The sequence below is a fragment of the Streptomyces sp. NBC_01198 genome (genome assembly GCF_036010485.1).
GTDB lineage: Bacteria > Actinomycetota > Actinomycetes > Streptomycetales > Streptomycetaceae > Actinacidiphila.
In genome coordinates this window covers 856,882-970,708 of sequence record NZ_CP108568.1, presented here as the reverse complement: position 1 = coordinate 970,708, position 113,827 = coordinate 856,882, and the positions used below count along the sequence as shown (strand labels likewise).

Annotated in this window: 102 protein-coding genes and 5 pseudogenes (2 of these 107 running past the window's edge); 61 read left to right on the top strand and 46 right to left on the bottom strand. The window is 71.6% G+C overall.

Annotation, left to right across the window (positions count from 1 at the left end):
- Positions 1–1,206: the 3' portion of a hypothetical protein gene (locus OG702_RS04375; RefSeq protein WP_327287548.1), read on the top strand. Its footprint begins 75 nt before the window's first position; the window shows 1,206 of its 1,281 coding nt (coding positions 76–1,281); the start codon falls outside the window, past its left edge; it ends in the stop codon at positions 1,204–1,206.
- On the opposite strand, the gene OG702_RS04370 is transcribed toward OG702_RS04375, so the two are convergent.
- The 4 genes from OG702_RS04370 to OG702_RS04355 all read right to left on the bottom strand — a co-directional run bounded on the left by OG702_RS04370 (position 1,178) and on the right by OG702_RS04355 (position 4,414).
- Positions 1,178–2,452 carry an MAB_1171c family putative transporter gene (locus OG702_RS04370; protein WP_327287547.1) on the bottom strand — a complete coding sequence of 425 codons (1,275 nt, stop codon included), beginning with the start codon at positions 2,450–2,452 and terminating at the stop codon, positions 1,178–1,180. The genes OG702_RS04375 and OG702_RS04370 overlap by 29 nt on opposite strands.
- Positions 2,439–2,903, bottom strand: coding sequence for a hypothetical protein (locus OG702_RS04365; RefSeq protein WP_327287546.1), 465 nt, complete (start codon positions 2,901–2,903; stop codon positions 2,439–2,441). The genes OG702_RS04370 and OG702_RS04365 overlap by 14 nt, the downstream gene beginning before the upstream one ends.
- Before the next feature lie 227 nt (positions 2,904–3,130).
- Positions 3,131–3,676 carry a hypothetical protein gene (locus tag OG702_RS04360; RefSeq protein WP_327287545.1) on the bottom strand — a complete coding sequence of 182 codons (546 nt, stop codon included), beginning with the start codon at positions 3,674–3,676 and terminating at the stop codon, positions 3,131–3,133.
- Positions 3,677–3,757: 81 nt separating this feature from the next.
- A complete protein-coding gene (locus OG702_RS04355; protein WP_327287544.1) occupies positions 3,758–4,414 on the bottom strand; it encodes a hypothetical protein in 657 nt (218 codons plus the stop codon).
- Here OG702_RS04355 and OG702_RS04350 point away from each other — a divergent pair.
- The 5 genes from OG702_RS04350 to OG702_RS04330 all read left to right on the top strand — a co-directional run bounded on the left by OG702_RS04350 (position 4,347) and on the right by OG702_RS04330 (position 8,743).
- Complete coding sequence (locus OG702_RS04350; protein WP_442814294.1) at positions 4,347–4,808, top strand: helix-turn-helix domain-containing protein; 462 nt, start codon at positions 4,347–4,349, stop codon at positions 4,806–4,808. The genes OG702_RS04355 and OG702_RS04350 overlap by 68 nt on opposite strands.
- Before the next feature lie 161 nt (positions 4,809–4,969).
- Positions 4,970–5,638, top strand: a complete 669-nt coding sequence (locus tag OG702_RS04345) for a Type 1 glutamine amidotransferase-like domain-containing protein (protein ID WP_327287543.1) — start codon at positions 4,970–4,972, stop codon at positions 5,636–5,638.
- Between the two features lie 510 nt (positions 5,639–6,148).
- Complete coding sequence (locus tag OG702_RS04340) at positions 6,149–6,979, top strand: tetratricopeptide repeat protein (RefSeq protein ID WP_327287542.1); 831 nt, start codon at positions 6,149–6,151, stop codon at positions 6,977–6,979.
- Positions 6,980–7,250: 271 nt separating this feature from the next.
- Positions 7,251–8,141 carry a helix-turn-helix transcriptional regulator gene (locus tag OG702_RS04335; protein ID WP_327287541.1) on the top strand — a complete coding sequence of 297 codons (891 nt, stop codon included), beginning with the start codon at positions 7,251–7,253 and terminating at the stop codon, positions 8,139–8,141.
- Complete coding sequence (locus OG702_RS04330) at positions 8,138–8,743, top strand: short chain dehydrogenase (protein WP_327287540.1); 606 nt, start codon at positions 8,138–8,140, stop codon at positions 8,741–8,743. The genes OG702_RS04335 and OG702_RS04330 overlap by 4 nt, the downstream gene beginning before the upstream one ends.
- Before the next feature lie 57 nt (positions 8,744–8,800).
- Here OG702_RS04330 and OG702_RS04325 read toward each other — a convergent pair whose 3' ends face one another.
- Positions 8,801–10,117: a hypothetical protein gene (locus OG702_RS04325; protein ID WP_327287539.1), complete on the bottom strand. Its 1,317-nt coding sequence runs from the start codon at positions 10,115–10,117 to the stop codon at positions 8,801–8,803.
- Between the two features lie 226 nt (positions 10,118–10,343).
- On the opposite strand from OG702_RS04325, the gene OG702_RS04320 reads away from it, so the two are divergent.
- Positions 10,344–11,201: a hypothetical protein gene (locus OG702_RS04320; RefSeq protein WP_327287538.1), complete on the top strand. Its 858-nt coding sequence runs from the start codon at positions 10,344–10,346 to the stop codon at positions 11,199–11,201.
- Between the two features lie 64 nt (positions 11,202–11,265).
- Here the strand turns inward: OG702_RS04320 and OG702_RS04315 are convergent, their stop codons facing one another.
- Positions 11,266–11,823 (bottom strand): DUF6233 domain-containing protein, encoded by a 558-nt coding sequence (locus tag OG702_RS04315; RefSeq protein WP_327287537.1) that lies wholly within the window; start codon positions 11,821–11,823, stop codon positions 11,266–11,268.
- Between the two features lie 237 nt (positions 11,824–12,060).
- Here OG702_RS04315 and OG702_RS04310 point away from each other — a divergent pair, with 237 nt between their 5' ends.
- From OG702_RS04310 to OG702_RS04300, 3 genes are read left to right on the top strand one after another with little or no spacing between them, the layout of a single operon-like run.
- The gene (locus OG702_RS04310; RefSeq protein WP_327287536.1) at positions 12,061–12,795 is read left to right on the top strand and encodes a TnsA-like heteromeric transposase endonuclease subunit; all 735 of its coding nucleotides are present in this window, start codon (positions 12,061–12,063) and stop codon (positions 12,793–12,795) included.
- Between the two features lie 6 nt (positions 12,796–12,801).
- Positions 12,802–13,746: an ATP-binding protein gene (locus OG702_RS04305; RefSeq protein ID WP_327293078.1), complete on the top strand. Its 945-nt coding sequence runs from the start codon at positions 12,802–12,804 to the stop codon at positions 13,744–13,746.
- Positions 13,743–14,546 carry a TniQ family protein gene (locus tag OG702_RS04300; protein ID WP_327287535.1) on the top strand — a complete coding sequence of 268 codons (804 nt, stop codon included), beginning with the start codon at positions 13,743–13,745 and terminating at the stop codon, positions 14,544–14,546. Before OG702_RS04305 ends, OG702_RS04300 begins: the two co-directional genes overlap by 4 nt.
- Positions 14,547–14,617: 71 nt before the next feature.
- Here OG702_RS04300 and OG702_RS04295 read toward each other — a convergent pair whose 3' ends face one another.
- A complete protein-coding gene (locus OG702_RS04295) occupies positions 14,618–15,052 on the bottom strand; it encodes a hypothetical protein (RefSeq protein WP_327287534.1) in 435 nt (144 codons plus the stop codon).
- A 380-nt stretch (positions 15,053–15,432) separates the two neighbouring features.
- Here OG702_RS04295 and OG702_RS04290 point away from each other — a divergent pair, with 380 nt between their 5' ends.
- From OG702_RS04290 to OG702_RS04265, 6 genes and pseudogenes are all read left to right on the top strand, one after another.
- On the top strand, positions 15,433–16,140 hold the full coding sequence (locus OG702_RS04290; protein ID WP_327287533.1) for a TnsA-like heteromeric transposase endonuclease subunit: 708 nt from the start codon (positions 15,433–15,435) through the stop codon (positions 16,138–16,140).
- A 98-nt stretch (positions 16,141–16,238) separates the two neighbouring features.
- Entirely contained in the window at positions 16,239–16,586 is a 348-nt protein-coding gene (locus OG702_RS04285) for a hypothetical protein (protein ID WP_327287532.1), read from the top strand.
- The gene (locus OG702_RS04280) at positions 16,586–18,178 is read left to right on the top strand and encodes a Mu transposase C-terminal domain-containing protein (RefSeq protein WP_327287531.1); all 1,593 of its coding nucleotides are present in this window, start codon (positions 16,586–16,588) and stop codon (positions 18,176–18,178) included. The genes OG702_RS04285 and OG702_RS04280 overlap by 1 nt, the downstream gene beginning before the upstream one ends.
- Positions 18,175–19,219 (top strand): annotated as a pseudogene (locus OG702_RS04275) (TniB family NTP-binding protein). The gene OG702_RS04280 and the pseudogene OG702_RS04275 overlap by 4 nt, the downstream one beginning before the upstream one ends.
- A 222-nt stretch (positions 19,220–19,441) precedes the next feature.
- Positions 19,442–19,849 (top strand): hypothetical protein, encoded by a 408-nt coding sequence (locus OG702_RS04270; RefSeq protein ID WP_327287530.1) that lies wholly within the window; start codon positions 19,442–19,444, stop codon positions 19,847–19,849.
- 33 nt (positions 19,850–19,882) lie between these two features.
- Entirely contained in the window at positions 19,883–20,608 is a 726-nt protein-coding gene (locus tag OG702_RS04265) for a class I SAM-dependent methyltransferase (protein WP_327287529.1), read from the top strand.
- 90 nt (positions 20,609–20,698) lie between these two features.
- On the opposite strand, the gene OG702_RS04260 is transcribed toward OG702_RS04265, so the two are convergent.
- The 3 genes from OG702_RS04260 to OG702_RS04250 form a co-directional block, all read right to left on the bottom strand.
- Positions 20,699–21,439 (bottom strand): dienelactone hydrolase family protein, encoded by a 741-nt coding sequence (locus tag OG702_RS04260; protein WP_327287528.1) that lies wholly within the window; start codon positions 21,437–21,439, stop codon positions 20,699–20,701.
- A gap of 251 nt (positions 21,440–21,690) precedes the next feature.
- Positions 21,691–23,007 carry an ice-binding family protein gene (locus tag OG702_RS04255; RefSeq protein ID WP_327287527.1) on the bottom strand — a complete coding sequence of 439 codons (1,317 nt, stop codon included), beginning with the start codon at positions 23,005–23,007 and terminating at the stop codon, positions 21,691–21,693.
- Positions 23,008–23,201: 194 nt separating this feature from the next.
- Positions 23,202–24,308: a hypothetical protein gene (locus OG702_RS04250; protein ID WP_327287526.1), complete on the bottom strand. Its 1,107-nt coding sequence runs from the start codon at positions 24,306–24,308 to the stop codon at positions 23,202–23,204.
- A 230-nt stretch (positions 24,309–24,538) separates the two neighbouring features.
- On the opposite strand from OG702_RS04250, the gene OG702_RS04245 reads away from it, so the two are divergent.
- Positions 24,539–25,048 carry a metallophosphoesterase family protein gene (locus OG702_RS04245; RefSeq protein WP_327287525.1) on the top strand — a complete coding sequence of 170 codons (510 nt, stop codon included), beginning with the start codon at positions 24,539–24,541 and terminating at the stop codon, positions 25,046–25,048.
- A gap of 25 nt (positions 25,049–25,073) precedes the next feature.
- On the opposite strand, the gene OG702_RS04240 is transcribed toward OG702_RS04245, so the two are convergent.
- On the bottom strand, positions 25,074–25,247 hold the full coding sequence (locus OG702_RS04240) for a hypothetical protein (protein ID WP_327287524.1): 174 nt from the start codon (positions 25,245–25,247) through the stop codon (positions 25,074–25,076).
- Between the two features lie 323 nt (positions 25,248–25,570).
- On the opposite strand from OG702_RS04240, the gene OG702_RS04235 reads away from it, so the two are divergent.
- Positions 25,571–26,053, top strand: coding sequence for a hypothetical protein (locus tag OG702_RS04235; protein ID WP_327287523.1), 483 nt, complete (start codon positions 25,571–25,573; stop codon positions 26,051–26,053).
- Between the two features lie 69 nt (positions 26,054–26,122).
- Here the strand turns inward: OG702_RS04235 and OG702_RS04230 are convergent, their stop codons facing one another.
- Both OG702_RS04230 and OG702_RS04225 read right to left on the bottom strand, forming a co-directional pair.
- Complete coding sequence (locus OG702_RS04230) at positions 26,123–27,388, bottom strand: hypothetical protein (protein WP_327287522.1); 1,266 nt, start codon at positions 27,386–27,388, stop codon at positions 26,123–26,125.
- Complete coding sequence (locus OG702_RS04225; protein ID WP_327287521.1) at positions 27,381–28,919, bottom strand: alkaline phosphatase D family protein; 1,539 nt, start codon at positions 28,917–28,919, stop codon at positions 27,381–27,383. Before OG702_RS04225 ends, OG702_RS04230 begins: the two co-directional genes overlap by 8 nt.
- A 395-nt stretch (positions 28,920–29,314) precedes the next feature.
- Here OG702_RS04225 and OG702_RS04220 point away from each other — a divergent pair, with 395 nt between their 5' ends.
- Positions 29,315–29,614 (top strand): DUF427 domain-containing protein, encoded by a 300-nt coding sequence (locus OG702_RS04220; protein WP_327287520.1) that lies wholly within the window; start codon positions 29,315–29,317, stop codon positions 29,612–29,614.
- Between the two features lie 27 nt (positions 29,615–29,641).
- On the opposite strand, the gene OG702_RS04215 is transcribed toward OG702_RS04220, so the two are convergent.
- Positions 29,642–30,391 carry a phytanoyl-CoA dioxygenase family protein gene (locus tag OG702_RS04215; RefSeq protein WP_327287519.1) on the bottom strand — a complete coding sequence of 250 codons (750 nt, stop codon included), beginning with the start codon at positions 30,389–30,391 and terminating at the stop codon, positions 29,642–29,644.
- A 219-nt stretch (positions 30,392–30,610) separates the two neighbouring features.
- Here OG702_RS04215 and OG702_RS04210 point away from each other — a divergent pair, with 219 nt between their 5' ends.
- Positions 30,611–31,144 carry a GNAT family N-acetyltransferase gene (locus OG702_RS04210; protein WP_327287518.1) on the top strand — a complete coding sequence of 178 codons (534 nt, stop codon included), beginning with the start codon at positions 30,611–30,613 and terminating at the stop codon, positions 31,142–31,144.
- A 399-nt stretch (positions 31,145–31,543) separates the two neighbouring features.
- Positions 31,544–31,699, top strand: a complete 156-nt coding sequence (locus tag OG702_RS04205) for a hypothetical protein (RefSeq protein WP_327287517.1) — start codon at positions 31,544–31,546, stop codon at positions 31,697–31,699.
- A gap of 227 nt (positions 31,700–31,926) precedes the next feature.
- Here OG702_RS04205 and OG702_RS04200 read toward each other — a convergent pair whose 3' ends face one another.
- Positions 31,927–32,343 carry a PPOX class F420-dependent oxidoreductase gene (locus tag OG702_RS04200; protein WP_327293077.1) on the bottom strand — a complete coding sequence of 139 codons (417 nt, stop codon included), beginning with the start codon at positions 32,341–32,343 and terminating at the stop codon, positions 31,927–31,929.
- Positions 32,344–32,481: 138 nt separating this feature from the next.
- Between OG702_RS04200 and OG702_RS04195 the strand changes: the two genes are divergently transcribed.
- From OG702_RS04195 to OG702_RS04185, 3 genes are all read left to right on the top strand, one after another.
- Positions 32,482–33,387 (top strand): SDR family oxidoreductase, encoded by a 906-nt coding sequence (locus OG702_RS04195; RefSeq protein WP_327287516.1) that lies wholly within the window; start codon positions 32,482–32,484, stop codon positions 33,385–33,387.
- Between the two features lie 117 nt (positions 33,388–33,504).
- Positions 33,505–33,837, top strand: a complete 333-nt coding sequence (locus OG702_RS04190) for a cupin domain-containing protein (protein WP_327287515.1) — start codon at positions 33,505–33,507, stop codon at positions 33,835–33,837.
- An 87-nt stretch (positions 33,838–33,924) separates the two neighbouring features.
- A complete protein-coding gene (locus OG702_RS04185; protein WP_327287514.1) occupies positions 33,925–34,452 on the top strand; it encodes a SigE family RNA polymerase sigma factor in 528 nt (175 codons plus the stop codon).
- Positions 34,453–35,156: 704 nt separating this feature from the next.
- Here the strand turns inward: OG702_RS04185 and OG702_RS04180 are convergent.
- Positions 35,157–36,608: an MFS transporter gene (locus OG702_RS04180; protein ID WP_327287513.1), complete on the bottom strand. Its 1,452-nt coding sequence runs from the start codon at positions 36,606–36,608 to the stop codon at positions 35,157–35,159.
- A 299-nt stretch (positions 36,609–36,907) separates the two neighbouring features.
- Here OG702_RS04180 and OG702_RS04175 point away from each other — a divergent pair, with 299 nt between their 5' ends.
- The 3 genes from OG702_RS04175 (at position 36,908) to OG702_RS04165 (ending at position 38,765) form a co-directional block, all read left to right on the top strand.
- Positions 36,908–37,213, top strand: a complete 306-nt coding sequence (locus tag OG702_RS04175) for a hypothetical protein (RefSeq protein WP_327287512.1) — start codon at positions 36,908–36,910, stop codon at positions 37,211–37,213.
- Positions 37,214–37,221: 8 nt separating this feature from the next.
- The gene (locus OG702_RS04170) at positions 37,222–37,755 is read left to right on the top strand and encodes a carbonic anhydrase (protein WP_327287511.1); all 534 of its coding nucleotides are present in this window, start codon (positions 37,222–37,224) and stop codon (positions 37,753–37,755) included.
- A gap of 152 nt (positions 37,756–37,907) precedes the next feature.
- Positions 37,908–38,765 (top strand): alpha/beta fold hydrolase, encoded by an 858-nt coding sequence (locus OG702_RS04165; RefSeq protein WP_327287510.1) that lies wholly within the window; start codon positions 37,908–37,910, stop codon positions 38,763–38,765.
- A 59-nt stretch (positions 38,766–38,824) separates the two neighbouring features.
- Here OG702_RS04165 and OG702_RS04160 read toward each other — a convergent pair whose 3' ends face one another.
- A complete protein-coding gene (locus OG702_RS04160) occupies positions 38,825–40,264 on the bottom strand; it encodes an MFS transporter (RefSeq protein ID WP_327287509.1) in 1,440 nt (479 codons plus the stop codon).
- A gap of 163 nt (positions 40,265–40,427) precedes the next feature.
- On the opposite strand from OG702_RS04160, the gene OG702_RS04155 reads away from it, so the two are divergent.
- On the top strand, positions 40,428–40,832 hold the full coding sequence (locus OG702_RS04155; RefSeq protein ID WP_327287508.1) for a winged helix-turn-helix transcriptional regulator: 405 nt from the start codon (positions 40,428–40,430) through the stop codon (positions 40,830–40,832).
- 245 nt (positions 40,833–41,077) lie between these two features.
- Entirely contained in the window at positions 41,078–41,749 is a 672-nt protein-coding gene (locus tag OG702_RS04150) for an alpha/beta hydrolase (RefSeq protein WP_327287507.1), read from the top strand.
- Between the two features lie 91 nt (positions 41,750–41,840).
- Here the strand turns inward: OG702_RS04150 and OG702_RS04145 are convergent, their stop codons facing one another.
- Positions 41,841–42,374: a TerD family protein gene (locus tag OG702_RS04145; RefSeq protein ID WP_327287506.1), complete on the bottom strand. Its 534-nt coding sequence runs from the start codon at positions 42,372–42,374 to the stop codon at positions 41,841–41,843.
- 301 nt (positions 42,375–42,675) lie between these two features.
- Positions 42,676–43,848, bottom strand: coding sequence for a glycoside hydrolase family 75 protein (locus OG702_RS04140; RefSeq protein ID WP_327287505.1), 1,173 nt, complete (start codon positions 43,846–43,848; stop codon positions 42,676–42,678).
- Between the two features lie 575 nt (positions 43,849–44,423).
- On the opposite strand from OG702_RS04140, the gene OG702_RS04135 reads away from it, so the two are divergent.
- From OG702_RS04135 to OG702_RS04125, 3 genes are all read left to right on the top strand, one after another.
- On the top strand, positions 44,424–45,791 hold the full coding sequence (locus tag OG702_RS04135) for a CBM35 domain-containing protein (RefSeq protein WP_327287504.1): 1,368 nt from the start codon (positions 44,424–44,426) through the stop codon (positions 45,789–45,791).
- A gap of 213 nt (positions 45,792–46,004) precedes the next feature.
- Entirely contained in the window at positions 46,005–46,580 is a 576-nt protein-coding gene (locus OG702_RS04130; protein WP_327287503.1) for an RNA polymerase sigma factor, read from the top strand.
- Positions 46,577–47,632 carry a hypothetical protein gene (locus OG702_RS04125; RefSeq protein ID WP_327287502.1) on the top strand — a complete coding sequence of 352 codons (1,056 nt, stop codon included), beginning with the start codon at positions 46,577–46,579 and terminating at the stop codon, positions 47,630–47,632. Before OG702_RS04130 ends, OG702_RS04125 begins: the two co-directional genes overlap by 4 nt.
- A gap of 59 nt (positions 47,633–47,691) precedes the next feature.
- On the opposite strand, the gene OG702_RS04120 is transcribed toward OG702_RS04125, so the two are convergent.
- The 4 genes and pseudogenes from OG702_RS04120 to OG702_RS04105 form a co-directional block, all read right to left on the bottom strand.
- A complete protein-coding gene (locus OG702_RS04120) occupies positions 47,692–49,203 on the bottom strand; it encodes a hypothetical protein (protein ID WP_327287501.1) in 1,512 nt (503 codons plus the stop codon).
- A 389-nt stretch (positions 49,204–49,592) separates the two neighbouring features.
- Positions 49,593–51,228, bottom strand: a pseudogene (locus OG702_RS04115) (ISAzo13 family transposase).
- 156 nt (positions 51,229–51,384) lie between these two features.
- On the bottom strand, positions 51,385–53,103 hold the full coding sequence (locus tag OG702_RS04110) for an MDR family MFS transporter (protein ID WP_327287500.1): 1,719 nt from the start codon (positions 53,101–53,103) through the stop codon (positions 51,385–51,387).
- On the bottom strand, positions 53,100–53,675 hold the full coding sequence (locus OG702_RS04105) for a MarR family winged helix-turn-helix transcriptional regulator (RefSeq protein WP_327287499.1): 576 nt from the start codon (positions 53,673–53,675) through the stop codon (positions 53,100–53,102). The genes OG702_RS04110 and OG702_RS04105 overlap by 4 nt, the downstream gene beginning before the upstream one ends.
- Positions 53,676–53,830: 155 nt before the next feature.
- Between OG702_RS04105 and OG702_RS04100 the strand changes: the two genes are divergently transcribed.
- Positions 53,831–54,490 (top strand): GNAT family N-acetyltransferase, encoded by a 660-nt coding sequence (locus OG702_RS04100; RefSeq protein ID WP_327287498.1) that lies wholly within the window; start codon positions 53,831–53,833, stop codon positions 54,488–54,490.
- A gap of 173 nt (positions 54,491–54,663) precedes the next feature.
- On the opposite strand, the gene OG702_RS04095 is transcribed toward OG702_RS04100, so the two are convergent.
- The 3 genes from OG702_RS04095 to OG702_RS04085 all read right to left on the bottom strand — a co-directional run bounded on the left by OG702_RS04095 (position 54,664) and on the right by OG702_RS04085 (position 58,253).
- Complete coding sequence (locus OG702_RS04095) at positions 54,664–55,287, bottom strand: hypothetical protein (protein WP_327287497.1); 624 nt, start codon at positions 55,285–55,287, stop codon at positions 54,664–54,666.
- A 244-nt stretch (positions 55,288–55,531) separates the two neighbouring features.
- Positions 55,532–57,406, bottom strand: a complete 1,875-nt coding sequence (locus OG702_RS04090) for a PAS domain S-box protein (protein WP_327287496.1) — start codon at positions 57,404–57,406, stop codon at positions 55,532–55,534.
- Between the two features lie 178 nt (positions 57,407–57,584).
- Positions 57,585–58,253, bottom strand: coding sequence for a helix-turn-helix domain-containing protein (locus OG702_RS04085; protein WP_327287495.1), 669 nt, complete (start codon positions 58,251–58,253; stop codon positions 57,585–57,587).
- A 475-nt stretch (positions 58,254–58,728) separates the two neighbouring features.
- Here OG702_RS04085 and OG702_RS04080 point away from each other — a divergent pair, with 475 nt between their 5' ends.
- Positions 58,729–59,433, top strand: coding sequence for a response regulator transcription factor (locus OG702_RS04080; protein ID WP_327287494.1), 705 nt, complete (start codon positions 58,729–58,731; stop codon positions 59,431–59,433).
- Positions 59,434–59,523: 90 nt separating this feature from the next.
- On the opposite strand, the gene OG702_RS04075 is transcribed toward OG702_RS04080, so the two are convergent.
- Positions 59,524–61,245: a GAF domain-containing sensor histidine kinase gene (locus OG702_RS04075; protein ID WP_442814293.1), complete on the bottom strand. Its 1,722-nt coding sequence runs from the start codon at positions 61,243–61,245 to the stop codon at positions 59,524–59,526.
- A 260-nt stretch (positions 61,246–61,505) separates the two neighbouring features.
- Here OG702_RS04075 and OG702_RS04070 point away from each other — a divergent pair, with 260 nt between their 5' ends.
- Entirely contained in the window at positions 61,506–61,667 is a 162-nt protein-coding gene (locus OG702_RS04070; RefSeq protein ID WP_327287493.1) for a hypothetical protein, read from the top strand.
- A gap of 88 nt (positions 61,668–61,755) precedes the next feature.
- Positions 61,756–63,921, top strand: coding sequence for a transketolase (gene tkt, locus OG702_RS04065; RefSeq protein ID WP_327293075.1), 2,166 nt, complete (start codon positions 61,756–61,758; stop codon positions 63,919–63,921).
- Positions 63,922–64,186: 265 nt separating this feature from the next.
- Here the strand turns inward: tkt and OG702_RS04060 are convergent, their stop codons facing one another.
- From OG702_RS04060 to OG702_RS04050, 3 genes and pseudogenes are all read right to left on the bottom strand, one after another.
- Positions 64,187–64,861, bottom strand: coding sequence for a formylglycine-generating enzyme family protein (locus OG702_RS04060; RefSeq protein WP_327287492.1), 675 nt, complete (start codon positions 64,859–64,861; stop codon positions 64,187–64,189).
- 88 nt (positions 64,862–64,949) lie between these two features.
- Positions 64,950–67,040, bottom strand: a complete 2,091-nt coding sequence (locus OG702_RS04055) for a SpoIIE family protein phosphatase (RefSeq protein WP_327287491.1) — start codon at positions 67,038–67,040, stop codon at positions 64,950–64,952.
- Positions 67,041–67,259: 219 nt separating this feature from the next.
- Positions 67,260–68,389 (bottom strand): annotated as a pseudogene (locus OG702_RS04050) (MFS transporter).
- Positions 68,390–68,528: 139 nt separating this feature from the next.
- Between OG702_RS04050 and OG702_RS04045 the strand changes: the two are divergent.
- Positions 68,529–69,464: a LysR family transcriptional regulator gene (locus OG702_RS04045; protein WP_327287490.1), complete on the top strand. Its 936-nt coding sequence runs from the start codon at positions 68,529–68,531 to the stop codon at positions 69,462–69,464.
- A gap of 80 nt (positions 69,465–69,544) precedes the next feature.
- Here OG702_RS04045 and OG702_RS04040 read toward each other — a convergent pair whose 3' ends face one another.
- Positions 69,545–69,883 carry a YciI family protein gene (locus OG702_RS04040; RefSeq protein WP_327287489.1) on the bottom strand — a complete coding sequence of 113 codons (339 nt, stop codon included), beginning with the start codon at positions 69,881–69,883 and terminating at the stop codon, positions 69,545–69,547.
- Between the two features lie 245 nt (positions 69,884–70,128).
- Between OG702_RS04040 and OG702_RS04035 the strand changes: the two genes are divergently transcribed.
- Positions 70,129–70,668, top strand: coding sequence for a hypothetical protein (locus OG702_RS04035; protein ID WP_327287488.1), 540 nt, complete (start codon positions 70,129–70,131; stop codon positions 70,666–70,668).
- A 7-nt stretch (positions 70,669–70,675) separates the two neighbouring features.
- Here the strand turns inward: OG702_RS04035 and OG702_RS04030 are convergent, their stop codons facing one another.
- The 3 genes from OG702_RS04030 to OG702_RS04020 form a co-directional block, all read right to left on the bottom strand.
- A complete protein-coding gene (locus OG702_RS04030; RefSeq protein ID WP_327287487.1) occupies positions 70,676–71,599 on the bottom strand; it encodes a ketopantoate reductase family protein in 924 nt (307 codons plus the stop codon).
- A 205-nt stretch (positions 71,600–71,804) separates the two neighbouring features.
- Positions 71,805–72,392 (bottom strand): DUF305 domain-containing protein, encoded by a 588-nt coding sequence (locus OG702_RS04025; protein ID WP_327287486.1) that lies wholly within the window; start codon positions 72,390–72,392, stop codon positions 71,805–71,807.
- 150 nt (positions 72,393–72,542) lie between these two features.
- The gene (locus OG702_RS04020; RefSeq protein WP_327287485.1) at positions 72,543–73,853 is read right to left on the bottom strand and encodes a DUF1996 domain-containing protein; all 1,311 of its coding nucleotides are present in this window, start codon (positions 73,851–73,853) and stop codon (positions 72,543–72,545) included.
- Between the two features lie 581 nt (positions 73,854–74,434).
- Between OG702_RS04020 and gap the strand changes: the two genes are divergently transcribed.
- The gene (gap, locus tag OG702_RS04015) at positions 74,435–75,430 is read left to right on the top strand and encodes a type I glyceraldehyde-3-phosphate dehydrogenase (RefSeq protein WP_327287484.1); all 996 of its coding nucleotides are present in this window, start codon (positions 74,435–74,437) and stop codon (positions 75,428–75,430) included.
- Positions 75,431–75,609: 179 nt separating this feature from the next.
- Here the strand turns inward: gap and OG702_RS04010 are convergent, their stop codons facing one another.
- A complete protein-coding gene (locus tag OG702_RS04010; RefSeq protein ID WP_327287483.1) occupies positions 75,610–76,425 on the bottom strand; it encodes an enoyl-CoA hydratase/isomerase family protein in 816 nt (271 codons plus the stop codon).
- Between the two features lie 334 nt (positions 76,426–76,759).
- Between OG702_RS04010 and OG702_RS04005 the strand changes: the two genes are divergently transcribed.
- Entirely contained in the window at positions 76,760–77,860 is a 1,101-nt protein-coding gene (locus OG702_RS04005; RefSeq protein ID WP_327287482.1) for an NADH:flavin oxidoreductase/NADH oxidase, read from the top strand.
- 60 nt (positions 77,861–77,920) lie between these two features.
- Here the strand turns inward: OG702_RS04005 and OG702_RS04000 are convergent, their stop codons facing one another.
- On the bottom strand, positions 77,921–78,568 hold the full coding sequence (locus tag OG702_RS04000; RefSeq protein ID WP_327293074.1) for a TetR/AcrR family transcriptional regulator: 648 nt from the start codon (positions 78,566–78,568) through the stop codon (positions 77,921–77,923).
- Positions 78,569–78,723: 155 nt separating this feature from the next.
- On the opposite strand from OG702_RS04000, the gene OG702_RS03995 reads away from it, so the two are divergent.
- Positions 78,724–80,226 (top strand): MFS transporter, encoded by a 1,503-nt coding sequence (locus OG702_RS03995; RefSeq protein ID WP_327287481.1) that lies wholly within the window; start codon positions 78,724–78,726, stop codon positions 80,224–80,226.
- Positions 80,227–80,312: 86 nt separating this feature from the next.
- Here the strand turns inward: OG702_RS03995 and OG702_RS03990 are convergent, their stop codons facing one another.
- Positions 80,313–80,750 (bottom strand): VOC family protein, encoded by a 438-nt coding sequence (locus OG702_RS03990; protein ID WP_327287480.1) that lies wholly within the window; start codon positions 80,748–80,750, stop codon positions 80,313–80,315.
- A gap of 177 nt (positions 80,751–80,927) precedes the next feature.
- Between OG702_RS03990 and OG702_RS03985 the strand changes: the two genes are divergently transcribed.
- The 5 genes from OG702_RS03985 (at position 80,928) to OG702_RS03965 (ending at position 88,819) form a co-directional block, all read left to right on the top strand.
- Positions 80,928–82,283 carry a hypothetical protein gene (locus tag OG702_RS03985; protein ID WP_327287479.1) on the top strand — a complete coding sequence of 452 codons (1,356 nt, stop codon included), beginning with the start codon at positions 80,928–80,930 and terminating at the stop codon, positions 82,281–82,283.
- A gap of 212 nt (positions 82,284–82,495) precedes the next feature.
- Positions 82,496–83,371, top strand: a complete 876-nt coding sequence (locus OG702_RS03980; protein WP_327287478.1) for a helix-turn-helix domain-containing protein — start codon at positions 82,496–82,498, stop codon at positions 83,369–83,371.
- 193 nt (positions 83,372–83,564) lie between these two features.
- Positions 83,565–85,415: a bifunctional metallophosphatase/5'-nucleotidase gene (locus OG702_RS03975; protein ID WP_327287477.1), complete on the top strand. Its 1,851-nt coding sequence runs from the start codon at positions 83,565–83,567 to the stop codon at positions 85,413–85,415.
- Positions 85,416–85,472: 57 nt separating this feature from the next.
- On the top strand, positions 85,473–85,676 hold the full coding sequence (locus tag OG702_RS03970; protein ID WP_327287476.1) for a hypothetical protein: 204 nt from the start codon (positions 85,473–85,475) through the stop codon (positions 85,674–85,676).
- Positions 85,677–86,113: 437 nt separating this feature from the next.
- A complete protein-coding gene (locus tag OG702_RS03965) occupies positions 86,114–88,819 on the top strand; it encodes a hypothetical protein (protein ID WP_327287475.1) in 2,706 nt (901 codons plus the stop codon).
- Between the two features lie 108 nt (positions 88,820–88,927).
- On the opposite strand, the gene OG702_RS03960 is transcribed toward OG702_RS03965, so the two are convergent.
- On the bottom strand, positions 88,928–89,263 hold the full coding sequence (locus OG702_RS03960) for an ArsR/SmtB family transcription factor (RefSeq protein WP_327287474.1): 336 nt from the start codon (positions 89,261–89,263) through the stop codon (positions 88,928–88,930).
- Between the two features lie 52 nt (positions 89,264–89,315).
- Complete coding sequence (locus OG702_RS03955; RefSeq protein ID WP_327287473.1) at positions 89,316–89,618, bottom strand: hypothetical protein; 303 nt, start codon at positions 89,616–89,618, stop codon at positions 89,316–89,318.
- Positions 89,619–89,893: 275 nt separating this feature from the next.
- On the opposite strand from OG702_RS03955, the gene OG702_RS03950 reads away from it, so the two are divergent.
- The 6 genes and pseudogenes from OG702_RS03950 (at position 89,894) to OG702_RS03925 (ending at position 94,047) form a co-directional block, all read left to right on the top strand.
- Complete coding sequence (locus tag OG702_RS03950) at positions 89,894–90,883, top strand: metal ABC transporter solute-binding protein, Zn/Mn family (RefSeq protein ID WP_327287472.1); 990 nt, start codon at positions 89,894–89,896, stop codon at positions 90,881–90,883.
- Between the two features lie 14 nt (positions 90,884–90,897).
- Positions 90,898–91,797 (top strand): metal ABC transporter ATP-binding protein, encoded by a 900-nt coding sequence (locus OG702_RS03945; RefSeq protein WP_327287471.1) that lies wholly within the window; start codon positions 90,898–90,900, stop codon positions 91,795–91,797.
- A complete protein-coding gene (locus OG702_RS03940; protein WP_327287470.1) occupies positions 91,794–92,717 on the top strand; it encodes a metal ABC transporter permease in 924 nt (307 codons plus the stop codon). Before OG702_RS03945 ends, OG702_RS03940 begins: the two co-directional genes overlap by 4 nt.
- On the top strand, positions 92,714–93,595 hold the full coding sequence (locus OG702_RS03935) for a metal ABC transporter permease (protein ID WP_327287469.1): 882 nt from the start codon (positions 92,714–92,716) through the stop codon (positions 93,593–93,595). The genes OG702_RS03940 and OG702_RS03935 overlap by 4 nt, the downstream gene beginning before the upstream one ends.
- 1 nt (position 93,596) lies before the next feature.
- A pseudogene (locus OG702_RS03930) lies at positions 93,597–93,788 on the top strand (transcriptional repressor); the annotation flags it as partial.
- A gap of 103 nt (positions 93,789–93,891) precedes the next feature.
- Complete coding sequence (locus OG702_RS03925) at positions 93,892–94,047, top strand: hypothetical protein (protein WP_327293485.1); 156 nt, start codon at positions 93,892–93,894, stop codon at positions 94,045–94,047.
- Positions 94,048–94,198: 151 nt separating this feature from the next.
- Here OG702_RS03925 and OG702_RS03920 read toward each other — a convergent pair whose 3' ends face one another.
- Positions 94,199–94,579 carry a peptidoglycan-binding domain-containing protein gene (locus OG702_RS03920; protein ID WP_327287468.1) on the bottom strand — a complete coding sequence of 127 codons (381 nt, stop codon included), beginning with the start codon at positions 94,577–94,579 and terminating at the stop codon, positions 94,199–94,201.
- A 573-nt stretch (positions 94,580–95,152) separates the two neighbouring features.
- Here OG702_RS03920 and OG702_RS03915 point away from each other — a divergent pair.
- Positions 95,153–96,094: a peptidoglycan-binding protein gene (locus OG702_RS03915; RefSeq protein WP_327287467.1), complete on the top strand. Its 942-nt coding sequence runs from the start codon at positions 95,153–95,155 to the stop codon at positions 96,092–96,094.
- 56 nt (positions 96,095–96,150) lie between these two features.
- Positions 96,151–97,407 carry a GH25 family lysozyme gene (locus OG702_RS03910; RefSeq protein WP_327287466.1) on the top strand — a complete coding sequence of 419 codons (1,257 nt, stop codon included), beginning with the start codon at positions 96,151–96,153 and terminating at the stop codon, positions 97,405–97,407.
- A 104-nt stretch (positions 97,408–97,511) separates the two neighbouring features.
- Here the strand turns inward: OG702_RS03910 and OG702_RS03905 are convergent, their stop codons facing one another.
- Together OG702_RS03905 and OG702_RS03900 are read right to left on the bottom strand one after the other, a co-directional pair.
- On the bottom strand, positions 97,512–98,360 hold the full coding sequence (locus tag OG702_RS03905; RefSeq protein WP_327287465.1) for a helix-turn-helix domain-containing protein: 849 nt from the start codon (positions 98,358–98,360) through the stop codon (positions 97,512–97,514).
- Positions 98,357–99,112: a peptidoglycan-binding protein gene (locus tag OG702_RS03900; RefSeq protein ID WP_327287464.1), complete on the bottom strand. Its 756-nt coding sequence runs from the start codon at positions 99,110–99,112 to the stop codon at positions 98,357–98,359. Before OG702_RS03900 ends, OG702_RS03905 begins: the two co-directional genes overlap by 4 nt.
- 374 nt (positions 99,113–99,486) lie before the next feature.
- Here OG702_RS03900 and OG702_RS03895 point away from each other — a divergent pair.
- The 7 genes and pseudogenes from OG702_RS03895 to OG702_RS35360 all read left to right on the top strand — a co-directional run.
- A pseudogene (locus OG702_RS03895) lies at positions 99,487–99,948 on the top strand (glycosyltransferase family 2 protein); the annotation flags it as partial.
- Positions 99,949–99,971: 23 nt separating this feature from the next.
- On the top strand, positions 99,972–100,598 hold the full coding sequence (locus OG702_RS03890) for a TIGR04282 family arsenosugar biosynthesis glycosyltransferase (protein WP_327287463.1): 627 nt from the start codon (positions 99,972–99,974) through the stop codon (positions 100,596–100,598).
- Positions 100,595–101,341: a class I SAM-dependent methyltransferase gene (locus tag OG702_RS03885; RefSeq protein WP_327287462.1), complete on the top strand. Its 747-nt coding sequence runs from the start codon at positions 100,595–100,597 to the stop codon at positions 101,339–101,341. Before OG702_RS03890 ends, OG702_RS03885 begins: the two co-directional genes overlap by 4 nt.
- A gap of 111 nt (positions 101,342–101,452) precedes the next feature.
- A complete protein-coding gene (locus tag OG702_RS03880) occupies positions 101,453–102,934 on the top strand; it encodes a glycosyltransferase 87 family protein (protein WP_327287461.1) in 1,482 nt (493 codons plus the stop codon).
- Positions 102,935–103,097: 163 nt separating this feature from the next.
- The gene (locus tag OG702_RS03875) at positions 103,098–104,393 is read left to right on the top strand and encodes a molybdopterin-dependent oxidoreductase (protein ID WP_327293073.1); all 1,296 of its coding nucleotides are present in this window, start codon (positions 103,098–103,100) and stop codon (positions 104,391–104,393) included.
- A 4-nt stretch (positions 104,394–104,397) separates the two neighbouring features.
- Positions 104,398–104,895, top strand: a complete 498-nt coding sequence (locus OG702_RS03870) for a hypothetical protein (protein WP_327287460.1) — start codon at positions 104,398–104,400, stop codon at positions 104,893–104,895.
- Between the two features lie 254 nt (positions 104,896–105,149).
- Positions 105,150–106,781, top strand: coding sequence for a carbohydrate binding domain-containing protein (locus OG702_RS35360; RefSeq protein WP_442814291.1), 1,632 nt, complete (start codon positions 105,150–105,152; stop codon positions 106,779–106,781).
- 75 nt (positions 106,782–106,856) lie between these two features.
- Here OG702_RS35360 and OG702_RS03855 read toward each other — a convergent pair whose 3' ends face one another.
- The 4 genes from OG702_RS03855 to OG702_RS03840 all read right to left on the bottom strand — a co-directional run.
- Positions 106,857–110,213, bottom strand: a complete 3,357-nt coding sequence (locus OG702_RS03855) for a GH92 family glycosyl hydrolase (protein WP_327287459.1) — start codon at positions 110,211–110,213, stop codon at positions 106,857–106,859.
- Positions 110,214–110,588: 375 nt separating this feature from the next.
- The gene (locus OG702_RS03850; protein WP_327293072.1) at positions 110,589–111,665 is read right to left on the bottom strand and encodes an IS110 family transposase; all 1,077 of its coding nucleotides are present in this window, start codon (positions 111,663–111,665) and stop codon (positions 110,589–110,591) included.
- 712 nt (positions 111,666–112,377) lie between these two features.
- Positions 112,378–112,929 carry a TetR/AcrR family transcriptional regulator gene (locus OG702_RS03845; RefSeq protein ID WP_327287458.1) on the bottom strand — a complete coding sequence of 184 codons (552 nt, stop codon included), beginning with the start codon at positions 112,927–112,929 and terminating at the stop codon, positions 112,378–112,380.
- Positions 112,926–113,827: the 3' portion of an MFS transporter gene (locus tag OG702_RS03840; RefSeq protein WP_327287457.1), read on the bottom strand. It continues 610 nt past the right edge of the window; 902 of the gene's 1,512 nt are visible here — the last part of the coding sequence; its start codon lies off the right edge, out of view; it ends in the stop codon at positions 112,926–112,928. The genes OG702_RS03845 and OG702_RS03840 overlap by 4 nt, the downstream gene beginning before the upstream one ends.

Below are 113,827 nucleotides of genomic sequence, written 5' to 3'. Positions count from 1 at the left end.
GCAGCCCCGGCCGCGCGGGCGGACAACGGCCCCGACCTCTCCGACCCGGCCGTCGTCCCGGCCGTGGCGGACTACTCGTGCGGGACCGTGCTGAGTTCCGACCAGACGGTCGCGAACCGGCTCAACAGCGTCCTGACCGGGACTCTCGACGGCTACATGACCGCCTACCGGGTCTCCTGTGCCCGAGCCATCGTCAACGCCGCCCGCGCCCGGGGCCTCCCGGAGCGTGCCGCCGTCATCGCCGTGACGACCTCCATCGTCGAGACGACCCTCCGCAACAACCCCAACACCGAGGACCTCGACAGCGTGGGTCTGTTCCAACAGCGTTCCAGCTGGGGGACGTTCGACCAGCGGATGAACCCGACCTGGTCGACCAACGCCTTCCTCAGCTCGATGCTCGGCGTCCAGGACTGGCAGACCCGTCCGATCGGCGACGTCTGCCAGGCGGTCCAGAGATCCGCCTACCCGGACCGCTACCAACTCCAGGCCGCCGACGGCCAGCGCATCGCGGACGCCCTGTTCGACCCGGTCGTCGACCGCGGGCCGGACAACGTCGGGATCTACCGCCCCTCGGAGCACACGTTCTACTTGCGGATGGATGACGGCGGTACGAAGACGATCGGCTGGGGTACTACGGGGGACCTGCCTGTTTCGGGGAACTGGGACGGCGGTAGTGCGGACAACGTGGGGATCTACCGCCCGTCCGGGCACACGTTCTATCTGCGGATGGATGACGGCGGTACGAAGACGATCGGTTGGGGTACTACGGGGGACCTGCCTGTTTCGGGGAACTGGGACGGCGGTAGTGCGGACAACGTGGGGATCTACCGCCCGTCGGAGCACACGTTCTACTTGCGGATGGATGACGGCGGTACGAAGACGATCGGTTGGGGCACCACCGGCGACCTGCCTGTTTCGGGGAACTGGGACGGCGGTAACGCGGGCAACGTCGGGATCTACCGCCCGTCCGAGCACACCTTCTATCTGCGGATGGACGACGGCAGCACCAGGAAGGTCGGCTGGGGCACCACCGGGGACCTCCCGGTGTCGGCGAACTGGGACGACGCGGGGCCGGACAACGTCGGGATCTACCGCCCGTCGGACCACACCTTCTATCTGCGGATGGACGACGGCAGCACCAAGACCGTCGGCTGGGGGACGGTCGGCGACCTCCCCGTCACGGCGAACTGGGACGGTCGCGGCTGACCCGCGGTCCCGGTGCCACGGTCCCGTGCGGGGGCACCGGGACCGCGCCGCCCCCAGGGTCGTCCGCAGCGCCGGGCGCCGAATCGCGCCCGGCGTTGAGCAGCTCGGCGGCGCGGACCACCGCAGGCCGGTCGAGAACCACGGCCACCTGCTCGAACCAGCGGGTCTCCGCCTCAAGGTCCACTGCGTCGTGCACCTCGGGTCGCCCCCCGAGCACCCCCTCGTGGCCGGCCAGCCGCGCGGCGACCGCGTACCGCACCAGGACCGCCTCGACGACGTGCGCGGGCACCGGCCCCTCGAACCCCGCCGTCCGCAGGGCGGCCTCGGCCGCCGCCGGATGCCCGGCGTCGAGATGCGGTTCGACGGCAAGGGCGCTGTCGCGTATCTCGATCACAAGACGGTACAGACGCAGGCGGGGGTTGCTGCGGCGCAGTTCCGCGGGGAGCGCCAGTGCCACCTCGGGCGTCGCGCTCTGGAGGAGGCGCCACAGCGGAGCGATACCGCGGGCCTTCCGCACGTCCGCCCGTTTCTGCTGGTGTTCCGCGAACGCGGGCCAGACGACGGCGAGCGCCACAAACAGCAGGGTCAGCGCGAGCAGGGTCTGCGTGGTCACGGCGACCGACGTCGGCAAGGGGAAGGACCCGTGGGCGTAGCGCACGGTCAGGTAGGCGAACCGGTGGGCGAGGTACGTCGCGCCGAGCACCGTGGCGGCCCGCATCAGCCACAGTGAGGTACGCACCGGCCCGCGCGGCACGGACCGCCCGTGGACCCAGCAGATCCGCGCGGCCGCGGCGAGCCCGAGGGCCAGATACCCGGTCAGCATCGCCCAGTACGTGTAGCCGGCCGCGGTGTCCTGGCTGTACGTCAGCAGGGCGACGTCGCCGTCCGGCCGTGGCATCACCGCGAAGGCGGTGGTCAGCGCGGCCGAGGCGAGCAGCAGCCCGGCGGCGTTCCCACGTGACACGCGCCCGTGCGCGCGTCCCGTCATCTCCCGCACGAACTCCACGATGCCCGCCGTGCCGGCCAGCGACAGCAGGTGCACGAACAGGTTGGTGACGCTGTCGACGCCGACGAAGCGGTCCACGATCCGCCGAACGTCCGCCGTGCCCACGGTCACACCCAGTGCCCAGCACGTCCACACCGCCGCGAGGATCCGGGCACTGCGCGGCGCGGACGGCCGGCGGCTCCAGCCGTAGAGGGCCAGTGACCACAGCACCGGGAGCAGCACCATCTCATAGAGCCTCATACGGCCTCCTCCACTCGTAGGCGTCGGCGAAGGTGCACATCACGAGGGAGAGGACGTCGCCGACCGTGCCGGAGGCATCGGGCCGGGCGGTGGGGGAGCTGTTGAAACGCTGCCAGATCAGGCACGCGAGCAGTTCGGCCTCCTGCTCCCTGACCGTGTCCGCCCCCGTGCCGCTGCGGGCCAGCAGACGCGCGACCATCGCGGGGTCCAGGTCCGGGAACAGCTGCTCGAGACCAGCGGGATCGGGCTCGTCGGTACGACGGTGGCCCAGCAGGATGTGTGCCAGTTCGTGGAGGACGATGTGCCTCTGGTGGACCGCGCTCGTGACCACCGAGTAGTAGACGTGGTCGGCGTCCGCGCAGGCGATCCACGCACCGCAGATGCCCGACCCCTCCGTATCGGCCCTCGGCAGCGGGATCAGCCGCAGCGGCCGCCCGCGTCTCCTGGACACAGCCTCCGCCAGGCGCTCGACCGTGAACGGCTGCGCTACGGCGAGTTGGCTGATCAGATCGTCACAACGCGCCTCGAACCGGCGCCACTCCCCGCCCTGCATTTGCCCCCCGGCATCATCACGGCTTGCAAGCGCCGCTGGTGCCGGCGCCCCCCGAGGGGAGTGTAGAACCCGTGGGGCAGATGGTGTGGCTGTACGACATGACGACTGGTGGTGTGATCAGTTCGCTAGTCCGGCGGCCCGGCTTCCTGCGCGGCGTCGGCCGGCGGACCCTCCGCCCCCGGTTCCGGCACCCCGCTGCGCTCCACCAGGGAACGCACCGTGTCCAGCCCGTGCGCGGACATCGTCGCCACGGCCGCCGCCCGCAGCGCGACCGACCGTACGTCGTGGGCGCGCATCGCCGCGATCAGCGCGAGTTGCGCGGCGACCCGGTCGGCCACCTCGTCGTCGATGAAGTACGCCTGGGGCACCCCGAAGAAGTCGCCGAGCGCGCGCAGCGTCCCGACCGTGGGATTCCCGGCCCGCCCCCTGAGCAGCGCCCACAACCGTCCGACGGAGATCTTGGAATGACCGGGCCGCGCCGAGTCGCGGATCCCGTCCACCACTTCCTGGAGTGTGTACCGCCGCCCCAGCGGCTGCACATACGTGAACAGGAACTCGATCCGCTTTCCCAGGCGGTCCGCTTCCGGATCCCCTGGCACCACCTGCTCGTCCTCTCCGCCCGCGTCGACCTGCCCGCTCACAACCATCATCTCCCGCCCGTCGCCGATCACGCCCGCCTATCATCCCCTGCGGATTCCACTTGGATCGGCCCTGCGAGGGGCGCAGCGAAGGACAGGCGGCGCAGACGCGGGTCAGGTGCGGCAGCCAGGTCGCGTGCGGCCGCCGCCTGCCGGGGGGCGCCGCGATCCCGGTCCCGCAGGCCGGAGAGCCCCGCCGGACGTCGGCACGTGCGGAGCCGGCGGGCCGTCCGGTCCCTGGCAACTGCCGGAGTCCGTCGAGGCGGCGTGGTGCAGCGTGCGGATCGCGGGGATGACGAGCAGCGCCACGCAGCCCGCCAGGCAGGTGCCCGCCGAGACCAGCAGCAGTCGCTCCGGGGCGGCCAGCGCGAGGGCCGGCCCCGCAAGGATCTGGCCGAGCGCGATACCGGAGACCGAGCCGGCCATCTCGTACGCGGTGACCCGGTTGAGCACCGCCAGCGGGGAGCGGGTCTGCACGCCGGTGGCCCACATCACCGACCAGAACGCCAGGGCGCCGCCGCCGAGGACGCGGCCCGCCAGCAGCGTCGGCAGTCCGGCGTCCAGCGCCACGCAGAGCGGCAGCGCGGTGAACAGCACCATCGCCCCCGCGCCGGCGGCCAGTGGCCGGCTCGGGCGGAGCCGGAGCGCCAGCAGGCCGCCGAGTACCGTTCCTGCCCCGAGGCACGAGACCGCGAGACCGTAGGTGTCCGGGCCGAACCGGGCGCCGATCAGCGCCGAGCCGAGCGGTACCAGCGGGCCGAAGAGCAGCACGCCGCCGCACCGCGAGGGCTGCCAGCTGCAGTACGCCGAACTGCCCACCTCCGGACCGGTCGCCGACTCGCCGGCCCCGCTGCTCGACTGGCTGGCCGGGCGCTTGGACCAGCCGGTCGGCGTCGCCGAGATGGCAGCGCGCGCCCAGGTCTCGGCCCGCACGCTCACCCGGCGCTTCACCGAGCAGTTGGGCATCAGCCCCGGCCGCTGGCTGCTCGACCGGCGCATCGCCGCCACCCGGGCACTGCTGGAGGAGACCGGCCTGCCCGTGGAGACCATCGCGCACCGGGTCGGCCCGTCCTCGGCCGATAACCTGCGCCGGCGCTTCCGCGAGGCCCTGCGCACCACTCCCGCCGCCTACCGGCGTACCTTCCGCGTGGACAAAGCCGGGTAGCGGGCCCACGGAAGCTGCCGACCGCCGCGACGAGCGGGACCGGTGCGGCCGACCTCGGTGCCGGCGCACCGGCGTGGATGACGTTGTCGGCAGGGACACGGGCGCCTGGCCGTGCCGGAAAGATCTTTGCGCGCGCCTGCCGGCCGTGGTTGGCTCGCCAAATGGAGCTTCTTCTGATGGCGAGTGGCCTGCGCAACGAGTCATTGCGGGACGCGCTGCGGGACATGCTGGGGAAGCCGTTCGGGTCGGCGAACGTCGCGTTCGTACCCACCGCGTCCGTCGCCGAGCCCGGGGACCACGGGTGGTTCGTCACGGACATGAACCGCCTGCACGGCCTCGGCTGGCGGCAGTTCGACGTCGTGGAACTGAACGGTCTGCCCCGGCGGACCGTGCTCGACCGGCTGCTGCGTGCCGACGTCATCTACGTCGAGGGCGGCAACCAATACCACCTTGCGCGCAGCATCACCGGCAACAACCTGGCAGAAGGCTTCCTTGAGGCGCTGGAGAGCCGGGTCTATGTGGGGGTGAGCGCCGGATCGATGGTCTTCAGCCGGAACCTCACCGAGCACTCCGCCGACGTCATCGGGGACGCCGCGGACCTCCACGTGCTCGGTACGACGACTCTGGAGCCACCCTTCGGCCTCTTCGACTGGTGTCTGAAGCCACACCTGTACTCGCCGGACTTCCCCGAGCGGGACGACGCCTGGGCCGATCAGATTGCCGAACGGGCGGACTTTCCGGTCTACTTCATCGACGACGAGACGGCCGTTCGCGTCAGGGACGACACGGTGGACGTTGTCTCCGAAGGCCGGTGGCGGCTCCTTGTCTGACGCGACGCGTGCCGGGAAGCGCCGGGGTCTGCGCCGGTGAGCCACGTTCGTCAGATCACCTGGGATGGTCCTCCGGCGGCGGCGGCGACGGTCGGTGACGGTGTGGCGGTACCGGCTGGCGGGCCCGGCAGCGGGCAGATGCCGGAGATCAGTCCTCGCCGCGGACGATGGCGGAGTCGTCCCCCTCGGGGTAGCGCCACCCCTCGCCCGTGGCCCGCGCGGGCAGGCAGACGCGTGGCCTGCCGGCCGGTTCGTGAGGTGCCCGGGTGACGCGGCTTATGCTCTGCCCTGCCGCAGCGTCCGCGGTTCGGCCCTTCCTGCTCGTCATGCTGCATCTTCTCTCCGACGCGCCTTTCGCGAGCACCGCGGGCGTTGGCGCGCCACTGTCGCTCGTACCGTGAGGTCGTAGTTCTTTCTCCTGGCCGGGATAGGGCGCGCGAAACCTTCCCGGCCGGCCGGCCCTCGTGCCCGTCTGGCAAACGGTGTGCGCGGGGTCCGTATGCTCCGGGCATGAGGATTTTCCGACCGCGGGCACGAGGCGGGGCCCGGTTGGTGCCGAGGTCGCCGCTGGATGAGGCTGTCGCTCTGTACGTGGCCGGGCGGTACGCCGCCGCGGAGTCCGCGGCCCGCGACGTCGCCGCGGCCCGGTCCTGGCGGCCCGGGGATCCGCACGTGCCCATGGCGTTGAGCGTCGCCGCGATGGCGATGGGCGCGCAGGGCCGGCACGCTGAGGCGGTCGCCGCCTACGACGCCGTGTTGCCCGACTTCGCCAGGGTGTTCGGCGCCGAAGGCCCGCAGACCCTGAAACTGCGCTCCGACCGTGCGCAGTCGACGGCCTCGCTCGGGCGGCACGAGGAATGCGAGCGGGAGTGTGCGGCCGTTGTGCTGGCTGCGACCCGGGGTGCCGGGCCCGAGATGGCGTTGGTGGCGGACGCCGCCCGCAATGGGCTGATCTTCGCTCTCAACGGGCAGGGCCATCATGTGGAAGCCGAGAAGGCGGCCCGCGAGGCGCTGTCCGCGCAGCGCGAACCTGACCGGCTCGGCCTCGTCCTGCGGCTCGGCCTGGCCCGCAGCCTCAACGGCCAGGCCCGGCACGAGGACGCTCTCGCCGAGGCGGAGCGGGCCGGGGCGCTGAGGCGCGGCCTGCCCGAGGAGGAGCACCGCCCGGAGACCGGCGCCGTCGAACTGGCGGTCGCCACGGCCCTTCTGGGGCTGGGCCGCACAGGTGAGGCTCGCCTGCAGGCTGCCACCGCGTACGACGCCTGCCTGGCCGCCTTCGGCCCGGCCCACCGACGTACGGAGGAGGCGCAGGCGCTGCTCGACACCATCGACGCTGCCTGACCGTGGGCGAACCTCCAGCTCGCGCCCCGCGATGTCGTCGAGGAGTCCGGCGACGCTGCCTGGATCGATGCCGAAGGTCGCCCCGAGCACTTGCTGACCCGTGGCGCGGGCGTCGGCCGGGTGCCGTGACCGGAACGGCTGTTGAGCGCGGGGCGGCGGGCGCGGTACTGCCGCCGTACCCGCCTGCCGAGTGGCACAGCCCCCGACGGGGCGGCGAAGGTATCCCTGTTCGGGGCAGGCACGGGGCGGCGCGCTGCGCCACGATGGGCGGGTGACCAGCACAGGAGCGAACGATCTCGGCGGATTCCTGCGCAGCCGGCGTGAGCGCCTGACCCCGGCCGCCGCGGGCATCGGGGCTGGCGCCACCCACCGGCGGGTCCCCGGGCTGCGCCGGGAGGAACTGGCCGAGCTGGCCGGTGTCAGCGTCGGCTACTACACCCGGCTCGAGCAGGGCGTCAGCACCGGTGCGTCGGGCGCCGTCATCGACGCGCTGGCCGCCGCGCTGCGGCTCGACCGGGCCGAGCACGAGCACCTGCGAACGCTCGCCTCCCCGCGCCGCCCGACCCGTCCGCGTGCCCGCAGATCCACGCTCAGGCCCGCAGTGGGGGAGCTCCTGGCCGCCATGCCCGGGGTGCCGGCGATCGTCATCGACCACCGGGCAGACGTCCTGTGCTGGAACCCGCTCGGTCACGCGCTGTTGGCCGGCCACATCGCCTTCGACGCCCCGCAGTCGCGGATCCGTCCGAACATCGCCCGCATGCTGTTCCTCGACCCGCACCACCGGGCGCTGTACCGCGACTGGCACGCCAAGGCCCATGCCACCGTGGCCGTCATGCACCAGGCGGCCGCGCGGCACCCGGGCGACGCCGAGCTCGAACGCCTCGTCGGCCGGCTCGCGGTCGACAGCCCGGAGTTCGCTCGGATGTGGGCGCGGCGACCGGTCCGCACCTGCTCGTACGCCGTGCGCGCACTCGACCACCCGGTCGTCGGGCGGATGACCCTGGCCAACGAGACTGTCGGTCTGCCCGACGACGACCAGCACCTCGGGCTGTTCCACGCGCGTGCCGGGACACCGGACGCCGACGCGCTCGCCCTGCTGGCACAGAGCCTGGACCGGCGCCTCGCGCCGGGAACCACATCCGACGAGGAGAAGACCCCGTGAAGATCATCGTTGTCGGCGGCGCCGGCACCATCGGCCGACGGCTGGTGCCAGCGCTGCGGTCCCACGGCCATGACGTCGTCGTGGCGGGCCGCACCTCGGGCGATGTCCGGGTCGACCTGGCCTCGCACGCGTCCATCGAGGCCATGTACGCCGAGGCCGCGGCGGTCGACGGTGTCGTGTGCGTCGCGGCGCACGGCGCGCTCGACGAGTTCAGCACCCTGACGTCGGACGCACTGCTGGAGAACATGCGGGCCAAGTTCCTCGGGCAGGTCGATCTGGTGCTGACCGGCCAGCACCACTGCGCCGACGGCGCGTCCTTCACCCTGACCTCCGGGATCTTCGCGGACCAGGCGTGGCCGCATGTCACCGGCGGCGGCGTCATCAGCGGCGCGCTGCACAGCTTCGTCCTGTCCGCCGCGATCGAAGTGCCCAGAGACATGCGGGTCAACGTGGTCAGCCCGACCATGGTCGGCGACTCCGTCGCCGCCTTCACCGATCATTTCCCCGGCATGGCGCCCGTGCCGATGGACCACCTCGTCGACCGGTATCTGCAGTGCGTCGAAGGCGACGGCACCGGCCAGATCATCCGCGCATACGGCTGACCCCACCCACGCTCGCCGCCCAGGGCCAGTGCCGCCCAGCTCCTTCGCCGCCCTGTCTCACATACTGCTCAACGGGACCGAGAACAGCACGCGTTGCGGGACCACCGGTGTGCCGTGCGGGTCGCCGCTGCCGTCGGCCGCCCACTCGGTCTGCGACCAGACCTCCTGCGTGCTCCACCACAGCGAGATGCCCTCGCTGTGCTGCGCCCAGCAGGCGTTGTCCGTGTCCCCGCTGCCACAGGTGTCCGAGGTGGTGCCGCCGCTGGTCCTCATCCGCCACATGACGCCGGACTGCCCGACACCGCCGCGGGCGTCCGCACCGTAGTAGGTGCCTGCGTGCGCCAGGACCGACTGGAGTCCCACGGCGCTGGACTTCAGCAGTTGGCCGGCGTTCACGGTCCCCGTACCGCTGTCTTCGAGTGGCATGCCTCCGCCTGGCGCGGCGAGTTCGTAGCGGAAGATCCGGGCGGCCGGCCCGCCGCTGGAGGAGAACCACTCGTTCGCCACGATGCTGAACGGCGTGGTGGTGCGGTCGAGGGAGACGGAGGCGAAGCAGGGAATTGCGGTGTCGTTCGCCATCGTGCAGGCGCCCGGCTGGCTGTAGGAGCCGACGGCCGGCATCACGTACTGGTAGCCGTCGGCGGAGAAGCCGCCGCTCACCTTGCCGACCGCAGTGCTGTTCACCTGCGCCTGCAGTATGTGCTTCATCGAGAAGACGTACAGCGCGTTGTTGCTGCCGTCTCCCGCACGACCCGTGACGATGAGGTTGTCACCGAACCAGACCATGCCGCCCACATGCGAGCCGAATCTGGCGAAGTTGTTGCCGCCGTCGGTGGGGATGACCAGAAGCACCCAGCGGTACTTGAGGTGGGCCGGGTCGCTGGCGTCGATGAAGGCCACCCGGGCGGAGGTGCTGCTCTCGGTCCAGCCCGAGAGGATCAGCTTGTTCGTGCCCCACATGCCGTCGTCGTCGGCGTCACCCGACGACGTCAGTCCCTGCGGCACCCAGTCCTGGCTGACCGAGTCGCCGGTATCCCAGCAGTAGGCCGCGCCTGCGGTCGGCTTGACGGGCAGGGCCGCCAGTTCGGAGCCCTGGCAGTCGGCCCGGTCGCGCATCGAGTGGTTGGCGCTCTTGAGGACCGTGTCCACCCCGACGTTCGGCATCTGCCCGTCGAGGGCGCTGATCGTGGCGGGGGACACCTGGTGTTCCGTGAGTTTCAGCTTCGCCATTTCGGCCGAGTAGGACGTCCGGTCGGCCAGAGGCCCCGGGTTGGCCACCGAGCTGGCGTAGGCAGGCGTGCCGGCCGACAGCGCGGCCAGCAAGGCGGCCACCGGTATCAGGCTGAGCAGCACACGGACCCTGGACACTTTCATGTGGCCTCCTCGGCGCGAACGCCCCCCGGTCCAGCAGGAGTTGGACCCGTCGGCGCGGGGGAGCCGCACCAGAAGATCACGGCACTCGTCCGCTCCGCAACGGCCGGGGGTCATGCGACCGGTCGCCGGCCGGGGCCGGACGGGTGCATGGCGGCTTCCGCGTGCACCGGGCGTCAGCCGACGAAGACCGCTGACAGGTGCGAACAACGCGGTTGGCATGTGCCGGGTGGCCGCGGCTATCCTGCACCGCTGCCATGGGGCGCAGTTCATCCCTGGGGGGAATCATCTCGTGCGACGCTTTTATCGTCTTTTGGGTGCCTTTGCATTGCTGGCCGGATGTGCGGGGTGCGCGGGCGGGTCGCACGACGCCCTGCCGCCTGAGGCAACAGCGCCCCCGACGCCGGTCGACTACAAGGACGCTGTCCGCTCTGCGGTTGCCGCGAGCAGGAACACCAGCGAGCAGGTCAACGAGACCATCGTGATCACCGGCAATGGTTCCACCTATACCCTCACCGTCGCCGGCAGCTTCGACATGGCCGCGGACAAGGGCGCCCTCATCGTGCGCCTGCCCGGTGGAGCCATCGACCACATGGACGAGGTGTTCGACGGTCCCACCATCTACCTGCGGGGCTTGTCGAACCTGGGCCAGAAGTGGGCCAAGACCGTTCGCAGCGAGGCGCAGGCCCACTACCTGCTGCGCGCGCCGCTCAACGACCCGGAGTTCGTACTCCAGCAGATCTCCGCGATCGACCAGGTGTCGAAGGGAGCCGCGGCCAGCATCGGCGGCGTCTCCACGACGCACTACTCCGGCAACCTCGGCCAGGCCCCGCTGACACTGCGAATGGCGCTGACCATACGACAGCAGGTGGCCGCGATGAGCAACGACCTCGGAGGGGCGGACGCGGACGTCTGGGTCGATCCGGCCGGCCGCGTCGTCCGGACCCGTACTTCTTTCAACCAGGGGGAAACGAGCGTGACCGTCACGATGACCCTGTCCGGCATCGGACACCCGGTGACGGTGGCCGTGCCCACCGCTCAAGCCGTTGCTCCCGCCACGTCGATCAGCGGGATCCTCCCGGGCTGAAGGGCACTTGGGCGACGGTTGATGTCGCTGCGCCATGTCTCCGCTTGGTCAGCCCGCGGGTTGGTCAGCCCGCCGGGCGGTCATGCTCGACAGGGGCGGGGACGGTCGAGCCCAGGGCAGTGAATCCGGTGCGCAGCGGCCGGTCGGGTCGGCACGTCGGGCACGGGGCGGCGTCCTCGCGCCCGAGTACGGCGCGGGCGTGCTCGGTCGTGGCGGGCCGAGCGGGGTCGCGGACGGCGCGGCAGTCGCCGCGGTGCACGACGCGGGCGGGGCCCTGCTGGGCTCCGACGTACACCGGCTCTTCGACCTTCCATGCGGGGGTGACGCCGTACCGCTCGGTGGGCACCTGGTCGTACGGCTGCCCGTCGATCGGCTCGCAGAGGGCGGCCGGTGCGCGGAAGTCGACGGTTGCCGGGAGGACCAGGAGCCGGCCGCGCTCACTGCCCTGGCTCGGCAGGTGGATCTGGAGGTCGTACCACCACGTGCCGTCGGGCTCCTTCCGCCGGGACGTCACCACGGCGAACAGGTGCTGCCCGTCCGGGAGGGTGACGACGACCAGCGGCCCGTCAGCCCGCGGCGGAGCAGCCCGCCGCGCGGGCTGCACCTGGTCGTCGTCGCTCACCCGCCGAATCTAGTTCGATTTCCCGTTCGATTCCACGTGTGGAACACTCCGCCCCGCCGCACCCGGGCCGTTCCCGGTGGGCCGTGCAGCGGGAGGACGATTTTCCTCCTACGGGGCGGTTTGGGTCTCATCTGATCTGGTCTGTGTCAGGGAACCCGGCATGGTCGTCCCATGAGTGGGGTCCACGCGAGGCCAGCGGCGGTGTCGGACAGGGGGCACGGGGCTGAGCACGTTTCCGTGTACGCCGACATGGCGGGGTACGAGATCGCGTGGGTGACTGCCGACGGTGAAGAGGGGCGTCGGCTCCTGGCCGAGGTCGGGGAGGTCGCGTTCGAGGATGCAGCGCCGGTGCGGGACTTTCCGTCCTACCGTGGGCAGCGCCATTTCCCAGGTCTGTACTGGGCGGCGACCACAGGCCGGCATGTGGGGTTCGAGTCCTGGCTGGAGCGGGACCACGCGATGCTCTTGGACTTCGATCCGCTGGTGAAGGGTCTGTCCTCCCAGCCGTTCTGGCTGAGCTGGAGGGACAGGCAGACGGGCCGCAGCCGTTCGCATGCTCCGGACTACTTCGCGCGGGTCGTGGACGGAACGGGGTTGGTGGTCGACTGCCGTCCGGCGGACCGGATCGATGCGAGGGCGGCGGAGTCGTTCACGTGCATGCGGGAGGCATGTGAGGCGATGGGAGGGGCCTACCGCGTCGTCGGCGAGATCGAGCCTGTGAGGGCGGCGAATCTGCGCTGGCTGGCGGGCTCCCTCCATCCCCGCTTCGCGGTGTCGGAGGGAGTGATGGCGGCGGTCTGCTCGGCCTTCGCGGTCCCCGCGCCGCTGCTGGCGCAGGCGGCGACGGTGGGTGATCCCATCGAGGTGCTGCCGGTGGTCTTTCACCTGCTGTGGTGCGGAGTGTTGCGGGCGGATCTGACCCGTCGGTTGAGCGATCGCACCGTGGTGATGGCACGGGAGCCGGGGCGGTGACGGGCACTGCCGCCGGCCGCGCTCCAACGTCTGGACCCGGCCCAGCGGGCCGCACGCGAGCGGGAACGCGAGGAGTACCACGCGCGGCTGGTCATCGTCCGAACTCCCACGATCCAGCACGTCACCACCATCGGGCGCAAGCGGATCCTGCTCAACCGCCACCAGCAGTCGGCCCGCCGCGGACTGATCGTCACCGGAGCCGCGGGTACGGGGAAGACGACAGCAATCACCCAGCTCGGCAAGAACTACGAACTCCTCGCCCGGCGCCGCGGCGAGGTCGCCCGCCAGGCGCTGCCCGTCGTCTATGTCACCGTCCCTCCGGCGGCGACGCCCAAGATGCTGGCGGTTGAGCTGGCCCGCTTCATCGGCCTGCCGCTGCCCAGCCGCTTCAGCCAAGTGGAGATCACCAACCGGGTCTGTGACCTGCTCTGCAGCAGAGGCTGCCGCCTCGTGCTGATCGACGAGCTGCACAATCTCGACATCCGTACCAAGGTCGGAGCGGAAGCCTCCGACCAGATCAAGTACCTGTCCGAGCGCATCCCGGCGACGTTCATCCTGGCCGGCGTGGACGTCGAGGGCACCGGGCTGTTCACGGGACGTCGCGGCGGGCAGATCGCCAGTCGTTACACCGAGATCACCACCAGGCCGTTCCCCCACAGAACCAACAGGGACAAAGAGGCATGGCAATCGCTGGTGTCCACGCTGGAGGGCGCCCTTCGGCTGCACGCTCACCGTCCGGACACCCTGCTGAAGCTGAGCGCCTACCTCCACGAGCGCACCGCGGGCATGATCGGGAGCCTGTCCCACCTGGTCCGCGAGGCGGCCCTGGACGCCATCCTCGACGGCACCGAGAAGATCACCCGAATCGGACTCGACACGGTCGAACTCGACAGAGGCGTCAAACAGGCCCGTCCCCGGCGACCGTCGTCCCCGGTGAGGAAGGCCGGGTGAGCACGCGCCTGCGGATGCTTCCGGTCACACCGCCGCCCATGCACGCCGAAACGATCGGCTCCTATCTGAACCGGCTCGCCGACGCCAACCGCCTGCCAGTCCAATTCCTGTCCATCCTGCTCGGGCACAATCGGCACCACCGCCGCGACGACAATCGCACCAATCACTGGACACCCGAGACCCTGCTCCGGCTCTCCTCCCTGACGGGGAGAACCCCTGCCGAGTTGTCTCACGCGATCCCGGCCCTCGCCGTGATCAGCGAGTTGGCCGACGGCACCCTGCGGGCGGTGAGCGACCAGGCAGACGAGATACTCCGGCGTCCTGCCTGCCGCCGCTGCATGGCCCGACGAGGAGTTCACGGGCTCGTGGTCCGCAACATCCCGCCCCATGAAGCCGTTTGCCGGCGGCACCATCGCTGGCTCCTCGGCGACGAGCAGTATCGCCTTCACGCTCTGCCCGAAGTGCGACAAGCCAACCGCCGACACCGCCGCCTTACCCGCCGAACCCGAGCCCCCTCCCTCACGAGGCATTACACCGTCGCCCGCGACTTCCTGATGGACTGCTTGCGGACGGGAGAGCCATCCGATCTGCGCCAATGCTGGAACAACCGCATCGACCTCCTCGGCGACGACCCGCACGGAGACCCCCTCCGTCCCACGCCGTTCCGGATCGAACTCGCGACCTACCCCGAGACCATCAGGCTCACAGCCATGATCGGCTCACCGCACTGGTCCGCCAACCAGGACTTCCGCCAAGAAGCCGCACGGCAACTCGGAATCAACTCTTACGAAAGCCGATAGGCGACGTCGTGCCCTTGGGCCTACTGGGTCAAGAGACCTCGAAGATCAGGTAGTTGGCCCCGCCGGTCCTGTCACTCTGGGCAGAGCCCGTACTCTGCCAGCCACCCGAGCAAATCTTGGCGAGAGGTCTCGACAAGCCGTCCTCCGGTGAAGCGGACATCATTCGTCACCTCGGCCACACACTCAGGCGGGGGAACGAAGGACTCCGCCTCCTCATCAGTGGTGAACTCGGCCTCAGCCAGGACCAGGCCCTGCAGGGGACCGTCGAAGACATCGACGCCCAGAGGGGGCACGCTGAAACGCGTCTTGGACAGTACCACGGCCGGCAGCGAGGCGAGCAAGTCGTACTCGGCCAGCGACAAGTAGGTATTAGTGATCAGGCCCTGAACACCGCCTGGACGAGGGATCGGCACTTTCTGCGTGAGCTTGCGTTCACAGCCACCGCCCGGGAAATCGGCACGCCGCAGCCGCAGACGTGTTCCCACCAGATACCGGTCGGTGATCACACGGGTGACCGTCACGGTTGACGGCGTCGGCGGTTCGGCCAACAGGAACCGTCTCTCTCGCTCAACGCGTGCATACTTTCCCGGGCAAACCGACTGACCTTGAACCCCACCCGCCCTGTCCATCATCAGGACAGCTTCCCAGCTACCTCTTCCCATCCGCCTCGCCTCTTCCCGATACTGCAAAGTCCGGCGAGAACGGCGCGAGACCAGTATCAGCGAGACTGACAAACCACAGCTCAGCAACTCGGCCCTCACCAGGCTCGACGACACCCCATTGCTCTGCCGACCTTCCCGCACACCACGTGACACTCCACCGGACGGAGCAGTGTCACTCCAAGATGACAGTTCCCAGCTCAGAGACCTCTGGTCAGCGAACCTCGATGAGAACGGACAACGGCGTACGGGTTCGGCGGACGCTTGCGGCGTGCTGGGACGTGCGCTTCGAGTACGCGGAGCCGGTGCGTCCGTTTCGGTGGCCCAAGGGCGGGGAGAGCTTCGAGGGATGGTATTTCTGTGCGACGACCGGCGGGCACATCGGCTACGAGTCGTGGCTGGAGCGGGACCGGCTGATTCTCCTGGACGCCGACCCGCAGGTGAGGGGCATTGCGTCGCAGCCGTTCTGGCTGCACTGGCACGACGGTCGGCGTCAGCGCCGGCATGCCCCCGACTACTTCGTGCGCCTTGCGAATGGACGGGGCCGGGTGGTTGACGTCCGTGCTGCGGACCGCGTGGACGACGCGGCAGCCGAGGCGTTCGCAGCCACTGCGAGGGCCTGCCGGGCGGTGGCCTGGGAGTTCGAGCGGGCTGGAGTTCCTGATCCGGTGCCGATGGCGAACATGCGGTGGCTGTCGCGATATCGCAGGCTCCGGTGCCTGCGCCCGCACGTCGCGGCCGCTCTGCTGGAGGTCTTCGCCGAGCCAGGACCTTTGCGGCCAGAGGCCGGCCGAGTGGGTGATCCGCTGATGGTGCTGCCGGTGCTCTTTCACCTGCTGTGGTCCGGCGCTCTGGTGACGGACGTGGCCACGCGGTTGCTCGATTCCGACGCCGTGGTCCACACGGCAGAGAGGAGGTCCCGGTGGGACGTCTGACTCGGCCGCAGGGCCTGGCCGTTGGTGAACGCGTCCGGTTCGAGGGGCAAGTCCGACTGGTCCTGGCCGTTTCGGGTCGGTCGGTCACCCTGTCGGGCATGGGCGGCACGGTGCGGGCGGTTCCGCCGACAGTGCTGTTCGCCGACGACGACTTCGAGGTCGTGGACAGCGCGGGCCGGATGCCGCTGCCGCCGGTGTCCTTGCTGGAGACCCTGCCGCAGGCAGCGTTGGAGAAGGCCCTGTGGTGGGAGGGGCACATTCTGGAGGTGCTGCGCGGGCTGCCGCCGGATGCCGCTGCGGGCACGCAGCCGAAGCCCCAGTACGCCCTGTCCCGTTCGCTGACCGCGCGGGAACGAGCGAAGGCGGTCGAGCTCACCGCCGCAGGGCACCGGGTCACCGCGGGAACGGTCGCGAACCGGCGCCGCCGCTACGAGAGGACGGAGTGATGAGGCTGGCCGACCACCGGCCGGTCCGCAGGACGCCGAGATACGGCACGGTGGACGACGCGGTGGTCGCTGCGATGGGGCAGGCGATCAGGGAGGCGACAGATGCCTCCACCCGCACTGGCACCTTCCTGCTCTGGCGGACCGAGCAGATCCTCAAGACCAGCGAGGACAGCACGGACGCGAAGCTGCCGTCGCGGCCCACGCTCTACCGGTTGCTGGACAAGCTCACTGCCGGCACCCACTCCACGGGCTCGGCAACAACGCGCAGGTCGCGGGCGCACGGGGCAGCCGCCCCGTTCGGTGAGCTGCCGGCGTTCGCGCCGGGTGAGGTGATGCAGATCGACTCCACGCCGCTGGACGTGCTGGTCCGCCTGGACGACGCGGTGGCGGGCACGGTCGAGCTGACCGGCATGGTCGACGTCGCGACCAGGACGGTGACCGCGGCGGTGCTGCGGCCGACGACGAAGGCAGTCGATGCCAGCGTGCTGCTGGCCCGCACAGTCACCCCGGAGCTGATGCGGCCGGGCTGGGTCGATGCCCTGCGCATGTCCCGCTCGGTGCTCCCGCACCGGCGGCTGCTGTCCCTGGATGAGCGCCTGGAGCACGCCGCTGCCCGGCCGGTGATCGTTCCCGAGATGATCGTATGCGACCACGGCAAGGCGTTCATGTCGCGCAACTTCCTCGCGTCTTGCCGCTTCCTCCAGATCGATCTCCAGCCCGCGCACAAGGGCTCGCCCTTCGAGAAGGGGCACATCGAGAAGACGCTGGCCTCCGTGGGCACATTGTTCACGCAGTTCCTGCCCGGCTACACAGGCAACACGACCGATCGCCGCGGCCGGCATCTGGACAAGCAGCCTTTGTGGACGCTGATGGAACTGCAGGAACTGCTGGACGAGTGGATCGTCGCCCACTGGCAGAACCGCCCGCACGACGGGCTGCGGGACCCGGCCACACCTGGACGGTCGTTCACGCCCAATGATAAGTACGCCGCCCTCGTCGAAGCCTGCGGCTACGTCCCGGTCGCACTCACCGGCGACGACTACGTCGAACTGCTGCCCTCGCTCTGGCGCGCGGTCAACGACTACGGCATCAAGGTCAAGCGCCGCACCTACGACAGCCCGGCCCTGGCCGGGCTGCGACGCCAGCACTCCGGTGTCAGGGAGAAGAAGGGGTTGTGGGAGGTCCACCACGACCCCTACGACGTCTCCCGGATCTGGGTGCGCAACCACCACGCGAGCAGCGGCTGGATCGAGGCCGCCTGGAAGCACCTGAACCGGGTTCCGGTCCCCTTCGGCGATCTGGCCTGGGACCACGCCGCTCAGGGCCTGCCCGAGGCGACCGAGGCGGAGATCGCCGACGCGGTCGCCGCCCTGCTGGCCAAGGCCCACGCGGGCCCCGACCAGCCCCGGCGCAAGGCAGCATCGCGGGCTCGGCGGGTCGCTGCCCGCACGCGCGCGGCCGGGCCCGCCGCACCACCGGCTCCGCCCGTGCAGCCGCGGCAGGAGTTGGAGCAGGCCGCAATCGAAGCGCTGGCCGAGGTCATCCCCCTGGAGATCTTCGACCCTCTGGAGGACCCGTGGAAGCGGACATGACCAGCTACGACCTTCGAGGGGGCACCTTCCTTGAAGACGCGGACGAGGAGGCCGGGCTCCAGCTCACCACCCTGAGGGGCTGGCGCCAGTTCCTCAGCGAACCACCTCCCGCGCCACAGCCGCTGACCGACAGTGAGTACAGCGGCCTCTCCCCGGAGGCCCGAAGCGCCCACGACGAGGAACGTCTGGACCACCACGCCAGGCTCCTGGTCGTGGCGACCTCCACCATCCGCCACACGGTCACCACCGGGCGCCGCCTGGTCCTGCTGAACCGGCACGCGATCAGTGCCCGCCGCGGCCTGTTGGTCTCCGGCCCGGCCGGCACCGGCAAGACCATCGCGCTGACCCAGTTGGGCCGCTCCCACGAACTTCTGGACCGGGCACGGGCATCCCCACGCCGCCGGGCGGATCCCCGGCCTCTACATCACCGTCCCGCCGGCGGCCACTGCCCGCATGGTGGCAGCGGAGTTCGGCCGGTTCCTGGGCCTGCCGATCATGCGGGGCATGAACATCACCGACATCATCGAAGCTGTCGTCGGAGTCTGCACCGACACCCGGACCGGCCTGGTCCTGGTCGACGAAGTCCACAACATCTCGCTGGCCACCCGCAACGGTGCCGAGGTCGCCGACACCCTCAAGTACTTCTCCGAGCGCATACCCGCGACGTTCGTCTACGCCGGCATCGACATCGAGCGCAGCAACTTGCTGTCCGGCGCACGCGGGGCCCAGATCGCCGGACGCTTCACCATCATCCCCACCCACCCCTTTCCCTACAATGCCGAGTGGAAAGGCCTGGTCGCAGCGTTGGAGAGCACGCTGCTGTTGCGCCGCCACAGCCCCGGCACCCTCACCGCCCTTGACCGATACCTCCACGACCGGGCCGGCGGCATGATCGGCGCGCTGTCCCACCAGATCCGCGGGGCCGCTGTCGACGCGATCCTCGGCGGCACGGAGAAGATCACCAAGAAGGGCCTCGCCGCTGTCCCGCTCGACTACAGCGAACAGCAATCGGCATCTGCCCTCCGGCAGCCGGCCCGATGACGCGAGCAGGCATCCCCGAGCGGCTGACAGCGCTCCCCGTGCGCGTCGCACGGGAGAAGCAGTCCACTCCTACGTCCGCCGCCTGGCCATCGCCAACCACCTGCGCCCCAGCTACCTGCACGGATTCCTCATCGGCCCCCCTTCTGGCAGGGCCTCAAGCCTCGACCGGACCGGCTTGCCGCCCTTTCCGGACTCCCCGAAGAACACCTAGCCAGGCCTCTGGTGCACCCAGCCGCACTGCTCATCCAAATCAGACACTCCGACCGGGACAAACTCGAAGATCGCCAGGCACAGCTCTTCCTGCAGATCCGGACCTTTGCTGCAGGAAGAGGACTGCGCCTTCGAACCGTCGCAGCACACTTCAACGTCACCCGCGGGACCGTCCGACGAGCGCTCCGCACGCCTGCACCGCCAAGAGCAGACATCATCCGACGCAGGCAGCTGGCCATCGAGCCGATCAAGGCACTGATCGACCCCATGGCCGACGAGGGCCTCCTCCCAAAACAGATCTGGGACCGCCTTTACGACGACCACGGCATAGCGGTGAGCAACCTCGCAGCGATCGTCCGTTACGTCGCTACCCGGCGTCTCGCCACGCTCAGGACCGACACCAGCAGCGAAACCCAGTAGCTGCCGGGCCCGGCTCCGCTTACGGTCGGCCGCATGGCTGACGAATGCTTCGCACATCCACGGCTCGCCGCGATCTATGACCCGCTCGATCCCGGCCGCGGCGACCTCGACGCATACCTCGAAATAACACAAGAGCTTCAGGCGCATAGCGTGCTGGACATCGGCTGCGGAACGGGAGTCTTCGCGCTCCTGCTGGCCGAACGCGGGATCGAGGTCACCGGCGTCGATCCCGCTCAGGCCTCCATCGACGTGGCCCGGGCCAAGCCCGGCGGCGAGCGAGTGCACTGGATCTGCGGCGACGCCACAGTCCTCCCGCCACTGCAGGTCGACCTCGCGACGATGACAGCGAACGTCGCTCAGGCCATCGTCGATCCGCGGACATGGCACAAGACCCTGCGGACAGCCCACGATGCACTGCGGCCCGGCGGGCATCTCGTCTTCGAGACCCGCAGCCCCGCCCGGCGCGCCTGGGAGGAGTGGACCCGCGAAAACTCATACAGCGTCACGGAGATCCCGGGCTTCGGCTCCGTCGAGAGCTGGGTCCAGCTGACCGAGGTCCGCCTGCCGCTGGTGACGTTCTGCTGGACCTACGTCTTCGCCGTGGACGGACAGGTGCTGACGTCAGATTCGACGTTGCGCTTCCGTGAGCAGAAGGAAGTCGAACGGGACCTGATCGAGCACGGCTTCGTGGTGGAGGACGTCCGCGAAGCGCCGGACCGGCCAGGAAGGGAGTTCGTCTTCCTCGCGCGACGCACCTGATCCCTAGTGATCCACACCACTCAAACTTCGATGGCACACGCTCAAGGTTCAATGGCACAGGACGTGGGACTTTGCCCTGCGCCGACGGCCTCACCTCAGATGGCGGGTGAAGAACTGGGCAGCGCCGTCCCCCGCGGACTGCGGGACGCCGGTGTGGCCGCCCATGTTGGCGTGCAGGGACTTCTCCTTCGAGCCGAAGGCGTCGAAGAGGTCGAGGGCCGCCTGCCGGTCGTTCCGCTCGTCGTCCCACTGCAGCAGGACGTGCAGCGGAATGGTGACCCGGCGGGCCTCCTCGAACATGGCGCGAGGTACGAAGCTCCCGGCGAACAGACCGGCGGCCGCGATGCGCGGCTCGACCAGCGCCAGTCTGATGCCGATGGAGATCACTCCCCCCGAGTATCCGACCGGGCCGCCGATCTCGGGCAGTGAGAGGAGGGCGTCCAGGGCGGCCTGCCATTCCGGGACCGCCTTGTCGACCAGCGGGAGGATGAGAGCGTCGACGATCTCGTCGCTGACCGGCTCGCCGGCCTCCAACGTCCGGCGCAGGTCGGCGCGGGCCCGCTCGACGGCGGGCCAACGAGGCCGGTCGCCGCTCCCCGGAAGCTCGATGGTCGCCGCGGCGAAACCGTCCGCGGCGGAGTGCCGGGCCCGGGCCGCCAGCCGGGGGTGCATCTTGCGCAGCCCGAGGGGAGGGTGGCCGAGCAGGATCAGCGGTACCGGAGTGGAGGCGGATGCCGATGCGGGTGTCCACAGGATGCCGGGGATCTCACCGAGGGTGAATTCACGTTCCAGGACGTCCTCGTCGAGGCGCTGCTCGGAAGTGAAATGCATGATCGTGCCTTTCGGGAGTGCTCGCGAACGGCGCTCCCGGACGACCTACCGCCCGACCGTGGCCCCTGAGGAGAGCGCCCATGTCGATACTGCGTCCACGGGTACCACCTCCTCGTTCTCTCGCACGGCCTCCGCGACGGTACCAGCGGTCCCTCTCGCCCGCCAAGGCCTTTTCGCGGACCCAGCTGCGCAGCCGCTCGCCACTCAGGAGGGGTGGGCATGAAAGGGCCGCGTCGGCGCCGTGGGCGGGTTTACCAGGGGCGGACGATCGTGGCGGTGTCCAGCGTCACTGACCCGTCGCGGGCCAGGGTCTGGCCGCTGACGGTCACGCCGGCGTTCACCGTGATCGAGGTCGCGGCCAGGATCCGGCCGGCGAAGGCGGTGCCCGTGCCGAGGGTGGCGGAACTGCCGACCTGCCAGATGACGTTGCGGGCCGAGGCGCCGCCGGTGAGCAGGACTCGGCTCGCGGTCGCCGTCGTCAGGGTCGATCCGATCTGGAAGACCCACTCGGCGTTGGCGTCACCCAGGGCGTCCAGCGTGACCGTGCCGGTGAGCCCGAGGGAGGAGGCGGCGTTGTAGACGCCGGGAGTCAGCGTCATGTCGCCGAGGTCTCCGGGGAGACCGGCGTCCGGGATCCGGCCGGCCGCGTCGTCGTACGCCGCGACGAGGTCGGCGTGGGCCTGGACGGCGTCCGCGTCCGAGACGTGGATGGTTCCGTGCACCTGGCCGGGTGGGAATCCGGTGACGGCGGCTCCGGGGCTCACCCCGAGGTCGCCGGTGACGCTCGTGGGGCCGGTGTTCGTGACGGTCTGCCCGCCCAGTACGGCGAAGCGTCCCAGGTACGTGTAGGCGTCCACGGCGGTGGTGGTGCCGCCGAGAGTGGTGACGGAGACGTCGACCGGACCGAGCGCGCCGGCGGGGAGCAGGGCGTCAATCTCGGTGTCCGAGGCGACCCGGTAGGAGAGGACGGGGGTGCCGCCGAAGGTGACGCCGGTGGCGTACGAGAACGCTGTCCCGGTGATGACGACGAGATTGCCGCCGTCCACGGGTCCCGAGTCGGGGGTGACGACGGTGATGGCGGGCGAGGCGAGATAGGTGTAGGTGGCCCCGGACGCGATTCCGCCCCTGGTGCGCACGACGACCGCGACCGGGCCGGCGGCGAGCGCCGCCGGGACGGTCACCGTGAGCCGGCCGTCGGAGTCGACGGTGAACGCGGCTGCCTGCGTGCCGAACAGGACCTCGGTGGCGGTGAACAGGCCCGCACCGGCGAGGATCACGGTGTTGCCGCCCGCCAACGGGCCCGCGGGAGGCGGAAGGAGGCGGAAGGAGGGCGGCCCGAGGTAGTAGAAGGTGCCGACCACTCCCGTTCCGCCCGGAGTGGTCACCGAGACGGGCACGGGCCCTTGACCGGCGGGCGTCACGGTGGCGGTGGTGGTGTCGCTGACGACCGTGAAGCTCGCGGCCGGGCGGGAGCCGTAGCGCACTGCGGTGGTGGCGGTGAAGTGGGTGCCGGTGAGGGTCACCGCATCGCCGCCGCCGGTGGATCCCTGGTTCGGTGAGACCGGCATGGGGACTCCTTGACTCCGTCGGGGAGACGGACGCGGAGCACTACCGGCCGACTGGCCGGGCGGCCGTGGCACCTGTTCGTCAAGCGAAGTAGCCCACCGACACGAGGATGTGGCAAGGGCCGGGGCGCTGTTTCACCCGAAAGGGGAGGGGCGCGGGGCGCGGACTTCCGCGCGGGCGCCCCCCCACAGTCGTACTACCCGGCCGCCGGAGCCTCCGCCGACGGTATGACCACGAGGCGCAGGTCCTGCTCCTCGTTGTGCCCGCTGATGGCGAACAGGCGCGATCCGTCCGGTGCCCACGCCAGGCCGCGCGGCCGCAGATAGCCCGCCTCGTAGCCGGTGGCAGGGGGGAGGAAGACCGTGCGGTACGGGGTGTCGGCCCCGGTCCGGTAGAGGTAGACGTCCGGGTCGGGCTCGATGCTGTCCACACCCGCCGCGACGTCCCCGCGCGGCGAGACCGCGACCGCGGTCGGATAGTTCGTGCTCGGGTAGGTGTGGCCCTCGGTCAGGTCCGGCAGGCTGAACGAGGGATGGTGGTAGGGCGCACCGGACGCGGTCAGCAGCGTCCTGCCGTCCGGCGCGATGGCCAGGTCGCTGAAGTTGGAGCTGCCGCCGGGTTCGCGCACCGTCGTGTGCGGGAGGAGCGTCGTGCCGGAGACGTCGTAGACCGAGATGTAGCCGGGGGACAGGTTCTGGTCCGCGGCGACGAGCGTGCCCGGTGCCGCCGGGGAGGTCGCCAGGAGCGGTGCGCCGTCGAAGCTGCTCGGGGGGATGAGGCCCAGGCGCACCGTCGGGGTGGCGGTGCCCAGCCTGATGGAGCCGATGTTCGCGTCCCACTGGTCCCCGTAGCTGAAGTACAGGGTGCGGCCGCTCAGAGCCGCGTGCAGGGGCGCGGTGCCGGCGCCGGTCGCGTCCCGCTCCCGCTGCCGGGCGGTACCGGTGTCGATGACGCTGATGGCGTCGCCGAGGGCGAGCGGCGCGTAGAGGGTGCGGGAGTCGGCGGACAGCTCCAGGTCGCACACGCCCGGCAGGTTCCTGATCGTGCCGACCAGGCGGCCCTGGTAGTCGGCCACCAGGACCGTGCCCGTGGTGTAGTCGGAGATGAACACCCGCTTGTGCAGCCCGTCCACGGCCATGTCGCAGTGGTAGGCGATCGGCAGTGCGGTGCCTTCGTCCGCCGCCACGGCCGCCCCCGCGGGGGCCGGTGCCGCGGCGTGCGTCGCCGGCGCCGCGCCGAACGTCAGACCCAGCAGGGCCGCGAGCGGTAGCAGTAGGCGGGCGCGGGAGAATCCTCTGCGCATCGAAGTCCTTTCGCCGACAGGCAGGACTCACGCGGGCGTCGGCCCGGTCGTGGTCCATGACTGCTGTGGCGTACCCCTGCCTTGTGCGTGTACTCCCCACGTGCTCCTCATCGACACAAGGGATACCGGCTGTTCCGCTTCCACTTGACGGCCGCTTGACCTTGGATAATGCCCGGGGCCGGCAAAGGCGGCCGGGTTCGGGGGCCATGCCTCATGAGGAGGAGCCGCGCGTGAAGCTGCTGCTGACGACCGACACGCATGTGCCCCGGCGGGCGCGGGCGCTGCCCGATGAGCTGCTGGTCGCGATCGACGCGGCCGATGTCGTCTTCCACGCGGGCGACTGGGTGCACGAGGCCACGCTCGACCTGCTGGCGGCCCGGAGCCGGCGGCTGGTCGCGGTGTACGGCAACAACGACGGTGCCTCGTTGCGGGCACGGCTGCCCGAGGTGGCCAGGGCCGACGTGGCGGGCGTCCGGTTCGCGGTGACGCACGAGACCGGGCAGGCGCGCGGGCGCGAGGAGCGCTGCGATCAACTGTTCGCGGAAGCGGACGTCCTGGTGTTCGGCCACAGCCACATCCCGTGGGACACCACCACCCCCGGGGGGATGCGGCTGCTCAACCCCGGCTCGCCGACCGATCGCCGGCGCCAGCCGCACTGCACGTTCATGACCGCGGCCGCCCGGGACGGCGTGCTCACGGACGTGGTGCTGCACCGGCTGCCGCCGCGCGGCGGGGGCTGACGGTACGGTGCCCGCCGCCCGGCGCTCAGCCGCGGGCCGGCCGCAGTTCCCGGCCGAGCAGGACGACGATGACCGCGATACCGCCCGCGCCCGCGGCGACGAAGGCGCCGGCGGGGCCGATGACCTGCGCGGCGGCGCCGCCAAGGGCGAAGCCGACGCCCTGCAGCGTCACCGCCAGCGGGATCCGTGACGACCTCATCCAATTCCTTGAGGACGTCGAGGAGGAGACGGTGTCCGCACTCGTCGTCCGCCGCCTGAAGGCGCGTGAAAGCGGAACGCCGCCGACGGGCGACGCCCTCGCGCGGGCCCTGTCGCTGGAGCCGGGCGGGAGCGCCGGCTGACCCGTGGCGGGGGCGGGCAGGGGGCGCGGTCGGGGTGTTCGCCGGCGCACCAGGGGCTTTCGAGGACGTCCGGAATCGTTTCCGGTCGCGGCGGGTGTCCACCGCCGTGTGTCACCTACCCTTGGCATGGCCCCATCTGAGCACCCTCGCGGTATCCGACCACGATCTCGGAGGTACGACGATGAAGACGAAGACGGCCCAGAAAGGACGGCGGACCGCCGGCTTAGCCGCTGCCGCAGCCGCCGCGCTGGGCGGCCTCCTGGTGGCCCCCACTCCGGCACACGCCGCCTGGGGGACGACGTACACCTTCTCCGTCCAGGACACCTACCAGTACCCGACCGGCACCACGGTCCAACTCGGCCACGTCGACGGCTGGGTGCAGTTCGACGACGGTGGCAACTCGTTCCGCTACTCGCTGACCGCGTGCCAGCAGTCCAGTTACACCCCGCCGAAGATCCAGGTCGCGGTGAACGCCGGCTACGTCGGCAGTACCTGGCAGGAGACGGACCTGGAATACCTGTCGCTGCCGAGCGGGTGCAACACCGTCACCGGCCAGGACACGTACGCGAATTACTGGAACGTCGCCTTCGTGCTCTACGGGGACACCTTCACCCCCGCGCACACCACGGTGAGCAAGAGGTGGGTGGCCGCCAACCCGTACTGATGCCGCCCCGTGCCGTCCGTGCTGCCCGAACGGGCGGCACGGACGGTTCCTGGCGCTACGGGCGGGACGTCACCAGTCCGAGTTGGTCGCGCCCAGACTCATCAGGACCTGGTCGAAGGTGTTGCCGTCGTTGTCGTCGGTGTAGGACATCGCGAGCGTGCCGAACGGGGACGAGGTCAAGGCGAGTTGCTCCTGCCGGCCGGCCGTGACCTGGCTGACGGACTGGGCCGGCAGACGGCCGGTGAAGGTGCCGTCGGGGTTGAGGCCCCGGGCCCAGACCGCTGGATCGGTGCCGGCGACGCTCCAGCCGACCACGGCGTCGCGCTGGTCGTCGATGCCGACGGTGGGGTTGCCGGCTCCGGATCCGCTGGAGGTCTCGACCTCGGCCGAGCCGGCGGTGCCGGTCGCGGTGAACGACCGGGCCCAGACGCCACGGGTGCCGGTGTGATCGGACTCCCACGCCACGGCGAAGTCGCCGTTGAAGTCGGCCGCCACGGCCGGGCGTTGTTGTTGCTGCCCGCTGCCGAGGCTGTTGGCGCTGCGGCGGGTGAGCGTGACGGCCCCGTTCGCCTTGGCCAGCTTGACCAGACCGATCTGGTAGTAGCCGTTGTTGTCGGTGTCCTCGTCCCAGACGACGACGGCGTCGCCCGAGGCGGAGGTCGCGACGTCGGGGTTGTGGTGCGCGCCGCCCGCCGCGTTGACCGTCACCTCGTAGGCCTTCGTCGTGGTTCCGGTGAACCCGGCCGCCTTCACGGTCGCGGCGGCGGTGCCCTGGATGTCCTCCCACACCACGGAGAACGCGACCGCGGTGGTGCTGCTGGGCGCGCCGTCCGGATCGACCGCGACGCGCGGATGGATCTGCTGGCCGTCGGCGCTCGCGTTGGCCTGACCGGAGCCGAGCACCGCACCGGCTGGGGAGAGCACTCGGTAGGTGATGTTGTAGAAGCCGTTGCCGTCCGGGTCCTCCGCCCACACGACGACGGCGTTGCCGCGGTCGTCGAGTCCCACGTCTGGCTGGAGGTGCCGCCAGGCCGTGCCCGCGGTCCCGCCGGCCGAGAGCTTCTTCTCGTAAGCCGACACGCCGTTGCGGTACATCCGCACCCACACGTCGCTGTGCGTGTTGTCGCCCGGGTCGGTCGTGTCGCGGTCGTCCTCCCAGACCACTGCCACGTCGCCGAGGCGGTTGGCGGCGATCGAGGAGGTGTCCTGGTCACCGGCGGAGTCGCTGTTGGCGGTCACCCAGGACGAGGGCCCCGCCGCCGAGGCCGGGGCCACCACAGCGAGGACCGCGAGGAGGCCGGCGAGGGCTGCGACGAGTATCGAGAGCTTACGCATCGGCCAACCCCGGCTGTCCGTCGTGGATGACAAAGGTCCCGGCGGTGGTCGCCGCCGCGCCGTGCTCGGTCACTGTCGCCACCGACCGGAAGTCGGCGGTCAGCTGCGACGGCGTGATGTGCGTGCGGACGTAGCCGCGCCGATCGGAGTAGAAGCGCAGATGCGGGTTGAGCGACCCGTTGGGGATCGCCGTGGTGGTGGTTCCGTTCCCGCCGCTGGTGATCGAGGTGCAGACGAGCTCGGAGCCGATCGTCGCCGACGACGGGTTCGCGTAGTCGGCCTTGAGGTTGTTGCCCCACGACGCGTGCACATCACCGGTGAGGACGACCGGGTTGCGTACGGCCCGGTCGATGATGCCCTGCTGGATCCGCGCCCGGCTGGCCCGATACCCGTCCCAGGCATCCATGTTCATCGCGCCGGCGGAGTTCACGTTGCGGGCGAAGAAGACCTGCTGGCCGATGAGGTCCCAGGTGCTGAGGTGCTGGCCGAGTCCGTCGAGCAGCCATGACTCCTGGGCCGTGCCGGTGATCGTACGCGTGGCCAGATCGGCGTCGGCGCAGACCTTCGTCCCGTCGCCGCACGCCTGGTCGTCCCGGAACTGGCGGGTGTCGAGCATGTGGAACGTCGCGAGGGTGCCCCAGCGGACCCGGCGGTAGAGCGGGATGCTGTTGCCCGAAGGCGTCGATGCGGCCCGCAGCGGCATGTTCTCGAAGTAGGCCTGATACGCGGCGGTACGGCGCGCGGTCCACTGGGCCGCCGTCAGCACCGGGCTGCTGTCGGCGCGGACCATGTTGGCGTAGTTGTTCTCCACCTCGTGGTCGTCCGGCACGACCAGCCACGGCGCGATCGCGTGCGCGGCCTGCAGGTCCGGGTCGCTGCGGTAGAGCGCGTAGCGGCGGCGGTAGTCGGCCAGCGACACGATCTCGCTGCCGAGGTGCTGGCGCAGGGCGCCGGCGGTGGCGCCGCCCTCGTAGATGTAGTCGCCCAGGTGCAGGATCAGGTCGGGGCGGTCGTCGGCCATGCGGCGGTAGGCGGTGTAGTAGCCCTGCTCGTAGTGCGCGCACGAGGCGAAGGCCATCGTGAAGTCCCGCCCGACCGCGGTCTTCGCCGGTGCGGTGCGGGTCCGGCCCACCGGGGAGACGAATCCCTGGGCCCGGAAGCGGTAGTAGAACTCCGCGTCCGGGGCGAGTCCACCGGCCAGCACGTGCACCGAGTGGGCCTGGGCGTAGCGGGCGGTGACCGTACCGGAGCTGACGAGGGTGGCGAAGCTCTGGCTGGCCGACACCTGCCAGTCGACGGCGACGTCGGCGTTGGGCATGCCGCCCTGGCCGTCGGCGTTGGTCGGTGTGGGGGCGAGACGCGTCCAGAGCACCACGCTGCTCTCGTCCGGTTCCCCGGAGGCGACGCCGAGCGTGAAGGGGAACGGGGTGGCGGCGGCCGACGACTGGGCCGCCGCCCCGAGTTGAAGCGTGGCAGTGCCCACGGTGGTGAGCCCGCCAAGGATGAAGATGCGGCGACTGAGGTTCCTCATGGCCGCCGATGCTCGCGGACGCAGGTGAACTCCCCTACCTGCGCTGGGGACCGTCAAATGACGTGGCAACGGCGGGAGTTGCTGAGCACTCGCAGGGCGACCGACCTCGCCCCGGTGGCGCCGAGGAGGCCGTCGGAGGAGCAGGTGACGACGGCGTGTCCTGGAGTGATACGGCGCAGGGCGCCCTGCTCGCACGGTCTTGCCGTGACGGGTCGCGATGTCCCGCCGTCGCAGCAAGCGGGGTGCCCCGTTCCAGGGTGTCGCGCTCCCTGTACGCCTCGCGGTTGACGGATAATGGCCTGCCGCCCTGGCATCCCCGGCGGAGCCGGTCGCTCCACGGATCGGCCGAGACGGCGATTCCAGATCCGGCCCGGAACCTCTGAAAGGAACAGCTGATGCAAGCGGTACTCGACGGAACGGTCCTTGCGGACGCGGACGAAGCCGACGTGGTCTCGATCGAGGGGAACTGGTACTTCCCGCCGGAGACCGTCACCCCGCAAGCGCTGTCCAAGAGCGACACCCCCTACACCTGCCCGTGGAAGGGCCGGGCGCAGTACTTCGACGTCCAGGCCGCGGACACCAGGCACGCGGACGCAGCGTGGTCGTACCCGGAGCCGGCGTCCTCCGCGATCGACCGCGTGGGAAGGGACTTCAGCGGGTACGTGGCCTTCGACAACAAGGTGACGGTGCGCTGACCAGCCGCCTCGCGTGGCCGTACGCCGTCAGGCGGCCGCCGGACCCGGGTCGGCTCGGAGCGCGATGGGCCCGTAGTCGAGCCATGGGTCCTGGAGGAAGTCGTCTTGATGGGCGTCGTGGTCCCGGGCGCTGATGCGGAAGTAGAGGGCTCGCCGTGTCTGGTCGGATGCGTAGTTCCCGCCGATGTTGTGGCCGAGGAGGTAGTGGGCGAGCAGCAGGTCGCCTGCCCGTCCCCTGATCTGCTCGGGCTCCGGCCAGTCGATCGGTGGGTAGGCGCAGAACATCTGCGGGCCGTGGTCGCGGAAGTACGCGGCGTGGCGGAGATGGGTGCCCGGCCAGACCCAGAGGTTGCCGGAGTTCTCCGTGAGCTGGTCGGACATCAGGACGCAGGCCAGGAGGGTGAACGTGCCCTGCACGGGTTCACCGGTCGGTTCCTGCCGGTCGGAGTCGATGTGGGGCGCACCTGGACGGTGTGAGTACGGCGGGATGTTCAGGGCGACCTGGACCTGCCAGGGGTACTTCAGTGTCCCGGCCCCCGCCAGTTGCTCGGCGAGACCGAACGCGGGGCTGCGGGTCAACGGCTCTCTGAGCGCCGGCTCGTCCTTGGTGCGGCGGAAGTAGAAGTGGTGGCCGGTGGTGCCGGTCGCAGGGGGCTCGGTGGCCACGAGCTCGTCGATCCGCCTGGCCGCTCGGTGAAGAAGATCGCCCTGGACCACCTGCGGGACCAGGACGAAGCCTCGCTCTGCGAACTCGTTCACCTGACCGGCGCTCAGCATTCGATCACCCTAGAGCGACGGGGCCCGGAGATCGAAGGGTTTTCTGCCACCAGCACTCTGGGCGTGACGATGGCGGCGGTCATGCCGTCGGCCGCCACCTGCGCCTTGGCCACGCCGCCAACCGGGTGCTCCGGGGCGGGGTCCGGTCCTGGTGGGGGGACTGGTCCAACGGTGCCGTCGATTACCGCTGAGACCCTCCTTCTCGGCAGGATGGGTGCCATGACCGAGATCCAGACCCCTCGCCTGATCCTCCGCCGCTGGCACGACGACGACCTTCTCCCCATGGCGGAGATCAACGCGGATCCGCAGGTCATGCGCTGGATCGGCGATGGCTCCGTCCGTGATCTGGAGCGGACGGCGGACGATATCGAGCGGTGGGAGGAGGAGTGGGACGAGGAGGGCTTCGGTCTCTTCGCCGTGGAGCTGCTGGCCTCGGGCGAGCTGGCCGGTTTCGCCGGTCTCTCCGTCCCCCTGTTCCTGCCGGAGGTGCTGCCTGCCGTGGAGATCGGCTGGCGGCTCGGCCGGCAGTATTGGGGACAGGGCTACGCCTCCGAGGCCGCCCATGCCGCGCTGGAGTTCGCGGTCCAGGACCGCGGTCTCGACCGCGTCATCAGTATCAGCGCGGCGGGTAACGACGCCTCGGAGAACGTGATGCGGAAGCTCGGCATGGTGCTGGAGCGCGAGACGACGCATCCGGCGTACGGACTCCCGCTGCGTGTTCACACGATCGATCTCACCGAGTTCCACGTCTGAACCGGCCGCATCCGTTTCGCCACCCGATGCGGCGCCGGGCACGGCCCCCCCTGCCGCGGCCGCCGGCACAGTTTACTTTCCCCGAGCGGTTGTTCCCCGTGTTCGGCTCCCGCGCCGGCGCCGTTGCCTGGACCTACCGTGCGGACCCCCACAGGGAGTTCGCGCGAGCCCGGGCGACCGCGTTCACCCGGTGGGCGAAGGCGCGCCCCGCCGCCCCGGCGGCCTGAGCGTTCACCCTTGGGGGAGTGCGCGCAGGAGCCGCTTCCGGGGAGCCGGTGGGGACGGATGCGCGTAGGAGAGGGTCGCGAACGATCTCCGCGCGCGCCGCACGTGCCCGCTTTGTCCGTCGCCCGGGGTGAACCTGAGGGTGAACTCCGCCAACCGGGACAGGCGGGCACCATGACTGATACGAAGCCGGACCCCGACCAGACCCCGGCCCGCGAACGGGACGAAGTGGAGGACGAGGTCATGGACGAAGTCCTCGCGTGCTATACCGACGCGATCGACGAACGCGACAACCCGCACAACTCCGAGCAGGGCCGGCCGGCGCAATAGCCGGACCGGGCCCCGGTGACGGGGCGAGAAGGTCTGCTGGACCTCGCCCTGTTGCGAGCAGGTGCCGGGACCGGTGGGACGAGGAGCCCCGGCCGGCCCGGCACGTCGTCACCGGGGCCGCGCCCGAACCGGCGGCGCACGGTGGTCTGCTCACCACGGACCGCACCGGGCCCGTCCTCGTGAGGCTGCCGCGAGGTGACTGATGCCCCGGAGCGGCCGCGCGGCGGTCAGCCCGCGAGGCTGGCCTGCGCGACGACCTTCTCGATCCGGACGCGGACGAGTAGCTCGCCGGGGACGCCGTTGCGGGCCGCGTACTCCTCGGCCCGGTCCACACCCATGTAGCGGGCCGCGATCCGGCGTGCCCAGCTGCGGAGGTCGTCCAGGTCCTCGGAGAGGTCGGCTCGGCCCTCGACGAGGACGAAGGAGAACGGCGGCCGCTCGTCGTCGACACAGATCGCCACCCGCGGGTCGCGGGCCAGCGTCCGGCCCTTCACGCTCTCGCGGCCGGTGTTGAAGACGATGTCGTCGCCCTCCAGCAGGAACCACACCGGTGCCAGGTGCGGACGGCCGTCGGCGCGGGTGGTCGCGAGCTTGGCGGTACGGGTGCTGTGGGCGAGGAAGGCCCGCCACTCGGGTTCTGTCATCTCAGGCATGCGCCCATCATGGCCGGGCCTGGGGCGAGCCCCACAGTGCGCCGCGCCGATCGGCCGGCGCACCCGAAGGGCTCTCCACAGGGGCGCGGCGAATCCTCGGGAATGTGGCGTCGCGAATAAATTTCGAGGATGGCAAAAAGGGACGGAAAGGTCGCCGTCATCACAGGGGCGGCGCGGGGAATCGGTGCCGCGGTCGCGCGGCAGCTGTCCGCGCGCGGATTGCGGGTGGTTCTGCTCGGCAGGGAGCTGGAGTCGCTGCGAGAGGTGGCGGGCGGACTCCCGGGCGAATCCTGCTGCATCGAGGCGGACATCACCGACGAGGGGGCCATGCAGGGGGCTGCGCGATCCGTCGCGGAACGCCTCGGGCCGGTCTCCGTCGTGGTCGCCAACGCCGGGATCGCCGCCGCGGGGCCGTTCGCCGGTTGTGACGCGGCCCTGTGGAACCGGGTCGTCGCGGTGAACCTGATCGGCAGCGCGGTGACCGCCCGGGTCTTCTTGCCCCAACTCCTGGAGACCTCCGGGTATTTGCTGCAGGTCGCCTCGACCGCGGCTTTCGGATCCGCTCCGATGATGAGTGCCTATTGTGCGTCCAAAGCAGGTGTCGAGTCCTTCGCCCAGGCCCTGCGGATGGAGATGGAACCCGAAGGCGTAGGCGTCGGAATCGCCTATCTGCACTGGACGGGCACCGACATGATCGGTGAGCTGGAAGAGCATGTCGTGCTGCGCGAGCTGCGCAGCCGCCAGCCCTCGCCGGCCCGCCGCGTGCACACGCCCGACCGGGTCGCCGCCCTGCTGGTGCGCGGCATCGAGCGCCGCGCCCCCACCGTCTACGCGCCACCATGGCTGCGCCTGGCCCAGCCGTTGCGCCCGATCTTCCCGTACCTGGTGGCCCGCGCCGCACGCCGCTCGTTCGCGCGGCTGTCGCCGGCCGAACTCCATCGGCCCGCCGGGGTTCTGGGCGCCGGCGGACACGCCGACTGGGACCTCCACCGGAGCGCTTCCGCGACCCCTCCCAGCACGCCGCCGCAGGACTGAGTCCCGAGCGGCGCCCCGAAGTCCGGCATCAACCGCTCGCACAGCAGCGACGCCTCCCCTGCACGGCGCGTGGCGGGAGCGGCCGTCACAACACCACGAGATCACGGAGAGAACGGGATGATCACAGCAGAGCACTGGATCGAGACGCTCGGCCTGGAGGAGCACGTGGAGGGCGGATACTTCCGCCGGTACCGCGGCGCCGTAGTGGGCCAGGATCCTGGCCAGGGGCAGGTCCTCTCCCTCGCTGTGCCCGGTGGCGTCTGGAAGGCATCCCACCTCACCGACGGGGACCACGGCCTGATCAGCGAAGCCGTCGCACCCGGGTTCGACTACGCCGACATGACGCTGGCCCCGGCGGACCACCTGGTGCGGCTCTTCCCCGACCACGCGGAGTTGGTCCGCCGCTACTGCCGCCCCCACCTCGCGGAGCCGGCCGGTCCTGACGCGTAGGGACGAGGCTCCGGCCGACGGATGAGGCGGCGCCCGCAGGCAACGGTTTGCCGCCCCCGGTGACTCAATGGGTTGAGGAGGTCGCCGATGAGAGACAGACCAGCGGGCCGGGACGAGGACTTCGTGCGTTTCGCCGCCAGCCGTCGTACGCATCTGTTCCGTACTGCCTTCCTGCTCTGCGGGAACCGGCACGCGGCCGAGGATTTACTCCAGCAGACCCTGGAGCGGGTCTACGTGGCCTGGCAACGCGTCGAGCGGGCCGACGAGCCCGACGCCTACGTCCACCGGATCATGATCAACGAGCACTCCCGCCTCCTGCGGCGCCGGCGGCGCGAGTCGCTGGTCACGGACGTGCCGGAGCCGAGGGAGCCGGCAGCGGCGGGGGGCGGCTGGGCGGAGACCCGCCCGGTGCTGCTTGCCGCCCTCGCGGCGCTGCCGTTGCGCCAGCGCCAGGCAGTCGTGCTGCGCTACTGGGAGGACCTGAGCGAGACCCAGGCGGCAGCGGCCATGGGCTGTTCGGTCGGCGCGGTCAAGAGCCAGGCGTCCCGGGGCATCGCAAGGCTGCGCCTGGCCCCGTCCCTGGGCAACCTCACCCCGACAGGAGGCGTCGAATGACCCACGATGACGACACCGGCGCCATCGGCACCCTGCTCGCACGGCTCGCGGAGAGCGAAACGCTGCCCCCGGCGCCGTCGTACACGTCGCTGATCAGCGGAGGCCGCCGCCGCCTGGTCAGGCGCCGCGCGGCCCTGGCCGGGGCCGCGGCGCTCGCCGTGGCCGCCGTCGGCGGCGCGGTGGCGCTTTCGGGGACCGCCGCTCACCACGCGGCCGTCCCCGCGGCCACTACGGCCCGACCGGAACCTGCCAGGACGACCACTCCTCCCGCGGCCGACCCGATGGCGCCCTCGCCCAGCGTGCTGATCGGGCAGGGCACCGACAACCAAGGCCACACCTGGCGGGTCTCGGCACGATTGTGGCCGGCTCCCCGAACGCAGGGCGAGGCCCTGGCGCAACTGCGGGCCATCGCGGTGGACGAGAAGTTCCCGCCGGGCTGGGGGCCGATCGACGACAGCTGGGTGCCGGCGCAGTTCGAGCAGGACCACATCCAGCTCTCCGGGAGCCTCGACGGCAAGCGTTACCCCAACCCCAGCTACGACGACGCCGGGCCGTCCGAGAGCACCACTGACCCGTCCACCGTGGGGATGGGCACGTCGGGCGACTTCATCGGTCCGGAAACGCGCATACAGCAGACCCGCACCATGGTCGGCACCGTCGCCGACGACGTCCGGCGGGTGAGCGTCCGCTGGTCCGACGGCTCGTCACACGACCTGCCGATGGTCCGGGTCGCCGGCTCCGCGCGGCGCTGGTTCGCCGTCCGGGCGCAGCACGGCCTCACCGGCGTGGTCACGGAGTACGGCGCCGGCGGCAGGGTCATCCTGCGGGACACCAAGTCCTTCCGTAAGGCCGCACACTTCTGACGGGTGCCGGCGGCGCCGGCCGCCGGTCGTGGCCACGTCCGCCGAGGCGGCGCGCCGGCCATGACCGCCGTCCGGCACACCGGCGCCGCCGACCGGCAGCCGGGTCAGCAGGGCGACGGCGAGGAGCACGGGGAGCAGCGCGGCCAGGGTGCGGGTCAGACCGGTCAGTTCGGCGGCCCACCCCACCGCCGCGGGACCGAGCAGCACGCCCGTGTACGTGAAGGTGGTGAAGCGCGAGACGGCGGTCGCCGTGCTCATCCCCTCCACCCGGCCGACCGCGCTGAAGGCCAGCGGCAGCAGGACCGACATCCCGGCGCCCATCACGGCGAACCCGGCGACCGCGGCCACAGGGTCGGCCACCAGCACCGCCAGGCCGAGCCCCGCCGCCGCGACGAGCCCGCCGGCGCGGAACACCCTCGGGGCGCCGTAGCGGTTGGCCAGGCGGTCACCGACCAGGCGTACTGCTGTCTGGCCCGCGGCGTAGGCCGTGACGGCGGTCGCGGCGAGGCCCAGCGAGACGCCCCGCCCGTCGTGCAGGAAGATCGGCCCCCAGCCGAGCGCGGCCCCCTCGCAGATCATCAGGGCCGTACCGGCGAACCCGAGGGCCACGAAGGCCCCCCTCCAGCCACCGCCCGAGCGGTCCGCGTCCCGCCGCCCGACGCCGCGTCCGCGCGCGCCCCGCCCCGGAGCCGCGCCGCTCCGGCGATCCGCCGCGGCGGGCAGCAGCCGCGGACCGAGCACGAGCCCGCCGACGGCCAGTACGGTTGCCGCCCCGACGAAGTGCGCGGTGAGCGGGACACCGGCCCGGGACAGCCCGGCCGTGGCGAGGGACGCCACGACGGCACTGACGCTCCACGCGGCATGGCAGCCGTTGAGGATCCGCCGTCCGGTACGCCGCTCGACGGCGACGGCGTGCGCGTTCATCGCCGCGTCCGTCGTACCGTGCACGCCGCCGAGCGCGACGGTCGCGGCGGCGAGCGCACCGAGACCGCCCGCCAGACCGGCCGCCGCCAGCAGCAGCGGCATGACCAGCAGCGACACCCGCAGCGCCGGCCGGCTGCCCACCCGGGCCACCAGCGGCCCGACGAACTGCATGGACACGATGGCGGCCAGCGCGAACAGCAGCCCCAGCAGCCCCACTTGTCCGTCCGACAGATGGTGCGCGCTCTTCAGCGAGGGCTGCCTCGCGATCCACGTCGACAGCGTCAGCCCGTTGAGGAAGAAGACCGCGGTGGCCGGCCACCGCCCGCTCCCGCCACCGACCGACCGTGCGCCCTGCTCCCGCGTGTCCATCCCGCAACCTCCGTCTGCGTTGTCCACGGCCCCGGAGATCCGGGTCCGAACTGACGACGAACGAGATGACCGCGGATCGACGTCCTACCGGACGAGGCGCGGCGGGCGGGTGCCTCCGTCGGCCTCGAAGTCGCCGCGGGCGATGTCCTGGCGGCACGCGCCGCACATGCTGAGCGGGTGAAGCTCGGCGCCGCAGCTGTGGCGGAACACGGCTTTCGGCTCCGCGTCCGTAGCGTGGAGTTCGCCCCATTCCTTCAGGCCAAGCCGTAAGTCCGGACTCACTAGTGGAGGAACGCACCGTGGGCGTCGTCGAAACCCACACCAGCCGGAACGCGGGCTTCGCCGCCACCGGCGCCTACTCGGAACCGCGGCTGATGCCCCGGCTGAAGACGATCATCATCGGCTGCGTGGACCCGCGGGGCTCCGTCGCCCACGACGTCGCCGCGCTGCGCGACAACCCGCGCGTACCCGGCGTGCGCGTCTCCGGACTCGTCCACGACGTCGCAACCGGCCGGACGCAGACCGTCGTCCAGCCCTGGGCCGTCTCCAGCCCTGCCGTGCGGGGCCGCAAGCTCTTCCCCTCCCGCGCCCATCGTCCTGGCTAGGACTCACCATGACCGATACCGGCAATCTCATCTCGCGGAACGCCGTGTTCGCCCGGGACCGGTTCCGCGCCGGCCTGCGGATCAACCCCAGCGGCAACCTGACGGTCGTCGGATGCGTCGACCCCCGCGTCGACCCTTCCCACGTGCTGGGCCTGTCCCTGGGGGAGGCCGCCGTCATCCGCAACGTCGGCGGGAGGATCACCCCCGCGACCCTGCGCACGATGGGCATGCTCGGGAAAGTGGGCCAGGCCCATCAGGACAGCCGGGTGCCCGGTGACTGGAACCTGGTCATCCTCCACCACACCGACTGCGGGATGACCGATCTCGCGGCCTTCCCCGAGATGCTTGCCGAATACTTCGAGATCGCGCCCGTCGAACTGGACACCAAGTCGGTCAGCGACCCCTTCGGCTCGGTCCGCGCAGATGTCGACGTCGTCAAGCAGGACATCCCCGGCGGGCCCGGCTTCCTGGTGTCGGGCCTGGTCTACGACGTCTCCAGCGGCCTGGTCGAGACGGTCGTCCCGGCCACCCCGCTGGGCTGAGTGCGAAGACCGTCCCCTACCGGGGGCGCTGACCGGGCTCGCACCCGCATTCCACCGGCACGCACACGTTCCTCGCCGGTGCTAGCGTTATTCGGAGCGCAGTGGTGACGTCATCCCCGGCAGGCCGGAAGAGGCCGGAACAGGAGTCAGTGATGACTGCGTCCGCCACGATCGAGCACTCGGTCTCCACGCCCTACGGCCGGGTTGCCGCCGTCGACCACGCCGGCGAGGAACCTGCCTTCCTGCTGATGCACGGGTATCCCGACGACTCCTACGTGTACGGGAACCTCGTTCCTGAGCTCTCGCCGCGGCGGGTCGTCACTTTCGACTTCCTGGGGTATGGAGACTCCGAGCGCTCGCAGACCGTACCGATGGGCGCGTCGCAGCGGGTCGACGAGACCGCTGCCGTCATGGACGAGCTCGGTATCGCGCAGGCGGTCCTCGTCGGGCACGACGGCGGCGGCCCGGTGGCCGTGGACTACGGGAGGAAGCACCCGGACCGGGCGGCGGGAATCGCCCTCATGAACTGCTTCTACGGCCATTCGGACACGCTGACGTTCCCGGACATGATCCAGTTGTTCTCCGACGGCCCGCTGGCAGGCTTCACGGACGCGATGCTGGCAGAACCTGCTCAGGGCCTGTGGCTGCTCACGCACACGGCGGCCGGCCTGGGCTACGACACGTCGGAGGACGTCATCGCGAACGCCGTGCTGCCGCAGTTCGTCGGTGGCCGGGGTCGTCCGAACGCGGTGGAGGCGATTCGTGCCTGGACGGCGAGGATTCCGGCGGACCTGACCGCCCAGGACGAGGCGGTGGCGGCAGGGGAGCTGTCGTCGGTGCAGACCCCCGTCGATGTGATCTTCGGGGCGGAGGACACCGACCTCGATCCCGGGGTGGCGCGCCATCTGGCCCAGCTGTTCCCGCATGCGCGGCTGTCGCTGGTCGAGGGGGCCAGGCACTGGGTCCAGGCCGACCGCCCGGCGGAAGTCGCCTCCCTGCTGAAGGGGTGAGACGCCCCCGACGATCGCCCGGCGTCCGGCAGCACGGGGGCGCACCTGGTGAGGGGCTGTCACCGCACGGGGGTTCTCGACCCCGCCCGGCGGCCGGGCAGTGCCTGGACGGGGCCGGCGGCGAGACCGAGGGCGGCGAACACCCACCAGATGTGGTGGAAGTGAGCGAGTCCGCCGGTGCCCATAAGGGCGACGAAGAGGCTGATTCCGAGGACCGCGCCGAGCTGCCGGAAGCTGGAGTTGATCGCCGAGCCGAGGGCGAACTGCGCCGGGGCCAGCTTCGCGACGGCGGCGCCGGACTGGACGGGCAGGGTCAGGCCGATCCCCAGGCCGGTGAGGACGGTCCAGGGCAGCCAGTGCCCGAGCCAGTCCGGAGAGGCGTGCACGGACAGCGCGAACCCGGTGCAGCCCAGGGCCCACGTCACCGCGCCGGCGAGCAGCACGGGCCGGTGTCCGATGACGCTGGCCAGCTTTGTCGTCGAGCGGGCCACGACGGTGACGACCACCGGTCCTGCGGCGCTGGCGAGCGCCGCCCGCAGGACCGAGTAGTGCCACTCGGTCTGCAGGAATATCAGGTTGCTCAGCAGCAGCCCGAAGAACGCCGTCGCGAACAGCAGGGTGGCGATGTTGATCTCCCGGAACTGGCGCTCCTTGAAAAGGGAGAGGTCCATCACCGGCCGTGCGGCCTTCGAGGTGCGCCACAGGAAGACGGGAACGGTGAGTGCCGCCAGGACGAACCCGGCCACCACCCAGGAGTCGGACCAGCCGCGGGACGGGCCCTCGATGATCGAGTAACTGAGCAGCGCGGGGATCGCGGCGACCAGGACCGCTCCGACGGGGTCCGGGATGCCGGTCTCGCGCGGGTCCAGGGATTCCCGGAGCTGTCGCCTGCCGAGCAGGATGATCACGGCCGCGATCGGGACGTTGACCAGGAAGATCCACCGCCATGAGGCGTATTCGGTGAGCAGCGCCCCGAGGGTGGGACCGACCGCGGCGGCCGCGGCCGCCATCGCGCCCCAGACGCCGATGGCGATGTGCCGTCGGGGGCCGGGGTACTCGTGCAGGACCAGGGCGAGCGAGGAGGGGACGACCAGGGCGGCGAAGACCGCCTGCAGGGCCCGGGCCGTGATCAGCACTCCCGCGCCGGGCGCCAGCCCGCACAGGGCGCTCATCAGGGCGAACCCGGCGATGCCGACGATGAAGATCCTCTTGCGCCCGTACCGGTCGGCGACCCGGCCGGCGGGAATGAGCATGGCGGCGAACACCAGGCTGTAGGCGTTCAGGACCCACGCCAGGCGGCCGGTGTCGGTGTGGAAGCTCCGGCTGATCGTCTCGAAGGCGATGTTCACGATCGTCGTGTCGAGGAACACCATGAAGGCGCCGAGGCTGCCCAGGATCAGCACCCAGCGGGCCCGCCGGCTGTCGGCGGACGACGCGTCGTGGGGGACGTCAGGCAGCGCCTGGCGCTCCGATGCGGGCGCTCGCTCCGTGTTGATCATGGTGGCCACTCCTAGTGTGTTGCGATGTCCAACCGACTCGGGCGACCGTAGCAGGAGTGAGTTGGAAACGACAACAGAGTAGGATGGAAGTATGCGGACGCACGAAGATCACGGAAAGAGGGGGCCCGTGGAGGATCGCCCGACTGGCGTACGGGAGTGCCCGGTGGCGGCGTCCCTGGAAGTTCTGGGGGAGCGGTGGTCCCTGCTGGCTGTACGGGAGATGACGTACGGCGTGCACCGCTTCGGGCAGATCGCGGGATACACCGGCGCCTCGCGTGACATCCTCGCGGACCGGCTGCGCAAGCTGGAAAACGCCGGAGTGGTCGAGCGCCGGCAGTACAGCGAGCACCCGCCCCGGTACGAATACCACCTCACCGAGGCGGGCAAGGAGCTGCAGCCGATACTGCTCCACCTCTTCCAGTGGGGCCTGAAATGGACCGACGCGGAGTCATCGGTGGCGATCAAGCACTCCTGCGGGCACGACGTGGAAATCGACAGGTCCTGCCACCACTGCGGAGGCCAGGTGTCCAGGGAGACCATAGAATTCACGTCCGCCGACCACGACTGACCCGGACGGACCCGATCTCGGGCAGGAAGTTCGCGATCAACCCGGCTCCAGAAGGGATCACCGTCCAGCTGCCCTTCGGCTCCGGACACACCTCAGCTCGGCTGCGTCACCGTCGGGTTGTGAACGGCCGCCCCGCGAGGCCGTATCGGCACCTGCCGGTGCCGGAGTTCTGCTCTCAGCCAAGCCGGTAGAGCCTGCGACGGCGGGGGCGACAGGATCGACGCATGCAGCCGACATTCGTTCTCGTGCACAGTCCGTCCGTGGGCCCCTCGACCTGGCGGCCCGTGGCCGAAGAGCTGGCAGCGGCGGGATACCAGGTTCGGGTCCCGTCACTGCTGCACATCGGCGCGGGCGCGCCGCCGTTCTGGCCCCGCATCGCCGAGGCCGTCCACGACGACCTCCGGCATGTCCCGGTCGACACGCCCGTCACCTTGGTGGCACACAGCAACGCAGGCCTGTTCCTCCCCGCGATCCGCTCGGGCCTGGACCATCCGGTGACCAGCTCGATCTTCGTCGATGCCGCACTGCCGGCCCGGCACGGTCCGACCCCGGTCGCCCCACCCGAACTGCTGGCATTCCTGCGCCCGATGGCCGTGGACGGCAGGCTGCCGCGCTGGACGGACTGGTGGGACGAGGCCGACGTCGCGCCCATGTTCTCCGACCCGGCGGTGCGACAGACGGTCATCGAGGAGCAGCCCACCCTGCCGCTGTCCTACTACGAGCAGCACATCCCCGTGCCCGCAGGCTGGGACGACCACCCTTGCGCCTACCTGCTGTTCGGCCCTCCCTACGACGAGCCTGCCGCCGAGGCCCGGGAACGCGGCTGGCAGGTGGCCCACCTGCCCGGCGCGCACCTGCATCAGGTCGTCGAACCTGCCCGCACGGCCCGCCATCTCATCGAACTCGCCACGACGTGAGCCGCGGCATCGACGCCGCCGTGTGCGGTGGGGACGCTGCCGGGCCGGCAGGTCCGCCCTCAGCGCACCCACCGCCCGGTGCGGCCGGCGCTCAGGCCGACCGGTGGCCCATCGTCCGGCTGAGGGTGTCGGGGTCGGCGTCATAGCCGACCAGCAGGCTGTGGAACTCCCACGCGCCCGACGGGGCGCGGGTGAACTCCGCCAGCGTCGCCCCCGTGGCGGGGCCGATCGAGGTGAAGTCGCCCTCGGCCAGCACGGTGTAGCCGGTCACGAGCTGGTAGGCCGGGTTGGCCACCGTCTGGAACTCCAGCCGGCCGAAGCCCTGCTGGATCGCCACGGCCACCACGACCCGGCCGTACTCGGGAGAGAGCCGGCCCAGGTCGAGGGTCAGCACCTCGTCGAAGCCCAGGCCCTTGCCGTTGGTGCTGTCCCGGTTGAGCCAGATCGTGCCGTCGGGCGAGAACCGGCTGCCGAAGGCGACCAGATACGCCGGGTCGCCGTGTTCCGCCCCGACCCGGTACGTCGCGGCGATCAGATCCAGATCGCTCGGCGGAGCCCCCAGCGGACTCGGGTCCCACTTCAGCCGTGCCTCGGCCCGTTCGATGCCCTTACTGAGGCCGCTCATCGGACGCCTCCCCCTCGGTGGCGGCACGTCGGTCGCCACCTCTCGTTCTCGATTACGCCTCGCACGTCCCCTGTTGTCCAGACCTTCCCGCGCCGGACCGCTTCGAGCGGCGTCTTCCGGCCAACCCGGCCATCGGGCTGTGCCGTCCGGCGCGGTGGGTCCGAGGTGCGGACCGGAGCCGTGGGGCCCTGCTCTCCTCCTGCCCTGTCCAGGGCAGGGGCATGACCCTGGCGGGGGGGTTCTTCGGGTAATGGGTCGTGACCGGTGGCTGGTGGGCCACCGGTCGGGGGAGTCGGGGGGGTCAGACGACGATGCGGTCGAGGTTGGGGGCCCCGGCGGAGGGGTTGGAGAATTTGATGGTGTTGTTTCCGGCCTTGAGCTGGATGGTGACGTTCTTGGTGACCACGGTGTTGTAGTCGGGTGTCTCGGGGAAGCTGACGGTCTGGTTGACGCCGTTGACGCTCACGACGGCGGTGCGGGCCTGGCCGACGCTCATGAAGGAGATGCTCATGGTGTAGCTGCCCGCGGCGGGTTCGGAGACGTTGCTGAAGGTCGCCGTGCCGCCGTTGCCCAGGTAGCTGAGCTTCTTCCCGCCCGAGCAGTGCGCGCAGCTGGTGATCGTCGTGCCACCGGCCAGAGTTGCCGCCTCGGCCTCGTACGACACGTTCCCACCACCCGGCGGAGGCGTCGACGGCGGCGGAGTGGTGGGCGGCGGGGTGGTGCCGCCGTTCATGCTCGCGCCGAGGCTGTCCAGGGCGGTCTGCACCAGGGCCTGGGTGTTGGTGTTGAGGTTGGCGTTACTGCCGTTGACGACCCAGTTCGAGCCGGAGAACATCACCACGGTCACGCCGTTGTCGACACCGCCGGTGGTACCGCTGCTGGGGATGCCGAGCAGCTGGGCCGCCTTCACGGACGCCTCGCCCAGTTCGCGCGAGTCGTTGTCCGAGGTGGTCTGGTTGTTCGCGGTCTGCGTGTCGCCGAAGATCGAGCCGATGACCTTGCCGTTGTAGAACATCAGCGCGAACTGGCGGCCGGTCATGCCGCGTTCCTTGTAGTAGAAGTGCGGGCAGGGGGACGTGCGGTCCCAGCAGTCGTCGCCCAGCACGTAGAACGGCACGTGGTGCGCGCCCAGGGCCTGGCCGTTGCTGTCTTCCCAGGTCGTCTCGCCCTGGTGGTCGGGATCGGGATCCGAGTCGCTGCCGTCGGTGTCGATGGCCATGCCGGAGCTGTAGGCGTAGACGCCGCTCGCGACCTGGTACACGTTCACGTTCTGAGCCCGCGTCATGGTGTTGATGTGGGGCTTGGAGTTGACCTGGTTGGCGGCCGTCGAGTTCTGCTGGACGCCGGCCAGTACCTGGGCGGCGGTGTACGAGGTGGCGGCCGGGGCCGCCTTGGCTGTTGTCGGGGTCGTCGCGGCATCGGCGTTGCCGATGGCGAGCGGGACGGCGAGCGCCAGGGCTGCGGCGGCTGCCACAACGAGGCGCGTACGTATCGATGACATGGCGGTGTGGGGCCCTCCGTCAATCGTTAGTAATGCTTCCTAACGAATAGAAGCACTCGTGACCCCGGTCGAACAATCATCTCGTTAAGTAGTTTTACTAAGTCCATACCTCCAGCGGGTGACCGGCTCGCGGCCCCGACGCCGAGTCGGCCTTCGAACGTGCAGGTCAAGCGCCGGCCACCCCGCGGCTGGGTGCGCGTGCGCCGGAGCGGACCCGTCGGCGGCCTGCACGGGGACCGGCCAAGGGGCCCTCCACGACGGCCACTTGCGTCACCCCCGACCATCCGGGCACTTCCCTGACAGGACAGGTCTGTTAGGAAACTTTCCATCCCATTGTCTTGACGGGCCGTCCCACGGAGGGATTGACTGCGGGCGCTGCGGACGCAACGTCACTACAGCACCACCCGTCGCGTCTTGCGTACGGCGTCGGCACCCTGCTGCGCGTCGGCTCTCCCAGATCACCCGCATGTCACAGCTCCGGTCCTCACGCGGGCCGAGAGCTGACCCCCCGGGGCATGCCCCGTCCCGATCCCCTCTGGAGGACACACGTGAGATGGTCACGACTCGCCAAAGTGCTGGGCGCTTCCGCACTCCCGACAGCAGCGGTGGCGATGAGCATCAACGCGACCGCCAGCGCCAGTCCCCAGGCGACGAACGGGTTCCCCGCCCACTACGCGGCGCCCTACCTGGAGCTTTCCAGCGGCACCGCAGGTGACATGGCAGCCGACATGAAGGCCACCGGGCTGAAGGACTACACCCTGGCCTTCCTCATCCCCAAGTCGGTCTGTACTCCCCAGTGGGAGGCCGGCAACAGCGCGCTGGGCGCCTTCACCTCACAGGTCGGCAGCCTGAAGGCGGCGGGTGGCGACGTCATCATCTCCTTCGGCGGCGCGGAGGGCGGCGAACTGGCGCAGACGTGCACGGCCGTCTCGTCACTCACCGCCGCCTACGCCAGCGTGGTCAACACGTACGGCATCACCCGGCTCGACTTCGACATCGAAGGCGACACCCTGGGCGACAGCGCCGCCAACGCCCGGCGCAACCAGGCCCTCGCCGCCCTCCAGGCCCAGAACCCCGACGTCCAAGTCGACTACACCCTCGCCGTCGACCCGTCCGGCCTGGAGTCCGACACGCTGAACCTGCTCAAGGACGCCAAGAGCAAGGGCGTCAACGTCAACCTGGTCAACATCATGACCATGGACTTCGGCGACGGCGAGAACGCCCTCAACGACGCGCTGTCCGCGGCCAAGAGCACCGCCGCGCAGCTGGCGAGCCTCTACGGCATCTCCACCTCGCAGGCCTACGGACGCCTGGGCCTCACTCCGATCGCCGGCCGGAACGACGACAACGAGAACTTCACCCAGGCCAACGCCACCACGCTGGAGGCCTTCGCCGCCACCAACGGCGTCCAGGAGCTGTCCTTCTGGGAGGTCGACAGCTACGACAAGGCCACCGGATACGCGTACTCCCAGATCTTCGACAAGATCACCGGCGGCACCACCCCGCCGCCCACCAGCCCGCCGCCGTCGACGCCTCCGCCGGGTGGTGGGAACGTGTCGTACGAGGCCGAGGCGGCAACTCTGGCCGGTGGCACGACGATCACCAGCTGCGCGCACTGCTCGGGCGGGAAGAAGCTCAGCTACCTGGGCAACGGCGGCACGGCGACCTTCAGCACCGTCTCCGAACCCGCCGCGGGCAGCTACACCATGAGCATCTCCTTCATGAGCGTCGGCCAGGCCCGCACCGCCGTCGTGAGCGTCAACGGCGTCAACCAGACCGTCAGCTTCCCCGAGACACCCGACTACAACACCGTGGTCACCAAGAACGTCACCATCCAGCTCAAGGCCGGAAACAACACCATCAAATTCTCCAACCCCTCCGCCGGGGCCCCCAACCTCGACCGCATCGTCGTCTGACCCCCCCGACTCCCCCGACGCCCCAGGGCAACCCACGCCCTGGGGCGTCCTCCTCCCGCGGCCTTCCCCGGTCAGGCCGAGGTTGCCGGACTGCTCCTCCGCGTTCAACCCTGCATGCCACGCGGGGATTTCACGGTCTGCGCGAACGCTCGCGCCGTGGACGGCAAGTACAGGGTGCGGCCGGAGTACGCGCCGGCCGGATGAGGAGGGGAAATGGAAGACGATGACAGTAGTGACGCCGCCGCGCTGGCCCGCTCGGCCCGCGACCCCGCCGCATTCGAACCGCTGGTCGCCCGGCACACCGGCGCCCTGCACGGCTACCTGGCGCGGCGGGCGCCCGGCGCTGCCGACGACCTGGTGGCCGAAGTGTGGCTGCGCGCCTTCGCCGGCCGCGCCGGCTTCGACCGGGCCCGCGGCACCGCCCGCAGCTGGCTGTTCGGAGTGGCCCGGCACGTACTGGCCGCGCACTGGCGGGAGTCGCGGCCGGTGGCGGAAGCGGAGGACGGTGCCGCCACCGACCCGTGGCAGGCGGTCGACCAGCGGCTCGACGCGGCGGCGGTGGCCCCGCTCATCCGCCGCACCCTCCGCGAACTCCCGGCGGTGGAACGCGAGTTGCTGCTGCTGGTGATCTGGGAGGAGCTGACGCCCAGCGAGGCCGCCGCGGTGGTCGGCATCCCGCAGGGCACCGCACGCTCCCGGCTGCACCGAGCCCGCACCCGGCTGCGGGACGCACTCACCCCGACCGCGGCACACGCCACGGCCCACCGACCGGCAGGAGACCCGGCATGAACGACCTCACACGCGGCCGCACGGCCGCCGACCACGATGACGCCTTCGACCTCGACCTGCCCGGCATGGGCCGGCTGGCCGCCGCCCGTACGGTGGCGCCGCCCGCCGCGGACGTCCTCACCCGCTCGCAGGCCGTCGTCACCGCGGCGGTGCAGCGGGCCCAACGTGTCAGCGAACCGGCCGCGTTGGACGACGCCCCGGGAGCGGCGGTGCCGGTGCGCCGCCGGTTCTTCCGGCGGCGCTGGATCGCCTCGGCGGCGCTGGTGGCCGCGGCGGCCACCGGGGTCGCGGTGCTGCCGGCGCTTGACCTCGGCGGCAAGCCGGCCGCCAGCGCGAGCGCGGCGGCCTTCCTCGACGACCTGGCGGACCGCACCGCGGCCCAGGACGACGGCAGCACCGCGGTCGAGCGGATGAAGGGGGCGCCGTACTGGAAGTCGGAGGGGATCTCCGGTCCGACCCCCGGCTCCGCCGACCGGTCGGCCGCCTACACCGATACCGAAGGCGTTCAGCGGGTGTACATCTTCGGCGCCCACGGAACGACAACCGTGGGCTTCGACACCAGTCGCCGGTGGCACATCGGCGGGAAGACACTCGACGTCGCCGGACTCGACGAGCTGCCCACCGACCCTGCCGCCCTCAAGGCGCAGCTGACCGAGCACGGCACCGCCTCCCTCCACACCATGGCCTCCGAGGCCGCCGCGCTGCTCGACTCGCCGGCGTCCGCGAAGCTGCGGGCCGGTGTGTTCGGGGCGCTCGCACAGCTGCCCGGCGTGCGCCTGGACGGCACCAGGAAGGACGCCCGCGGGCGCTCAGGCACGCGGATCCTGATCGTCGACGAGAGCAGGCCGGTCTGGGAGACGACCCTGCTGGTGCAGGCGCGAACGGGAAGGCTGCTGCAGCAGGAGCTGATCCTGCGGAAGGACGTCCTCAGCCGGACGACCTACCTCTCGGACGGTCCGGCCTGGAAGTTCCCGCGGGTGAAGGGCGCGCCCGCTGGGCCCGTGAGCGCCCCGCCGGCGTCCGGCAGCCCTGCCCCGGAGTCCACCGGCTGACCGCACGGCCCCCCGCGGCACCGGTGATGGAGGCCACCGAGGCCGGCCCCTTCAGGTCCTCATCGGTGCCGGCCCGGGGGAGTGGGGGAGATGTACGCGTGGTGCAGGCGGTCGGGGAGGGGGACGGCGCGCCAGGTGCGGGCGTAGGGCGGCGGCTGCTGACCGTGCGGGACGAGGACGGCGACCGGCATGCGACCGGCCAGGGACCGTACGCCCTGCGTCGTGATGCTGGTGTCGGCGCCCCGCGTTTCGCGGGACGCGCACCCGGCGTGGTAGCCGACCGGGACCGAACTGTCCCCGGTGACCGTGCAGGGCGGACGCACTCCGGCCCGGTGCAGGGTGGCGGAGACCGCGTCGGCGATCCGGTGCTGCGCGCGGTTGTTCTGGATGGTGCCTGCCAGGACGGAGAACTGGATCGCCAGGTGCGTGCCGACCGCTGCGGCCACGAGCGCGACGACCGCCGGGCGCAACCGGCCGTGGGGGCGGCGGGTTACCAGCCGCCAGAGGCAGTCGGCCACGGGCACGGCAAGCAGGAGGTAGGCGGGCAGCAGGAACCGCGGCGCCGCGTAGTCGATGAGGAAGAGGTACGGCACGGAGACGAAGACGGCGACCAGCAGCGGGAGCAAGGCGGTCGCCCGGCGCCTGGCCGCTGTCGCCGCGAAAGCGCCCCCGACGGCCAGGACGGGCAGCACGAAGAACCACATGCCGGTGCCGCGGTGCCGCCACGGGATGGAACAGGGCCGGCACAGGCCCCGCCCGTCCAGCGAGCGGATCTGGTCGTCCACCGCGAAGTTCAGGCCCATGCCGCCCTGGATGTCGCTGCCCAGCCGCAACCGCTCGGCCAGCCCGCCGAAGCGTACGTACGCCTCGACGACCCACTCGCCGCAGCCCAGGACGACTCCGAGCAGCACCACACCCATCAGCCACGGCCGCCGCCACCCGGGCACTGCCAGGGCGACCGCCAGCAGCGGGACCGCCAGCCACACCGCGTCCGGCGGCCGCATGAGGCCGACGATGGTCACCCCGCAGACCAGCCCCACCAGGGCCGCGCGGTCGGTACGGTCCCGGGCGGCCCGCAGGAAGCAGCCGGTGGCGAGCATCACCCCGTACGCGCTCCAGAGGTTGGGCATCACCTGCGCGCCGTAGTCGAGCGTGATCCACAGTCCGGCGAAGAGCGAGCCGGCCAGCGCGAGCACTCGCACGGGTACGAGGTTCCGCCACACCCACAGCGCGAGGAGGAGCCCCGCGCCGGACAGCACCGCCATCCACACCCGAAGTGCCGTGGTCGAGGTGGTCAGTTCGGCGACCGGCGCGGCAAGGAAGCTGATGCCGCGAGCTCGTGGGGCGCTGAAGAACGCCGCTGGGATCGTGCCGCTCACCTGGCTGGTGTAGATCGTCTCGTCCCAACCGAGCCCCGTCCGCGGTACGGTCAGCCACAGCTGCACCACCGTGTAGACGCCGCTGACGGCGACCAGCCATGGCAGCGCGCCGGGCCGCGGCGTGGGCGGCCAGGGCCGGACGCCCGGTGCGGCCGGCCGGGCGGTTGGGGTGACGACTGTGCGATCGGGCATGCGGGCACCTCGGTGGAAGCTGCTGGGCACCGGGATGGACACCCGAAGGAATGCTGTCCGCCGCCAGGACGCCATGCCACTTCGACACGGCATTTTGCGGAGCCTCGGGAAAACACGGGCCGCAACTTCGGGGCCGCAGCACGCCCTTTGTACGCCCAGGGTCCGGAACGGCTCTCGGCCACGACCGCTGACCGGCTGCCCGGGCCGCGCCTTCGGTGACCCCAGGCGAACCGGGTGCCCGCCGCCACAGGACCGCGACGGCCGGCCCGCCGCCGCCCGCAGACCGGATCGGCCGGCGTCAGCGGCTCGGTCCGCTCCGATCCCGCATCGCGTCAGTGATCACTCGCCGGACGGATACCTGATCAGCCGGCCTAAGGGCTTGCAGATCATTAACACGCCGTCTTGATCTTGCCGTGAGGCTCGTCAGTTTGGGCGATGACGCGAGCCTGAATGGCCATAAGGACCCCGGGGGGTGTCGTCGCGGGTGAGATGACGATGCCGTGTGCCTCGAGCAGTTTCCTGTTCTTCAGAAGGGTGCGGTGCATCGCGGTCCGGCTGCTGTTGAACAGCACGGCGAGAGGTTCCGCGGCCAGGGCGACCCGCAGATGGAGCAGGGTGGCCAGGATCTGTTCGGGGAAGGCGAGCCGGGGCGGACGGCCGCGCCGGGCATCGCCGTCGGGAGTCAAAGTCTCTGTGAGCACGTCCAGTTGTTCCCGGGACATGCCGGTCAGAGCGGGATCGGACAGCAGGGCCTGGTCCCACCGCGGGGCTTGCTCATGCGGGGTTCGGGCCACCGGGACGGCAGGACAGGGCTGCGGGTGCAGGGCATAGTTCCACTCGCCATGGAAGATGTGCCGGGTCAGCGGCAGTGCCGCCATCTCCGCGTCCCCGATACGGACCGCGGTGGGATAGGTGTTGGTGTCGAGTGCGGCATTCACGCGAAGCCCGGTGCGGGTGGTGGTCGCGGCGATGGACTGGACGATGACTTCGTGGCTGGTCAGCGGGCGGCCGCGCCAGTTCATGGTGATGTGCGAGAACAGCCGGTGCTCGATCTTGTTCCACTTCGATGTGCCGGGCGGCAGATGACACACGGTGATCGTCAGTCCCGTTTCGGCGGCGAGCCGGGCCAGTTCGAGCTTCCAGCTTCCAGGCCCGGGTGCGATAGCTGTTGGAGCCGCCCGCGTCGGCGGTGATCAGCAGCCGTGGCGCCTGCGGGTAGGCAGCCTGGCCCTGTCCGTGCCACCAGCGGCGGATCGACTCGACCGCGAACGCCGCGGTGTCGTGATCGGTGCCGACGTTGACCCAGCCGGTGTTCGCCGCGACGTCGTAGATCCCGTAGGGGACGGCCTTGTCCAGTTGCGGGTCAGCGAAGTCATGCACGTTCACCGGCACCGGCTCACCTGCCGGCCGCCACTGGCAGCCGCTGTTCTTGAAGTCTCCGACGAGCTCCTTCTTCTTGGTGTCCACGCTGATCACTGGCTGGCCACTGTCCCGGTGCCCACGGGCCTGCTCGTTGAGATAGCGGAACTGGGCGTCGCGGTCCGGGTGCTGACTGCCCTCGATCGTCTTGACGTTGGCCTGCAGGCTGAAGCCTTCGTCCCGCAGCAGGCCGGCGACGGTGTCGGCGCTGACGCGGTGCCCGGCCCGGGTCAGCTCTCGTGCAAGCGCGCGGGTGGACTTCACCGTCCACCGCAGCGGCGACATCGGGTCACCCCGTACATCCGGCTCAACCAGCGCCAACAGTGCTGGCAGCAGCCCCGGATTCAGATCCGCCACTCGTTTGCGGCCCCCGCCCGGACGCCGCACCCGCCCCAGAGGCTCCACACCCGCCTCAAGCTCGAACACGCCCTTGCGAACCGTAGTCTCACTGACCGCAGCCGCCTGGGCCACAGCCCGGACACCGCCGTGCCCCAGCCCCCGGGCCTCCGCAGCCATCAACAGCCGCCGCTGCCGCTCGTCCAAGTGTGGGAACAACACAGCGAACTTCGCGACGAGTTGATCACGAGTCTTGTCCGGAATGCGCATACCACACCAACGAGCCTCAGGACGAGAAGTAACACCTTGATTCCCTGCAAGCCCTTAGGCCCAATACCAGTGACTTGCCGCCTCGTAGAGGGTGCCGGCGACGGCATCGCGACGGGTCAAGGGCCCGCGGGCGCCGCTGAGTAAGCGGCATTGGGCCTAGCGGTCGCTTCCTGAGCCCGCCCGCGGAGTGGTGGCGTCTTCGTTGCCCGGCCCCGCGGTCGCGCCGGCCGGCGAGGCCTTCGCCGCGGCTTCCGCCTGGGAGCGGGCCTGGTTGCCTGAGACCATCCGCAGCGGGACCTCCTTCAGCCGGGTCGAGAGCACGATGGCTGCCAGCAGGAGGACGGCCACGATCGCGAAGACCACGTCGCCGGCGGCGGAGAAGCCGGCGAAGAACGGGTGGCTGAGCGGCTTGGCCAGCCCGTTCAGGAACGACGTGTCGTTCAGCCCGCCGCCCAGGTGCTGGTGCAGTGCCGCCAGCTGATCGGGGTGGGCCTTGCCCGCCGCGACGAAGGCCGGGTCGTCGGCCGCCTTCGTGTACTCGTGGCTGATCTTGGAGCCCGCCAGCGAGAACAGCACGGACAGGAAGATCGCGGTTCCCAGCGTGCCGCCGATCGAGCGGAAGAACGTCGACGAGGCCGAGGCCACGCCCATGTCCTTGGCCGGCACGGCGTTCTGCATCGCCAGGACGAGGCTCTGCATGTTCAGCCCGAGGCCGATGCCGAAGACGGCCATGTAGATGTCGGTGTGCCACAGGGGCGTGTCGGCGCCGATCGTGATCAGCAGGCCCATGCCGATGACCATGAGGACGGAACCGATCACCGGGAAGATCTTGTACCGGCCGGTGCGGGCGATGAGCTGGCCGGAGGCGAGGGAGGCGAGCATCAGCCCTGCGACCAGCGGGAGCAGCAGCAGGCCGGACTTCGTCGGCGAGGCGCCCTTGACGATCTGCAGGTACAGCGGGATGACCGACAGCCCGCCGAACATCGCCATGCCGATGATCGTCACCTGGGCGGAGGCGACGGAGAAGGTGCTGTTGCGGAACAGCCGCAGGGGAAGCAGCGCGTCGTCACCCATCCGGTGCTGGACCCGGACGAACAGCGCGAGCCCCGCCGCACCGATCAGGTAGCAGGCGAAGGAGCGGGCCGAGGCCCAGCCCCAGCTCTGGCCCTGCTCGGCGACCACCAGCAGCGGCACCAGGCCGACGGCGAGCAGGACCGAGCCCCACCAGTCGATGCGCCGCTCGCGGCGGACGTGGTCGAGGTGGAGCACCTTGGCGATGACGACCAGGGCGAAGGCGGCGATGGGGACGTTGATGTAGAAGATCCACCGCCATCCGGCGGCGCCCAGGAAGCTGTCCGTGCCGGAGAACAGGCCGCCGAGCACCGGGCCGAGGACGGAGGCGCTGGCGAAGACGGCCATCATGTAGCCCTGGTAGCGGGCACGCTCGCGGGGCGGGATGATGTCGCCGATCACGGCCAGCGCGAGCGGCATGATGCCGCCGGCGCCTATGCCCTGGAAGGCCCGGAAGCCGGCCAGTTCGTACATCGACTGGGCCAGGCCGCACAGGGCCGACCCGACCACGAAGATCACGATCGCGAGCATGAACAGCCGCTTGCGCCCGTAGATGTCGGACAGCTTGCCGAACAGCGGTGCGGCGATCGTCGAGGTGATCAGGAACGCGGTGGTGACCCACGCCTGCGCCGACAGGTCGTTGAGGTCGTTGCCGATCGTCTTGATCGCGGTCGAGACGATGGTCTGGTCCAGCGCCGCGAGGAACATGCCCAGGACGAGCCCGGACAGGATGGTCAGGATCTGGCGATGGGACAGCGCGCCGTCCGGCGGCGAGCTCGTCGAACGGGTTGCGGTGGCGCTCATGCGGTGCTGCTTTCTTCCGGGTGACCGGCGCGGGCGGCGGCCTGCCGCGCCGCGTCGGTCAGCCAACGGGTGTGGGTCTTGTCATAGGCCGCGGTGAACCGTTCCAGCAGATGGGCGAACTGGTTCCGCTCCTCGGGTGACCAGTCGCTCACCACCTCCTCGAAGAAGGCCGTGCGGGCCTGCTCGTGGTCAGCGATGACGGCCCGGCCCGCGGTGGTGACCACCAGCAGGCAGGCTCGGCCGTCCACCGGATCGGGCTGCCGTTCCAGCAGCCCGCGCGTCACCAGCGCGGCGGTCTGGCGGCTGACCGTCGACAGGTCGGTCTGGACGCTGGCAGCCAGCGCGCTCGCGCGTATCGGCCCTTCGGCCGCGGCGGCACGCAGCAGGATCTGCGCCGCCGAGTCGACGTCGTTGCTCGCCGCGGCCAGCAGTCGGGCCTTGGACCGGCGCACGGTCCGCAGCAGCTCGACCACGGCGTCCGCGACCGAAGCCACTCCGGCTCCGCCGCCGCTTCCGGCGCGGCCGCCTTCCGCCGCGTGCTCAGCGGCGGCTGCCACGCCTGGCTGGTTCATCAGCGATCACCTCGGTTCCTACTATGTGTATACAGCAAACACTTGGTGTCTACAAGTAAACGTCCCGGAGTACGCGCGGCTGCCGGGCGGGGCATGCGGGTGCACGGAGTGGAAAACCATGTGACCTCGGTCGTGCCGGGCCTCGACAATGGCGCATGCTCACGGATCACTGGCCCCTGCTGGGCCTGCGCCTGAACACCCCGCGCCTGGAGCTGCGGCTGCCCTCCGGGGAGGAGCTCGGCGAGCTGGCGGACCTGGCGGGCGAGGGTGTCCACGAGCCGGATCGGATGCCGTTCATCGTGCCCTGGACGGACCTGCCGCCCGAGGAGAGGGCGCGCTCGGTGGTGCAGCACCACTGGCTGCGGCTGGGAAACTGGGCACCGGAGAACTGGGCGCTGAACCTCTGCGTCTTCAAGGACGGCCACGTTGTCGGCCTGCAGACGATCGCTGCCCGCGACTTCGCCGTGCTGCGCCAGGTGAGTACGGCCTCATGGCTCGGCCTGCGCCATCAGCACCAGGGGATCGGTACCGAGATGCGCGCGGCGGTCCTGCGTCTTGCCTTCGCCGGGCTGGGGGCGGTCGACGCGCTGTCGGGCGCCTTCGAGGACAATCCGTCCTCCTTCGCCGTGTCCGAGAAGCTGGACTACGAGCTCGACGGCGTCGAGCACTGGAACGTCCGTGGCCGGCGCACGACGATGCGGCGCCTGCGGTTGCCCCGGGCCGGCTGGGAGGTCGGCCGGCGCGTCCCCGTCACGACCACCGGTCTCACGCCCTGCCTGCCGCTCTTCGGTCTTCCACCCGAGGCGAAGGACTGAGCTCGCGTCGGAGGCACCACCGGTCGGACCGGCCCGCCGCCGCGCGGCGTCAGCGGCGGCCGGCCCCGCTCCGGCTGCCTGTCAGTTCGTCAGCAACTCGGACTTGAGCTCCGCGGCAGCGAGCGGGGCACCGCCTGGTGGGCGGTGCCCCGCTGCGTGTCGGCCGGGCGCTGTCAGCGGAGCCACTGGCGCTCGCGGACGACGGGGAGTCGGGCCCAGACGCGGCCGAGTCCCCAGGTGGTGCCGGCGGCGGTGAGGGCGAAGAGGATCATCGCGAGGGCGTAGATGACGTGGTAGTCCACGATCGGGTTCGACGACATGCTCGGGGCACCGCCGGTCAGGTGCTGGGCGGGCGGCCACTCGGCGGCCCACATCATCCCCATCAGCGCGGTGCCGGCGACGGCGGTGAGGCGCAGGGCGACGCCGCTCATCAGGGCGACGCCGATACCGAGGAGCGCGAGCATGAACAGCCAGTCGGTCCAGCCCTGCCCGGCGATGTGGTGGAAGAAGGACTGGAGGGGACCGGCGGACACCCCGGACAGGAAGCCCTTGGTGGGCGAGCCGCCGTCGATCCAGCCCTTGCCGGAGCCGGTGGCGTAGTGCCAGCCGAAGGCCTTGTCGAGGAACGCCCACAGGAAGATGAAGCCGGTCGCGACGCGCACGGTGGCCAGCGACCTGGCAGCCAGGACGGACCCGGCGGTGACGGACGTGGTCCCGCCCTCGGGGCCGGCGGATGCCCGCTTCCAGGCGGGACGGCGGAATCCCGTGTGCTGCCTGGTGTGCTGGTGGACGGCCATGGTGACTCCCTGCTCGGTGGGTTGTCGTTCGGTATGCCCTCACTGTCCTGGGCGCCGCGGTGCCGGCGCTGGGGGCCCACGGCCCGCACGTGAGGGCCGAACGGCCCTGCTCGCGGGCCCGGTCGGACCGGGCCACACGGGGCGTCGGCCCGCCGGACGCTTCCGGCGGGCCGACGCCTTGCCGGCTGCGCGATGGTTCAGCCCGCCCAGGTCCAGCCGGCCATCTCGGGCACGCCCCGGCAGGTCAAAGGGCGCTCGGCGACGGGACCGTCAGCGAGAACCAGACCGCCTTGCCTTCCGCCGTGGGAAGCGTGCCCCACGCGGTGGCCAGCGAGTCGACCAGCAGCAGGCCGCGCCCGGACTCCTCGTCCGCCACGGCGTATCTGGCCTGGGGCACCACCGGGCTGCCGTCGCACACCTCGACGCTCAGCTCGGCGCCGGCCCTGCGCAACCGCAGGCTGAGCGGCCCGCAGGCGTGGCGCACGGCGTTGGAGAGCAGCTCGGAGACGAGCAGCGTCGCCGTCTCCACCAGCGCCGAGCAGTTCCACGCGTCGAGCGTCTCGCGCACGAAGCGGCGGCCCTGCGGCACGCTGGCCGGGTCGGTGGTCAGTACGGCGGAGACCGCGGTGTCCGGCGGATGGGCGATGTCGACGAGGAGCAGCGTCACGTCGTCGGCGTAGTCCTGGGGGCCCGGCAGCAGGTGCGCCAGGACCTCGTCGGCCGCCCGCTCCAGGTTCCCTGCGGTCGCCACCGCCTTGCCGAGCGCGGCTGCCAGCAGGTCGATCTGCATCTCCAGGTCGCTCTCCGGGGTCTCGACCAGCCCGTCCGTGTAGAGCGCGAGCACCGAGCCCGGCTGCACGGCGTGCCGGCTCTGCTGGTGCGGCACCTCGCCCACGCCCAGCGGCACGCTGACCTCCACCGGCAGCCGGTGCGTCGAGCCGCCCTCCTCCACCAGCAGCAGCGGCAGGTGGCCGGCCGAGCACACGGTGACCTCGGCCGCGTCCGGGTCGACCACCAGGTAGCAGCAGGTGACGAGCTGGTCGGGGAGTTCGGTGACCACCGCGTCCAGTGCCTGCATCAGCTGCCAGGGCGGCATCCCCGTCTTGGCCAGCGCATGCGCTGCCGACCGCAGTTGCCCCATCACGGCGGCGGCGTCCAGACCGCGGCCCATCACGTCGCCGATCAGCACCCCCACCCGCCCCCCGCCCAGGGGGATGAGGTCGAACCAGTCACCGCCGACGCCGGCGCCCTGCTGGGCCGGGAAGTAGCGGCTCGCGGTCGCCATGCCCGGCACCGGGGCGGGTGATCCCATCAGGCTGCGCTGCAGGGTCAGCGCCACGTGCCGCTGCTGCTCGTAGAGCTCGGCGAGCGTGGCCTCGTCCGCCTTGCGCTGGCTGACGTCGCGGATCGCAGCCGAGACGAGGGTGCCGTCCGGTGTCTCCAGCGGGCTCAGGCTGATCTCGACGGGGAATTCGCGGCCGTCAGCGCGCAGCCCGTGCAGCTCCAGCCCGGCGCCCATCGGGCGGGCCCGGCGGTTGTCCACGTAGCCGTGCCGGAATCCCGGGTGGTGCCCGCGGAAGCGTTCGGGAACGAGGATCTCCACCCGCTGGCCGAGCAGCTCCTCGCGGACGTAGCCGAACAGCGCCTCGGTCTGGGCGTTGACGAGCTGGATCGTCCCGGCGTCGTCCACGATCACCATGGCGTCCGGCGCGGCCTCCAGCAGCCCCCGGAAACGTTCCTCCGCCGCCTTGCGGTCGCTGACATCACGTACCGCGGCGGAGATGAGCAGGCCTTCGGGTGTCTCCAGCGGGCTCAGGCTGATCTCGACGGGGAATTCGCGGCCGTCAGCGCGCAGCCCGTGCAGCTCCAGGTCGGCGCCCATCGGGCGGACCTGCTGGTTGTCGGCGTACCGCAGGCGGTGGCCCGGATGCTGGGCGCGGAAGCGGCGCGGCACCAGGACCTCGATGGGCCGCCCGAGCAACGCCTGTCGCGGATATCCGAACAGCGCCTCGGTCTGGGCGTTCACCAGCCGGATGACGCCCGCGTCGTCCACGATGACCATCGCGTCCGGGGCGGCCTCCAGCAGCGCTCGGAACGGCTCCTCGGCTGTCGTGGTCATGTTCCGCCCCGTGTTCGCCCGAACCCCATGGGGGAAGCTCAACACGAATACAGCGCGGCCTGCGGGGCTTGTCGGCAACCCATCCGAATGTGCTCGAATTCGACCGTGTCATATGCGCGGCTTCCGCGCGCCGGGCGGTGACCCGCACAGCTCCCGTGCGGGGCGCGGCTGCCCTCGGTCACATGGTCCCGATGGTGCGTCCCGTCGTCTCGGTCGGCTCGATGCGTATCCACAACGGCCGGTCGCCGCCCGCCCACGGCTCCACCACGCCTTCTTCCGCCAGCCGCCGTGTCGTGTCCGGGTCGTCGATCCGTTCTGCGGCACCTGACATCAGGACGCTCCACCCGTCGCTGTGCCGGTCGTCGATCCGGTCGGCCTGGAAGGAGATCTCCGCGCCACTTGCCGCGGCGGCCGGGCCCTCGGACGCCGTCCGGTACAGGATCGACCGACCCTCCACCGCGTAGTTGACGGGGAACACCATGGGGGCGGGACGGGAGGCCAGGGCGACGCGCCCCACCCCGTGCTCGCCCAGCCTGTCCCAGCACTCGGCGGTGGTGAGGCGGGTCAGCACCGGGTGCGGGGCCGGGGCGCTCTGCCCGGGCGCGGGGTCGCTGCGCCCCTCCAGCAGATCCTCGTATCTCATCCCGAGGACCGCGGCGACCCGGAGGAAGCCGCCGGGGTCGAAGGCGGGCCCCTGCGCGAGCAGCTGCTGCAGGTAGCGGGGCGCCATGCCCGACTGCACGGCCAGCGCGTTCTCGCTCAGGCCGAGGTGCACACGACGTTGGCCGATACGCCGGGCGAGGTCTCCGGGAGCCGGCTCCCGCGCGGGTTCGGCGTTGGCGGTCATGGCACGTCCTCCTTTCCTCCCGGAACTGCCCCGGAAGGAATATCCGGCCGCGGGCGCCGGCGGCAGGACCAGGCCTGCCTCCGCCCAGGAACCTGGCGGCGGTTCTGCGTGCCGCGAGCGGTCCTGCGCGCGGGGCGCCCTCACTTCCAGCGTCCCTCACGAGGCGGCCCACTGCCATGCGGCAGTCCGCACTCGTCGCCGATGGCCACCACATGGGGACGGCGCCGTCGCACTCGGTGAGACCGCCCGGCAGGTCCGCGTACGGACGGCGACCCAAGGACGTCCCACCGTGACCCCGGCGCCTCCGGCGACCTCCGCGCCGGCCGGATCGACGGCTCCAGGGCGCGGGCCGCGGCGACCCGCCGGTCGGCCCCGCTCCGGGGTCCGTTCGGCCCTGGTGCCCGACCGGCCCGGACGCGATGATCGGAGCCCCAGCGCGGCATCGGGCCGGCAGACGACAGGTGAAGGTCCGCCCATGAGTGAGGCAGCGCGATTCTCCGCGGAGTCCCCGATCCGGGTCTTCCTGGTCGACGACCACGAGGTGGTGCGCCGCGGCGTCCACGACCTGCTGGACGCCGAACCCGACATCGAGGTGGTCGGCGAGGCCGAGTCCGCGGGTCACGCGATGGCCCGCGGGCCCGCGCTGCGAGCGGACGTCGCCGTCCTGGACATCCGCCTCCCCGACGGCGACGGGATCTCGGTCTGCCGCGAGTTGCGCTCGGCGATGCCCGCGCTGGCCTGCCTGATGCTGACGTCGTTCGACGACGACGACGCGCTGCTGGACGCGATCATGGCGGGCGCGGCGGGCTACGTACTGAAGCAGATCAAGGGCTCCGACCTGGTCTCGGCGGTACGGACGGTCGCCGCCGGCCAGTCCCTGCTGGACCCGGCCACCACGGCACGCCTGATGAGCAGCCTGCGCGACGACCACTCCGGCGCGGGCCCGGAACAGGGGGCGCTGGCGGCCCTGTCCCCGCGGGAGCGCGACATCCTGGCGCTCATCGGCGACGGCCTCACCAACCGGCAGATCGGCACGCGGCTGTACCTGTCGGAGAAGACCGTGAAGAACAACGTCTCGCGCCTGCTGGCCAAGCTCGGCGTCGAACGCCGGGTCCAGGCCGCGGTCATCGCCTCCAGCAGCGCCGCGCCGGCACCGGACCCGCGCACCGGCAGGCGCTGAGCCCGGGGCCGGTCGGCCCACCGCCGCCGGGCTGCCGGGCAGCCCGCGCCACGGGCAGGGCAGAGCGGTTCACGGCCGCCGGCCCTGCCCTCAATGGTCCGCGGCGGGGGCCAGCGGTACCCGCCAGACCAGGCGGGTCCCGCCTGTCCCGGCTTCGTCGCGCGGGCCCGCGGTGAACTCACCGCCGCGGTGTGCGGCACGCTCGGCCAGGTTGCGCAGGCCGCTGCGCCGGGTCTGACCGGGAAGGCCGATGCCGTCGTCCGCCACGGTCAGGGCCAGCCGGCCCGAGGCGACGGCCACCGAGACCTCGGCAGCCGACGCCCGGGCATGGCGGGCGACGTTGGAGAGCGCCTCCTCCAGCACCGCGACCACGTCCTCCGCCACCGCGGCCGGAACGTCGGTGTCGATCAGTCCCTCCATCCGCAGGGACGGGGTGAACCCGAGCGTGCGGGCCGCTGCTTCGACGGTGGTGACGACACGGGTGCGCAGGTTCAGACGTTTGCGGTCGGCCTCCTTCGCCCGAAGGCCGAAGATGGTGGACCGGATGATCTTGATCGTCTCGTCGAGGTCGTCCACCGCCCGCATGATGCGCTCGTTCGCCTCGGGATGCTCGATGAAGCGCAGTGAACTCTGCAGCGTCATGCCGGTGGCGAACAGCCGCTGGATGGCGAGGTCGTGCAGATCGCGGGCGATGCGGTCGCGGTCCTCCAGCAGGGCCACCTGCTCGGCCGAACGGCGGCGCTCGGCCAGCTCCATGGCCAGCGAGGCCTGTCCGGCGAAGGCGGCCAGCGGGGCGGTCTCGTCCTCGGTGAAGGGCAGCGCGCGCTCGGCGCGGCCCAGCAGCAGCACACCGCGGGCCCGGTCCTCCGCCAGCATGGGAACGGCCACCACCGGCCCGAGCCCGTTCCACCGCGGCGGCCCGACCGTGACCCGCGGGTCCTTCTGGATCTCGCTGGTGGTGATGGAGCCTCCGGCGGCCAGCGCGGCTCCCATGAAGGACCCCTCCGCGGGCAGCACCAGGCCCCGGTGGTCCTCCGCGTCGACCCCGACCGCGATGACCATCCGGAGATCCGTGCCCTCGCCGACCGGCAGAGCGATCACCCCGAGGTCGGCATCGACGATGCGGCTGGCGTGCTCCACGATGCCCCGCAGTATCGCCTCCTGGTCGGCGCCGGACAGCAGATCGCGCACGATGGCGGCGTTCGCCTCCAGCCACCGCTGCCGGTCGCGGGCGGCCTTGTAGAGACGGGCGTTCTCGATGGCCACACCGGCGGCAACCGCGAGGGTGCGCAGGACCGTCTCGTCCTCACCGTCGAACTCGGCGCCGCCGCGCTTCTCGGTGAGGTAGATGTTCCCGAACACCTCCTCGCGCACCCGGATCGGCATGCCGAGGAAGGAGTGCATCGGCGGGTGGTCGGGAGGGAAGCCGTGTGACGCGGGGTGCTGGGAGATGTCCGTGATCCGCAGCGGCTCCGGGTGGCGGATCAGCTCACCGAGGATGCCGTGGCCGGACGGCAGCGGGCCGATCGCCTCCGCCTTCCCGGCGGAGATCCCGCTGGTCAGGAACTGGGACAGCCGGGTCCCCTCGATGACGCCGAGCGCGCCGTACTCCGCGTCGACCAGCACCACCGCGGCCTCCACGATGCGCCGCAGCACCTGTGCCAGGTCCAGCTCGCCGCCGACGGACAGCACCGCTTCCAGCAGGTCGTGCACCCGGTCCCGGGTGCCGCGCACGGCATCGATCCGGACCTGCAGCTCCTCTAGCAGCTCATCGAGCTGAAGCCGCGGCAGCCCTCCCGATCCCTCGCCCACCAGATCCTCCGCTCGGAACGGCCGCGCACCGGTCAAGGTCACCGTAGTAGGTCCGTACAGAGCAGCGGAAGCCGGACAGATGTCCCCTGGCGGTCACCCGCGCCGTACGCCGACCGCCGCGGGAGCGTGGCCGGATGACGGAACGTCGGCGCGGCTGAAAGTGGTGAAAAGGTGCGCCCGGGCGGGTTGGTTTGCGCGGGCAGGGTAGGCGGCAGCCGGAAGTCGGCAGTCGATCGCCATTCGTCGGCATGCGTCAGGAGATGCGACCCGCTGGCCGGCCGGGCGTGCCCGACCGTGCGGGGGGCAAGGGCCCGGCGGACGCGGTCGCGCTGCTCAAGGACGAGCACGAGACGGTCGAGAAGTTCTTCAAGAAGTTCGAGAAGGCCGGCGACGCCGCCTGCCGGGCCAACGCCCGCGCGTGACGGTGTCGCCCACCGGTTCCCCCGAAGGAGCAGCGACGTGGCAAGTGAACGGTCGGACGATGCGGCCCAGTCGAACAGGTCGGTGCTGATGCCGGTCGCGGACCGGGCCGGCTGGGACGCGGTGGACGTACGGGCGGTGGACACCGCGCGGCTGCTTGCGGCCGACGCGGTGCAGAAGGTCGGCAACGGCCACCCGGGTACGGCGATGAGCCTGGCCCCGCTGGCGTACCTGCTGTTCCAGAACGTGCTGAAGCACGACCCGAACGACGATCAGTGGCTGGGCCGTGACCGGTTCGTGCTGTCCTGCGGGCATTCGAGCCTCACCCTGTACACCCAGCTCTACCTGAGCGGCTACGGGCTGGAACTGACGGACCTTGAGGCGTATCGGACCTGGGGTTCGGCCACGCCCGGGCACCCGGAACACCGGCACACCCGTGGCGTGGAGATCACCACCGGGCCGCTGGGGCAGGGCCTGGCCAGTGCGGTCGGCATGGCCATGGCGGCCCGACGTGAACGCGGGCTGCTGGACCCCGACGCCGAACCGGGCACCAGCCCCTTCGACCACCACGTGTACGTCATCGCCTCGGACGGCGACATGATGGAAGGCATCACGGGCGAGGCCGCGTCCCTCGCGGGCCACCAGGAACTCGGCGACCTCACCGTCTTCTACGACTCCAACCACATCTCCATCGAGGACGACACCGACGTCTCCTTCAGCGAGGACGTCCCGGCCCGCTACGCCGCCTACGGCTGGCACGTGCAGTCCGTCGACTGGACGGCCACCGGTGACTACGTCGAGGACGTCGACGCGCTCCTCGCGGCCGTCCGCGCCGCACGCGCGGAGACCGGCCGCCCGTCCCTGATCATGCTGCGCACCCTGATCGGCTGGCCCGCCCCGACCAAGCAGAACACCGGAAAGGCACACGGCTCCGCGCTCGGCGAGGACGAGGTGGCCGCGACCAAGCGGCTGCTGGGCTTCGACCCCGACCAGCACTTCACCGTCGAGGACGAGGTCCTGGCCCGGACCCGTCAGGTCCGCGAGCGCGGCGCTCAGGCACACGCCGAGTGGGACGCGGCGTTCGCCGCATGGCGGACGGCGAACCCAGAGCGGGCCGCGCTGCTCGACCGCCTGCAGGCACAGCGGCTGCCCCACGGCTGGACCGACGCCCTGCCGGTCTTCCCCGCCGATCCGAAGGGCATGGCCACCCGTGCCGCGTCCGGGAAGGTCCTCAGCGCCCTGGCACCGGTCCTCCCGGAGCTGTGGGGCGGCTCGGCCGACCTGGCCGGGAGCAACAACACCACCATGGACGGGGAGCCCTCCTTCGTCCCCGCCGACCGCCAGACCAAGGACTGGAAAGGCGGCCCCTACGGGCGGACCCTGCACTTCGGCATCCGCGAACACGCCATGGGCGCGATCCTCAACGGCATCGCCCTGCAGAGCCTGACCCGCCCCTACGGCGGAACCTTCCTCACCTTCTCCGACTACATGCGCCCCGCGGTCCGCCTGGCCGCACTGATGCAGCTGCCCGCCACCTACGTGTGGACCCACGACTCCATCGGCCTGGGCGAGGACGGCCCGACCCACCAGCCCGTGGAACACCTGGCGGCGCTCCGGGCCATCCCCGGCCTGGACGTCGTGCGCCCCGCCGACGCGAACGAGACCACCGCCTGCTGGCGGACCGTCCTCGAACACACCGACCGTCCCGCCGGACTGGTCCTGTCCCGGCAGAACCTGCCGGTCCTGGACCGCGACAGCGGACAGTACGCCCCCGCGCAGGAAGCGTCCCGGGGCGGATACGTCCTGATCGACGCGGCGGGCGGCGGGACGCCCGACGTCATCCTGGTCGCGACCGGTTCCGAGGTCGCCATCGCACTGGAGGCGCGCGAGCTGCTGGCGGCTGACGACCTCGCCGTGCGGGTGGTCTCGATGCCGTGCCGGGAGTGGTTCGCCGCGCAGCCGCAGGACTACCAGGACCAGGTGCTCCCGCCGGCGGTGGCGGCACGGGTCAGCGTCGAGGCCGCGGTCGGGCAGGGCTGGCGCGACGTGGTCGGCGACGCCGGACGCATCGTCAGCCTGGAGCACTATGGCGCCTCCGCCGCCTACCAGCGGCTCTACACCGAGTTCGGCATCACCCCCGAGGCGGTCGCCGCGGCCGCCCGCGACAGCATCGGCGACACTCGCCGGCCGACCCGCCCCGGCGGCCGCCAGCAGGCCTCCGCCCCCACCGGCGGAGGCGCCGCCGACCGCCCCTGACCACCCCGCCCGGCCCTCGCGACCCCGCAGGGGTCCCACCGGCGCTCCGGAGCCCTGGTGCCGTACGGCACCAGGGCTCCACGTGCGTTGGGGTGTTCGCCGAGATACGCGGCACCACCGCATACCCCGCCCGGCCGTCAGCGCGGCTGTGGTGCTCCCCGGCCACGACGGGGCCTCGGGGCACCTGCCGTCGTGCCGGGACCGCGGGTCTTCCCGAGGCACGGTGAGCCGGGCAGGAATGGCCGTTTTCCGCGCCGTCCGGTCGTCACATGAGGGAACGCGCGATGCGGAAACCCACGTCGTCGACCCGGAAGGTCGGGTGGCTGCGGCGCCGCGCGGAGGCCCGGCAGCTCCAGTGCTCGTCGAACCAGCCGCCGCCGCGGAGCACCCGGTAGGTGCCGTAGACCTCGGCGTCGTAGACGTCCCAGCACCAGTCCCAGGCGTTGCCGAGCATGTCGTGGAGCCCCCACGCGTTGGGGCGTTTGCCGCCCACGTCGTGGATGCTTTCCTGCGAGTTGCCGCGGTACCAGGCGATCTCGTCGAGCTCCCCGTAGCGCGGTCCCGCCGTACCGGCGCGGCAGCCGTGCTCCCACTCGGCCTCGGTCGGCAGCCGGTACCCGTCGGCGGACGCGTCCCACTCGATGCCTTCGTCGTCGGCGTGCACGCGGTACGCGGGCGTGAACCCGTCGCGCTCGGACAGGGAGTTGCAGAACCGCGCCGCGTCCCACCAGGAGACGGACTCGACCGGCAGCAGGTCCCCTCGGGCGGTACTCGGCCGTCGGCCGGTGACCTGTGCGTACAGCCCCTGCGTGACCTGCACTGCCGCGAGCTCGTAGGGCGCGAGCTCGACCGTCCAGCTGCGCTGCGTCCGCCGGTCCGACAGCGTCACCTGCCCTGCCGGGATGGCGACCATCCCGTTCCCCGCCGTCACGTTCGTCATCAGGTGATCCTAACGAACCCAGGGGCCCGGAACGGCGGGGCCGAACCGGGTCGAGGGGGACAGCGGCTGACGGTGGGCCGGTCGCGGATCAGGTCTGCCGAGGCCCGTGCGTGCGGGCCACCAGGAGTGCCACGTCGTCCTCGGGCGGGGCCTGCGCCGTCATCCGTGTGATGACGCGGGTGCACAGGTCGTCGAGGTCAGCCGGCGGGTGCCGGACTGCGGCGGTCAGCCGGTCGAGTCCGGCGTCGATGTCGTCCTCCCGGGTCTCGACCAGTCCGTCGGTGAACAGGGCGATCACCGTGTCGTCGGGGAGTTCCAGCTCGACGGACTCGTACGGGCTGGTGCCGGCCCCGATAGGCGGGCCCACCGGTGTGCTGGGGATCGCCGCGTGGCCGTCGGGGGTCACGAGGACCGGCGGCGGGTGGCCGGCGCGGGCCAGGGTGCACGTGCGGTCGGCCGGGTCGTAGACGGCGTAGAGACAGCTCGCCCCCGTTATCGACGGATAGCCGGTGGCCGTCCAGGTGTCCCGCCGTGCGAGTTGGACGGCGACCTTGTTGAGGTTGTCGAGCAGTTCGGCGGGGGGCTGGTCCAGCACGGCGAGCGTGTGGACCGCCGTGCGCAGGCGGCCCATGCTGGCGGCGGCATGGATGCCGTGTCCGACGACGTCCCCGATGACCAGCGCGATCCGGCCGCCGGGCAGCTCGATCGCGTCCATCAGGTCGCCGCCGACCCCTTCGTACCGTGCGGACGGCAGGTAGCGGCTGGCCAGGTCGACCGCGGCACCGCCCGACAGATGCTCCGACAGGAGGCTGCGCTGCAAGGTGAGGGCGGCGGTGCGCTCGCGGGTGTAACGGCGGGCGTTGTCCAGGCTCAGTGACGCCTGGACGGCCAGCTCCTCCGCCAGCAGCAGGTCGTTCCGGGAGAAGGGGACGACGTTCTCGTTCCGGGCGAAGGAGACGAGGCCGAGGATGGTGCCGCGCGCCTTGAGCGGGATCGTCATCAGCGAGTGCATGCCCGTCTCACGGACGCGCCGCCTGCGGACGGGGTCGCGCGCCAGCCACGTCCCCGGCCCTGATTCCAGGATCGGGTTGAGATAGGACCGGCCCTCACGCAGCGCCGCGAGGTACGGCGACCCGAGAGCCACGTACACCACTTCGCCCACCTTGTAGGGAGCCTCAGGCACTCCGTCGTGGATGGAGGCCATGCCCGCCCGGCGGAAGACGGGGATGCCGAGCTCTCCCTCGTGCATGCGCTCCAGCGGTTCCTCACCCAGGGGCACTGCCTCGGCCAGGTCCACCGCGACGTAGTCCGCGAGGGCGGGGACGGCCATGTCGGCGAGTTCCTGCGCGGTGGTCAGCACGTCGAGAGTGGTGCCGATGCGCTGGGCCGCCCTGCTGAGCAGCGCAAGGCGCTCCCGCTCCCAGCTGCGGGTGATGTCCAGGGAGACCGAGCACATACCCGGCAGGGTGCCGTCCCTCGGTGCGAGCGGGAACAGCGAGGAGGAGAAGACGAGCTCCCGGCCGTCCTCGGGGGACACCCACCGCACGACGTGGTTGCCGACCGGCTGCCCCGATTCGAGTACCCCCCGCAGCACCGGCCCGACGGATGTGCGGTCGAAGCCGCGCAGGACCCTGAGCACCGACTCTCCGGGGTTCCCCTCGGTGGGCAGACCCATCAGCTCCTTGGAGGCGCGGTTCAGCCACATCAGCCGCATGTCGGAGTCCCACACGGCCACCGCGAGCGGCGACCGGTCGAGGAGCCCCTCCTCGCCGTCCCCTGCTTCCGCGCCGCCCGCCGCTCCCGTGACGGCGACGAACCAGCAGTCCTCACCGTTCGTGCCGCCGGCGGCGACGATCTCCACGGTCAGAGGCAGGACGCGGCCGTCCTGGTGCCTGGCCTCCACCACGGCGCCGGCGCTCTGCCGGCTGCCGCGATTTCCGACGGCGCCCGGAGCCGCGGACCACGACAGCGCGTCGACCGGCCCTTGCGTGAGCCGTTCCACTGACCGCCCGACGACCTCCTCGGCGCGGTAGCCGAGCAGCCGGCGGCAGCCGTCGCCCCATGCCAGGACGGTCCCGTTCGAGGCGACCAGGGCCAGAGCGGGGGCGGCGACATCGGAGGCGCTCGCCGTGAAGTCGACGGACGCCTGCCCCGTACCAGCTCCAAGCCTGTGTGCCATCGCGATACCTCCGTGGCCACGTCTCAGCGCCGGCCGACCTCGTCGGAGCCGACCATTCCGCTTCTTCAACCGTACGAGAGCGGTGCGACTCGCCGCGCATCGCAGGGTGACGGAGTGGTGGCCACGTTCCGCATGCGCCCCACTACTCCTGGTACGCGGAACCGATCGGCTCCGCCCTGACGTGCGGCGACCGGGACGGCGGCGGTCAGGCGCGGTCGGTCATGAGTGGCTGTGGGCAGGTTCCGGTTCGTGCTGCTCCGTCCGGTCGCGTCGGGGGAGCAGCAGGGGGCTGGTGAGGATGGGCAGTCCCGTGACGGTGAGGGCGGTGCGTGTGGTGGTGAGGTCGGCGAGCAGTCCGGCGAGGGCGGTGAGGAGGGCGATGGAGGCCTGCTGGCCGATGGACCAGGCGGACAGGGTGCGGGCGATGAGATGCCTGGGGGTGTGTTCGAGCCGGTAGGTGGCGAGCACCGGGCTGTACAGGCTCATGTTGATGATGATCGCGAGCTCGACGGCCATCACGGTGACGAGACCGATGACGCCGGGACGGGTGAAGGCCAGGCCGATCAGCCAGACGGCGCGCAGGGTGCCAACGGTCCGGAAGACCGCCTGCCGGCCGTGGCGGGCCGCGACACGGGCGGCCAGCCGGGAGCCGATGAGGCCGCCGAGGCAGGGGACGGCGAAGGCGAGGCCGTATCGCCGAGGATGTGCTGCCAGCCGTCGAGCAGGGCGCCTGCCCGGAGCGGGCTGCTCCCGGTCTTCCGCGGTGCTTCCTCCCGGCCGCGTACGGCAGTGATGGCCAGTGCGGAGAGCAGGTCGCTGAGCGCGTCGGCGACCACGGTGGTGACCGGGCCGAGCAGGCCGATCGCCGCCCCGCCCAGCGGTGGCCCGATCGCGATGGAGCTCCAGTTCGTCGACTCGGACCGGGCGTTGGCCACGAGCAGGTCCTCTTTGCGGACGAGGGCCTTGAGGTAGGCGCCGCTGGCGGCGTTGAAGGCGATCTTGGCGGCGGCGACCACGGCGGAGACCACCAGCAGGTGGACGAAGCCGAGCCGGCCGACGGCGTAGGCGACCGGGATCGTCGCCATGACGGCGAACCGGGTCAGGTCCATCGCGATCATGACCGGGCGCTTGGGGCGGAACTCCACCCACGGCGCGAGCGGCACCGCGATCAGCGCCCCTACCGCCGGGCCCACCGCGGACAGCGCGGACACCTGCGCGGGGCCGGTATGCAGCACCAGGACGGCGATCAGCGGCAACGCCCCGAACCCCAGCCCGGACCCGTACGCGCTGATCGCATACGCCGTCCACAGCCAGCCGAACTGCCGGCCCAGCGGTCTCCTGCCCCTCATGCTCAGCGCGCTCCTCGTGCCGTCCCACCCGAACAAACCGACGTTGACCGGGGAGTGCCAAGCGGGCAGCGCAACAGCAGGTCAAACAACCGATCTGCCGGCCGTTCACAACCCTTGGTTGTTCACTAAGGTGGCCGGCGTGGACCTCGAAGCAGTACGCACCTTCGTCACCGTCGCGGAGGCGGGCCGGTTCCAGGAGGCCGCCACCGACCTGTCGATCACCCAGCAGGGCGTGTCCAAACGCATCGCCACGCTGGAGCGCACCCTCGGGCCGCGGCTGTTCACCCGCACCCCGCGCGGCGCTGAACTCACCATCGACGGACAGGCGTTCCTGCCCCACGCGCGCGAACTGCTGCGGGTGGCCGAGCGCGGGATCGCCTCGGTGTGGAGCGGCCACCGGCCCCTGCGGGTCGACATCATCGCCTCGCGCAGCGCGCAGTCGGGCCTGATGCGCGGCTTCCACCGCACCCACCCCGACATCGAACTCGACGTGGTGATGCTGTTCGACATCGAGACGGCCGTCGCCGCCATCCGCTCCGGTGCGGTCGACGCGTCCTTCCGCGCCGTCACGGCCCCCGGCCGGCCGCTGCCGGACGACATCGCCGCCGTCCGGGTGCTCGACGAACCGCTCCAGCTCCTCACCGGCCCCGCCCACGCCCTGGCCGGCGCCCGATCGGTGTCCCTCGCCCAGCTCGCCGGGCACCGGATCTGGATGCCGGGCATCGTTCCCGGCACCGAGTGGGGCGCCTACTACGACGACCTCGTCGCCGAGTTCGGCCTCACCATCGAGGCGACCGGCCCCAACTTCGGCACCGACGCACTCCTCGACACCATCGCCGACACCCCGGCGCTTGCCACCTTCATGGGCGAGCCCACCCGCCTCGTCTGGCCCGCCGGGCACGGCCTGCGCCGCATCCCGGTGACCGACCCGACGCCCGTCTACCCGCACTCGCTCCTGACCCACCGCGACAACCCCCACCCGGCGCTGACCACCCTGCACGCGCACCTCGCCGCGGCCACCGCCGGCCAGGACGCCACCGGGGCATGGGCGCCGGCCTGGGCGATCCCGCGCTGAGCGGGCGGGGACGTGCGGCCCTTGGCCCGTCGGCGGTCGTCGCTCGTGAACGGGGCGCGGCGGCCCGGGGCTGTCCGCGGTCAGACGGCCGGGTCGGGCATGATCTCCCGGACCTCCTGGGGGCAGCGGCACGCGGCGGCGAACCTGGCGGCCCACTTCAGCGCGTCCTCGCGTGAGGGCACGTCGACGACCGAGAAGCCGCCGAGGACCGCCTTGGTCTCCGGGAACGGGCCGTCGGTGACCGTCCCGTCGGTGGCCACGACGCTCGCCTGCTGCCTTTCCAGTCCGCCGCCGAAGACCCACACGGCAGCGTCCTGAGCCGCCCGCACCACCTCGTGCGCGGCCTCGCCGACCTCCGGCAACTCCCCATCGGGAACGACCATCGTGCCGTCGTCGAACGAGATCAGATACCGTGGCATACGTGCCTCCCTGGTTCCGGCCGCCTCAGCCTACGACCAACACCTCCGAGCGGAACGGATCTTCCCCCGATTGCCGGGTCGATGCGGCGAGAGGGTGGACGGCGGCAACACCCCTGCCCCGCTGCCCGACTTGGCGCGGCGGCAGGCCGAAGTGCGCGCGGGCCGGAACCGGTGGAGTGACCGGGACGTGTTTCCCTTCGATCACCGGAGGCGGGCTCGTACCGGCCACCGCGACAGGGGGAACGATGGGACGCACAGCTCTCGCAACAGGCACTGCCGCCATCCTGCTGGCGCTGTCCGCCTGTTCGTCCCACCCGGACGACAGCAACGACGACGGCCACGACCACGTCACGCTGATGCGGCAGACCACTCACGGAGTGCGGTGGCAGCTGGACGCATGGGAGACCGGCCAAGGCCTGTGCCTGGCGGTCGACGGACCAGGGGGACCCCAGGACGCGCCGGGGGCGTCGGGGAGCGGCGCCTGCACGTTCAGCGCCCCCACGAAGAAGGAGCCGGACAACAGCTTCTGGTTCGCCGGCAACGTGCCCGGCCTTCCCGAGGGTGCGGGCGCCATCCGCTTCGGGCCGGTGCCGCCGCAGGCGTCCCGGGTCGAGGTGGCCACGCACCGGACCGTCCCCGCCGTCGTGCTGCCCGCCGGACACCACCTGCCCGACGCGCGCATCTGGTGGGCGATCGACACCCCCGGCACCTCCGCAGGTCAACCCCTGCCGAACCCGCGCCCGATCACGTCCTCCGGGCAGCCCGTCGCTCTTCAGGCCTACTGACACATCGTCAGCTCGCCGCGGCCAACCGGGCGTTCTGAGCTCGCAGCGTGAGGGCCGCGGCTTCCAGGCGGGGGAGCGAGAGGCCGAAGGTGCGGGCGCGGTTGAGCAGGTCTCCCAGGACGTTCTCCACTTCGGTCGCCCGGCCGGCGACCAGTTCCCGCGACAGCGACGAGGTGGTCGGAGCACCGGCGGCGGTCACCAGTGCCCGGACGGCTGCCTGGTCGTCCGCGCCCAGCGGATGTCCCGCCGCCGCCGCGACCGAGGCCGCTTCCTCGAAGGTCCCCACGGCGAAGCCGGTGCCGCCTTCGAGGGCCGCCACCTCACCGATCGTCCCCCGGGCCAGTGAGGTGACGGCGCCGACCGTTGCGATCATCACCCACTTGGACCACATTGCGTCGATGATCGTGTCGGGCACGCCGACGCTGAAGCCCGGGATGGACAGCGTCCTCGTCACCGCGTGTACGCGATCGGAGGCGGTGCCGTCGAGCTCGCCGATCTGGATCCGGCCGCCCGGCGCGAACTGGCGGATGCTGCCGTCCGGTTCGAGTTGCGTCACGACCTTGAGCACGCCCCCGAGGACCGCGGCGCCGAACCGCTCCGTGAGCATGTCGACATGCTTCATCCCGTTGAGGAACGGGACCAGCACCGTCTCGCTTCCGACGGCGGGCGCGACGTCGGCCATGGCCGCGGCCAGCGCGTCGGGTTTGACGCAGAGCAGCACGAGGTCGTACGGCCCGGTCAGCTCCGCGGCCGTGACGCAGCTGACGTCGACCACCTCGGCCTGCGTGCCGTCGAGGATGCGCAGGCCCTGCTCGCGCAGTTGCGCGGCGCGTCCCGGACGGACGAGGAAGTCGGCCTCGCGGCCCGCCTGCACCAGCCGGCCGCCAACATAACCACCTACGGCGCCTGCGCCGACCACCACGGTCTTCATGACGCTCCTTCGTCGAGAAACGGAGTCGAGAAACGGAGCGGACCGGATGCGTCGCAAGGGGGACCGCTTTGTCCCCACCGTAGAACGTGCAGCGGGCACGCCGGCTGCACGGCGCCTCACATGCCGGCGGATGGCCCCGCGATTTCCGGCGTCCTGATTCTCTTCGCCTCCCGCGGCGACCGCCGCAGGTGCCGGCACCCCGCGGTCAGCCACCCGCCTTGGTGAGCGCGGCCAGTTGCCCGGCTCGGGCCGCGGCGATCGTCCGGGCCAGCGCCCGGCTCGCCGGGTCGCTGCCCGCCTGGCCCTCCAGAGCGGCGAGCCGGGCGGCCTGCTCCCCGTGGTCGCGCAGCCGTCGCAGGAAGAGCCGGTCGAAGGCGGCCCCCTGGCTCTCGCCCAGCGACGTGAGCTCGTCGACGGTCATCATCCCGGGCATGTGGTGGCCTTCATGGACGTTGACGGCGGGATCCTGCCCGGCACTCCGCAACAGGCCGTCCAGCGAGGCGAGTTCGGCGGCGACGTCAGGGGAGATCCGCTGCGCCAGTTGTCGGACGGCGGGGGCCGCGGCATGGCTCGGGGCCAGCTGGACCATGGCCATGACCTGCTCGTCCATCGGCTTGAGCAACTGGGCCCAGGCCAGATCGGTCGGGTCGAGCTGCCGGGCGCCCCCCGTACCCGTTGCGGAGGGCACGGCGGAGGTGGCGCCCTGCGGGGCCGGTACGGAGGCGGCCTCGGCGGAACATCCCGCGACGAGGGTCGCGGCAAGCAGGGCGGCGGCGACGCTGGGGGCTCTCATCTGCTGCACTCCAAGGGGGTGTGCTTCCCGTGCCTCCCGAGCGGGGTGCCCGCACGGTGGTGCGCACGGCGGCAGGAGCGTGGAGGGGGTGGACCGGCGGGAACGGGACCGGGAGCCGAGCCCGTTCCCGCCGGGGGCGGCGCCGTCAGGTCAGGGGTGACCGTCGGCCCCGCACTTGACGATCGGGTTGATGCAGTCGTGCACCCGGCGCGCCAGCTCGGCCTCCGGCCACACGTTGAAGAAGTCGCCGTGCATGGTGTAGCCGCCGCCCGAAGCGAGCCGGAACCGCGAGGGGTCCCCGTTGACCGGGTAGCGCAGCACCTGGCGCAGCTTGGGCACCGGCACCGGGTGGGTGGCCGGGCAGTCGCCGTTCACCGGATACGCCATGTGGCTCTTGTGGTCGGCGGAGTCCAGGTCACGGCCGTTCCAGCACTGCGGGAAGTCGAGGTAGGACTCCAGCATGGTGCCGGCCGGGCAGTTGACGAAGTCGTGCGACGCTCCGGCCTCGTTGGCGTGCAGGCAGGACCAGCGCGCGATGGTGTTGTCGTTGACACCGGTCGCCTTGGCGTTGCCCGCCACGATCCGCAGGCCCCGAGGGAAGGGCTGGATCCGCGCGATCACATCGTCGCGGACGCCTTCACCGAGGTAGTAGAAGGTCGTGCCGGTGGGCTCGACGGCGACATTGTCCGCGTACAGGGTCGGTACCCAGTACGACGAGATGTCGACCGTCGGATTGCACGAGCCGCCCGAGACTTCCAGGCTGCTGAGCGTGGAAGCGGCATTGGTCGAATCGTTGCCGAAGAAGCTGTGCATGTGCGAGGCGCCCGGCAGGTTCGGCAGCACGATGGGATCGTCGGGCAGCCGGTGGGTGTACGGGCACTCGGCCAGGAATTCGGCCACTCTGACGGCGCCGGGCGGGATGGTCGGCGGGGTGCTGGCCCCGCCTTCGCCGAACACCTGGAACTCCCAGAGCGAGACGCCCCATTGGGTGGCGCGCTGGGTGGCCAGCAGCCGGACGTACCGTCCGCTGCCGGAGACGTCGAGCGTCTGGTTGCCGCCGGTGCCGTTGGCCGTGGTCTGGATGGTGGTCCAGCTCGTGCCGTTGGCCGAGGTCTGGATCTGGAAGCCCCTGGCGTAGGCGGTCTCCCAGTTGAGCACGACCCGGCTCACCGTGGCGGTGGCGCCCAGGTCGACCTGCAGCCACTGGCCGTCGGCGGCGGCGCTCGACCACCGCGTACCGAGGTTGCCGTCGACGGCCGAGGAGGCGGGGGTGCCGCCGTTCTCGGTCGTCGAGGAGGTGGCCGTGTGGCCCTGGGAGAGCAGCGTGGGTGCGGCCTGCGCGGCCGTCGAGCTGACGTAGAGGGTGGACGCGGTGAGGCCGGTCAAGGCGAAGCCGATGAGCAGGCTCCGCCATCGGCGCGCGGGGCGCCCATGGCGGCGGGTAGGGGTGCGCGTGATCACAACTCTCCTTGTGGGGGAAGGACTTGTCGTCCTGGTGGGGGTGGCCGATCAGAAGAGAGCGCTCTCAGAGTTGGAAGGTAAAGGGATGTCCAGGTCTCGTCAATAGAACTGCCAAAACCCTGGGCGGGCGGTTGCGGGCATGGGGAGGGTTCGCGCCAGAGGGTCGGCCACGGCCCCGGGCGACCCCGGATCGGCCGGTGGTCCCCCGGTTGCCGTCGCCTCCCCACGGGGTGAGGCTGGAGCGTGCGACCGTGTGACTCCCGGTCCGCGCTGCGGACCGGCGGGTACGCGTCAGAGCGGGGTCGTCGGGCCGACCGGTCCGGTCCCACCTGGGCTCCACGAGGTCGCGGGCTTGACGCCTGCGCCGGCCGACTCTCCCGCCCCTCCTGCTCTGCACCGCTCCGCCCGGCTGCCGGGCGGGGACAGACGACAACAGGATTCCCGGCGGGCGTTCGGCGTGCACGGCGGCGGAGCGACAAAGCCTGGGCGGGCTGGAACGGGCCGTGCCGTGCCGGTGACCGGAACACGGCGGCCCGGGCCGGTGCCGCACCGCGCCGGGGGACATCGAGAGGACTCGTGCCATGACGCGTATCGCCATCAACGGATTCGGCCGCATCGGCCGCAACGCGCTGCGGGCCCTGCTCGCACGCGGGAGTGATCTGGAAGTCGTCGCCGTCAACGATCTGGCCGATCCCGCGACGCTGGCCCGGCTACTGGCCTTCGACACCACCGCCGGGCGACTGGGGCGGCCGGTGTCGGTCGACGGGGACTACCTGGTGGTCGACGGTCACCGCATCAGGGTGTTCGCCGAGCGCGACCCGGCGCGGCTGCCGTGGGCCGACCTGGACGTCGACATCGTCCTGGAGTCCAGCGGCCGCTTCACCTCCGCGGAGGCCGCCGGCGCCCACCTCACCGCAGGCGCGAAGAAGGTCCAGGTCAGCGCCCCCTCCAGTGGCGCCGACGCCACGGTCGCGTACGGAGTGAACACCGAGGTGTACGACCCGGCCGCGCACAAGATCGTCTCCAACGCCTCCTGCACCACGAACGCGCTCGCGCCGCTGGCCAAGGTCCTGGACGACCTCGCCGGGATCGAACAGGCCTTCATGACCACGGTGCACGCCTACACCCAGGAGCAGAACCTCCAGGACGGCCCGCACCGCGACCCCCGCCGCGCCCGCGCCGCCGCGGCGAACATCGTGCCCACCACCACTGGCGCCGCGAAGGCCATCGGCCTCGTCCTTCCCGGCCTCGACGGCAAGCTCTCGGGCGACGCCCTCCGCGTCCCGGTCGCCGTCGGCTCGATCGTCGAGCTCAACGCCACCGTCACCCGCGAGGTGACGCGCGATGACGTCCTCGCCGCCTACCGCGCCGCCGCCGAAGGCCCGCTGGCCGGCGTCCTCGAATACTCCGAGGACGCCCTGGTGTCCTCCGACATCACCGGCAACCCCGCCTCGTCGATCTTCGACTCCGCCCTCACCCGTGTCCACGGTCGGCACGTCAAGGTGGTCTCCTGGTACGACAACGAATGGGGCTTCTGCAACCGCGTGGTCGACACCCTCGAACTGCTCGCGGGCTGAACGAGCCGAACGAGCTTGAAAGAGCGGAGAGCTTGAACGAGCCGAACGAGCCGAACGAGCCGAACGAGCCGAACGAGCCGAACGAGCCGGACGGGTCGAACGGAAGCCGTCCCCGACCCGCCGGCCTCGGGGACGTGCCGCCAGGCGGGTAGCCCCGGCCACCCCGGCGCGCCCTTCGGCTACTCCGGGGCGATGACTTCGCCGAGCCGTTCCTCGGTGGGGCCGGCCTGCTGCAGGCCCTGCTCGAAGAGCCAGCGGACGCGTGCCATGACCTCGGGCCGCTGCACCGCCTCGAAGAAAGCCCTCAGCTGTGGCGGGAACTCCTCGTCGTCCGGAAGCGTCAGCGGATTCACCCATTGCTTGAGTTCTTCGACGCCGCGGCGGTCGAAGCGGGCGACCCGCTGCGCGAACGCCGTGACGAAGTCCTCGAACTCGGCGTCAGGGACGGCACGGTTGACGTAGCCGTAGCGCTCGGCGAGGTCCCCGCCGAAGTCCTCCGCGCCCGCCAGGATCTCGATCGCGCGTCCCCGGCCGACCAGCCGCGGCAGCCGCGCGGGGGCGCCGGCGCCCGGGCCCACGCCGGTGGTCATCTCGAACTGGCCGAGAACGGCCTTCTCCCTGCTGGCGAAGCGCACGTCCGTCGCGAGGACGAACTCGCTTCCCGCGCCCCGCGCCCGGCCGCGGATCGCGCTGACGGTCACGACCGGGAGCCTGCTGATCCGGATCAGCGCGTCGACGAAGGGGTGCTGCCCGGTGGGCCCGGCGGGCAGGGCCTCCTGCGGTGCCCCGTCGTCGGCGAGGTCCCAGTGCGCGAGGAAGTAGTCCGGGTTCGCGCTCTCGAACACGATGACCGTGACGTCGGGGTCCGCCTCGGCTGCCTCCACGAGCGAACGCAGTTCCAGGACCATCTGCGAGCCGACGAGGTTGACCGGCGGATTGTCGAAGCTGACACGCCAGAGGGACGGTGACGGTTTGGTGACCTTGACCTGTGCCATGCCGCGAACGTAACCATTCGGTCGGCTGGACGCAGTCCGGGAATCGCGCCGGACGCGCCGGCCGACCGCTCCGATCCGCCGACATGCCCGGGCATACCTGCCGGCGCGGACTGCTCGCGGTGCCGGGTCGCACTCGGCCAACGGGGGGACGACTACGTAAGCTCGCCACCGTTCGGTTGCCGCAACCGCCGGGGACCCCACGGGTCGCGTGCCGCGAGTATTGATGCGCGGGAATATACCCGCTCATGCAAGTATTGTTGCCTCGGGTGTCGCTCTCCTGCGGGAGAGGGGCACCCCGACCCGTCCGGCACCGCGACAACTCCGGAGACTCCGCATGTCCCAGCTGTTCGAGCCATACACCCTGCGGTCGCTGGTCATCCGCAACCGCGTGTGGATGGCTTCCATGTGCCAGTACAGTGCCGCGCCCACCGGGGCGGGCACAGGTACCGCGAACGACTGGCACTTCACCCACCTCGCCGCCCGCGCGGCAGGCGGCACGGGACTGATCCTCACCGAGGCCACGGCGGTCAGCCCCGAGGGCCGGATCACCCCCTACGACCTCGGTATCTGGAACGACACGCAGGTCGACGCCTTCAAGCGGGTGACCGCGTTCCTCAAGGAGCAGGGCGCCGTCGCCGGTATCCAGCTCGCCCACGCCGGCCGCAAGGCATCCACCGAGCGGCCCTGGGCGGACCGCGGCGTGCCGATCGGGCCCGGTGAGCCACTCGGATGGACACCCGTCGGCCCGAGCGCCGTCCCGTTCGGCCCGGCGTCGACCGTGCCGGTGGAACTGACCGAGGACGGCATCGGCCGGATCGTCGGGGAGTTCGCCGACGCGGCCCGCCGGGCGCTCGCCGCCGGGTTCGAGGTGGCGGAGATCCACGGCGCGCACGGCTATCTGCTCCACGAGTTCCTCTCTCCGGACACCAACCGCCGCACCGACGCCTACGGCGGCTCCTTCGAGAACCGCGTCCGCTTCCCGCTGGAGGTCGTCGAGGCCGTCCGCGAGGTGTGGCCGCAGGACCTGCCGGTCTTCTTCCGGATCTCGGCCACGGACTGGCTCAGCGAGAACGCGGACGACGACCGCGAGGGGTGGACCGCGGATGAGAGCGTGGCCTTCGCCAAGGAGTTGCAGGCCCGCGGGGTGGACCTGATGGACGTCTCCACCGGCGGCCTCGTCCCGGATGCCCGCATCCCGGCGGGCCCCGGTTTCCAGGTCCCGTTCGCCGAGCGCGTGCGCGAGGAGGCCGGCATGCCCGTCGCGGCCGTCGGCCTGATCACCGAACCGGCCCAGGCCGAGGAGATCGTGGCCTCCGGCCGTGCCGACGCGGTGCTGCTGGCCAGGCAACTCCTGCGTGACCCGTACTGGGCGCGCCACGCGGCACAGGAGCTCGGCGCTCAGCCGTACGTGCCGCAGCCCTATCACCGCTCCTAGCCCCCAGCCGGGTCACCAGTCCGCGCTGCACCTGCCGCGGCGGCGCGGACGTGACCCGGCTCAGGCTCCGGCCTGCAGGCGCAGGCCCGCCAGGGTCAGCTCCAGCGCGGAGCGGAACTGGTCGACGTCGTCGTGGCCGTCGAACTCGTCGACGATCTCGTGCACGAACGGGAAGTCCTCGGGATCGAGGGCCCGCCAGGCCTGGGCGTAGCGGCCGAGGTACTGGTCGCGATCCACGGCGCCGTCCAGGATCTCCTGGGGCGGTTCCTGGCCCATGTCGATGGCCGAGCCGACGACGACCCCCACGATCGCGGACACGGCGTGGAACCGCTGGCGCGCGCTGAGGTCGAGGCGCAGGGTCTGCCGGCCGAGCCTCTCGTACAGGCGCAGGGAGTTGCTCTGGATGTCGGTGTTGCGCATGAAGTAGGCGCCCAGCCAGGGCCGGTCCACGATCGCGTCGAACAGCGTCACGGCCATGCCGCGAAGGTCGTCGATCGGGTCGTCGCTGCCCGGAAGCCGCTCGATGTCGGCCAGCACCGTGCCGATCACGTGGTCCGTGGCCCGGTCCAGCAGTTCGTCCTTGTTCGCGACGTACCAGTAGATGCTGGCGACGCCGCCGCCCAGGCGCTGCGCCAGCGCCCGGAACGTCAGCGCAGGCGCCCCGGCCTCGTCGAGCAGGGCCACCGACTCGGAGAGCACGGACTCCATCGAGTGCGAAGCCCGTCGGCGTCCCTCGCTCGAACGGTTCTGCAGGCGTGCCATGGCTCACATCCCCTCGCGTCTTGCACAGCATCGAACGTTGTTCTATCGTAACGCATCGTACGTTGTTCGATAGTCGTACGCCGTTCGATCAGAGGACTGTCATGACTACCACCGCCATGCCTCCCAGCTCGTCACGCACCTATCCGTCCCTGCGCGCGGCCTGGATTCCGCTGGCTGCCCTCTGCCTGGCCTTCTTCGTCGAGATGGTCGACAACACGCTGCTGTCGATCGCGCTGCCCACGATCGGCCGCGACCTCGGCAGCGGGACGACCGCGCTGCAGTGGGTCACCGGGGCCTACTCGCTGACCTTCGGCGGCCTGCTGCTCACGGCCGGGTCGATGGCCGACCGGCTCGGCCGCCGCCGGGTACTGCTGGTCGGACTCGCCGTCTTCGGCTCGCTGAGCCTGTGCGTCATCCTCGTCACCACAGCCGGCGAGCTGATCGCCCTGCGGGCCGCACTCGGCATCGCCGCAGCGGCGATGGCCCCGATCACGAACTCGCTGGTCTTCCGGCTGTTCGACGACAAGGCCCTGCGGATGCGCGCCATGACGGTGATGATCATCGTCGGCATGTCCGGCTTCGTCCTCGGGCCGCTGCTCGGCGGCACCGCGCTGGCCCACGTCCGGTGGGAGTGGCTGCTCGTCGTCAACGCCCCCATCGCGGCGCTCGCGTGTCTCGGCGTCCGCCTCGGTGTCCCCGCCGACCGGCCGGAGGACCTCACCAAGGACGCGCTCGACCTGCCGGGCGCGGTCCTGAGCGTCAGCGCCATCGGGCTCGCCTGCTACTCGCTGACCAGCGGCGTCGGCCACGGCTGGCTCTCCGCGATCACCCTCGCCTCGATCGTGGGGGCCATCGTGGCCGGCACGGCGTTCGTCCGGCACGAGCGCCGCAGCTCGGCACCCATGCTGGATCTGGGCCTCTTCTCCAACGGCACCATCCGCGGCGCCGCCATCGCGCAGATCGGCACGTCCATCGCGATGGCCAGCGTGATGTTCGGGTTGATCCTGCACTTCCAGTACGCCTACGGATGGAGCCCGGTGCGGGCCGGGCTTGCCAACCTGCCCATCATCGTGACCATGCTCGCCGCGACCCCGCTGTCCGAATGGCTCGCGCGCCGGTTCGGCCACCGCGTCGCCTGCCTGGTGGGCGCCGCCTGCCTGGCCGGTTCGCTGGCCGGACTCTCCTGGGGCGTCGACCACGGTTACGCCGCCATCGCCGTCTGCATGGTGCTCATGACCGTGGGACTGCGCACCGTGATGACGATCTGCGCGGTCGCACTCGTCGACGCGATGCCGGGCAACCGCACCTCCATCGGCGCGGCCCTCAACGACACCGCCCAGGAGGTCGGTTCCAGCATCGGTACCGCGGTGGTCGGCACCCTGATCGCCGCGCTGGTCACCACCCGGCTCCCGGCGGGCACCTGGAGCAGCCACCTCGTCGCGTCGTTCTTCCACGGCGAGCGGATCACCTACGCCGTGCTCGCCGTCGTCGTCGGGCTGATCGCGGCGGGCGGCGCGCTGAGCCTCACCGACTCCCACAGCGTCGAGGAACCCGCCGCGGAAGAGCCCGCTGCCAAGGAACCCGCTGCCGAACAGGCCGCCTGACCGCGGCGTTCGTCCAGCGCACGACCGACCGGCCGCCTGGAGAAGAGGGCGAGGTGAACCGGCCCGACCGGGCCGTCAGTTCTTCTTCAGCTCTTGTTCAACTCCTCGGCGAGCATCACCAGGATTCCGCTGGGACCTCGCAGGTACGTGAGCTTGTAGATGTCCTCGTAGGTCGCCACACCGCGCAGCGGACGGCATCCGTGTCGTGCCGCCACCTCAAGGGCCTCGTCGATGTCGTCGACCGAGAAGGCGACGCGATGCATGCCGATGTCGTTGGGACGTGTGGGCTCCGACTCGATCGCCTCGGGGTGGATGTACTCGAAGAGCTCAAGGCGGCCGTGACCGTCCGGTGTCTGGAGCATCGCGATGTTGGCGTGATTGCCGTCAAGGCCGACGGCGGTGTCGGTCCATTCACCGCTGACCGTGTCACGGCCGAGGACCGTCAGGCCGAGGTCGGTGAAAAAGGAGATCGCTGCTTCGAGGTCCCGAACGGCGATGCCGACGTTCTCAAGTTTGATGGGCATGCGGTGCATGCTAGCGAGCCGGGCCGATCGGTTCCCGGATCGATATTGATCCCGCGCGCGGCCAATGGGAAGGACATCAGGCATATTTCTGCCCGTCAGGGCGGAATGCCTGCTTCCCTACAACCGAATGCGGCCCGGGGGCGTCCAATCGGCACACCGGCTCGTGGGAGGACATACGTGAAGGCACGAACTTCGCACCACAGCAGCACACCCGGCACACGGCACATACTCGGCTCGGCGATGACGGCGGCCGTGGCCGCGGCGCTCCTGCCGCTGGCCGGGGCGTTCCCGGCCGCGGCGGCCGGCGCGGGCGCCAGCGGCACCGTCGTACAGACCGGCGGGGTTCCGACGCTGGTCAACGGGTCGAGCCAACCCGCGGAACTGCACTTCGACGCGACGCTGCCGGACAGCGCCAGCGGTGAGGTGCACGCGCAGCTCGACATGTCGGACAGCCAGTTCCCGCCCGGCGGATACGACCCCTGGCGGATCACCGGTGCGCTCGGCACCGCGTTGTGCTCGGCGAACGGGGGGACCTTCACGCCCTGCGAGTGGCACACGCCGGGACACGACGAGCCCGGCGTCGGCGAGATCCTGCTCGACCTGCCGACCGTCGCGGCCGCGCCGACGGTGCACTACGACGTGAAGGTCACCGTCAACGAGAACTTCCTCCCTGAGGACCAGGACATCACCGCCGCCGTCGACGTGACGTCGGCGACCGGCACCGCGCTGGCCACCGGCCCGCTGTCGATGCACTTCCATCGGGTGGCGACCCGCGGCGAGGAGACCGCGGTCTACGCGGTCGACAAGGCCGGTGTGCTCTGGCAGTATCGCGGGACCGCGAACGCGACCGCGCCCTTCCAGCCCCGGATCAGGATCGGCGGCGGCTGGCAGGTCTACGACCTGATCACCAAGGTCCAGCCCACCAGCGCGTCCGGCTGGGGCGACCTGGTCGCCCGCGACCGCTCCGGCGTCCTCTGGTACTACCAGGGTACCGGCGACCCGGCACGGCCGTTCGCCCCCCGGGTCCGCGTGGGTGGCGGCTGGGGGCAGTACACGGCGATCACCTCCGGCGGTCAGCACGCGTACAGATCCGTCCTGGTGGCACGCGACTCCGCCGGCCACCTGTGGTCGTACGCCAACACCGGTGACGCCGCACGCCCCTTCGAGCGGCGCGTCCTGGCCGGCCACGGCTGGAACATCTACAACCTGCTGGCCCACGTCGGCAACGGCGGGCTGGGGCAGGAGGCGTCCGGGGTGATGGGACGGGACACCTCCGGCGTGCTGTGGAAGTACGACGGCTCCCGGGGCACCGACAGCCAGCCGTACGCACCACGGGTGCGGGTCGGCGGCGGCTGGCAGATCTACGACGTCATCACCAGCGCGGGCGACGCGAACTTCGACTACCGCGGTGACGTGATCGCCCGCGACGGCGCCGGCAAGCTGTGGCTCTACACCGGCACGACGAACTACAGCGTGCTCAACACGCGCACCCTGGTCGGCGGCGGCTGGCAGATCTACACCACCATCGTCTGATCCGGACGGGACCCGGGAGCCCGGCCGCACGAGCTGATCACGCCCCATCGATCGGCGGAACGCGGGCCGGGCGCCGGGTACCTTGTCCCCGACGCCCACCGGGACCGGCGGGCCGGCCTGGCGCCGTGCCCGGGCACGGGAGTACGGGCACCCCGCGCGGGGAGTCGCACAGGGTGCTGGTCGGGCGATCGGCGAGAGGAGGCGGCACGGTCGTGTGGACCGAGATACCGGAGGCGGACCTGCTGTCGGCCGGCCGCTTCGAGGAGCACCCGGGCAACGTCGTCTACCGCGACCGCGGCGCGCGGAACTGGATGGTCAGCCTCACCGTCTCCGGGAGCGCCGAATACTTCGCCGGTGACCGCCGCCTGACCACCGGCCCCGGCGACCTGGTCGTCATCACCCCGGGGACGCCCCAGCACTACCGAGCCTGCGGGGACGGTCCCTGGGGCTATTGGTGGACCCACTTCCAGCCCCGGCACAGCTGGTTCGACTGGCTGCGGTTGCCCGAGTTCGCCCCCGGCCTCAGCGTCGCCCGGCTGGGGCAGGAGCACGGGCTGCGCCACGCGGACGCGGCCTTCGCGCGTGTGCACCGCAACGCCATGTACGCCACCGTCGACGCCCCGCAGGGCCGCGTACCGGTCTCCCGCGGTCCCCGGCACGGTGCCTACGCCACCGAACTCGCCCTCAACGGCATCGAGGAACTGCTGCTGATGGCCGCCGTCGAGCACGAGTCCCGCGCCGAGCCCGGGCAGGACCCGCGGGTGCGCCAGGTGCTCGACCAGATCGCCGCGGACCCCGCGGCACCCCTCCGCGTCGACCAGTTGGCCCGCGGGGTCGCGCTCTCACCGTCCCGGCTCGCCCACCTCTTCCGCGCCGAGACCGGCGACTCCATCGGCAACGTGGTGCTGGCGGCCCGGCTGCGGCGCGCCGCGACCCTGCTGGAGACCACCGGACTGCCGGTCGGCCGGATCGGCGCCGAGGTCGGCTTCGCGTCGCCCTACTACTTCAGCCGCCAGTTCCGGCGGCGCTTCGGCGTGCCGCCCACGGCCTACCGGGCCGGCAACGGGCGGGACCGGCCCGGCAGATGATCAGGCACCGACGGCGGGACGACCGGGTTCCCAACGGTCAGCGACGTGCGGCCGAACCTTCCCGCCGGTAGCAGCTTCCGGCAAAACTCCGGCTCATGACTGCATGGCCGCCCCTGTCGGCGCCTGCATAGCCTTCCCGCGTGTCAGCGCGTCGCTGCCGCCTCGTCAGCCTTGTCGACCATGGGGGAGACCCGTGCATCCGCAAACCCAGACCGTCCGGCGCCGCTCGGTTCTCGCCGCCGGGACCGCGGCCGCTGTCACCGCCGCCGTCGGCACCGCAGCCCGCGCGACCCCTGCCGCTGCCGACACCCTCTCGACCAACGGCTACGTCGACGTCCAGCTGGTCAACATCACCGACCTGCACGGCTACATCGCCCCTCCCGGCCCCAGCGAGGGCGGCACGATACCCGACCCGGCCGGCGGCTCGCCGATCGTCACCGGGGGCGCCGCGTATCTCGCCACCCACCTCAAGCGGATCAGGGAGAGCCACTCCAACTCCCTCTTCTTCTCGGCCGGCGACAACTTCTCCGGATGGGCGTACTACGCCGACATCCAGAACAACGAGTCCACCATCGAGGTCCTCAACGCGATGGGCCTGCAGTTCTCCTCGCTGGGCAACCACGAGCTGGACAAGGGCATGGACTTCACCATGAACCACATGGTGCGCGGCAAGCACTACCCCTACGACGCGCCCTTCGAGAGCTTCCCGCTGTCCACCGGCCGGCGCTTCAAGGGCGCCAACTGGACGTACTACAGCGGCAACGTGGTGCACCGCGCCGACGGCAGCCAGCTGCTGCCGTCCTGGAACATCGAGTACGTGCGGGGCCCCGGCGGGCGCCGGCTGCCCATCGGCTTCATCCACATCACCGTCGAGGGCTGTGTCGAGGGCCCGAACTTCAACTGCTCCTACCAGCCCACCCTGAAGACCACCGATCTCATCGACAGCGCCAACCGGTCCGCCGCCGAGCTCAAGGCGCGCGGCGTCCACGCGCTGGTGGTCGTCATGCACGAGGGCGGTTACGCGGGCGACGACTACAACTCCGGCAGCAGCCCCACCGGGCCCGCCTTCGACCTGGCGGCCAAGGCCGACCCCGACATCGGGGTGATCGTCACCGGCCACTGGCACTGCCGCTTCAACATGATGATCAACGACCCGAACGGGGTGCCCCGCCCGGTCGTCGAGGCCGGCTACTACGGCCAGCTCATCAACGAGATCACCATCAAGCTGGACGCGCGCACCGGGAAGATCGTCCGGGAGCTGACGACGTCCACCAACCACGCCGTCACCCGCGACGTCCCCCAGGACGCCGAGATCGCCGACATCGTGGCCTACTGGACCGGCCGCGCCACCAAACTGGACGCCACCCCCATCGCCCGGCAGACCGGCGACCTCACCCGCGCGGCGGGCCCCTCCGGCGAGTCCACGCTCGGCAACCTGGTCGCCGACTTCCTGGTCTGGGAGTCCACCCAGTACGCCGAGAAGGGCGCCGACCGCGCTCCGCACCGCGCCGACCTCGCCATCTTCCCGAGCAAGCCCCCCAAGGCACGCTCCGCCCTCGGCGGCGACCTGCCCTACGCCAAGGGCACCGCGGCCGGCGACACCGACGGCGTGATCCTCTTCGGCGAGGCATGGAAGGCGTACGGCTTCGACAGCCCCAACATGTCCGCGACCTACACCGGCGCGACCATCCACGAGGCGCTCGAGGAGCAGTGGCAGACCACCGCCGGCGGCAGCGTGGGCTTCTACCCGCTGGCGGTGTCCGACGAGGTCCGCTACGTCTACGACACCTCGAAGCCGGTGGGTTCCCGCGTCGACCCGGCGACGGTCACCATCAAGGGGAAGCCGCTCGACCTGGACGGCAGTTACCGGCTGGCGACCAACGCCTACACGATGCTCGCCTACGACGGCTATGACGCGCTGACCAGGTACACCGACCCGGTCCGCCACTCCCTCGACCACGAGGGCTTCGTCCGCTACCTGCGCACCAGGAAGACCGTCACCCCGCCGCCGCTGGGCAGGGCGACGCCCGCGCAGCAGGCCTGAGGTGCCGGCCCCGGCGGTCCCGTTGTCGTCCGGGCGGCGTGCGGGCACCGTGAACGCATGGGACTGATCGTGCTGGTGGCCGCCGCGGCCGGCGTCGCCGCCTGGTGCTCGCGCTCGGCCCGTCGCCCTGCCGGGCGCGGGCCGGCGCGGTCGCCGTGCGCGTTCTGGCTGCTGTGGGGGCTCGCGGCGATCGCGGTGCTCGGGATCGTCTGGGCGATCGCGGCCTCCAGGAATTCCTCCTTCTTCCCCGCCGGCTTCTGAATATCCCCCTCCGTATCCAGGGGAATCGTGGGGTCCGTATGTGAGAATTCCGGATTCCGGACAGCCGGATTTCCGGGGCGCCTTCTTTCGGCGCCTGATTGGGCTCTTTCTTCCCCTACTCCTTTCCGGCGGCCTTTGCTAGCCTCGCACTGCCTGAGCTGGCTTGAGCAGTTGAGGCGGTGCCGGTTGAAGACGGCGGAGATCTTCGGCATGTCATCTGGGAAAAGGCTCGGTCCATAGCATTTCGACCGAAGGAACTGGCATGCCGGGAAACAGCAGAAGACGTCTCCGCCGTTCGCTGACGATATTGGGCGCCGCGGTCTCGCTCGTGGCGCTCGGCCTCCAGGGCGCGTCCGCGCAGCCCGCACCCCCGGGACAGACCGGGACCGTTCCCCGCCGGCACTGCCGTCGGCGCCGGCGGGGCCCATGCCGACCGGGTGACGAACCCCGACGCGTCGCTGGCCAAGGGCTGCCGGACCTCGGACGACCGTGCCGTCACGCTGGCCTCGGACGCCGACGGGCTGCACGTGATGACCGCGGACAGCTCCGCCGCCTACGCGTGGAAGAGCGTCACCACCCTCGCGGAACCCGGGATGAACGCCGACCTGTGGGTGGGCAACTACTGCCTCACCGACCGGTCGCACGCGGTCGTGGTCTACGCGCCGCGCGCGTTCACCAACAAGGAAGAGCTGATGGAGCGCGGCGCGTTCACCGCCGTGGTGGACCTGGACACCGGCGCCGCCACCAAGCTCCCGGTGACCGCGTCGCTCGCGTACTTCGACCCGTCCTGCGACACGGTGACCCACACCGCCGTGGTCACCCAGATCAAGGACGACCAGACCAAGCTGGTCAGCATCTCGGCGCAGGGCAGGCCCACGGCCGTCGCCACCGTGCAGGGCGAGGTCACCTCGGCGACCCCGACCGCCGGCGGGCTGGTCGGCGCGCTGGACCACCGGGTGGTGCGGATCGCCGCGTCGGGCGCGACCACCACGCTGGCCACCACCGACTACGTGCCGTACGGCATGCACCCGGACGCGGACGGCGTCGTCGTCTTCCTCGACCAGACCGCGAAGAGCCAGCACGCCAAGAGGATCCACGGCGGCAAGGTCGGCGTGCTCGCCACCGGCGGCCTGTCGTCGCTCGGCCTGACCGAGGGCGCCGGCGGGCAGGTCTTCCTGTCCGGCAGGCCCACCTCGACCGCGGCCCTGCCGGCGCACGTGAGGAAGGTGACGGCGCAGGCCTCGGCGGACGTCTCCACCCGCGGGGCGCTGGCCGTCACCTCGGCGGCCACGGCCGCCGTCGACGCGCAGCTGGCCGACCCGGGCAGCCCACCGGCGGCGGACGCGGCCGGCCGGGTGAGGGTGCAGGCCCAGGTCACCGCGACCGGCCACGCCGTCACCTTCGACGCCGCGGCAGGCGCGACCGGCGACCAGGCCGCCGCGCAGGGCAACGCGGTGTCGCCGTCGCTGGCGGCTCCTCAGAGCGCGACGGCCAAGGCGGCCGCCGGCTCCGCGTCCCCGAACGTCGTCACATCGCCGTCGGGCGACACGACGGCCCCGGACCGCTACTGCTCCATCACCCGCAACGACCCGCACCAGCAGGCGCTGCAGCCGACCCCGAACCAGGTCGAGTGGGCCGTCGACATGGCCATCCGCGGTGACCTGACGTCCACCTGGGTCACCCAGGGCGGCCGGCGCACCACCGAGGGCATCGGCACCGCCAACCCGCAGGGCACCGTCGCGCTGCCGCCGCTCACCGGTGGTGGTCGCATCCCGGCGGCGGTGCTGCTCGGCGTCCTCGCCCGGGAGTCCAACCTGTGGCAGGCGGAGGGCGGTGTCATCCCCGGCCAGACCGGCAACCCGCTGGCGTCGACCAACGGCTACTACGGCCACCCGGCGGGCAGCGATCTCGGCCTGGGCTACTGGGTGATCAACTGGGAGAACTCCGACTGCGGTTACGGCGTCGGCCAGATCACCGACGGCATGCGGCTGGCCTCGCACCCCAAGGGCTCCGTGCCCGCGCTGCCGGCCGCCCAGCAGAAGGACATCGCCCTCGACTACACCTTCAACATCGCCAAGGCCGCCCAGATGCTGGCCGGCAAGTGGAACGAACTCCACGCGGCCGGCCAGAAGATGACGATCAACGACGACAGCGCCTCGAAGATCGAGAACTGGTTCGCCGCGGTCTGGAACTACAACGAGGGCTACAACACCCCCGGCTCCGACGCGTCGGGCAACTGGGGCCTCGGCTGGTACGGCAATCCGGCGAACCCGATCTACAAGTCGACCCGGCTGGCCTTCCTGGACACCACCCTCGACGCGGCTGCGAACTCCGACGCCGCGCACCCGCAGGACTGGCCGTACCAGGAGCGCGTGCTGGGCTTCGCCGCCTGGTCCATCGACACCACGCGCTCCTACTCCTCCGACGGCACCCAGGACGCCCCCGGCGCGGCCGGCTTCTCCAGCGCGGGCTTCTCCCCGGCGTGGTGGCCGGGGGGTTCACCGGGCACCGGTGACCTCAACCGGCAGAACGTCAAGCCGCCGCTGGCCACCTTCTGCACGCAGGCCGGCAACGCCTGCAGCGTCAGCTCCCCGCCCACCTGCGAGACCAACGGGCAGCACGACGCGACCTGCGACCCGCCGCACTGGTGGCACCGGGCGAACACCACCTGGAAGCCGGACTGCGTCAACACCTGCGGTCAGGAGACGCTCAAGTACGCCACCCTGCGCACCGAACTGCTGGAGCGCGTGCACCAGCTCGCGCCGAACGCCCGGATCGCACTGCTCGGCTATCCACTGCTGTTCGACACCTCGGCCGTCGAGTGCGCCGACCCGGCCGGTGACACCGACCAGATCGCGGCCTGGGGCGCGTACATGAACAGCGATCTGCAGACGGCGGTCGCCCAGTCGAACACCGCTGGGAAGGCGGTCTTCTGGGCGCCCACGGCCGAGTTCTCGGGCCATCTGCTGTGCGACGGCAGTCCGGGTCTGCACGGCTTCACCAAGACACCGTCCAGTGACGTCGCATCCGATCCCCAGTGGTCGGTGACGGCCCCGAGCAGCATCGAGTCCTACCACCCGAACGACAACGGAGCGGGTTACTACGCCGCAGCCCTGATGCACGTGCTGGGCAACATCTCGTAGCGCGGTCGTCGCCCGGCAGCGGGGTGCCGGGCGACGGTCCACCAGCGGCGACGAGTCGCCCCCGCACGCGCGGACCCCTGCCGTCCGGCCACGCGCCCGCAACTGTCGCTACTGCTCCTGGGCGTGGCGGATCGCGTCGAGGACGATGTGGGCCACGTGGCCGTCGGTGAGGGTGTACTCGATCTCGCGCGCTTCACGGCGTGCGGTGACGATGTGCGCGGAGCGCAGGACGCGCAGGTGCTGGGAGACCAGGGGCTGGCTGACGCCGAGCGCGGTGACGAGCTCGTGGACGCGCTTGCCGCCCTCGGCCAGTTCACTGACTATGCCGAGCCTGACCGGTGAGGCCAGCGATTTGAGCAGCTCTGTCGCCGCCTGCAGGGCCTGTATGCGGTCGACGGCTTCCGCGGGCTCCGGCCCGGAGGGCCCGGAGGCACTTGTCGTCATATGCGCACATTAGCATGTGAGAACGACAATCACCTGGGTGCGAGCGGACCGGTCAGTGCTCGTCCCAGTGCCCCTGGTGGGCGGCGTGGCGGTGTCCGTCGTGCACGAAGTCCGTGTGGTCCTCATGTGGAACGGCGACGTGTCCGCACTGCGCGCCGTGCTCGTGGCTGTGTCCTTCGTGCGCTGTGTGCCGGTCGGCGGTGCAGTCGTCGACGTGGTCGCCGTGCGTGCGGTGGAGGTGTCCCTCGTGCGCGTAGTCGACGTGGTCCTCGTGCGGGATCGCCACATGGCCGCAGCCGTCGCCGTGAGCGTGCTGGTGGCCGGCGTGGGGGTGGTGGTCAACGGTATGGGACACGGAGAACTCCTCGCTCGCGCTGCCGGCTGTCCCGGCTCGGTCTAATATATTGCAACATTAGCATATGGCGACCTTTGCATGTATCACGCCACGCGCCACACCTGTGGGCCACGCGCCGAGCCGCCGGGGTGAGGGGCACTCGGGTCAAGAGATGGCAACGATTGTCATATCGAGGATGGCGACCTGGTGGTGAAATTCGTTTTCATCTAGCGTGGGCAGTCGACCGACCGTGCCGGTGCCCGCTGTGCCTGGCTTGATGGAGGAGTTTCCGCACCATGAAGGCTGCCCTGTCCCGTTCCACCGCCCGCCGTCCCTGGCGGTCCGCCGCCGTCGCGGGCGCCGCCGCACTCGCCGCGACGACCCTCGCGGCGTGCTCGACCTCGTCCGCCCCGGACTCGTCGGGGGGCGACAAGTCCGAGGCCGCGCCCGCTGGTTCGGGGGGCGGGAAGACCGTCCAGGTGGTGGCCGCGGAGAACTTCTGGGGCAGCGTCGCGAGCCGGCTCGGCGGCGGGCACGTCAAGGTCACCAGCATCATCGACAACCCCGACGCGGACCCGCACGACTACGAGCCGACGGCCTCCGACGCCCGTACCGTCGCCGGCGCGCAGTACACGATCGTCAACGGAGTCGGCTACGACGCGTGGGCCGACAAGCTGCTGTCCGCCAACCCCGCCCCCGGCCGCACCAGCCTGGAGGTCGGGGACCTGGTGGGGATCAAGCCAGGCGGCAACCCGCACCGCTGGTACTCGCCCGCCGACGTCCACCGGGTGATCGAGCGGATCACCGCCGACTACAAGAAGATCGACCCGGCCGACGCCGCCGACTTCGACAAGCTGAAGACCACGTTCGAGGCGCAGACCCTCGGCACCTACAACCAGCTGATAGCGGGTATCAAGGCGAAGTACGCGGGCACCCCGATCGGCGCGTCGGAGTCCATCGTCAGCCCGCTCGCCGACGGGCTGGGCCTGAAGATGCTCACCCCCTACTCGTTCCTGAGTGCGATCAGCGAGGGCACCGACCCGACCGCCCACGACAAGGCGCTGATCGACCAGCAGATCAAGGGCAAGCAGATCAAGATCTACGTCTACAACAGCCAGAACGCCACGCCCGACGTGCAGCAGCAGGTCAAGGAGGCCAAGGCCGAGGGCATCCCGGTGGCCACCGTGACCGAGACCCTCACCCCGGCCGGCGCCTCCTTCGAGGACTGGCAGGTCCGGCAGTTGCAGGGCATCCAGCAGGCGCTGGCGAAGGCCACCGGGAAGTGACGGCGGTGAAACCGATGACCAGGGCCGGCGCCGTGGCCCACAGGACGGCAGCACCGCGGCCGGCGGCGCGCGCGCCCGAGCCGCCGGCCGCGGTGGTCTCGCTGCGCGACGCCTCCGTACGAGTCGGCGGGCGCACGTTGTGGTCGGGGGTCGATCTGGAGGTCGGCGCCGGGGAGTTCGTGGCGGTGCTCGGGCCCAACGGTGTGGGCAAGTCCACGCTGGTCAAGGTGCTGCTCGGGGTGCTGCCGCCGGCCACGGGCGAGGTCCGGGTGCTCGGCGCGGCGCCGGGCAGGGCGGGGGAGCAGGTCGGTTACCTGCCGCAGCGCCGCAGCTTCGACGCCTCCTTGCGGATGCGCGGAATCGACGTCGTGCGGCTCGGCTGGGACGGCGACCGCTGGGGCGTGCCGCTGCCCTGGGCGCCCGGGCGCAAGGCCGCCGCCGCGCGGATCCGCGAGGTCATCGAGATGGTCGGCGCGTCCGGATACGCGCACCGGCCGATCGGGCAGTGCTCCGGCGGCGAGCAGCAGCGGCTGCTGATCGCGCAGGCACTGGTCAGGCGCCCCGAACTGCTGCTGCTCGACGAGCCGCTCGACAGCCTCGACCTGCCGAACCAGGCCGCGGTCGCCGCTCTCATCGGCCGGATCTGCTGCGAGGAATGCGTGACGGTCGTGATGGTCGCGCACGATGTCAACCCGATCCTGTCCCGCCTGGACCGCGTGGTCTACCTCGCCGAGGGCGGCGCCGTGTGCGGTACCCCAGCCGAGGTCATCACCTCCGAGACCCTGACCCGCCTGTACCGCACCCCGATCGAGGTGCTGCGCACCACCGACGGCCGCCTGGTGGTCGTCGGCCAGCCCGAGGCGCCCGCGCTGCACACCGACCGGCACACCGGACGGGGAGAGGGCCCGTCATGACGACGCTGACCGTACTGGCCGGCGGATCCCCCGACTGGTCGTGGAACCTCCTGACGGACCTGCGGGCGATGTGGGCGTATCCGTTCATGCTCAACGCCTTCAGGGCCGGCACGATCGTGGCCGTCGCGGCCGGCGTCATGGGCTGGTTCATGGTGCTGCGACGGCAGAGCTTCGCCGGCCACACCCTGGCTGTCGTCGGCTTCCCGGGGGCCGCCGGTGCGATCCTGGTCGGCGTCAGCGCAACTTACGGCTACTTCGCCTTCTGCGTGACCGCGGCCCTGGCCATCGCCGCCATCCCGCGGGCGGGACGGAACGCCGACAGCGCGGAGTCCGCGCTCACCGGCACCGTGCAGGCGTTCCTGCTCGCGTGCGGCTTCCTGTTCACCGCTCTTTACAAGGGGCTGCTCGGCGGGACGACGTCGCTGCTTTTCGGCAGCTTCCTGGGCATCACCACCACCCAGGTGTGGGTGCTCCTGGCCGTCGCGGCCGTCGCCCTGGGGGTGCTTTCGGCCATCGGACGGCCGCTGCTGTTCGCCTCGGTCGACGCCGACGTCGCCGCCGCCCGCGGGGTGCCGGTACGGGCGCTGTCCACCGCCTTCCTCGTCCTGCTGGGTGTCGCCGCCGCCGAGGCCAGCCAGATCACCGGCACCCTGCTGGTGTTCGCCCTGCTGGTGATGCCCGCCGCCACGACACAGGCCGTCACCGCGAGCCCGCGTCTGAGCCTCGGCCTGTCGGTGGTCGTCGCCGTCGCGGTGACCTGGCTCGGGCTGACCGCCGCGTACTACTCGCCCTATCCGATCGGGTTCTGGGTGACCACCTTCGCCTTCTGCGCCTACGTGCTGGCCCGGCTCGGCCGGCTGGCCGCCGACCGACTGCCGCACCCGACCGCGTCACGGCTGCCTGCGGGAGGCCCGGCATGACCTCCACCGGCACGGCGATGTCGTACCTGTCCGCACCCGGGTGGGCCTCCGCCCTCGGCCACCCCTTCTTCCAGCACGCCCTGCTCGCCGGCACCGCCATCGCGGCCGCATGCGGCCTCGTCGGCTACTTCCTCGTCCTGCGCGCCCAGGTGTTCACCGGCGACGCCCTCAGCCACGTCGCCTTCACCGGCGCCCTGGCCGCCCTCGCCTACGGAGCCGACCCCCGGATCGGCCTGTACGCGGCCACCATCGGCGGCGCCGTGCTGCTCGGCACCCTGGGCAGACGCGGCCGGGCCGACGACGTGGCCATCGGCAGCGCCTTCTCCTGGGTCCTGGGCCTGGGCGCCTTCTTCCTGACCCTCTACACCACCTCCCGCAGCTCGGGAAACGGCGGCGCCGGGGTCAACGTCCTGTTCGGCTCGATCTTCGGCCTGTCCGCCGGCCACGCGCTGACCGCCGCGCTGGTGGGCGCCGGGATCTGCGCCGCGGTGCTGTTCGCCACCCGTCCGCTGCTGTTCGTGTCCGTCGACGAGGCGGTGGCGGCCGCCCGCGGGGTCCCCGTACGCCTGCTCGGATTCGCCTTCCTCGCACTGACCGGCGCGTGTGCGGCCGAGGCCACCCAGGCGGTCGGCTCGCTGCTCATCCTCGGCCTGCTCGCCGCCCCCGCCGGCGCGGCCCAGCGCATGACCGCGCGCCCCTACCATGCGCTGGCGCTGTCCGCCGGTCTCGCGGTCGCCGAGATGTGGACCGGCCTCGGCCTGAGCTACGCGATCCCGCGCACGCCGCCCAGCTTCGCCATCCTGGCGACGGCCACCGCGGTCTACGCCGCCACGTACGTCCCCGGGCTGCGGATACGTATCCCCGCGCCGGCCGGCTGACATGAGCGGTGACGAGCCCACGCCGCCGGCCGGCGACGTCGCCCTCATCGGCCGCCGCACCGCGCAGCGCGCCACCGTCGTGGCCACGTTCATCGACAGCGGGGACTTCACCAGAGCCCAGGCGCTGCACATCCGGCTGCTCGCGGCCGGCCGGCGCGTCGGGCTGAGCACCGTCTACCGGACGCTGAGCGTGCTCGCCGACGCCGGCCGGGCCGACGTCGTCCGCGAACCCGGGGGCGAGCGCCTCTTCCGCTACCGCCCCGCGGCAGGAACACCGCCACTTCCTGCTGTGCCGGGTGTGCGGCCTCGGCCTGCCCGTCGACGCCGGTCCCATCGAGCGCTGGGCCGCGGCGATCGCGGAGTCCTCCGGTTACCGCGACGTCGGGCACACCGTCGAACTCACCGGCACCTGCCCTGACTGCCGCAGCGAAGGTGCGGGCGGCGGCATGTGACGTCGCGCCGGCCCGCCGCCCGGTGACGCGCGGGCACCCGCCCGCACGCGCGGGCGGGCGCCCGGTGCCTTCCGCACCGGGAGCCCGCCGGCCGACCCGCTCGGGGAGGGGCGGGAGCGGGCCGTACCGGTCGCCCCCGCCCGGATCCGGCTCAGTACGTGGTGGGGACGTAGGTGTAGCAGTAGGTGGAGTTGTCGTCCAGGTCCCAGACCTTGTTGCCGGTCTTCGGGCCCACGATGCCGTCCGCCTTGCCGTTGGTCGTGAGGTGGTAGTACTTCTGGAAGGCCTTGATGCCCGCCTCCGTCTTGGACCCGTAGCGGCCGTCCTCGTCGAGGATGGGCGTGGGCACCGGCGAGGCGTTGATGGCGGCCTGGACGCACCAGACGCCGTGGGAGTTGTTGGTCTGGCCGGGGCCGATCCAGCCGGCGGACGTGGAGGCGGTGGCAGTGCCGGCCATGATGCCGGTCGCGATCCCCGCGGCGGCCACGGCGATGCCTGCCTTCCGCGTGATTCCGGTGAACAGCGTTCGCATGATGTCTCTCCTGCGTCGAAGGTGCGGGCCGGGCGCCGGGGCGGCGGACGTAAGGCGGTGTGCCTCTCAGAACGCGTCCCGGTTGCCCGAACTTGCCTGCGTCGAGCCTGCGTTCCGGCGTGCCCCGGTGCCCAGCGGTGGCCGCCAGGTGAGGTGACAGCGGGACGGGCCGCCCCGTGACCTGCTGCGACACGGCACGGGACGAGGTCGCGTCGGGACGCGGAAGCCGCCCCGGCCCGGCGGCGTCCGCCGCCCGCCCCGCGCCACCCCGGTCCCCGGTGACCCTCCTGGACCTCAACGCCGCGCCGCCGCACCGCAGGTGGGCGGGCGGGACGTCCCGCGAATCCCTCACATGTCCGGAGGACGTGGCCGGGCGCAGCCGTCCAGCTGAGAGTTGACCCGGAGTCCGGCGGACCGGCGATCGGCCGATCGCACGGTGGACGGCGCCGGTCACCCGGCGGCGTTGTCCCGGGACACCGCTGACGCGGCACCCCTCGCACGGACCCCTCGCACGGACCCACGGCAGTACACCCACGCTCGACGAGAGGAACGCAGGCCATGACCGGAGAGCTCATGAATGCACGCGGGAGCCGCAGGCGCCGATCCGCCTTCGCCGGCGCGCTCGCGGCCGTCCTGATGTCCGGCGCGATGCTGGCCGGCCCGGCCGCCACCGCGCTGGCGTCGGCACCGGCGCCGGCATCCCTGTCGGCGGTGTCGGCGGCGTCCGTCGCCGACGTCAAGCTGGCGCAGGCCGATCTCAACGGCCTCGGGTACGACGCGGGAAGCGTCGACGGGGTCAGCGGCCCGCAGACGCAGGCAGCGGCCGAGGCCTTCCAGTCCGACCGGTGCCTCGGCGTCGACGGGATCATCGGGCCGCAGACGCTCGGCGAACTGCAGACCGTCGTCAAGGCGGTCCAGGGCAAGGCCGGAGTCGGCCAGGACGGCGACTACGGACCTGACACCACCGCGGCCGTCAGGACCTACCAGAGCGCGCACCAGCTGACGGCCGACGGCATCGCAGGCCCGGACACGATGAAGTCGATGGGCATCACGCGGCTCGTCACCAGCTGCCACAGCACCAACGCCCAGCGCGCGGAGATCGTCTACGTGGCCAAGGGCCAGCTGGGCGTGCGGGCGGACTCCCGCAACTGCGTGCCCGGCAAGCCGTACAGCATCTGCGCGGACTGGTGCGCGGCCTTCGCCACCTGGGTGTGGCGCGACGCCGGCGAGAACATCCCGTTCATGACCTACGTGCCGGACGTCTACGACTGGGCGGTCGGCCACGGCCGCTGGTACGGCACCAGCCAGCTGCACTCCGCCCTGCCGGGCGACCTGATCATCTTCGGCAGCGCCAACAACCGCTACCACATCGGGGTCGTGGACCACGTCAGCGGCTCGACCGTCTACGTCATCTCAGGGAACACCTCCAACCCGAGCAACTCCGCCCAGATCGGGGTCTACGACAAGGGCTACGCCCTGTCGAGCTCGGTCTTCTACGGGCTGGTCCGCCCGTGAGCAGCCGAGCGCACGTTCCGACGGACACGAGGACGACCGGTGGACGGAGCACGCACATGACCAGGCATCTCGCCGCGGCCGTCGCGGGCCTGGCGCTGCTTGCGGGCACGCCCTGGGGCGTCGCCCAGGCGTCGGCGGCCGCGCCCGCCGGCCCGGCCGTCCACTGGCACGAGGACGCCGACCACATGGGGTCGGGGCTCGCCGCCCGGACGCCCGCCGGGGCCGTCGCGGGCTCCGGGCAGGCACTCCGGGCCGCCGCCGGCACGCTCAAGGGCCTCGACGTGAGCGCGTATCAGGAGAACATCAACTGGGCGTCCGTCGCCGCGGGAGGAGCTTCCTTCGCCTACGTCAAGGCGACAGAGGGCGTCGACTACACCAGCGGCCAGTTCTCCAAGCAGTACAACGGGTCGGCAGCGGCCGGCCTCATCCGGGGGGCCTACCACTTCGCCCTGCCCGACGCGTCCAGCGGGAGCAGCCAGGCCGACTACTTCGTGGCCCACGGCGGCGGCTGGTCGGACGACGGCAAGACGCTTCCCGGCGCGCTCGACATCGAGTACAACCCCTACGGTGCGACCTGCTACGGCCTGAGCCAGAGCGCGATGACGTCCTGGATCACCGCCTTCAGCAGCGAATACCACGCCAAGACGGGGCGTTACCCGGTCGTCTACTCGACCCGGGACTGGTGGTCGAGCTGCACCGGCAACTCCGCCACGCCGGGCCGGCTCGACCCGCTGTGGATCGCCGACTACGGGGGCGCGCCGACCCCGCTGCCGAACGGCTGGAGCACGTACACGATCTGGCAGAACGCCGCCGGCGGGACCTTCCCCGGCGACAGGGACGTCTTCAACGGCACCGCCGCCGGTCTCGCCGCTTTCGCCCACGGCACGTACACACCTCCGCCGCCGCCACCCGGCAGCGGCTGGCCCGTGGTGTCGCAGGGCACGACCGGCCACAGCGTGACGGCTGTCCAGTACCTGCTCGACGCGCACGGCTCCGCCCTGGCGGTGGACGGTGACTTCGGCCCTGCCACCAGGAGCGCGGTGGTGGCCTTCCAGAGCAGCAAGGGCCTGACCGCCGACGGCGTCGTCGGGCCGAACACCTGGCAGGCGCTCATCATCACCGTGAAGGAGGGCGACAGCGGATCGGCCGTGAAGGCGGCGCAGGACGAACTGTCCGCGCACGGCCACAGCGTGACGGTGGACGGCGAGTTCGGTCCTGCCACCAGGAGCGCGGTGGTCGCGTTCCAGAGCGGCAAGGGCCTGACCGCCGACGGCGTCGTCGGGCCGAACACCTGGCAGGCGCTGGTGTCCTGAAACAGCCGCCGCAGGAGCAGGGGAGTGGAGCAGGGGCCCGGCACCGGGCCCCTGCTCCGCCCGGTGCTCCCGGATCCCGCCTCGCGGACGACAGGGCGGCGCCGTCAGGACGCCACGCGGGCGGTGAAGCACTGCCGCGAGCCGGCCGCCGGCTGGAGGCAGACCCGCACGTCGTGACGTGTCCCCAGCACTGCCATGGGCGTGTGGACGTAGCCCGTGGCGTCCAGCGTGTCGGTCACCCGGACGTCGTTCGTACGCCCCCCGGCCGTACCGACGTCGATCCGGTCTCCCACCCGCGACATGCTCAGCCGCGCCCATACGGTGAGGCAGCGCGGGCTGTAGCGGATGTCGATCACCTCGCCGCCACTGGCACGGTCGGTCGCGAGGGTGGCCGCCGAGGTGCCGCAGAGCGTACTGCTCGGGCTCCGGCCCTCGCATGACGCGTCACGGCAGCCGGCCGCCGAGGTGGGCGGCCGATCGGGTGCCGGCCGGCCGGCGATCGCGAGCCCCGCGGCCGCCGCGGCGACGCAGCCGAGCGCGACCACCGCGTAGAGGCTCCAGCGCGGACGCCGGCGGGGAACCCGGGACGCCGCGGCGCCGGGCGGATCAGGATCCGCTGCCACCCCGTGCACCCGCGCGCCCGACCCGGCAGCGCGGGCCGGCGGCGGAGGGGCGTCGCCCGGCGAGGGACCGCCGGTCCCGTCCGCGAACCGGCTGGACAGTTCGAGCAGCGTCAGCAGCCGCCCCGCGGGTTCGCCGGTCAGGCCGCACAGCTCTTCCACGGCCCGCCGGGGCGGCAGCGCCTTGCCGTTGAGATACCGCTCCCACGAGGACTTGCTGTAGGTGGTCTTGGCGGCGAGCCCGGCCAGGCTGAGTCCGGCGCGGGCCTTGAGATCGCGCAGCCCCTGGGTGAGCCGCGTCGTCTCGGGTGACCCGTCCCGCCTCGCGGTCATCCCCGCAGGGCCTTCCAGGTGTGCGGTCCGACCATGCCGTCGACGACCAGGGCGTGTTCGGTCTGCAGCCGCCTGACCGCGCGTTGGGTGAGCTCGCCGTAGATGCCGTCTATCTCGCCCGGCGAGAAGCCCGCCCGCTTCAGGAGGCACTGCACCTCGGCGACATCCTTGCCGACCATGCCCTCCTGGACGACCGCGGTCCTGCTGCGGCTCAGGCCCGCGTACCAGGTGCTGTCGCTACGGGTGATGTGGCAGGTGTAGCTCGTCGCGGTCGACCGGTGGTCGTCCTGCCAGGGGCGCACCGCCAGCAGGACGGCGGCCGCGGCCAGGACCAGCGCGCCGGCGGCGATCTGCAGCGGGCGGCGGCGCAGGAGCGGCGGGGATTCGACCGCGCCGGCCGGGGACGGCGGGGCCGCGCCGGCCGACGACGATCCCACCGCCTCCGCGTCCGTCGCGGCGGCTTCGCGGACCCGGGCGTCCCCGGGTCTGGTCCAGACCTCCGCCGCCACCTCGTGGAGCGCGAGCAGGCGCGCCGGGTCCAGCCCGAGCGCCCGGGCGAACGCCTCGACCGCCTGCTGCGGCGGCAGGTTCCGGCCCGACAGATACCGCTCCCACGACGCCTTGCTGTACCCGGTCCTGGCCGCCACCTGCGAGAGGCTCAGATCGCCGGCCTCCTTCAGCCTGCGCAACTGCCCGATCAGCTGCCGGACTCGCGGATCCAGGTCCGGCGGCAGTTTCCCTCCGCGCGCCATGTCGCACCCCCAGGCTGCCGACACTCTCAAGGCTAGTGATACACCGTCACCTGCTCGTGGTTCCCGCGCTCATTCACCCGTTCCGGCCAAAGTCCCGGGCGGGCCCGGTCCCGGCGTGGCCGACGTGCAAGGACAACACCGGCCTGGTCAGGGTCCGGCTCAGCGCGGAATCGGCCTGCCGGCGCGCCGCCATCGCGCGGTACGGTCCCGCCCTGGAGGCCGTCGCCCTCAGCCGGGACCGCGAGGTGAACCGCATCGACGACGCGCTGTCCCATCCCGGCGGATGAACCGCGCGCCGGGGCGAGGACCACGGGCGCCGCCTGACCGCGTTTCGCGGGGGTCAATGTCCGCTTTGTCTGCCGAAGATTCCTACGGTGACTTCCGTGACACCTCTTTCCGCGGACATCGTCCTTCCCTGCCTCAACGAGGCCGAGGCACTGCCCTGGGTCCTCGCGCGAATCCCGGCCGGCTGGCGCGCGCTGGTGGTGGACAACGGCTCCAGTGACGGATCGGCCCGGGTCGCCCGCTCGCTGGGCGCGGTCGTCGTCCAGGAGCACCGGCGGGGTTTCGGCGCGGCCTGCCACGCCGGCCTGCTCGCCTCGGTGGCCGACTTCGTCTGCTTCTGCGACTGCGACGCCTCCCTCGACCCTCGGCTGCTCACCGGGTTCGTACGGACGGTGGCCGCGGGCGAGGCCGATCTGGTGCTCGGCCGCCGCCGTCCGCAGGGGCCGGGCGCCTGGCCGCCGCACGCCCGCGCGGGGAACCTGGCCCTGGCCCACCTGCTGCGCCGCCGTACCGGCCTGCGGCTGCGCGACCTCGGGCCGCCCCTGGCCGCGACGCCGGCCGGCGGGGGTGCGCGGTGACCGATCTGCTGGTGATCGCCAAGGAGCCGCTGCCCGGCCGGGTCAAGACCCGGCTCACCCCGCCCTACTCTCCCGCCGAGGCCGCGGCGCTGGCCGAGGCGGCGCTCGCCGACACGCTCGCCGCGGTTGCCGCCGTCCCCGCCGCCCGGCGGGTGCTGGTCCTCGACGGGCGGCCCGGGCCGTGGCTGCCGCCCGGTTTCACCGTCGTCCCGCAGTGCGGCGGCGGCCTCGACGCACGTCTGGCGGCGGCGTTCGCCGGCTGCGCCGGGCCCGCCCTGCTGATCGGCATGGACACCCCGCAGGTCACCCCCGCACACCTGCTTCCCGCCATGGACTTCGACGCCCACGACGCCTGGTTCGGGCCCGCCGCGGACGGCGGCTTCTGGGCTCTCGGCCTCGCCGACCCGGATCCGTCGCTGCTGCGGGGCGTCCCGATGTCCGTACCGGAGACCGGGGCGGTGCTGGAACTGCGGCTGCGGAGCGCCGGGCTGCGAACGGGGCGGCTGGGGGTGCAGCGGGACGTGGACACGGCTGCCGACGCCGTCGAGGTCGCGGCGGCCGCCCCGCACGGGCGGTTCGCCGCCCTGCACTCCCGGCTCCGCGTCTCGGGGGCGGTTCGATGACACGCGGCCCGACGACCGGCGGCACGGCGAGCACCGGCAGCCGTGCCGCGACCGTCGCCGCAGGCGGCAGCCGTACGACGTCCCCGTCCGCCTGGCGGGAGGACGCCTACACCCGCGCGCTGCGGACCGGAACGGGCCCGCTCTACCTGCGGTTCCAGGACGGCCGGCTGCTTCCGCTGGCGGTCGAACGCTGGCTGGCCGACGCGGACGCCGCGGACGAGAGCGTCCTGCTGCGGTGCCGCGGGACGGTGCTGGACATCGGCTGCGGGCCCGGACGGCTGGTGGCCGCACTGGCTGGGCGGGGCCATCGTGCGCTCGGGATCGACATCAGCCCGACGGCGGTGGCCAGGACCGTGCTTCGCGGCGGCAGCGCCTTGTGCCGGTCGGTCTTCCACCCGCTGCCTGGGGAGGGCCGCTGGAACACCGCCCTGCTGCTCGACGGGAACGTCGGCATCGGTGGCGACCCGGGGGCGCTGCTCGCCCGCACGGCGGAGGTGCTCGCACCCGGCGGGCGGCTGATCGTCGAGGCGGCCCCCGCGGAGGTGGACGAGTGCTGCGAGGTCAGGCTCGACGGCGGACTCGGCGACCTCGGAGCACCCTTCCGCTGGGCCCGTGTCGGGCCCGCGGCCCTGCGCCGGCACGCGGGCCGGGCCGGGTGGGTGCCCGCCCGCACCTGGACGGCTGCGGGACGCCACTTCGCCGAGCTGCGGCCGGTCCGCCGCAGCCGGCCGGACGCGCCGTGACGGCCGGGGCGGGGCCGGCCCGGGCCCCGGGAGGGGTCCGAAGGCTTACGGAAGCCGGACACACCGTCGTGCCGCCCGTGGCGCGGGTCCGCCGGATGCCACGGTGATGCCGTGACCCACCGCTTCCCGCACCACGCCGGAGCCCTCGATCCCCGCCCCGGGGCAGCCGCATCGCGCCCGCCGGAGGCGGCCGCCGCGCCCGGCCGCCGCCCGCGGCGCCCCCGGACGGCCACGGCCACCACCGCCGTCCTGCTGGCCGCGCTGACCGCGGCGCTGCTGCTCGCCGTCGGCGCGGGCAGCGGCTACGACCCCAATCCCCGCGGGCTCTACTGGTGCTACACCCTCTCCTGGGCCCTGTTCGCGGCGGCGGTGGTGGCGCTGCGCGGGGTGCCGGCCCGGCGCGCCGCCGCGCTGGTACTCGCCGGGGGCGTCGTCGTGGCCGCCACCGGCCTGATCGCCGCACCGCGCACCAGCACCGACTCCTACCGCTACGCGTGGGACGGCCGGGTGCAGGCCGCCGGCATCTCGCCGTACGACCACGCGCCCGCCGACCCCGCGCTCGCCGGGCTGCGGGACAGCTGGCTCTTCCCGCCTCCCGGGGCATGCGGGAAGCCGGACCTCTCGCCCCTTCCCGACGACGGCTGCACCCGCATCAACCGCCCCCAGGTGCACACCATCTACCCCCCGGCGAGCGAGCTGTACTTCCTGCTCGTGCACGCCGTCGCACCGGCGCACGCCCGGCACAAGGCGTTCCAGGTCGGTGGCGCCGTACTGGCGGTCGCGACCACCGTGGCGCTGCTGCTGATCCTGCGCCGCAGCGGCGACCCGCGCGCCGCCGCGTACTGGGCCTGGTGCCCCGCGGTCCCCATGGACGCCGTCAACAACGCCCACGTCGACGTCCTCGGCGTGCTGCCGGCCGTGGTCGCGCTCGGCCTGACCTACCGTCACCGGGTCGCCGGCGGGACGGTCCTGGGCCTGGCCGTCGCGGCCAAGCTGCTGCCCGCCCTGCTGCTGCCCGGCGCCCTGTCCGGCGTCCGCCGGGTCCGCGACGCGGCCGGCACGGTGGCGGCCGCCGCGGCGGTCGTGGCCGCGCTGTACCTGCCGTACCTGCTGGTGTCGCACTCCTCGGTTCTGGGGTATCTCGGCGGCTACGCCCACGAGGAGGGCTACCAGGACGCGGGCGGGAACAACCGGTACGTGCTGCTGCGGCTGGTGCTGCCGGACTCCTGGGCTTTGCCCGCCGCCGTCGTGGCGATGGCGGCGGTCGTCGTCCAGGTGATCCGGCGCGGCGACCCCGAACGCCCGTGGAGCGGCGCCCTCGTCGTCACCGGCACCGCGTTCTTGCTGCTGACCCCCGGCTACTCCTGGTACGCCCTCCTGCTCGTCGCCCTGGTCGCCCTCGACGGGCGCTGGGAGTGGCTGGGCACCGCCGCCGCCGGCGCCGTCGCGTGCCTGAGCAGGGACACGTACCCGTCGGCTGCGACCGGTGCGTACGCGATCGCCGCCGTCGCGGTACTCGCCGGGCTCGCGGTGCGCGGGCGGGAGCGGAACCCGGGACGCCGGATCGGCCCGCTCCTGGCAGGTTCCTCGTGACGCCCGCGGCGCCCCGGCCCCATCCCGCCACCGCCGCGACGGGCGAGCGGCTCAGGCCCGGCGCGGCCGACCGACGAAGGGACCCCTCGTGACCGGTGAAGAACGCAGCGGTCCACCCGACCCCGGCACCGGGGACGGGGGCGGCGGCCTGCGGAGAAGCGGACTGCTGCGCCGACGTGCGGCGGCGCTCGCGACCACGGTCCCGGCCGGCCCCTTCCGCCCCGGATTCTGGCGCAGCCCCATCCGCGGACGGTGGCTGACCTCGGTGCTCGGGCTGGTGCTGCTGGCCGGGATCAGCATCGAGTTCGTCACCGGCCTGTTCTCCTACGCCGCCTACAACCCCCGGCTCGGCGCGCTCAACGACCAGACGCCGGGCAAGGGAATCCTCGGCTTCTACCTCTTCACCTGGCCCACTCACCCCTCCTGGCTCTACCGGCTGAACCAGGGCGTGCACGTGACGCTCGGAGTCGTACTCGTCCCCGTCCTGCTGGCGAAGCTGTGGTCGGTGATCCCGAAACTCTTCAGCTGGCCCCCCGCCCGCAGACCCGCACAGGCCGTCGAGCGGCTGTCCGTGCTGCTGCTCGTCGGTGGCGCGCTCTTCGAATTCGCCACCGGCATCCTGAACATCCAGCTGCACTACATCTTCCCGGGCTCCTTCTACACCCTGCACTTCTACGGCGCCTGGGTGTTCATCGGCGCCTTCGTCGTCCATGTCGCCCTGCGCCTGGGCATCGTGGCCCGGGCCCTGCGGGCCGTGCCGCTGATGACCGTGCTGCGGACCGGCACCGCCCGCACCGAGCCCGAACCGCCGGACGACAGCGGCCTCGTCGCCACCGCACCGTCCCGCCCGACCATGAGCAGGCGCGGCGCCCTGGCGTTCACGGGCGCCGGGTCGCTCGCGCTGCTTGCCGTGACCGCCGGGCAGAGCATCGGCGGCGACTGGCGGAAGACCGCACTGCTGGCCCCGCACGGACGCAACCCCGGCAGCGGACCCAACGGCTTCCCGGTCAACAAGACCGCCGCCTACGTCGGCATCACGGCCGCGGACATCGGGCCGGACTGGCGGCTGCGCCTCCACGGACCTGCCGGCACCCGCACCTTCACCCGCGCCGAACTGCTGGCGATGCCGCAGCACCAGGCACTGCTGCCGATCGCCTGCGTGGAGGGCTGGTCCACCGACGACCAGCACTGGTCAGGGCTGCGCCTGGCGACCCTGGCCGAACTCGCCGGGCTGCCGAACGCCGGCAGCGTCAAGGTCCAGTCGGTCCAGCCGGCAGGTGCCTTCAGCACCGTCCTGCTGGCCGCCAACCAGATCCACAACCCGCTGTCGCTGCTGGCCCTGCACGTCAACGGCGCCGACCTGTCGCGCGACCACGGCTTCCCCGCCCGGGTCATCGTCCCGGCCAACCCCGGCGTCAACAACACCAAATGGGTCGGCGCCCTCACTTTCAGGACGTGAACCGATGGTGCGTCGCCCGAACCGGCTGAGCCGGAGGTTCCTCGACTCCTACGGCGCCCGCCCGGTCCATCTGCTCGCGATGGCGGGCTGTTTCGCGCTCGCCGCCTACGCGGCCGTCCAGCTGCTGGCCGGCCGCACCCTGGCGGTGGCCGCGTGGTTCGTCGGCGCGGCCCTGGTGCACGACCTGGTCCTCGTGCCGCTGTACTCGGCGGCCGACCTCGCCGCCCGGCGGGCGGTCCGCCGCACCGGCGGCGGCGCGACACCGTACCTGAACCACCTGCGCGTCCCGGTGTACCTGTCCGGCCTGCTGCTGCTCGTCTGGTATCCGCTGATCCTCGACCGCTCCCAGCCCTATCGCGGCGACACCGCTCTCAACGAAGGCGTCTTCCTCGGCCGCTGGCTCCTCATCACCGCGGCCCTCTTCGCCGCATCCGCCGCCCATCTGGCCCTGCGCCAGCTCCTCAGGCGCCGCCGTCCAGCACGCGAGCAGCGGCACCCCTGATCCCGGAACAGCCCCCCGCAGCTCCCGGCGGCCGAGACCGACGAGCGGCCCCCCGCGAAGCGAACGGGGCGGCGCCCGTCCCCGGCGTCCTCCGTACCTGAGGGCGGATTGGTCCAGACCTATTGACGCGCCTTGCCGCCGCTCCTACGATCCCCGTCGGTCACCGCGTCGCACGTCTCACTCCGCCCGGAGCCGGGGCCATCCCCCCACGACTCGCCCGCGCCCTCGGGCATGTGGCGAGAAGGGAGCACACCATGTTCCGTCACACGAGCCGTGCCGAGCACGGATCGGCCGTCAGGAAAAGGACCGTCGCCGGGGTGAGCGCGGCCGCCGTCATCGGCGCCACCGCCGCCCTGGCCGTCTCCGGCGCGGCGGGCGCCGCCACCACGAACCTGCTGGCGAACCCCGGTTTCGAGAGCGGGCTGTCCAACTGGACCTGCTCCGGCGGATCCGGCGCCGCGGTCAGCAGCCCGGTGCACTCCGGCGCCTCCGCGCTCAAGGCCACGCCCACCGGTGCCGACGACGCCCAGTGCACCCAGACCGTCAGCGTGCGGCCCAACTCCCAGTACACGCTGAGCGCCTTCGTCCAGGGCAGCTACGTCTACCTGGGCGCCACCGGCACCGGCGCCGCCGGCGACCCGTCCACCTGGACGCCGGGCGCCACCTCGTACACCCAGCTCAGCCTCAGCTTCACCACCGGCGCGAGCGCCACCTCGGTGACCGTCTACCTGCACGGCTGGTACGGGCAGCCCACCTACTACGCGGACGACATCTCGCTCACCGGGCCGGGCGGCAGCGGCACCACACCGCCCACCTCCCCGACCACCACCCCGCCCACGTCACCGACGACCTCGCCCACCAGGACGCCGCCCACCTCCCCGACCACCTCGCCCACCACGACACCGCCCACCAGCACCCCGCCGGGCGGTGCCACCTGCGCGACGAAGCCCCGGCCGTCCGGCAAGGTCCTGCAGGGATACTGGGAGAACTGGGACGGCGCGGCGAACGGCGTCCACCCCGGCCTCGGCTGGACCCCTATCACCGACAGCCGGATCGCCCAGCACGGCTACAACGTCATCAACGCCGCCTTCCCTGTCATCCTCTCGGACGGCACGGTCGAATGGCAGGACGGCATGGACAGCGGCGTCAAGGTCGCGACGCCGGCCGAGATGTGCCAGGCCAAGGCGGCGGGGGTGACGATCCTGATGTCCATCGGCGGCGCGACCGCCGGCATCGACCTGTCCTCGAGCACCGTCGCCGACCGCTTCGTGGCGACCGTCGTGCCGATACTGAAGAAGTACAACTTCGACGGTATCGACATCGACATCGAGACCGGACTGTCCGGCAGCGGCAACATCAAGACGCTGTCCGCCTCGCAGGCCAACCTGGAGCGCATCATCGACGGCGTGCTGTCGCAGATGCCCGCGGGCTTCGGCCTGACGATGGCCCCCGAGACCGCGTACGTCACCGGCGGCAGCGTCACCTACGGGTCGATCTGGGGCGCGTACCTGCCGATCGTGAAGAAGTACGCGGACAACGGCCGCCTGTGGTGGCTCAACATGCAGTACTACAACGGCAGCATGTACGGCTGCTCCGGCGACTCGTACGAGGCCGGCACCGTGGCGGGCTTCACCGCGCAGACGAGCTGCCTGAACAGCGGCCTGGTCGTGCAGGGCACCACGATCAAGGTCCCCTATGACAAGCAGGTCCCCGGCCTGCCGGCCCAACCCGGGGCGGGCGGCGGCTACATGGCGCCCAACCTGGTCAGCCAGGCGTGGAACTCCTTCAGCGGCTCGCTGAAGGGCCTCATGACCTGGTCGATCAACTGGGACGGCTCGAAGGGCTGGTCCTTCGGCGACAACGTCAAGTCCCTCCAGGGACGCTGACCTGCGGCAGGCCGCCCCGGGCCGAGTGCGGCCCGGGGCGGCCGGTTGCGCAGGCGCGTCACCCCGGCGGAGCGCTCACGCGGTGGCGATGCCGAAGACGTGCATGTCCCCGCCCTGCGTGGTGGCAGGCAGGGTCACGGATGCCAGCTGCTTGCCGGACTGCAGGGCGGTCGGCGCGGTGGCGAACACATCGGTGCCCACCGGGTCGGTGGAGCCGCCCATGACGTCGCGGTAAGTGGTGTGCACGGCGACGGTGTTGCCGAAGGAGGGGGTGCCTCCGCCGCCGCCGAGCGTCCAGTCACTGAAGCCGATCTCTGCCTGCTGGGTGGTGCCGTCGGTGTAGGTGAGCGTGACGGTGCCTGACGTGTCGCCGAAGGCGGCGCTGCCGAGCAGGCTCAGCTTCGTGGCTCCTGCCGAGGTCTTGGACACGTCCAGGACCTGGTCCCCGCCGCCCACCACGATGTTGTCGGGCGCTCCGGGTGCGACGTCGGGCCAGGTGAAGTCGAAGCCGCCGGCCGAGACGGTCCCGCCCGGGACGGCTCCCGCTGCTGCGAGTGCCTTGGCGGAGTAACTCCAGCCGCCGCCGTCGAAGTTGGCGCTCGGAGCGTCGTCGTCGTACGAGATGCCGTTGCTGTTGACGTACCAGGTGACGGAACCCTTGACGCCGACGGTGACACTCAGCCACACGGTCGGGGCCTTCGCGCCGTGCTGACCGGTGAGGGTGAACGGCACCCGGTAGACCCCTGGCTTGGTGCCTGCGTCGACGCGGACGGCCACCTTGGTGCTGGTGGCGCCGCTCCCGGGCACGGTCACCGTGCCGCGCGAGGGCGACAGGGTGATGCCGGCCGGGGCGTCGGCGCTCCAGGACACCCGGGTCTTCTTGTCCTGGAGGGTCGACAGCGCGAGCGAGGTCGTCGCGGAACTGCCGGGCTCGACCTTCACCGACGTGGGTGAGGCGGCCGCGAAGAACGGGGCCTCACCGGTGCGGAAGGACGGCGGGGCGTCCTTGGCGGCGCTGCCCCAGCGGGTGTCGGGGGTGGCGCCGACGGTGTAGTCGAGGGTGCCGCCGTGGGTGGTGAAGGAGGCCGGCACCCAGGGCTGGTCGGACTTCTTGCCGTTGACGCGCAGGCCCTGGATGTAGATGTTCTTCGCGGAGGCCTGGGGGGCGTTGACGGTGATGGTGTGGCCGGAACCGGTGCGGATCACGGCCTTGGGGAAGACCGGCGTGCTCAGCACCAGGTCGGCGCGGCTGGGGACCTGCGGGTAGAGGCCGAGCGCGGAGAAGACGTACCAGGACGACATGGTGCCTGCGTCGTCGTTGCCGGGGATGCCGCCGGGAGTGTCGGTCCACAGCTGGTCGGTCTCGGCACGGACGGTCTGCTGTGTCTTGTAGGGGGCGCCGAAGTAGTCGTAGAGATAGGGCGCGTTGATGTCCGGCTCGTTGGTGGGGTCGTAACGGGTCTGGTCCTGCGCCGAGAAGTCGAAGGTGCCGTCGGGAGCTCGGAAGAAGGCGTCGAGCCGCTGGATCGCGGTCGCGTCGCCGCCCATCGCCTGGGCGAGCCCGGCGACGTCGGAGTAGACCATCCAGTTGTAGCGGGCGCTGCTGCCCTCGACGAAGCCGTTCCCGGTGCTGGGGCTGAAGGTGGCACCGGCCCAGGAGCCGTCGGAGTCGCGGTCGCGCATGTAGCCGCCCTGCGCGGTCGCGTTCGGGTCGAAGACGTTGGTCCAGTTGCCGCTGCGCTCGGCGAAGGACTTCTGCGCCGGCTTGTCGCCGACGGCGCCGGCGAGTTCGGACAGGCCGAAGTCGGCCGCCGCGTCCTCCAGTGTCTCGGCGGCGCCGCCCCAGCAGTGGCAGTCGTCGGACGGCACGTAGCCGAGCTTCAGGTACTGGTCGAGCGCCGGTCGCTGGCCGACGCATTCGACGTTGCAGCCGGCGCTGTCGGAGTCGTTGGCGGTGGGCACGGTGGCGGCCTTGACCAGCGAGGCGAGGGCGCCCTTGACGTCGAAGTCGTGGCCGCCGAAGGCGTAGATGCCGGCCAGCGCCGCGTCCGAGGGGTCACCGGACATGATGCTGGTCTTGCCGTTCTCCAGCAGCCAGCGGTCCCACTCGCCGCCGCGCTGGGTGGCGTAGTTGAAGAGCGACTGGGCGTAGTCGCTGCCGATCCTCGGCTGCAGGAGCGTCAGCAGCTGCACCTGGGCGCGGTACTGGTCCCAGCCGGAGAAGGTGCCGTATTGGGCGTGCTGGCCCTTGGCGAGCTTGTGGACCGCGCGGTCCCCGCCGAGGTATCTCCCGTCCACGTCGCTGGTGAGCGTGGGCTCCAGCATCGAGTGGTAGAGCGCGGTGTAGAAGGTGCTGAACTGGTCGGGGCTGCCGCCGGAGACCGCGATGCGGCGCAACGCCGCGTTCCAGTCGGCCTTCGCGCTCGCGCGCACGGAGTCGAAGGAGCGCGACGGCGGGTTCTCCGCGCGGAGGTTGGCCTCGGCGCCGCCGGTGCTCACGTAGGAGATGGCGACCTTCACCTGCACGTCATGGGTGCCGGCGGGGAAGGTGATGTACGCGCCGGAACCCTTGCCCGCGGTGGGGTTGCCGCTGCTGTTGTAGCCGGTGCCGCCGTCGGCGGAGGTGGAGCCGGGGGCGAGGGTGCCGTCGGTCCAGGTACCGACCTTCGCGAACGGCTGGTCGAAGTGGGCGGTGAAGTGCAGGGTGTAGACGTCGTGCCGGTTGTTGGCGCTCTGCGGGCCGCAGAAGTTGCCGGCGTCGACCGAGCCGGTCACCGTGCGGGTGGCGGCGTCGACGTCGACGCTGGCCGCGCTGCTGCCGCTCTCGGAGTTGGAGGTGCGCAGCAGCATGCTGGCCGGCTTGTCCGCGGGAAACCCGAACTCACCCGTGCCGGTGCGGTCGGTGGTGGTCAGCTGTGCGGTGGCGCCGCTGTCGAGGGCGACCTTGTAGAAGCCGGCCTGCGCCGTCTCGTTGGCGTGCGAGAAGGTGCTCGCGTAGACCGCGTCGCCCGTGTCGGAACTCGGCGAGGAGGTCACGTCGCCGACGAACGGCATGATCGGGATGTCGCCGTTGGCCCCCGAACACCCCACGCCGTTGAGGTGGGTGAGGCTGAAGCCGCGAATCCTGGTGGCGTCGTAGCGGTAGCCGCCCGGGGCCGGGTTGGAGAACTGGTTGCCCGTCGAGGTCTGCGGGCTCCAGGAGAGCATGCCGAACGGCTCGACGGCGCCGGGGTAGGTGTTCCCGGCGTTCGAACTGCCGATCAGCGGGTTGACGTACGAGGCCGGGTCGGCCGGCGCGGCACCCGGGGACGCGGCACCGGCGCTCTGCGCCCCGAGGCCGAGACCGAGCAGCGCGGTGGCGGCGGTGGCCGCGGTGGCGACCCGATGCAGCAGACGGGTTCTTCCGCCGGGTGAGGGGAATCTGACTGACATTTCCTGCCCTTCGGACGTACGGGGAGGAGAGGCACCCCGGGGGAGGGGGTGGGGTGCCTGCCGAGCTGGACAACGTTGTCATCGCAACAGCAAGCGATGCTCCTCCGGCCTTTGTCACGTTGTCAAGACCTTGACCTTCTCCTGGTCAGCTCGCCGCAGCCCGCCCCCGCCCGGCAAGTGCGGGCGGTTCAAGGCGAGTTGGCGGGCGCGCGGCGGGCCCCGCCGACAGCGTCGCCGCGAGGCGGAACCGGACGCATCAAGGCGAACTCGAACGTCGCCATGAGCCCGGGGCTTTGTACCGGTTGTCCGACCGGGACGGACGGCCGTGGCTGCCGTGCGGAAGTGATCGCGATTTGGGGGATGCTCCTATAGATGTCAAGCGGCAGGAGCAAGGTCGGTTTGTGTGGCTTGTTCGGTCGGTGTGCTGGTCAGGGCGCGGTAGACCTCGCGGGCGACGAATCGTTTGAGGCAGCGCATGATGTCCTTTTTGGACAGGCCTTCCTTGGTGCGGCGTTCGACGTAGGTGCGGGTGCGCTCGTCGTAGCGCATGCGGACGAGCACGATGGTGTGCAGGGCGTTGTTCGCGGCCCGGTCGCCGCCTCGGTTGAGGCGGTGGCGGTGGGTGCGGCCGGAGGATGCCGGGATCGGTGCGACCCCGGCCAGGTGCGCGAAGGCGGCCTCCGAACGCATACGTTCGGGGTTGTCCCCGGCCGAGACCAGCAGTTGGCCGGCGGTTTCGGGGCCGACGCCGAACAGTTCCAGCAGTGCGGGAGCGGCCTGCCGGGTCAGCGGACCGAGTTCCGCGTCCAGCTCGGCGATCTCGGCGTCCATCGCCTGGTGGCGGCGGGCCAGGCGGCGCAGGGCTGCCCGGGTGGCGGTCAGCGGGCGGGACAGGTCGTCGCCGGGCCGCAGCCGGGCGAGCGTGCGTATCAGCGTGGCCCGGTCCACTCCCGCGACCTGCTCGCGCAGCATCGCAGGCGCCGAGACCAGCAGGCCCCGGATCTGGTTCATCGCCTGGGTGCGGGCCTTGACCGCGCTGCGGCGAGCGGTCCGCAGCACGCGCACGGCCTCGACCACGCCGTCCCGGCTCTTGGGGGTGCCGGTGGCCCGCCCGGACAGTACGGCTGTCGCGGCGGCGTAGGCGTCGATCGGGTCGGACTTGCCCTTCATCCGCCGGGTTTTGCGGTCCGGACGGTCGACATCGATGACTGTGACTCCTGCGGCGGTGAGCACCCGGGCGAGTTCGGCCCCGTAGGCGCCGGTGCCCTCCACACCCACCGCGGCCAGCTCGCCGAGTGAACGCATCCAGGCCAGCAGATCCCGGTAGCCGCGGATCGTGGCCGGGAACTCCTGGTCAGCCAGGTGCCGGCCGATGGTGTCGATCACCGCCGCGTGGTGGGTCAGGCCGTGGGTGTCGACTCCGCCGGTGATCTGCGGGCCGTCGTGCGTCATGCTGGTCATGTCCGTCCTTGTGGCGTGTCCGTTCCGAGGGCGGCACGCGCCGGTCGGGCGGGTGGACAAGACAGTGACGGGGCTTCTGGACCAAGCTCCTATGAAGTCACAAGCGCCCGTCCGGCCGCGTGCGTGGTGACGCCCGGCGGGCCGACAAATCCCAAACAGGACAGTCGAGACGTCAGTCAGTTGGCGAGTCAGGCCCACCCGTAGCGTCACCACGAACATCATCACTGTCAGTTGGAGATCGCGTTGACCACGCTCTCGCCCAGTGCCCCGATGCCGGCGACCGCGGCACTGGATTCCACCGGGTGAAGGGTTCCTCAACCCCAGCCAGTACCGCCAGATATATGATTCGGCGCTTCCGTCGGCTCAAAATCCCGGTGCGGCGGGACCGGATGTGAGCAAGAGGGTGACGTGGAATTATCATCGATCGATAGTCGGTCAGCTCGTCCCTGGCCGGTCGAAAGGTGCGAAGAACGCGACGGACGTCGTGGTCATGGCGATTCCGTGTATCGCGGCCGGCTATCCCGCTCCGGTGGATACCGCCGCCGTCGCCACGTATGAGATCGACGACAGCGGGGATCCGATCCGGAAGTCCAGGAACGTCCCTGGCTACGACGTCCACGCGCTGGCGCTGGCGGCCTGCCAGTCGAACGTGATATCCGGGCCGGCCGCTCGGCGCCGGACGCCCCGGGGGCGAGCGGGGGGCTCAGCGGCCCTGGTCGAGCAGGTCCAGGACCAGTTGGACGACCTCGTCCGTGCCGGCCTCGGCCAGCGCGGTGAACGCGCCCCCGTGGCGGGACAGGACGATGCCGACGAAGGCCGCCACCGCGATCTCCGCCCGCAGTTGGGGGCGGTCCAGGCCCTCACGGGTGAAGCGTTCGCGCAGCGGGTCCACCAGCCGCCAGTGCAGCTGGCTCGCGGCGGCGGCCTGGACTGCGGGGTCCTCCAGGGGGGTGACCGCGGCCCGGAAGACCGGGCCGGGGCCGCGCTGGGCGACGCCGTTGACCAGCATCAGGTTGCGTTCGGGTTCCAGCAGGTCGGCGGGCCTGGCGCTGGCCCGGTCCAGGTCGAGGACGGCGATGTACAGCTGCGCCTTGCCGCCGAAGTAGCGGGCGATCAGCGCCGGGTCGACGCCGGCGCGTTCGCCGATCTCCCTGGTCGTACTGCGGTCGAAGCCGCGCTCGGCGAACAGGCCGGCCGCCGCCTCAAGCAGCAGCTGCCGGCTGCGGGTGGAGTCGCGCCGTCTGGTGGGGCTCACCGGCCGGACCGCCCCGGTGCCGGGGTGACGCTGTCCTCGACGGTCTCCGCGTCGGCGATGCTCTCGTCCATCAGGATCTCCTCGTCCACGGGCACGGGGGCCACGGTCCGCCGCGCCGCGGTGGCCCGCCCCGGCAGGACGACCGCGACGACGGCGGTGACGACCCAGATCGCGCACCCCAGCCAGGCGGCGGCCTGGTAGCCGCTGTTGGCCGGCAGCAGGCGGCCGGAGGCGGTGTGCGCCTCCAGGACGACGGCGCTCAGCACGCTGCCGGTGGTGTAGCCGATGGTGCGCAGCACCTGGTTGAAGCTGATGGCGCTGCCGGTCTCGTGCGCGGGCACCGCGTTGACGATCAGTCCCGGCATCACCGCGAAGGTGCATCCGACGCCGAGTCCGGCGACACCCATGACCAGGAACAGCTCCCACAGGCTGCCCCGGGCCAGCAGGAAGACCACCATCGACAGCAGCGAGATCCCGCAGCCGATGGGCAGCACCATCGCCGCGGAGGTCCGCCGGGTCAGCAGCGGCACCAGTTTGCTGGAGGCCACGCTCGCGGCGGAGAAGGGCAGCAGCACCAGCCCGGTGACCAGCACGGAGGTGCCGAAGCCGTAGCCGGTGGCGCTCGGGGTCTGCACGAAGCGGGTGACCATCGACATCAGCATGTACATCGCCACACCGGCTATCAACCCGGCGACGTTGGCGGTCAGTACCGACCGGTTGCGCAGCGTCCGCAGGTCCACCAGCGGGTGGGCGGTGCGCAGCTCGTGGAGGCTCCAGCCGACCAGCAGGGCCAGTGCGACGAGGACCAGGGCGAGCACCCGGGCCGAGGTCCAGCCCCACACCTCGCCGTCGCTCAGCGCGAGCAGCAGCGAGGCCAGTCCGAGGGCGAGCAGCGCCG

Excerpts from the sequence above, each read along its gene's own strand:
- OG702_RS04370 (WP_327287547.1), bottom strand. The coding sequence starts at position 2,452 with ATGAGGCTCTATGAGATGGTGCTGCTCCCGGTGCTGTGGTCACTGGCC.
- OG702_RS04345 (WP_327287543.1), top strand. The coding sequence starts at position 4,970 with ATGGAGCTTCTTCTGATGGCGAGTGGCCTGCGCAACGAGTCATTGCGG.
- OG702_RS04340 (WP_327287542.1), top strand. The coding sequence starts at position 6,149 with ATGAGGATTTTCCGACCGCGGGCACGAGGCGGGGCCCGGTTGGTGCCG.
- OG702_RS04325 (WP_327287539.1), bottom strand. The coding sequence starts at position 10,117 with ATGAAAGTGTCCAGGGTCCGTGTGCTGCTCAGCCTGATACCGGTGGCC.
- OG702_RS04290 (WP_327287533.1), top strand. The coding sequence starts at position 15,433 with ATGAGAACGGACAACGGCGTACGGGTTCGGCGGACGCTTGCGGCGTGC.
- OG702_RS04285 (WP_327287532.1), top strand. The coding sequence starts at position 16,239 with ATGGGCGGCACGGTGCGGGCGGTTCCGCCGACAGTGCTGTTCGCCGAC.
- OG702_RS04280 (WP_327287531.1), top strand. The coding sequence starts at position 16,586 with ATGAGGCTGGCCGACCACCGGCCGGTCCGCAGGACGCCGAGATACGGC.
- OG702_RS04265 (WP_327287529.1), top strand. The coding sequence starts at position 19,883 with ATGGCTGACGAATGCTTCGCACATCCACGGCTCGCCGCGATCTATGAC.
- OG702_RS04260 (WP_327287528.1), bottom strand. The coding sequence starts at position 21,439 with ATGCATTTCACTTCCGAGCAGCGCCTCGACGAGGACGTCCTGGAACGT.
- OG702_RS04255 (WP_327287527.1), bottom strand. The coding sequence starts at position 23,007 with ATGCCGGTCTCACCGAACCAGGGATCCACCGGCGGCGGCGATGCGGTG.
- OG702_RS04250 (WP_327287526.1), bottom strand. The coding sequence starts at position 24,308 with ATGCGCAGAGGATTCTCCCGCGCCCGCCTACTGCTACCGCTCGCGGCC.
- OG702_RS04240 (WP_327287524.1), bottom strand. The coding sequence starts at position 25,247 with ATGAGGTCGTCACGGATCCCGCTGGCGGTGACGCTGCAGGGCGTCGGC.
- OG702_RS04235 (WP_327287523.1), top strand. The coding sequence starts at position 25,571 with ATGAAGACGAAGACGGCCCAGAAAGGACGGCGGACCGCCGGCTTAGCC.
- OG702_RS04230 (WP_327287522.1), bottom strand. The coding sequence starts at position 27,388 with ATGCGTAAGCTCTCGATACTCGTCGCAGCCCTCGCCGGCCTCCTCGCG.
- OG702_RS04225 (WP_327287521.1), bottom strand. The coding sequence starts at position 28,919 with ATGAGGAACCTCAGTCGCCGCATCTTCATCCTTGGCGGGCTCACCACC.
- OG702_RS04220 (WP_327287520.1), top strand. The coding sequence starts at position 29,315 with ATGCAAGCGGTACTCGACGGAACGGTCCTTGCGGACGCGGACGAAGCC.
- OG702_RS04215 (WP_327287519.1), bottom strand. The coding sequence starts at position 30,391 with ATGCTGAGCGCCGGTCAGGTGAACGAGTTCGCAGAGCGAGGCTTCGTC.
- OG702_RS04210 (WP_327287518.1), top strand. The coding sequence starts at position 30,611 with ATGACCGAGATCCAGACCCCTCGCCTGATCCTCCGCCGCTGGCACGAC.
- OG702_RS04205 (WP_327287517.1), top strand. The coding sequence starts at position 31,544 with ATGACTGATACGAAGCCGGACCCCGACCAGACCCCGGCCCGCGAACGG.
- OG702_RS04200 (WP_327293077.1), bottom strand. The coding sequence starts at position 32,343 with ATGACAGAACCCGAGTGGCGGGCCTTCCTCGCCCACAGCACCCGTACC.
- OG702_RS04195 (WP_327287516.1), top strand. The coding sequence starts at position 32,482 with ATGGCAAAAAGGGACGGAAAGGTCGCCGTCATCACAGGGGCGGCGCGG.
- OG702_RS04190 (WP_327287515.1), top strand. The coding sequence starts at position 33,505 with ATGATCACAGCAGAGCACTGGATCGAGACGCTCGGCCTGGAGGAGCAC.
- OG702_RS04185 (WP_327287514.1), top strand. The coding sequence starts at position 33,925 with ATGAGAGACAGACCAGCGGGCCGGGACGAGGACTTCGTGCGTTTCGCC.
- OG702_RS04180 (WP_327287513.1), bottom strand. The coding sequence starts at position 36,608 with ATGGACACGCGGGAGCAGGGCGCACGGTCGGTCGGTGGCGGGAGCGGG.
- OG702_RS04170 (WP_327287511.1), top strand. The coding sequence starts at position 37,222 with ATGACCGATACCGGCAATCTCATCTCGCGGAACGCCGTGTTCGCCCGG.
- OG702_RS04165 (WP_327287510.1), top strand. The coding sequence starts at position 37,908 with ATGACTGCGTCCGCCACGATCGAGCACTCGGTCTCCACGCCCTACGGC.
- OG702_RS04160 (WP_327287509.1), bottom strand. The coding sequence starts at position 40,264 with ATGATCAACACGGAGCGAGCGCCCGCATCGGAGCGCCAGGCGCTGCCT.
- OG702_RS04145 (WP_327287506.1), bottom strand. The coding sequence starts at position 42,374 with ATGAGCGGCCTCAGTAAGGGCATCGAACGGGCCGAGGCACGGCTGAAG.
- OG702_RS04130 (WP_327287503.1), top strand. The coding sequence starts at position 46,005 with ATGGAAGACGATGACAGTAGTGACGCCGCCGCGCTGGCCCGCTCGGCC.
- OG702_RS04125 (WP_327287502.1), top strand. The coding sequence starts at position 46,577 with ATGAACGACCTCACACGCGGCCGCACGGCCGCCGACCACGATGACGCC.
- OG702_RS04120 (WP_327287501.1), bottom strand. The coding sequence starts at position 49,203 with ATGCCCGATCGCACAGTCGTCACCCCAACCGCCCGGCCGGCCGCACCG.
- OG702_RS04110 (WP_327287500.1), bottom strand. The coding sequence starts at position 53,103 with ATGAGCGCCACCGCAACCCGTTCGACGAGCTCGCCGCCGGACGGCGCG.
- OG702_RS04105 (WP_327287499.1), bottom strand. The coding sequence starts at position 53,675 with ATGAACCAGCCAGGCGTGGCAGCCGCCGCTGAGCACGCGGCGGAAGGC.
- OG702_RS04100 (WP_327287498.1), top strand. The coding sequence starts at position 53,831 with ATGCTCACGGATCACTGGCCCCTGCTGGGCCTGCGCCTGAACACCCCG.
- OG702_RS04095 (WP_327287497.1), bottom strand. The coding sequence starts at position 55,287 with ATGGCCGTCCACCAGCACACCAGGCAGCACACGGGATTCCGCCGTCCC.
- OG702_RS04090 (WP_327287496.1), bottom strand. The coding sequence starts at position 57,406 with ATGACCACGACAGCCGAGGAGCCGTTCCGAGCGCTGCTGGAGGCCGCC.
- OG702_RS04085 (WP_327287495.1), bottom strand. The coding sequence starts at position 58,253 with ATGACCGCCAACGCCGAACCCGCGCGGGAGCCGGCTCCCGGAGACCTC.
- OG702_RS04080 (WP_327287494.1), top strand. The coding sequence starts at position 58,729 with ATGAGTGAGGCAGCGCGATTCTCCGCGGAGTCCCCGATCCGGGTCTTC.
- OG702_RS04070 (WP_327287493.1), top strand. The coding sequence starts at position 61,506 with ATGCGACCCGCTGGCCGGCCGGGCGTGCCCGACCGTGCGGGGGGCAAG.
- tkt (WP_327293075.1), top strand. The coding sequence starts at position 61,756 with ATGCCGGTCGCGGACCGGGCCGGCTGGGACGCGGTGGACGTACGGGCG.
- OG702_RS04060 (WP_327287492.1), bottom strand. The coding sequence starts at position 64,861 with ATGACGAACGTGACGGCGGGGAACGGGATGGTCGCCATCCCGGCAGGG.
- OG702_RS04055 (WP_327287491.1), bottom strand. The coding sequence starts at position 67,040 with ATGGCACACAGGCTTGGAGCTGGTACGGGGCAGGCGTCCGTCGACTTC.
- OG702_RS04040 (WP_327287489.1), bottom strand. The coding sequence starts at position 69,883 with ATGCCACGGTATCTGATCTCGTTCGACGACGGCACGATGGTCGTTCCC.
- OG702_RS04035 (WP_327287488.1), top strand. The coding sequence starts at position 70,129 with ATGGGACGCACAGCTCTCGCAACAGGCACTGCCGCCATCCTGCTGGCG.
- OG702_RS04030 (WP_327287487.1), bottom strand. The coding sequence starts at position 71,599 with ATGAAGACCGTGGTGGTCGGCGCAGGCGCCGTAGGTGGTTATGTTGGC.
- OG702_RS04025 (WP_327287486.1), bottom strand. The coding sequence starts at position 72,392 with ATGAGAGCCCCCAGCGTCGCCGCCGCCCTGCTTGCCGCGACCCTCGTC.
- gap (WP_327287484.1), top strand. The coding sequence starts at position 74,435 with ATGACGCGTATCGCCATCAACGGATTCGGCCGCATCGGCCGCAACGCG.
- OG702_RS04010 (WP_327287483.1), bottom strand. The coding sequence starts at position 76,425 with ATGGCACAGGTCAAGGTCACCAAACCGTCACCGTCCCTCTGGCGTGTC.
- OG702_RS04005 (WP_327287482.1), top strand. The coding sequence starts at position 76,760 with ATGTCCCAGCTGTTCGAGCCATACACCCTGCGGTCGCTGGTCATCCGC.
- OG702_RS04000 (WP_327293074.1), bottom strand. The coding sequence starts at position 78,568 with ATGGAGTCCGTGCTCTCCGAGTCGGTGGCCCTGCTCGACGAGGCCGGG.
- OG702_RS03995 (WP_327287481.1), top strand. The coding sequence starts at position 78,724 with ATGACTACCACCGCCATGCCTCCCAGCTCGTCACGCACCTATCCGTCC.
- OG702_RS03990 (WP_327287480.1), bottom strand. The coding sequence starts at position 80,750 with ATGCCCATCAAACTTGAGAACGTCGGCATCGCCGTTCGGGACCTCGAA.
- OG702_RS03970 (WP_327287476.1), top strand. The coding sequence starts at position 85,473 with ATGGGACTGATCGTGCTGGTGGCCGCCGCGGCCGGCGTCGCCGCCTGG.
- OG702_RS03960 (WP_327287474.1), bottom strand. The coding sequence starts at position 89,263 with ATGACGACAAGTGCCTCCGGGCCCTCCGGGCCGGAGCCCGCGGAAGCC.
- OG702_RS03950 (WP_327287472.1), top strand. The coding sequence starts at position 89,894 with ATGAAGGCTGCCCTGTCCCGTTCCACCGCCCGCCGTCCCTGGCGGTCC.
- OG702_RS03945 (WP_327287471.1), top strand. The coding sequence starts at position 90,898 with ATGACCAGGGCCGGCGCCGTGGCCCACAGGACGGCAGCACCGCGGCCG.
- OG702_RS03940 (WP_327287470.1), top strand. The coding sequence starts at position 91,794 with ATGACGACGCTGACCGTACTGGCCGGCGGATCCCCCGACTGGTCGTGG.
- OG702_RS03935 (WP_327287469.1), top strand. The coding sequence starts at position 92,714 with ATGACCTCCACCGGCACGGCGATGTCGTACCTGTCCGCACCCGGGTGG.
- OG702_RS03920 (WP_327287468.1), bottom strand. The coding sequence starts at position 94,579 with ATGCGAACGCTGTTCACCGGAATCACGCGGAAGGCAGGCATCGCCGTG.
- OG702_RS03915 (WP_327287467.1), top strand. The coding sequence starts at position 95,153 with ATGAATGCACGCGGGAGCCGCAGGCGCCGATCCGCCTTCGCCGGCGCG.
- OG702_RS03910 (WP_327287466.1), top strand. The coding sequence starts at position 96,151 with ATGACCAGGCATCTCGCCGCGGCCGTCGCGGGCCTGGCGCTGCTTGCG.
- OG702_RS03905 (WP_327287465.1), bottom strand. The coding sequence starts at position 98,360 with ATGACCGCGAGGCGGGACGGGTCACCCGAGACGACGCGGCTCACCCAG.
- OG702_RS03900 (WP_327287464.1), bottom strand. The coding sequence starts at position 99,112 with ATGGCGCGCGGAGGGAAACTGCCGCCGGACCTGGATCCGCGAGTCCGG.
- OG702_RS03885 (WP_327287462.1), top strand. The coding sequence starts at position 100,595 with ATGACACGCGGCCCGACGACCGGCGGCACGGCGAGCACCGGCAGCCGT.
- OG702_RS03870 (WP_327287460.1), top strand. The coding sequence starts at position 104,398 with ATGGTGCGTCGCCCGAACCGGCTGAGCCGGAGGTTCCTCGACTCCTAC.
- OG702_RS35360 (WP_442814291.1), top strand. The coding sequence starts at position 105,150 with ATGTTCCGTCACACGAGCCGTGCCGAGCACGGATCGGCCGTCAGGAAA.
- OG702_RS03855 (WP_327287459.1), bottom strand. The coding sequence starts at position 110,213 with ATGTCAGTCAGATTCCCCTCACCCGGCGGAAGAACCCGTCTGCTGCAT.
- OG702_RS03850 (WP_327293072.1), bottom strand. The coding sequence starts at position 111,665 with ATGACGCACGACGGCCCGCAGATCACCGGCGGAGTCGACACCCACGGC.